At 44.4% G+C, this 115,343-nt stretch carries 98 protein-coding genes and 1 pseudogene (2 of these 99 only partly in view); 49 read left to right on the top strand and 50 right to left on the bottom strand.

Annotated features, from left to right (window positions below; all coding sequences use genetic code 11):
• On the top strand, window positions 1-3,091 hold the final stretch of the coding sequence (locus tag DUL71_RS14065) for an alpha-2-macroglobulin family protein (RefSeq protein WP_154402401.1). The gene continues 3,461 nt to the left of window position 1, outside the view; the window shows 3,091 of its 6,552 coding nt (coding positions 3,462-6,552); its start codon lies off the left edge, out of view; the stop codon is at window positions 3,089-3,091.
• Between the two features lie 266 nt (window positions 3,092-3,357).
• Window positions 3,358-3,834, top strand: coding sequence for an organic hydroperoxide resistance protein (locus DUL71_RS14060; protein WP_114938715.1), 477 nt, complete (start codon window positions 3,358-3,360; stop codon window positions 3,832-3,834).
• Between the two features lie 93 nt (window positions 3,835-3,927).
• On the opposite strand, the gene DUL71_RS14055 is transcribed toward DUL71_RS14060, so the two are convergent.
• The 5 genes from DUL71_RS14055 to DUL71_RS14035 all read right to left on the bottom strand — a co-directional run bounded on the left by DUL71_RS14055 (window position 3,928) and on the right by DUL71_RS14035 (window position 8,257).
• A complete protein-coding gene (locus tag DUL71_RS14055; RefSeq protein WP_114938714.1) occupies window positions 3,928-4,608 on the bottom strand; it encodes a metal-dependent hydrolase in 681 nt (226 codons plus the stop codon).
• 28 nt (window positions 4,609-4,636) lie between these two features.
• Window positions 4,637-5,059: a hypothetical protein gene (locus tag DUL71_RS14050; RefSeq protein WP_114938713.1), complete on the bottom strand. Its 423-nt coding sequence runs from the start codon at window positions 5,057-5,059 to the stop codon at window positions 4,637-4,639.
• A 233-nt stretch (window positions 5,060-5,292) separates the two neighbouring features.
• Window positions 5,293-6,093, bottom strand: coding sequence for a DUF1223 domain-containing protein (locus DUL71_RS14045; protein WP_114938712.1), 801 nt, complete (start codon window positions 6,091-6,093; stop codon window positions 5,293-5,295).
• Window positions 6,094-6,492: 399 nt separating this feature from the next.
• The gene (locus DUL71_RS14040) at window positions 6,493-7,254 is read right to left on the bottom strand and encodes a LytR/AlgR family response regulator transcription factor (protein WP_114938711.1); all 762 of its coding nucleotides are present in this window, start codon (window positions 7,252-7,254) and stop codon (window positions 6,493-6,495) included.
• Window positions 7,235-8,257, bottom strand: coding sequence for a sensor histidine kinase (locus DUL71_RS14035; protein ID WP_114938710.1), 1,023 nt, complete (start codon window positions 8,255-8,257; stop codon window positions 7,235-7,237). The genes DUL71_RS14040 and DUL71_RS14035 overlap by 20 nt, the downstream gene beginning before the upstream one ends.
• 402 nt (window positions 8,258-8,659) lie before the next feature.
• Between DUL71_RS14035 and DUL71_RS14030 the strand changes: the two genes are divergently transcribed.
• The 9 genes from DUL71_RS14030 (at window position 8,660) to DUL71_RS13990 (ending at window position 28,010) form a co-directional block, all read left to right on the top strand.
• Complete coding sequence (locus DUL71_RS14030; RefSeq protein WP_114938709.1) at window positions 8,660-9,199, top strand: RNA polymerase sigma-70 factor; 540 nt, start codon at window positions 8,660-8,662, stop codon at window positions 9,197-9,199.
• A 384-nt stretch (window positions 9,200-9,583) separates the two neighbouring features.
• Complete coding sequence (locus DUL71_RS14025) at window positions 9,584-10,651, top strand: FecR family protein (RefSeq protein ID WP_114938708.1); 1,068 nt, start codon at window positions 9,584-9,586, stop codon at window positions 10,649-10,651.
• A 193-nt stretch (window positions 10,652-10,844) separates the two neighbouring features.
• A complete protein-coding gene (locus DUL71_RS14020) occupies window positions 10,845-14,216 on the top strand; it encodes a SusC/RagA family TonB-linked outer membrane protein (protein WP_114938707.1) in 3,372 nt (1,123 codons plus the stop codon).
• Between the two features lie 4 nt (window positions 14,217-14,220).
• Complete coding sequence (locus DUL71_RS14015) at window positions 14,221-15,708, top strand: RagB/SusD family nutrient uptake outer membrane protein (RefSeq protein WP_114938706.1); 1,488 nt, start codon at window positions 14,221-14,223, stop codon at window positions 15,706-15,708.
• Window positions 15,709-15,794: 86 nt separating this feature from the next.
• Window positions 15,795-17,993, top strand: a complete 2,199-nt coding sequence (locus DUL71_RS14010; RefSeq protein WP_114938705.1) for an alpha-N-acetylglucosaminidase — start codon at window positions 15,795-15,797, stop codon at window positions 17,991-17,993.
• A 161-nt stretch (window positions 17,994-18,154) separates the two neighbouring features.
• On the top strand, window positions 18,155-21,112 hold the full coding sequence (locus DUL71_RS14005) for a beta-galactosidase (RefSeq protein WP_114938704.1): 2,958 nt from the start codon (window positions 18,155-18,157) through the stop codon (window positions 21,110-21,112).
• 9 nt (window positions 21,113-21,121) lie between these two features.
• Window positions 21,122-22,249 (top strand): acyltransferase family protein, encoded by a 1,128-nt coding sequence (locus DUL71_RS14000; protein WP_114938703.1) that lies wholly within the window; start codon window positions 21,122-21,124, stop codon window positions 22,247-22,249.
• A 108-nt stretch (window positions 22,250-22,357) separates the two neighbouring features.
• The gene (locus DUL71_RS13995) at window positions 22,358-25,615 is read left to right on the top strand and encodes a GH92 family glycosyl hydrolase (protein WP_154402400.1); all 3,258 of its coding nucleotides are present in this window, start codon (window positions 22,358-22,360) and stop codon (window positions 25,613-25,615) included.
• 100 nt (window positions 25,616-25,715) lie between these two features.
• Window positions 25,716-28,010 (top strand): GH92 family glycosyl hydrolase, encoded by a 2,295-nt coding sequence (locus DUL71_RS13990; protein WP_279629791.1) that lies wholly within the window; start codon window positions 25,716-25,718, stop codon window positions 28,008-28,010.
• Here the strand turns inward: DUL71_RS13990 and DUL71_RS13985 are convergent.
• The gene (locus DUL71_RS13985; protein WP_244228752.1) at window positions 28,007-29,005 is read right to left on the bottom strand and encodes a LacI family DNA-binding transcriptional regulator; all 999 of its coding nucleotides are present in this window, start codon (window positions 29,003-29,005) and stop codon (window positions 28,007-28,009) included. The genes DUL71_RS13990 and DUL71_RS13985 overlap by 4 nt on opposite strands.
• 238 nt (window positions 29,006-29,243) lie before the next feature.
• On the opposite strand from DUL71_RS13985, the gene DUL71_RS13980 reads away from it, so the two are divergent.
• Complete coding sequence (locus tag DUL71_RS13980) at window positions 29,244-30,125, top strand: inositol oxygenase family protein (protein ID WP_114938699.1); 882 nt, start codon at window positions 29,244-29,246, stop codon at window positions 30,123-30,125.
• 111 nt (window positions 30,126-30,236) lie between these two features.
• Here DUL71_RS13980 and DUL71_RS13975 read toward each other — a convergent pair whose 3' ends face one another.
• The 4 genes from DUL71_RS13975 to DUL71_RS13960 all read right to left on the bottom strand — a co-directional run bounded on the left by DUL71_RS13975 (window position 30,237) and on the right by DUL71_RS13960 (window position 34,568).
• Window positions 30,237-31,133: an alpha/beta hydrolase gene (locus tag DUL71_RS13975; RefSeq protein WP_114938698.1), complete on the bottom strand. Its 897-nt coding sequence runs from the start codon at window positions 31,131-31,133 to the stop codon at window positions 30,237-30,239.
• 139 nt (window positions 31,134-31,272) lie between these two features.
• Complete coding sequence (locus tag DUL71_RS13970; RefSeq protein ID WP_114938697.1) at window positions 31,273-32,346, bottom strand: SDR family oxidoreductase; 1,074 nt, start codon at window positions 32,344-32,346, stop codon at window positions 31,273-31,275.
• 92 nt (window positions 32,347-32,438) lie between these two features.
• Window positions 32,439-33,020, bottom strand: a complete 582-nt coding sequence (locus DUL71_RS13965; RefSeq protein ID WP_114938696.1) for a Crp/Fnr family transcriptional regulator — start codon at window positions 33,018-33,020, stop codon at window positions 32,439-32,441.
• A gap of 432 nt (window positions 33,021-33,452) precedes the next feature.
• A complete protein-coding gene (locus DUL71_RS13960) occupies window positions 33,453-34,568 on the bottom strand; it encodes a WD40/YVTN/BNR-like repeat-containing protein (RefSeq protein WP_114938695.1) in 1,116 nt (371 codons plus the stop codon).
• Window positions 34,569-34,925: 357 nt separating this feature from the next.
• Between DUL71_RS13960 and DUL71_RS13955 the strand changes: the two genes are divergently transcribed.
• Complete coding sequence (locus DUL71_RS13955) at window positions 34,926-35,765, top strand: patatin-like phospholipase family protein (RefSeq protein WP_114938694.1); 840 nt, start codon at window positions 34,926-34,928, stop codon at window positions 35,763-35,765.
• Window positions 35,766-35,876: 111 nt separating this feature from the next.
• On the opposite strand, the gene DUL71_RS13950 is transcribed toward DUL71_RS13955, so the two are convergent.
• Window positions 35,877-37,196 (bottom strand): SGNH/GDSL hydrolase family protein, encoded by a 1,320-nt coding sequence (locus DUL71_RS13950; RefSeq protein WP_114938693.1) that lies wholly within the window; start codon window positions 37,194-37,196, stop codon window positions 35,877-35,879.
• 20 nt (window positions 37,197-37,216) lie between these two features.
• Window positions 37,217-38,440, bottom strand: a complete 1,224-nt coding sequence (locus tag DUL71_RS13945; protein WP_114938692.1) for an OmpP1/FadL family transporter — start codon at window positions 38,438-38,440, stop codon at window positions 37,217-37,219.
• A gap of 219 nt (window positions 38,441-38,659) precedes the next feature.
• On the opposite strand from DUL71_RS13945, the gene DUL71_RS13940 reads away from it, so the two are divergent.
• From DUL71_RS13940 to DUL71_RS13885, 12 genes are all read left to right on the top strand, one after another.
• Entirely contained in the window at window positions 38,660-39,547 is an 888-nt protein-coding gene (locus DUL71_RS13940) for a helix-turn-helix domain-containing protein (RefSeq protein ID WP_114938691.1), read from the top strand.
• Between the two features lie 346 nt (window positions 39,548-39,893).
• Window positions 39,894-41,690 carry an acyl-CoA dehydrogenase family protein gene (locus tag DUL71_RS13935; RefSeq protein WP_114938690.1) on the top strand — a complete coding sequence of 599 codons (1,797 nt, stop codon included), beginning with the start codon at window positions 39,894-39,896 and terminating at the stop codon, window positions 41,688-41,690.
• A gap of 216 nt (window positions 41,691-41,906) precedes the next feature.
• Entirely contained in the window at window positions 41,907-42,650 is a 744-nt protein-coding gene (locus DUL71_RS13930; protein WP_114938689.1) for an electron transfer flavoprotein subunit beta/FixA family protein, read from the top strand.
• Between the two features lie 244 nt (window positions 42,651-42,894).
• Window positions 42,895-43,872 (top strand): electron transfer flavoprotein subunit alpha/FixB family protein, encoded by a 978-nt coding sequence (locus tag DUL71_RS13925; protein WP_114938688.1) that lies wholly within the window; start codon window positions 42,895-42,897, stop codon window positions 43,870-43,872.
• A gap of 13 nt (window positions 43,873-43,885) precedes the next feature.
• A complete protein-coding gene (locus DUL71_RS13920) occupies window positions 43,886-44,329 on the top strand; it encodes an acyl-CoA thioesterase (RefSeq protein ID WP_114938687.1) in 444 nt (147 codons plus the stop codon).
• 94 nt (window positions 44,330-44,423) lie between these two features.
• Window positions 44,424-44,693 carry an acyl-CoA-binding protein gene (locus DUL71_RS13915; RefSeq protein WP_114938686.1) on the top strand — a complete coding sequence of 90 codons (270 nt, stop codon included), beginning with the start codon at window positions 44,424-44,426 and terminating at the stop codon, window positions 44,691-44,693.
• A gap of 250 nt (window positions 44,694-44,943) precedes the next feature.
• Window positions 44,944-45,396: a DUF2147 domain-containing protein gene (locus DUL71_RS13910; RefSeq protein ID WP_114938685.1), complete on the top strand. Its 453-nt coding sequence runs from the start codon at window positions 44,944-44,946 to the stop codon at window positions 45,394-45,396.
• A gap of 31 nt (window positions 45,397-45,427) precedes the next feature.
• Entirely contained in the window at window positions 45,428-47,809 is a 2,382-nt protein-coding gene (locus tag DUL71_RS13905; RefSeq protein ID WP_114938684.1) for a 3-hydroxyacyl-CoA dehydrogenase/enoyl-CoA hydratase family protein, read from the top strand.
• A 28-nt stretch (window positions 47,810-47,837) separates the two neighbouring features.
• A complete protein-coding gene (locus DUL71_RS13900; protein ID WP_114938683.1) occupies window positions 47,838-49,013 on the top strand; it encodes an acetyl-CoA C-acyltransferase in 1,176 nt (391 codons plus the stop codon).
• 33 nt (window positions 49,014-49,046) lie between these two features.
• Entirely contained in the window at window positions 49,047-50,861 is a 1,815-nt protein-coding gene (locus DUL71_RS13895) for an AMP-dependent synthetase/ligase (RefSeq protein WP_114938682.1), read from the top strand.
• 8 nt (window positions 50,862-50,869) lie between these two features.
• Window positions 50,870-51,646: an enoyl-CoA hydratase/isomerase family protein gene (locus tag DUL71_RS13890; protein ID WP_114938681.1), complete on the top strand. Its 777-nt coding sequence runs from the start codon at window positions 50,870-50,872 to the stop codon at window positions 51,644-51,646.
• A 66-nt stretch (window positions 51,647-51,712) separates the two neighbouring features.
• The gene (locus tag DUL71_RS13885; protein WP_114939181.1) at window positions 51,713-52,570 is read left to right on the top strand and encodes an SDR family oxidoreductase; all 858 of its coding nucleotides are present in this window, start codon (window positions 51,713-51,715) and stop codon (window positions 52,568-52,570) included.
• Between the two features lie 397 nt (window positions 52,571-52,967).
• On the opposite strand, the gene DUL71_RS13880 is transcribed toward DUL71_RS13885, so the two are convergent.
• Together DUL71_RS13880 and DUL71_RS13875 are read right to left on the bottom strand one after the other, a co-directional pair.
• Window positions 52,968-53,381 (bottom strand): carboxymuconolactone decarboxylase family protein, encoded by a 414-nt coding sequence (locus DUL71_RS13880; protein WP_114938680.1) that lies wholly within the window; start codon window positions 53,379-53,381, stop codon window positions 52,968-52,970.
• Entirely contained in the window at window positions 53,326-54,630 is a 1,305-nt protein-coding gene (locus DUL71_RS13875; RefSeq protein ID WP_114938679.1) for a spondin domain-containing protein, read from the bottom strand. Before DUL71_RS13875 ends, DUL71_RS13880 begins: the two co-directional genes overlap by 56 nt.
• A 742-nt stretch (window positions 54,631-55,372) precedes the next feature.
• Here DUL71_RS13875 and DUL71_RS13870 point away from each other — a divergent pair.
• On the top strand, window positions 55,373-55,627 hold the full coding sequence (locus tag DUL71_RS13870; RefSeq protein WP_154402399.1) for a hypothetical protein: 255 nt from the start codon (window positions 55,373-55,375) through the stop codon (window positions 55,625-55,627).
• 337 nt (window positions 55,628-55,964) lie between these two features.
• On the opposite strand, the gene DUL71_RS13865 is transcribed toward DUL71_RS13870, so the two are convergent.
• The 3 genes from DUL71_RS13865 to DUL71_RS13855 form a co-directional block, all read right to left on the bottom strand.
• Window positions 55,965-56,555 (bottom strand): Crp/Fnr family transcriptional regulator, encoded by a 591-nt coding sequence (locus DUL71_RS13865; protein WP_114938677.1) that lies wholly within the window; start codon window positions 56,553-56,555, stop codon window positions 55,965-55,967.
• Between the two features lie 119 nt (window positions 56,556-56,674).
• A complete protein-coding gene (locus tag DUL71_RS13860) occupies window positions 56,675-57,208 on the bottom strand; it encodes an FUSC family protein (RefSeq protein ID WP_161964437.1) in 534 nt (177 codons plus the stop codon).
• A 47-nt stretch (window positions 57,209-57,255) separates the two neighbouring features.
• Window positions 57,256-58,005, bottom strand: a complete 750-nt coding sequence (locus DUL71_RS13855; protein ID WP_114938675.1) for an MBL fold metallo-hydrolase — start codon at window positions 58,003-58,005, stop codon at window positions 57,256-57,258.
• A gap of 1,227 nt (window positions 58,006-59,232) precedes the next feature.
• Between DUL71_RS13855 and DUL71_RS13850 the strand changes: the two are divergent.
• A pseudogene (locus tag DUL71_RS13850) lies at window positions 59,233-59,733 on the top strand (SDR family NAD(P)-dependent oxidoreductase).
• A 362-nt stretch (window positions 59,734-60,095) separates the two neighbouring features.
• Here DUL71_RS13850 and DUL71_RS13845 read toward each other — a convergent pair.
• The 5 genes from DUL71_RS13845 to DUL71_RS13825 all read right to left on the bottom strand — a co-directional run bounded on the left by DUL71_RS13845 (window position 60,096) and on the right by DUL71_RS13825 (window position 68,956).
• The gene (locus DUL71_RS13845; protein WP_114938674.1) at window positions 60,096-61,496 is read right to left on the bottom strand and encodes an alpha-L-fucosidase; all 1,401 of its coding nucleotides are present in this window, start codon (window positions 61,494-61,496) and stop codon (window positions 60,096-60,098) included.
• 65 nt (window positions 61,497-61,561) lie between these two features.
• Window positions 61,562-63,178: a RagB/SusD family nutrient uptake outer membrane protein gene (locus DUL71_RS13840; protein WP_114938673.1), complete on the bottom strand. Its 1,617-nt coding sequence runs from the start codon at window positions 63,176-63,178 to the stop codon at window positions 61,562-61,564.
• 30 nt (window positions 63,179-63,208) lie between these two features.
• Window positions 63,209-66,493 (bottom strand): TonB-dependent receptor, encoded by a 3,285-nt coding sequence (locus tag DUL71_RS13835; RefSeq protein ID WP_161964436.1) that lies wholly within the window; start codon window positions 66,491-66,493, stop codon window positions 63,209-63,211.
• 261 nt (window positions 66,494-66,754) lie between these two features.
• The gene (locus DUL71_RS13830) at window positions 66,755-67,921 is read right to left on the bottom strand and encodes a FecR family protein (protein ID WP_114938671.1); all 1,167 of its coding nucleotides are present in this window, start codon (window positions 67,919-67,921) and stop codon (window positions 66,755-66,757) included.
• A 426-nt stretch (window positions 67,922-68,347) separates the two neighbouring features.
• Window positions 68,348-68,956: an RNA polymerase sigma-70 factor gene (locus tag DUL71_RS13825; protein WP_114938670.1), complete on the bottom strand. Its 609-nt coding sequence runs from the start codon at window positions 68,954-68,956 to the stop codon at window positions 68,348-68,350.
• A 1,006-nt stretch (window positions 68,957-69,962) separates the two neighbouring features.
• Here DUL71_RS13825 and DUL71_RS13820 point away from each other — a divergent pair.
• Window positions 69,963-72,320, top strand: coding sequence for a glycoside hydrolase family 127 protein (locus DUL71_RS13820; RefSeq protein WP_114938669.1), 2,358 nt, complete (start codon window positions 69,963-69,965; stop codon window positions 72,318-72,320).
• A gap of 457 nt (window positions 72,321-72,777) precedes the next feature.
• On the opposite strand, the gene DUL71_RS13815 is transcribed toward DUL71_RS13820, so the two are convergent.
• Window positions 72,778-73,539: a helix-turn-helix domain-containing protein gene (locus DUL71_RS13815; RefSeq protein ID WP_114938668.1), complete on the bottom strand. Its 762-nt coding sequence runs from the start codon at window positions 73,537-73,539 to the stop codon at window positions 72,778-72,780.
• 114 nt (window positions 73,540-73,653) lie between these two features.
• Between DUL71_RS13815 and DUL71_RS13810 the strand changes: the two genes are divergently transcribed.
• Complete coding sequence (locus tag DUL71_RS13810) at window positions 73,654-73,959, top strand: single-stranded DNA-binding protein (protein ID WP_114938667.1); 306 nt, start codon at window positions 73,654-73,656, stop codon at window positions 73,957-73,959.
• 456 nt (window positions 73,960-74,415) lie between these two features.
• Here DUL71_RS13810 and DUL71_RS13805 read toward each other — a convergent pair whose 3' ends face one another.
• Entirely contained in the window at window positions 74,416-74,829 is a 414-nt protein-coding gene (locus DUL71_RS13805) for a DUF1810 domain-containing protein (RefSeq protein ID WP_114938666.1), read from the bottom strand.
• A 180-nt stretch (window positions 74,830-75,009) separates the two neighbouring features.
• Window positions 75,010-75,900 carry a MerR family transcriptional regulator gene (locus tag DUL71_RS13800; RefSeq protein WP_161964435.1) on the bottom strand — a complete coding sequence of 297 codons (891 nt, stop codon included), beginning with the start codon at window positions 75,898-75,900 and terminating at the stop codon, window positions 75,010-75,012.
• A 10-nt stretch (window positions 75,901-75,910) separates the two neighbouring features.
• On the opposite strand from DUL71_RS13800, the gene DUL71_RS13795 reads away from it, so the two are divergent.
• Genes DUL71_RS13795 through DUL71_RS13785 form a run of 3 tightly spaced genes read left to right on the top strand, consistent with a single transcriptional unit; the run spans window position 75,911 to window position 76,890 of the window.
• Entirely contained in the window at window positions 75,911-76,102 is a 192-nt protein-coding gene (locus DUL71_RS13795) for a hypothetical protein (protein WP_114938664.1), read from the top strand.
• On the top strand, window positions 76,084-76,443 hold the full coding sequence (locus DUL71_RS13790; protein ID WP_114938663.1) for a response regulator: 360 nt from the start codon (window positions 76,084-76,086) through the stop codon (window positions 76,441-76,443). The genes DUL71_RS13795 and DUL71_RS13790 overlap by 19 nt, the downstream gene beginning before the upstream one ends.
• Before the next feature lie 39 nt (window positions 76,444-76,482).
• The gene (locus DUL71_RS13785; protein ID WP_341867746.1) at window positions 76,483-76,890 is read left to right on the top strand and encodes a DUF892 family protein; all 408 of its coding nucleotides are present in this window, start codon (window positions 76,483-76,485) and stop codon (window positions 76,888-76,890) included.
• A 30-nt stretch (window positions 76,891-76,920) separates the two neighbouring features.
• On the opposite strand, the gene DUL71_RS13780 is transcribed toward DUL71_RS13785, so the two are convergent.
• Together DUL71_RS13780 and DUL71_RS13775 are read right to left on the bottom strand one after the other, a co-directional pair.
• A complete protein-coding gene (locus DUL71_RS13780; RefSeq protein ID WP_161964434.1) occupies window positions 76,921-78,369 on the bottom strand; it encodes a PAS domain S-box protein in 1,449 nt (482 codons plus the stop codon).
• A 976-nt stretch (window positions 78,370-79,345) separates the two neighbouring features.
• The gene (locus tag DUL71_RS13775; protein ID WP_114938661.1) at window positions 79,346-79,639 is read right to left on the bottom strand and encodes a putative quinol monooxygenase; all 294 of its coding nucleotides are present in this window, start codon (window positions 79,637-79,639) and stop codon (window positions 79,346-79,348) included.
• A gap of 233 nt (window positions 79,640-79,872) precedes the next feature.
• On the opposite strand from DUL71_RS13775, the gene DUL71_RS13770 reads away from it, so the two are divergent.
• Window positions 79,873-80,109 carry a cold-shock protein gene (locus DUL71_RS13770; protein ID WP_114938660.1) on the top strand — a complete coding sequence of 79 codons (237 nt, stop codon included), beginning with the start codon at window positions 79,873-79,875 and terminating at the stop codon, window positions 80,107-80,109.
• A 593-nt stretch (window positions 80,110-80,702) separates the two neighbouring features.
• On the opposite strand, the gene DUL71_RS13765 is transcribed toward DUL71_RS13770, so the two are convergent.
• The 5 genes from DUL71_RS13765 to DUL71_RS13745 form a co-directional block, all read right to left on the bottom strand.
• On the bottom strand, window positions 80,703-81,866 hold the full coding sequence (locus DUL71_RS13765) for a chromate transporter (RefSeq protein WP_114938659.1): 1,164 nt from the start codon (window positions 81,864-81,866) through the stop codon (window positions 80,703-80,705).
• A 2-nt stretch (window positions 81,867-81,868) separates the two neighbouring features.
• The gene (locus DUL71_RS13760; protein WP_114938658.1) at window positions 81,869-82,363 is read right to left on the bottom strand and encodes a hypothetical protein; all 495 of its coding nucleotides are present in this window, start codon (window positions 82,361-82,363) and stop codon (window positions 81,869-81,871) included.
• 47 nt (window positions 82,364-82,410) lie between these two features.
• Window positions 82,411-83,265 carry a chromate resistance protein ChrB domain-containing protein gene (locus tag DUL71_RS13755; protein ID WP_114938657.1) on the bottom strand — a complete coding sequence of 285 codons (855 nt, stop codon included), beginning with the start codon at window positions 83,263-83,265 and terminating at the stop codon, window positions 82,411-82,413.
• An 89-nt stretch (window positions 83,266-83,354) separates the two neighbouring features.
• Window positions 83,355-85,811, bottom strand: coding sequence for a TonB-dependent receptor (locus tag DUL71_RS13750; protein ID WP_114938656.1), 2,457 nt, complete (start codon window positions 85,809-85,811; stop codon window positions 83,355-83,357).
• Between the two features lie 222 nt (window positions 85,812-86,033).
• Entirely contained in the window at window positions 86,034-86,831 is a 798-nt protein-coding gene (locus DUL71_RS13745) for an SDR family NAD(P)-dependent oxidoreductase (RefSeq protein ID WP_114938655.1), read from the bottom strand.
• A 137-nt stretch (window positions 86,832-86,968) separates the two neighbouring features.
• On the opposite strand from DUL71_RS13745, the gene DUL71_RS13740 reads away from it, so the two are divergent.
• Window positions 86,969-87,352, top strand: coding sequence for a winged helix-turn-helix transcriptional regulator (locus DUL71_RS13740; RefSeq protein WP_114939180.1), 384 nt, complete (start codon window positions 86,969-86,971; stop codon window positions 87,350-87,352).
• Window positions 87,353-87,415: 63 nt separating this feature from the next.
• Here the strand turns inward: DUL71_RS13740 and DUL71_RS13735 are convergent, their stop codons facing one another.
• Together DUL71_RS13735 and DUL71_RS32390 are read right to left on the bottom strand one after the other, a co-directional pair.
• Window positions 87,416-87,664, bottom strand: coding sequence for a helix-turn-helix domain-containing protein (locus DUL71_RS13735; RefSeq protein WP_114938654.1), 249 nt, complete (start codon window positions 87,662-87,664; stop codon window positions 87,416-87,418).
• Between the two features lie 613 nt (window positions 87,665-88,277).
• Window positions 88,278-88,559 (bottom strand): hypothetical protein, encoded by a 282-nt coding sequence (locus DUL71_RS32390; RefSeq protein ID WP_208645555.1) that lies wholly within the window; start codon window positions 88,557-88,559, stop codon window positions 88,278-88,280.
• A gap of 238 nt (window positions 88,560-88,797) precedes the next feature.
• On the opposite strand from DUL71_RS32390, the gene DUL71_RS13725 reads away from it, so the two are divergent.
• Together DUL71_RS13725 and DUL71_RS13720 are read left to right on the top strand one after the other, a co-directional pair.
• The gene (locus DUL71_RS13725; protein WP_154402396.1) at window positions 88,798-89,097 is read left to right on the top strand and encodes a transcriptional repressor; all 300 of its coding nucleotides are present in this window, start codon (window positions 88,798-88,800) and stop codon (window positions 89,095-89,097) included.
• 312 nt (window positions 89,098-89,409) lie between these two features.
• Window positions 89,410-89,808, top strand: a complete 399-nt coding sequence (locus tag DUL71_RS13720) for a DUF1810 domain-containing protein (RefSeq protein ID WP_341867745.1) — start codon at window positions 89,410-89,412, stop codon at window positions 89,806-89,808.
• A 9-nt stretch (window positions 89,809-89,817) separates the two neighbouring features.
• On the opposite strand, the gene xth is transcribed toward DUL71_RS13720, so the two are convergent.
• The 5 genes from xth to DUL71_RS13695 all read right to left on the bottom strand — a co-directional run bounded on the left by xth (window position 89,818) and on the right by DUL71_RS13695 (window position 92,347).
• Complete coding sequence (gene xth / locus DUL71_RS13715; RefSeq protein ID WP_341867743.1) at window positions 89,818-90,492, bottom strand: exodeoxyribonuclease III; 675 nt, start codon at window positions 90,490-90,492, stop codon at window positions 89,818-89,820.
• Window positions 90,493-90,599: 107 nt separating this feature from the next.
• Window positions 90,600-91,025: a hypothetical protein gene (locus tag DUL71_RS13710; protein ID WP_114938651.1), complete on the bottom strand. Its 426-nt coding sequence runs from the start codon at window positions 91,023-91,025 to the stop codon at window positions 90,600-90,602.
• 1 nt (window position 91,026) lies between these two features.
• Complete coding sequence (gene ku, locus DUL71_RS13705) at window positions 91,027-91,797, bottom strand: non-homologous end joining protein Ku (protein WP_114938650.1); 771 nt, start codon at window positions 91,795-91,797, stop codon at window positions 91,027-91,029.
• Entirely contained in the window at window positions 91,794-92,066 is a 273-nt protein-coding gene (locus DUL71_RS13700) for a hypothetical protein (protein ID WP_114938649.1), read from the bottom strand. Before DUL71_RS13700 ends, ku begins: the two co-directional genes overlap by 4 nt.
• A gap of 14 nt (window positions 92,067-92,080) precedes the next feature.
• Window positions 92,081-92,347: a hypothetical protein gene (locus DUL71_RS13695; protein WP_114938648.1), complete on the bottom strand. Its 267-nt coding sequence runs from the start codon at window positions 92,345-92,347 to the stop codon at window positions 92,081-92,083.
• 409 nt (window positions 92,348-92,756) lie between these two features.
• On the opposite strand from DUL71_RS13695, the gene DUL71_RS13690 reads away from it, so the two are divergent.
• On the top strand, window positions 92,757-92,978 hold the full coding sequence (locus DUL71_RS13690; RefSeq protein WP_114938647.1) for a response regulator: 222 nt from the start codon (window positions 92,757-92,759) through the stop codon (window positions 92,976-92,978).
• Window positions 92,979-93,420: 442 nt separating this feature from the next.
• On the opposite strand, the gene DUL71_RS13680 is transcribed toward DUL71_RS13690, so the two are convergent.
• Both DUL71_RS13680 and DUL71_RS13675 read right to left on the bottom strand, forming a co-directional pair.
• Window positions 93,421-94,029, bottom strand: a complete 609-nt coding sequence (locus DUL71_RS13680; protein ID WP_114938645.1) for an alpha-ketoglutarate-dependent dioxygenase AlkB family protein — start codon at window positions 94,027-94,029, stop codon at window positions 93,421-93,423.
• Entirely contained in the window at window positions 93,989-94,363 is a 375-nt protein-coding gene (locus DUL71_RS13675; RefSeq protein ID WP_114938644.1) for a hypothetical protein, read from the bottom strand. The genes DUL71_RS13680 and DUL71_RS13675 overlap by 41 nt, the downstream gene beginning before the upstream one ends.
• Before the next feature lie 98 nt (window positions 94,364-94,461).
• On the opposite strand from DUL71_RS13675, the gene DUL71_RS13670 reads away from it, so the two are divergent.
• From DUL71_RS13670 to DUL71_RS13655, 4 genes are all read left to right on the top strand, one after another.
• On the top strand, window positions 94,462-94,896 hold the full coding sequence (locus DUL71_RS13670; RefSeq protein WP_154402394.1) for a LexA family protein: 435 nt from the start codon (window positions 94,462-94,464) through the stop codon (window positions 94,894-94,896).
• Window positions 94,874-96,133: a Y-family DNA polymerase gene (locus tag DUL71_RS13665; RefSeq protein WP_114938642.1), complete on the top strand. Its 1,260-nt coding sequence runs from the start codon at window positions 94,874-94,876 to the stop codon at window positions 96,131-96,133. Before DUL71_RS13670 ends, DUL71_RS13665 begins: the two co-directional genes overlap by 23 nt.
• Before the next feature lie 7 nt (window positions 96,134-96,140).
• Window positions 96,141-96,455, top strand: coding sequence for a hypothetical protein (locus DUL71_RS31990; RefSeq protein WP_154402393.1), 315 nt, complete (start codon window positions 96,141-96,143; stop codon window positions 96,453-96,455).
• 154 nt (window positions 96,456-96,609) lie between these two features.
• Entirely contained in the window at window positions 96,610-97,218 is a 609-nt protein-coding gene (locus DUL71_RS13655; RefSeq protein WP_114938640.1) for an SOS response-associated peptidase family protein, read from the top strand.
• A 134-nt stretch (window positions 97,219-97,352) separates the two neighbouring features.
• Here the strand turns inward: DUL71_RS13655 and DUL71_RS13650 are convergent, their stop codons facing one another.
• Window positions 97,353-98,015, bottom strand: coding sequence for a molybdopterin-dependent oxidoreductase (locus tag DUL71_RS13650; RefSeq protein ID WP_244228750.1), 663 nt, complete (start codon window positions 98,013-98,015; stop codon window positions 97,353-97,355).
• Window positions 98,016-98,209: 194 nt separating this feature from the next.
• Between DUL71_RS13650 and DUL71_RS13645 the strand changes: the two genes are divergently transcribed.
• The 5 genes from DUL71_RS13645 (at window position 98,210) to DUL71_RS13630 (ending at window position 105,378) form a co-directional block, all read left to right on the top strand.
• The gene (locus tag DUL71_RS13645) at window positions 98,210-98,845 is read left to right on the top strand and encodes a (2Fe-2S)-binding protein (RefSeq protein WP_114938638.1); all 636 of its coding nucleotides are present in this window, start codon (window positions 98,210-98,212) and stop codon (window positions 98,843-98,845) included.
• A gap of 10 nt (window positions 98,846-98,855) precedes the next feature.
• Window positions 98,856-99,839: an FAD binding domain-containing protein gene (locus DUL71_RS13640; RefSeq protein WP_114938637.1), complete on the top strand. Its 984-nt coding sequence runs from the start codon at window positions 98,856-98,858 to the stop codon at window positions 99,837-99,839.
• A gap of 5 nt (window positions 99,840-99,844) precedes the next feature.
• A complete protein-coding gene (locus tag DUL71_RS32385) occupies window positions 99,845-100,207 on the top strand; it encodes a hypothetical protein (protein WP_208645554.1) in 363 nt (120 codons plus the stop codon).
• Complete coding sequence (locus DUL71_RS13635) at window positions 100,165-102,156, top strand: molybdopterin cofactor-binding domain-containing protein (protein ID WP_208645553.1); 1,992 nt, start codon at window positions 100,165-100,167, stop codon at window positions 102,154-102,156. The genes DUL71_RS32385 and DUL71_RS13635 overlap by 43 nt, the downstream gene beginning before the upstream one ends.
• A gap of 1,020 nt (window positions 102,157-103,176) precedes the next feature.
• Window positions 103,177-105,378: a glycoside hydrolase family protein gene (locus DUL71_RS13630; protein ID WP_114939179.1), complete on the top strand. Its 2,202-nt coding sequence runs from the start codon at window positions 103,177-103,179 to the stop codon at window positions 105,376-105,378.
• Window positions 105,379-105,491: 113 nt separating this feature from the next.
• Here the strand turns inward: DUL71_RS13630 and DUL71_RS13625 are convergent, their stop codons facing one another.
• From DUL71_RS13625 to DUL71_RS13600, 6 genes are all read right to left on the bottom strand, one after another.
• Window positions 105,492-106,502 (bottom strand): glycoside hydrolase family 130 protein, encoded by a 1,011-nt coding sequence (locus DUL71_RS13625; RefSeq protein WP_341867742.1) that lies wholly within the window; start codon window positions 106,500-106,502, stop codon window positions 105,492-105,494.
• A gap of 51 nt (window positions 106,503-106,553) precedes the next feature.
• Window positions 106,554-107,027: a hypothetical protein gene (locus DUL71_RS13620; protein ID WP_154402391.1), complete on the bottom strand. Its 474-nt coding sequence runs from the start codon at window positions 107,025-107,027 to the stop codon at window positions 106,554-106,556.
• Between the two features lie 43 nt (window positions 107,028-107,070).
• Complete coding sequence (locus DUL71_RS13615; protein WP_114938634.1) at window positions 107,071-107,244, bottom strand: DUF4142 domain-containing protein; 174 nt, start codon at window positions 107,242-107,244, stop codon at window positions 107,071-107,073.
• A 78-nt stretch (window positions 107,245-107,322) separates the two neighbouring features.
• Window positions 107,323-109,125, bottom strand: coding sequence for a thiamine pyrophosphate-requiring protein (locus DUL71_RS13610; protein ID WP_114938633.1), 1,803 nt, complete (start codon window positions 109,123-109,125; stop codon window positions 107,323-107,325).
• Between the two features lie 541 nt (window positions 109,126-109,666).
• Complete coding sequence (locus tag DUL71_RS13605; protein ID WP_114938632.1) at window positions 109,667-110,560, bottom strand: alpha/beta fold hydrolase; 894 nt, start codon at window positions 110,558-110,560, stop codon at window positions 109,667-109,669.
• A 125-nt stretch (window positions 110,561-110,685) separates the two neighbouring features.
• Window positions 110,686-111,051, bottom strand: a complete 366-nt coding sequence (locus DUL71_RS13600) for a helix-turn-helix domain-containing protein (protein ID WP_114938631.1) — start codon at window positions 111,049-111,051, stop codon at window positions 110,686-110,688.
• Window positions 111,052-111,170: 119 nt separating this feature from the next.
• Between DUL71_RS13600 and DUL71_RS13595 the strand changes: the two genes are divergently transcribed.
• Window positions 111,171-111,647 (top strand): ankyrin repeat domain-containing protein, encoded by a 477-nt coding sequence (locus DUL71_RS13595; RefSeq protein ID WP_114938630.1) that lies wholly within the window; start codon window positions 111,171-111,173, stop codon window positions 111,645-111,647.
• 54 nt (window positions 111,648-111,701) lie between these two features.
• On the opposite strand, the gene DUL71_RS13590 is transcribed toward DUL71_RS13595, so the two are convergent.
• Complete coding sequence (locus DUL71_RS13590) at window positions 111,702-113,867, bottom strand: catalase (protein ID WP_114938629.1); 2,166 nt, start codon at window positions 113,865-113,867, stop codon at window positions 111,702-111,704.
• Between the two features lie 2 nt (window positions 113,868-113,869).
• Window positions 113,870-114,421, bottom strand: a complete 552-nt coding sequence (locus DUL71_RS13585) for a YciE/YciF ferroxidase family protein (protein WP_114938628.1) — start codon at window positions 114,419-114,421, stop codon at window positions 113,870-113,872.
• Between the two features lie 285 nt (window positions 114,422-114,706).
• On the opposite strand from DUL71_RS13585, the gene DUL71_RS13580 reads away from it, so the two are divergent.
• Complete coding sequence (locus DUL71_RS13580; protein WP_114938627.1) at window positions 114,707-115,087, top strand: TraR/DksA family transcriptional regulator; 381 nt, start codon at window positions 114,707-114,709, stop codon at window positions 115,085-115,087.
• Window positions 115,087-115,343, top strand: the start of a protein-coding gene (locus tag DUL71_RS13575) for an FAD/NAD(P)-binding protein (RefSeq protein ID WP_114938626.1). Its footprint extends 1,444 nt past the window's final position; the window shows 257 of its 1,701 coding nt (coding positions 1-257); it begins with the start codon at window positions 115,087-115,089; its stop codon lies off the right edge, out of view. The genes DUL71_RS13580 and DUL71_RS13575 overlap by 1 nt, the downstream gene beginning before the upstream one ends.

Genomic DNA, 115,343 nt, shown 5'->3' with positions numbered 1-115,343 from the left:
TGTAACGGCTGTTGGTACCTCGGCTATTAATTATTCTCAGTCCTACGGCTTTCCGCTTTTAACAAGCTATGATTATGAAATCCTGAATTGGGGCAATTACAATTATTTTGGAGGGTATAACTATGATTACGATAGTTACATCCAATCGGTACAGAATTACAAAAAAGGGTTGGCTAAAGACAAGCAGATCGAGGCTTTGTATCTCAAAAATGCAGCGCTTATAAAAAGTGGTTTAGTGATAAGCGGGAGGGTTGTAAATGAGAGCAGCTCGCCTTTATCCGGCGTTAAGATCACAATTAAAGGTACCGGTGTTAGTACCCAATCAAACTCATTAGGGTTTTACAAGATCAAAGTACCACGAAACGCTACATTAATATTTAGCAGCAGGTACCTGGTTGATAAGTATATGAACCCGCCCGTAAACGGATATGTACAGATGAGTTCTAACGGCTTGACGCGTATAAGAGTTAACGGAAAAGATTATTTCAGTATTGCCGATCCCGGTGTGAAATCAGAGATGGGTGCGCCAAACGAGGAAATAAGGATAGATGAACCAGTGGGGAATAGTGATGTTAAAGGAGCTGAAGACTATAGCGCTACAGATATGGTGTTACGGAAAGCCCCCGGAGTACAGGTGGTTAATAGATATAGTTCTCAGGGGTATTTTGCCAATGCGCCAATGCGTGAAGTTCAGTATAAATCGGTTCTGAAATATGATAAGGAATTAATATCTGTGGGTTATGGCACCCTAAAACGAGTTACCATCCGCAAAAACTTTAATGAAACCGCTTTCTTTTACCCGCAGCTTCGCACAGATGAAAAAGGGCAGGTATTGATTGAGTTCACTATGCCGGAAGCGCTTACCAAATGGAAGTTCAGGGCTTTTGCACATAATAAACAACTACAGCTTGGTTATACCGAGGCGGAAGTAGTAACGCAAAAACAATTGAGCATAAACGCCAATATGCCTCGCTTTTTACGTGAGGGTGATACCGTAACTGTATCCGCGCGTTTAGCTAATTTAGAAACAGATCCATTGAGGGGAAAGGTGGAACTGAAACTGTTTAATGGTATTAATATGCAGCCCGTATCATTATTTGTTAACAGCGAGGAAGCGCAGCAAAAATTTGAGATCGGTGCTTCGGCAACTAAAGCGGTTTCTTTTAAACTGGTGATCCCGCCGGGGCTTGATGCGCTTAGCTATCGCTTAACCGCTGATGCTGGTAAATACAGCGATGGGGAGGAAAATACCATCCCGGTATTACCAAACCGTATGCTGGTTACCGAAAGTATGCCAATGATGGTTAGGGCTGGTCAAAGCAAAAACTTCAACTTTGATAAACTGATCAATAACAGCAGTACTACCCTGAAAAGTAAAACCCTTACGCTGGAGTACAGTCAAAACCCTGCCTGGTATGCAGTACAGGCCATTCCGTACATGATGGAGTTTCCGTATGAGTGTTCGGAGCAATTGTTTAGCCGTTATTATGCTAATAGTTTATCTACAGATTTGATTGGCAGAATGCCACTCATAAAACAGGTATTTGATCAATGGAAAGGTAGCGATAGTAAAGAACTGCTCTCCAATTTGGAAAAAAACCAGGAATTGAAAACAACGCTGCTTGAAGAAACACCATGGCTGCAGGATGCCCTTACCGAATCTGAACAGAAGAAAAGGATAGCCCAGCTTTTCGACCTGAATAAGATGAGCTACGAAATGAAGGCCAATCTTGATAAGCTGAAACAAAAGCAATTGACAAACGGAGCCTTCCCCTGGTTTGGTGGTACTTATGCTGATGATTTTATCACCAGGCACGTTTTGGAGGGGATAGGACAACTCTACCATCTCAAGGTAGCTACGGCCGATAACCAAACCTTAAAAGAGATTGCTGATAAGGCACTTGCCTATATGGATGCAGAGTTGATAAAGGTGGATAAAGAAGAGAAGAAACAAAAGAATTATCAAACAAGAGGCCTTGGCTATGATGAAGCTCATGCCTGGTATGTGCGGAGTTACTACACTGATAAGCCCATGGAACCGGCATTAAAGTCCATCTTCAATAATTATTTGAAACGCGCCGAAGATCAATGGGTAAGGCGAAGTATTTATGAACAAGGAATGATAGCCCTTACTATGTTGCGCAACGGCAAGCCATTGGTGACAAAGGCTATCATTAAATCGTTGACGGAAACGGCACAAACTTCGGACGAAATGGGCATGTACTGGGGCAAAAACATCCTGGGGTATTACTGGTACCAGTCGCCAATTGAAACGCAGAGTTTAATGATAGAGCTGTTCACAGAGGCTGGCAATAATGCCAAAGCTGTTGAGGAAATGAAGATCTGGCTGATGCGCAATAAACAAACCAATAGCTGGAAAACCACCAAAGCAACAGCTGCCGCTGTATATGCCTTGCTACTAAAACAAGAAGACTGGCTAAAAGATGGTGCTGCATCTGAAATTAAACTGGATAATAAGCCTGTTACCGAACTGAAGCCAGATGCTAAAGCGGATGCAGGCACAGGCTACATTAAAACCAATTGGGTTGACGAACAGGTAAAGCCATCGTTAGGCAAGGTGCAAATCAAAAACAACGGAAAGTCCATCAGCTACGGGGCAATGTACTGGCAGTATTTAGAGCAGATGGATAAGATCACGCCCTCGCAAACAGATATTCATCTTGAACGTAAATACTTTATAAAAAAACAAACAGATTCAGGACCTGTGTTACAGGCTGTCGATGGAACACATCAACCTAAAACCGGCGATCTGCTTAAAGTGGTGGTGTATTTAAAAGCCGGTCGTGATTATGAATATGTGCAATTGAAAGATCTTCGTCCGGCAGGTACTGAGCCCGTATCCGCTTTGTCTGAGTATAAATACCAGGATGGTTTATCATACTACCAGGTGACTAAAGATGTAGAGACCAACTTTTTTATCAGTAATTTAAACAAAGGCAGCTATGTGTTTGAATACGAATTGCGGGTAGCACAACCGGGTAGCTTTTCAACCGGTATCACCAGTATTCAATGTATGTACGCGCCGGAATTTAATGCGCACAGTGAAGGGAGCAGGGTGGTGTTTAAATAAAAGGTTATTTAAAAATGCTGTTTATAAACATAGTATCCAAATTTATTTAGAATAATTATGCGTAAAGCATAGGCCATTTTCTTTATTCGTTATCGATTGTAATTAAAGGTTTCAACAGTGCTTTTTATCGATTTAATTTTCGGCTTAAAGAATGTCCGGTTCGTGATATGGAATGTCCGGCTCGCATAGTTACTGATAGGAGTCGGGCCGATATCAGGGTATCTTTGAGCATACAAAAAACAAAAACTATTTAAATAAATAACACAATGGAAACTATTCAAGAATCAGCTATCAATAAGATCAAGGTTATCGAAGATATCTCAGCTAATAAAATAGATAAAGTATTATATACCGGTAAGGTACACACCGTTGGCGGTCGCGACGGCGGCTCATCTGTTAGTACTGATGGCCAATTGGATATTAAACATTCAACTCCCGGAACTCCAAAACCAGGTACCAACCCAGAACAATTATTCGCGGCCGGCTGGTCAGCATGTTTTGAAGGTGCTATCGGTTTGGCAGCCGCTAAAAAAAGGATCGAACTCCCTGCCGAACTGGCTATTGATGCCGAAGTGGATTTGGGTATTACTACTGGCGCTTACTTTTTACAAGCCCGTTTAAATGTAAGCTTGCCAGGCCTGGATGTGGAAGTAGCCAAAGCATTGGTAGAAGAAGCACACAGGACCTGTCCATATTCTAAATTAACTTACGGTAACATCAACGTTGAAATCAACCTGGTGTAAGCCTCGCCCCCCGGCCCTCTGAAGGGGGAGTTATAAAAAATGCTGGCCTCCATAATCGAGGCCGGCATTTTTTGTATATGGAAAATCGTAGATTTAAATTTCTATGCTTTCACCGATGGCCGGCAAAAAAAGCTTTATGCCTGCTTGCTCAAACTCTTTTACCGCTTCGTCTTTATCTATTTTAATAAAGCCGAAGGTATCGTAATGAACGCCTAAAACCTTATCGGCCTTAACAAGTTTTGCCGCTTCGATGGCATCATCGACACCCATCGTTAGTACATCTCCAATCGGGAAAACCGCGAAATCAAGATCCACCCATTTAGCCACCAATTCCATATCCAGGGTAAGGCCGGTATCGCCGCTGTAATAGAGATTACCGTCATCGGTTTTTAAAGCATAACCACAAGCTACGCCGGCATAAGTGCCATCTGGAAAGCTGGCCGAATGCTGGGCAATGAAGGATTTTGCGGTACCAAAATCAAAGGTCACCTTACCACCTGGGTTTAAAGGATGCACATTTTTAACGCCCTTTTTACTGATATAATCATACACCTCATAAATGCCAACAACCATGGCACCAGTATTATTGGCTATGGTTACTACATCTAAAATATGATCATAATGACCGTGCGATACAAAGATGTAATCGGCTTTAATTTCATCAATGTTGATGTCTTTAGCCAGTTCGTTGCCCGTAATAAAGGGATCAAACAAAATGTGTTTACCCCCGGCAACCACCGAGAAGCATGAGTGACCGTAATAGTTGAGTTTCATTGGTTTGGTTTTTTATCTTATATGATGATTAGTTTAAAAGCGGAGTTAAAGCGTTTAAGACAGGCATTGGTAATAGCTTAAAATGATCGTAGGCTGTGTAGGTAAATTTACCCGTTACATTGTTTATTTTAGGATATAGAAATGTCATCTTTTTAAGCATGATCGTATCTGCCGGAGAATAATCAATGGAAGCACCAGGTTTTTTCGCGAGGCTGAAGGGAAGGGGAGTTTCCGGTTGGTTTGGCTTACTGGTATAAGCACCTGGCATCCTGAAATCAGATGATTGCTGAGCAGGGGCAAAGCGGCCAATTTTAGATGAATAGTTATGCCCGCCGGCCGGCAGGTTTATTTTAAAGGTAAACGCCTGTTCGGTGCAGTTTAATTCATTGGCCTGTGCGTAAGCACCAATACTTAAAAATGTTGTGATGGCAATTAACAGTAATGTTTTCATGATGGTATTTGTTTAAAACAGCACCGGCCCCGTAAAAGGGCCGATGCTGTTGATATTAGATTTAATTATTTTCTGCCGGTTTTTTTCTCTTTTCCGGAACGCAGATCAATTCACAATCCTGAGGGTTGCGCTCGAACGGCGCCCTTGTTAGAAATGATAGTGAGAACAGTGACAGGAAGCCCATTAGTAACCGGCCTTGTTTCAACTTGCTCATGATGTTAAAATTTATGTTATTATATTTTAGCTACAGCGTTGTTTGTCAGGGTTGCTTTAGTGGCGGCTAAAATCTCGCCGTTGGCTTTGTTTTGTATAAAGCCTACCACTTCCCAACCTTGCTGATTAAAATCTTTAGGCAGGCTAATGGTGGTTTCACCTTTTTTTGCCTGGTTTAAGGCAACTGTTTTCAGGTCGCGTACTATTTGGGCGTGCGATAAAGTTCGGCCTTCGTTTTCGCCTTTGGCAACCTTACTAATTGCCGATTTTTGCACGATAGCTATCAGTAACTGTTGGTTATCGGTATTGCCGGAAAGCTCATAATTTACAGCAAGCTTATCGCCGGTTTGTTGCGCTTTTAAAATAATTTGAGCAGTTTGGGCAGTGGTTAACGCGCTGGAAATAGCGGCGCGAAGTACGGGCTCATCTGAACCTACCAATTCGGTTTTACCGTTTACAACAACCTGCGGTGTATAAACCTGCGCGTTTAAATAAGCGCTATATTCCCGCTGACGTTTTGAAAACATGGCATTACTGAATACATCTTTCCAGCCAAGGCTATTCCAGTAGTCAACATGATAGGCCAGTATGTAAACAGGCTTATCCTGAGTTTCTTTTTGGATCCGGGCCAGTAGCTCATCTGCCGGCGGACAGCTTGAACATCCCTCTGAAGTAAACAATTCAACCAAAGCAAAACCTTTACCCGGAGCAGCGGGGCTTACAGTTTTAACAGAATCTATTTTACGGGCGGCATATGCGGCGGTAGCAAGCGCCAGTGCTACAGCACCAACACAAAAGCTTAAAATTTTTAGCGTTTTCATATCTCTCGATTTTTAATTTATATCAAAATTAGCCTCGAAATGACTGGCAAAACAGCATAAAAAAGCCCAACCGGACATATTGCGAGTTCAGTTGGGCATTGTTTGAGTCGAAATTTCTGAGTCGGGAGCTTTAAGTTCTTAGTCCTAAGTCAAATTTTTTTGATACTGAGAAGCTGGTTAAAATCGGTAAACGCTATTCGCTGGCAAATAAAACTTCATTGCCGTTGGTTTTAACCAACGGAGTGATGAGTGGTTATAAGAGGGCTTTAGCCCAAGTCCGCTTGTTTAATTGGGCTAAAGTCAAGATCTTGCAGTTTTGCTTCCGTTGGTTAAAACCAACGGCAATGAATGTCTTGAAGGACTCCTGTGAACTTAAGACTCAAGACTGCCGACTTAGTACTACCTATTCTCAAGCCAGCTTAAAAATACGGGTGCTTTTTCTTTGTTGATAAGTAATTTCTCCGGAGTTGGAATGGTTAGTTTCACAAACAGCTTGCGCATAAAATAATGCTCTACTTCTTTAATCGCACTAAAGTTTACGATGTACTGCCTGTTCAGCCTGAAAAACTGCTCCTGCGACAGTTGTCCGCTGATCTGATCGAGCGATTGGTTAACAACATATTCCTGCTGATCGAAGGTCATGATGGTTGACAGCTCATTGCGGATGTAAAAGAAAGCGATATCATTGGTAGCTATGGTGATGTATTTATTGTTTTTAAATACCAGGAAGCTTTTTTTACCTGCCGGGGGAGTAATCTGCGATAGCAGACTGCTGATATCAGGCGTTGAGCCCTGCTGGAAGAAATTCCGCAGTTCATCTACCTTTTTAAAGGCATCGGCAATATCTGTTTTGGAGAAAGGTTTAAGCACGTAGTCAACACTGTTGGCTTTAAACGCCTCTAACGAATATTCATCAAAAGCGGTGCAGAAAATAATAGGGCATGATACTTTTACCGATTTAAAGATCTCAAAGCACAAACCATCCGAAAGTTGGATATCCATAAAAATAAGATCGGGTTGCCTGTTCTCAGAAAGATAGGCAACCGAACTTTCAACGCTTTGCAGCTTGGTGAGAATTTTTGAGTGCGGCCTTAACTCTAATATGATGTTTTCAAGCGAGCGGGCAGCCTTTAGCTCGTCTTCAATGATGATAATGTTCATGTATAATAGGTAGTTTAACTTTGAATATTCTATCTTCAGCAATGATCTCTATTTGTTTATCAAGCAGGTGATCGTAACGCAGGTTAATATTCTTGAGCCCAACGCCTGTTGATGGTTCTTCAAAGCGTTTGGGTTTAATCTCGTTTTCCATTACAATGGTATCTCCCTCGGTATACAGCTTAATATGCAGGGGATGGTCCAGCGACACCACATTGTGTTTAATACAGTTTTCGATGAGCAATTGCAATGTAAAAGGAGGGATCAGGGTTCCGCGGTATTGATCATCGATCGTGTTGGTAAAGATAAAGCCGTCCTCAAACCGTGCTTTCAGCAAAAAATTGTACGCGTCTACGATATCAAGCTCGTCTGATAAATGAATGAGATCTAACTTACGGCTTTCCAGGGTAAAGCGATAAAAGTTAGAAAGTTTAAGGATGAAATCTACCGAGTGTTGATCGCCGGTTTCAACCATCGCTTTCAGGGTGTTAAGGCTGTTGAACAGGAAATGCGGGTTGATCTGTTGTTTAAGCAATTCGTACTGAGCGCCGAGGTTATCAGCTTTAATACGTTCCAGTTCAACAGTAACCTGCTGATTTTGGTAGTTTTGATATAACAGATTTATCAGCATGTAAAACACAAGGTTAATGAGTATGCCCCTAACCTCAATCATGAGCATTACCGGGCCAAAATTCATGTGCGTTAATATCAGCTGCTGGATATAAGCTAAAGCCAGCATTACACCCATACCTATTACCAATGTGGTAAGCAGCCGGGAGTAGGAGATGCTTTTATTTATTTGTTTATTGCTTGATGGCTTTGGAAGTGTATAGATATTGTAATACCATACAAACAGCGAAAACGCGGCTGTTACCGCCGAATTTACCGCAGCTTCGGCAGGCTTAAAATGGCGTTCGGCTATTTGGGGAACGGAGGCCAGCAGACCAAGAAAAATTGAACTGCTCCATATAATTCCGGGAGAGATTTTAAATGTTGTGTCTTTCATTTATTGCAACGGGTTTGCGGAAATAAAATGGTTGCAGGGCAAATATAAAGTTAATTATGGCCTGTGGGCTAAATCTGCCGTTGTGTTACCAAAGCAGTGTCAAACTTTAATCTGTTTTGACCAAACGCCCCAATTATTTCCGTTTACTGCTAAAATATAACAGGTTTCAAGATTGAAATATGGGTTTATGGTACAAGCGGACATTTTATCGCCTGAAATAGACATATTAAACCGCGAATATTTCTGATGGGTATAGAGCCGGGGAATTGCAAACTACGGTTTGGTCTGATAAACAAATCCGGCTTCTTAAATCAACCTAAAATACTTTTGATGAAGATTTTTTTACTTAAAATTGTACATTATTTCAGTTAACTGTTCTCGTAAAAAGCAAGCCGCTCAACATTGGAGATTAAAGAACTTATAGATTCTATTCATTATAATAATGATGAATCTGCCTTTAATGAACTGTACAAGCTGCTGATCAATAGTCTTAATCAGTTTGCCTGGTCGTTTTTGGGCGATAAAGAAGCTTGCGAGGAAATTATCAACGACCTTTTTGTAAACGTTTGGACTGGACGACACAAGCTCAACAAGATCTCGAATCCGAAAGTTTATTTCTATGTGGCGATAAAAAACGCCTGTCTTAACCATATCCGTAGCAATACCTCGAAAAGAAACCGCGACGCCAAGCTTGCCGAAACCTATTATTTTCATTTGTCGGTAGATCCGTCACAATTGCTCATCAGTAAGGAGCTTGAGGCTGGGGTATTACGAGCAGTAAATAGTTTGCCCCCACGCTGTAAACTCATTTTTAAAATGGTTAAGGAAGATGAGCTTTCCTGTAATGAGGTAGCCGATATTCTGGGCCTCTCTAACAAAACTGTATTTGCGCAACTGGCCATTGCTTTGAAGAAATTAGATGAGGCGCTTGGGAATAAGTAAATCCTTGAATTAAACACAAAGAGCAGAGCGGGAAGAGTACGATTCAATTATCGCTTATGAATGTCTTTATTGTTTTTAATTCCCCGTTAGGGGGTAGCTGTTTGTATCGAAAATCTTTGATTTAAGAATAAAAGAGCAGAGCGGGAAGAGTACGTTTCAATTACCGCTTACGAATGTCTTCATTGTTTTTAATTCGCCGTTAGGGGATACCTGTTTGTAGCAAAAATCAAATTAATAACCTTTTGCCTCTTAGAAGCTACCCTCTCGGCTTGTTAGGAAGCAAATTGAAAAATGTTGGAATTAATTGCCCCTCAAAAAATATTTTAATTTCTTTTAGGAAAAACCTGGGTGAGCTGTGTCCTTAACGCAGAACACCGTATTACTATGAGCAAATCCAGGTTTATTGAGTTAATGGCCAAAAGTATGGGCAAAACTGCCAATGCTGAAGAGTTGGCCGAACTCGACATGTTTCTTGAACAATTTCCCGACTATAAAAAAACATATCAGGTTACCAATGCATTAAAAGGAAATGGTGCCGGGTCGGCAGAAACAAAGCCGGAAGAGGTTAACAGCAACCTGGAGGAGATCTGGAACAGGATCAAAAGCTCAAATGAAAATACAGCGAATGATACTAAAGTAAAACCAATGTTCAGGTGGCAATGGGTTGCTGCAGCTGTATTGGTACTTGTTGCAGCGGGAGCTTTGTTTTACAAGAAAACAGAGCAGCAGGATAGCCTGACCGCCGAAAATATATTACATGAAATTCATGTGCCTTACGGTAAAACTGAGAAGTTGAAACTGCCGGACGGAACACAGGTAACGCTGAACGCCGGGAGCACTTTTTCATATCCCGAGGCTTTTGAAAAAAACAGCAGGGATGTAAGTCTTACCGGCGAAGGCTTTTTTGAAGTAACCAAAAACGCGAAGAAACCATTTCTGGTACATACGGCTAAGCTTGTTGTAAAGGTTTTGGGAACGGTGTTTAATGTTAAGGCCTATAACAACGATAAAACGGTTGAAACTACGCTGTTAAAAGGTAAGGTGCAGGTTGAACTAAAAAACAATCCCGAAAAAAGGATAATCCTGTTGCCTAATGAAAAGCTGATTGTTATTAATAACAGGGAGCCTAAAAGCGCGAAGCCTAAAGAGAGTAAAATTGAATACCAGGTAACCGAGTTACCGGATGTTAAACCCGATGAGGTAAAAGAAACCGCATGGGTTGATAACAGGATCCTGTTCACCAATGAGGCCTTTGAAGATGTGGCTGTACAAATTGAGCGCAAATACAACGTGCAGGTTGTATTTGAAAATCAAAAGCTGCGTACCGAGCAGATAAGCGGTTTGCTTGATAAAGAGTCGTTACAGGAAGCTTTGGGCATTATTGAATTGACAACGCCATTCAAATTCAGGATAGAGGGGCAAACCGTTTACCTGTCAAAAAAAGAGAAATAGAAATCAAATAAACTAACTAACCACTAACCAACAGCTTATGATATTGAAAACTTACTTATCAGATTCCTAAAATATCCTCAAACAAAAAGGGAAGAGCTGCCACTCCTCCCCGCAAACAAATAGGATTTTATTAACGGAGTAAGCTATTGTAATACAGCGCTTACTCCATCCATTTATTTTCAAAACAAATGTAATGAAAAAAACAAGAAGGGTGTTTCCGCTTCGTGGCGCGCCCGTATGTCTCAAAGTTATTTTGCTGATGAAAGCAGTATTTTTATTGGTCCTGGTTACCTGTGTGCAAGTTTCTGCAAAAGTATATTCACAGCAGAAATTTACGCTTAGCCTGAAACAGGCAGAGGTAAGCAGTATCCTTACCAAAATTCAAAAACAAAGCGATTACCGCTTCTTCTACAACTATGCCTCTATCAAAAAGTTGGGTAAGGTTGATCTTGATGTAAAAGACGCTACCATTGATGAACTGCTTGCCGTTATTATTGATGATAAGCTTGCTTACAAGATGAATGAAGATCATGTGGTGATCATTGCTAATCATGAGGAAGCCAAAAGCCTGGCCATTGTAAAAGGAAAAGTTGTTGATGCCAAAGGTGAGCCGCTTATTGGCGTGAACATCCGCTTACAAGGTACTAACCAGGGTACCACCACCGATGTAAATGGTAATTTCAGTATTGATGCACCAGTTAACGGTGTATTGGAAATATCCTATATTGGGTATGAAAAAAAGGTTGTTACTATAACCGGAAGCCAAACTTTAAATATTACCCTGGCTGCATTGCCATCTGCTTTAACCGAGGTTGTTGTTGTTGGTTACGGTACCACTAAAAAAATAGATGTTACCGGCGCTGTAGCCAGCGTAAAAGGCAGTGATATCCAAAACCTTCCGGTAGCTTCGGCGGCCCAGGCATTGGATGGACGTGCAAGCGGTGTAAGCATTGTTCGTAATGATGGCTCACCGGGCGCGGCGCCAAGCATCAGGATCCGTGGTACCGGTACTGTTAACGATGCCAATCCACTGATTGTAATTGATGGTGTACCTACCAGTAACCCTGACGCGTTAAGTGATATTAACCCTAATGATATTGCCAGCGTTGACATTTTGAAAGATGCGTCCTCAAGTGCTATTTACGGTACCCGTGCTGCAAACGGCGTAGTTTTGGTAACCACAAAAAGAGGCACCTATAATCAAAAGCTTGCAACGGCATTTAATTTCTACAGTGGTTTTTCAAACACAACTAAATACCTTAACCTGTTAACTGCGCCGCAGCTTTATCAGCTAAAAAGAGAGCGTTATACCAATGATGGTGTTGCTATTGACGCGCCATGGGATGATAATTATTATGCTACTCAAAGAACAGATTGGCAAAGGGCCATCATGGGTACCGGGCATGTAACCAATGGCGATGTTAGTATCCAGGGTGGTAATGATGCTTCAAACTACTACTTTTCAAGCTCTATTTATAACGAAGATGGTATTATCGATAAAACCAACTTCAAACGATACAGTACACGTATCAACTCTGAGCATAAGATAACCTCATGGCTAAAGCTTGGAGAGAACGTTCAGCTAACCTATGGAAATAATAATGGCTTTGATAACAATAACTCACAAACGGGTTTGATTTTTTCGGCCCTTCGTTTTAATCCGGCTATACCGTTGGTTAACCCTGACGGTACTTATGGTACGTCAAAAGCGTTTGCAAACCAGTTAGGTGATATCAACAGTCCTTACGCCACAATTCAAATGGCCGACAGGTACACGAAAAAATATAGGGCTTTAGCCAACGCTTTTGCTGAAATTACCTTTTTAAAAGAGCTGAAGTTAAGGGTTAACTACGCTTTTGACGGTACGCTTATTCGTAACTACAATTTTAGTATAGCAGATAACAACCAGGCAAGGCCTAATCCTAATTCCACTTTAACTCAATCTGAAGAAGAGGTTTCGTCTCAGTTGCTTGAGTCGTTTCTTACTTACGACAAGGTGTTTGGTAAAAGCCACGTAACCTTTACCGGTGGCTATTCATACCAAAACTTTAAAGATTATGGATTTAACGCGCAAAGGGTAGGTTATGACGATACCGATCCTGATCAGCGTGTTCTGAACCAGGGTAACGGGCAGTTCAATTCAAATATTCTTCCTCAGCCATCTTCATTGCAATCGGGCTTTGCAAGGTTGTTTTATGATTTTGACAGCCGGTACTTGGCAACTGTTACCTTCCGTGCAGACGGTTCATCAAAATTTGCTCCGGGCAAGCAATGGGGATATTTCCCGGCATTCTCTTTAGGCTGGAGAATCACGAGCGAAAAATTCATGAAGAATATCACCTGGATCAACAACTTAAAACTAACCGGCGGTTATGGCGAATTGGGTAACCAAAATGTATTGCCTTTTCAGTATTTGAGTTTGATAAAAATTGGCAGCACATATGAAAACGGCGGTTATGCCTTTGGCGGTACCGGAGTAAGCGGCGCGGCTGTTACCAGTATTGCAAACCCCGATATAACCTGGGAGCGTACTGCTATGACTAACATTACCCTTGATGCAGGTTTCCTGAATAACCAGTTAAACACAACCCTTACCTATTTTAATAAGAATACCAAGGACATGCTGATATCACCTCCGGTGGTAGGTTCGGCCGGTTCGGTAGCTATTCCTAACCAAAATATCGGTACAATGAATAACAAAGGCGTTGAGGTTGAAGTTAATTATCAGGGTGGAAATGATAAATTGAAGTATTCTTTCGGTGCCAACGCGTCTTTCATCAAAAACAAAGTAACCAAGCTTAACGGTGAAGGCACTTTTATAGGCTCAACGGTTTACGGGCGTTCAAGCCAGGAAATTTCAAGAACTTATGAAGGGCAACCGATAGCTTCTTTTTATGGCTGGAAAACAAATGGCCTTTATCAAACCCAGGCCGAAATTGATAACGATCCTGCCTTAAAAAATGACTCAAGAAAAGCCAATATCAAACCTGGTGACGTTCGCTTCCTTGATTTAAACGGCGACGGGCTAATTGATGGTAATGACCGCACAAATCTGGGTAATCCAAACCCTAATGCTACGGTAGGATTACAGGGTAGTGTTTCTTATAAAGGCTTTGATTTTTCGGCAAACTTTACCGGTGTATTTGGCGTGAGCTTGTATAATGCCGACAGGATGCAGGGTATCGACCCAACTTATCCGTTTAACCTTTATGCTGAAGACCTTAACCGCTGGACCGGGCCGGGTACAAGCAACTCTATCCCTCGTATGTCTTTAGACCGTGCTAATGATAATTACCGTACATCAGACTTGTTTGTAGAAAGCGGAAATTATGTGGCACTTAAAAATGCCACTTTGGGTTATACCATACCTGCAAGCTGGGCTAAAAAGGCAACACTAAAAAGCGTAAGATTATATGCATCGGGCCAAAACTTATTTTTTATAACCAACTATAAAGGATATACGCCTGAGCTTGGTTATACTAACGGCAACCTGCAGCGTGGGGTTGACGTGGCCCAATACCCTACGGTACGTGTAATTACATTCGGTATAACTGCTAAACTTTAAAATCATGAAATCGAAAATCACAATATATATGGTTATGGGACTTGCGTTACTTAACAGCGCATGTAAAAAAGCACTTGACCTTAAACAACAAGGGGTTTATACCTCGGCAAATTATTTCAGGAACGAAGTTGATGCCGTAAACGCGGTTTCCGGTATCTATAGTCTTTTAGAAGAAGAGGATTATGTTGGCCACGCGGAAGCGACATTTGATGTCCCATCTGATGACTACTGGCGTTCAGGCGATCATAGCGAGGACGAGGGTATTGAAAATTTAACCTACGATGCTTCAAATGCGGCTATCAGGTATCCATGGAAATGGAGGTATGAAACCATTAACCGTGCAACCAATTGTATCATCAACATCCCGAAGATTACAGCGATATCTGCCGATGTTAAAAACCGAAGCATGGGTGAAGCCTATTTTTTACGCGCGTTTGGTTACTGGCGTTTGATGATCATTCATGGTGATGTACCTATCATTACCGAAGATGATTACTCTAAACAAACCTTTAATGTTCCGAAATCTCCAATTGAAGAAGTGCGCAAGCAAATCGAGTCTGATTTATTGAAAGCAGTGGATCTGCTACCTGAAAGTTATGGTACTGCAGATCGTGGCCGTGTGAGCAAGGGGACCGCGTTAGGTTTGTTAACAAAGCTTTACATGTATTGGGAAAAACTGCCTGAAGCCATTGCAACCGGCCAAAAAGTAGTGTCTAATCCGGCATATGCGCTTGCGGCTAACTATCAGGATAATTTTACCCGCGCAAACGAAAGCAGTAAAGAAATACTGTTTTCTATCCAGGCTGTACAAACCGTGGTGCAAAATGACTTTACAGTTTATTACATTCCAAGACCATGGGGCGGCTACGGATTTAGCCAGCCATTACAAGGGCTTGCCAATGAGTTTGAGGCTAATGACCCTCGTAAACAAGCCACGCTTTTATCCGTTGGTGATGTAATTGATATCGGCTTAGTTAGCACCCGTCAAACAGTATTCACTGCTGATTTGTCGGCAACAGGTTATGCGTTCCGTAAATATGCCGTATTCAACCCGCCAAATGGACAAAACGATGGCGGTGTTGACCACACCTTCGCTGTACCGCTGATGCGTTCTGCTGATATTTATTTGTTAGTTGCCGAAGCTTTGATCCGTACGCAAGGAGCAGGAGCAGGTGACGCTTTGATTAACCAGATCAGGCACAGGGCTTCTCCGTTGTTGAAACCAGTTTCAGGAGCAGGAATGAAGGAATTAATCCACGAGCGCCGTGTTGAGCTTGCTGGTGAAGATCAGCGCCACCAGGATCTGATGCGTTGGGACAAAGCTAAAATTGTGGATATAGCGGCCATTTATAACCTTGCTGTATCTAAAGCTCCGCTTGATCAAAACAAAACGGTAACCTTTGTTCGCCCTAAAAACTATTACTTCCCAATCCCTCAGGTTGAGATTGATAAGAGTAAAGGCGTATTAGTACAGAACCCTAATTTTAACTAATAATATCCTCATACCGGCGACGGGAGACGATCTTCTGTTGCCGGTATTTATTTCGGCAAATCGTCGGCGTTTAATTTATCTATTGAATGAGAAAGTGTTTACTTGTTGTAGCTGCTATTATTGCATTAGGCTTTAAAGCTAATGCCCAGGTTGATCAGAAAGCCTCTTATGATTTTATTGAAAGGGTAATACCCGGCAAGAGTAATTTATTTACTGTTGAGGCTATCCCGCAACAGAACGGTAAAGATGCATTTGAGCTGGAAAGCCGTAATGGTAAAATTGTGCTCAGGGGCAACAATGGCCTGTCAATAGCATCGGCATTAAACTACTATCTTAAAAATTATTGCTTTTGCGATATCGGCTGGAATGGCACTAACCTTAATTTGCCTGCTACCTTACCAGCAGTTAAGGGCCTTATCCATAAAACTACGCCTTATCAATACCGCTACTATTTAAATTATTGTACTTTTAACTATACCATGGCCTGGTGGGACTGGGCCCGCTGGCAAAAAGAAATTGACTGGATGGCTCTTAATGGCATTAATATGCCGCTGGCTATAACCGGCGAAGAAGCCGTTTGGCAAACCGTTTACAAAGACATGGGTTTTACCGATAAACAACTGGATGAGTTTTTTAGCGGCCCTGCTTACTTTTCATGGTTTTGGATGGGAAACATTGACGCCTGGGGTGGCCCGCTGCCGCAACATTGGATGGACTCGCACAAAGCATTACAAAAAAAGATCCTGGAGCGTGAACGCTCTTTTGGGATGACGCCTGTTCTGTCGTCATTTACCGGCCACGTGCCACCATCATTTAAAGATAAATTCCCCGGTGCTAAGGTTAAAAGAACCAACTGGGATGCCGGTTTTCCCGATGTATTTATACTTGACCCCGACGATCCGATGTTTGAAACCATCGGTAAAAAATATATAGAAGCACAAACCAAAGAGTTTGGTACCGATCATCTGTACTCGGCCGATACTTTTAATGAAAACGTGCCACCGACTAATGATTCCACCTATCTGGATGGCATGAGCAAAAAGGTGTTCAACTCCATGGCTGCCGCCGATCCCAAAGCAATATGGGTAATGCAAGGCTGGATGTTCCACTACAACAACAAATTCTGGCAACCGCAACAGATCAAGGCCTTGCTTAACGCGGTGCCAAATGAACAAATGATTGTGCTTGACCTGTACAGCGATGCCCATCCGGTTTGGAACCGTACCGAGGCTTATTATGGTAAGCCATGGATCTGGAGTATGCTGCAAAACTTTGGTGGTAACATCAGCCTGTTTGGCCGTATGCGCCATGTTGCCGCCGATCCGGCTATAGCCCTGCACGATCCCGAATCAAAAAATATGCGCGGTATTGGTGTTACACCCGAGGGCATTGAGCAAAACCCAGCCTTATTTGCCTTGATGCTGGAAAACGTATGGCGGGATACGCCAATTGATGCCGATGCCTGGGTTGCTAACTATGCTCAACGCCGCTACGGGCAGGTTAATACCCAGGCCGGTGAAGCATGGCATATCCTCCTAAATTCGGTGTATTCGGGTGGTTTAACTGAAGGCGGACCAGAATCGATCATCGTAGCAAGGCCGACATTGAAAAAATATATAGACAGGGTACTTACCAAATTGGATTATCACCCGATGCAACTGGTTAAAGCCTGGACATTATTGATTAATGCTGCCGATAGTCTGAAACAAAGCGACGGCTTTCAGTATGATCTGGTTGATGTAACCCGCCAGGTATTAGCCAACTATGCAAGTCCGCTGCAGCAGAAAATGGCACAGGCTTATCAAAATAAAGATCAGCAGCAATTTAAACTATACAGCAGCCAGTTCCTGGAACTGATGGATGACATGGATGCCCTGCTAAGTACCCGTAAAGATTTCCTGTTAGGTAAATGGATTAACGAAGCACGGGCAAATGGTGTAACTGATAAAGAGAAAAATCTGTACGAATTTAACGCCCGCGACCTGGTTACCCTTTGGGGCGATAAGGAAAGCGGCTTAAGAGAGTATTCAAACCGTCAATGGGCAGGTTTAATCAAAGGCTATTACAAGCCACGCTGGGCAATGTATTTCAGTCAGCTTGATAAATCACTATCGGCCAAAACCGACTTTAATGCCGAAGCTTTTGACAAACAGGTAAAAGACTGGGAATGGCAATGGGTAAATAAGCATGACAATGCCTATACTGACGCTGCTAAAGGCGATCCGATTGAAAAAGCGAAACAACTGTTTGCAAAGTATAATGCGGTGATTTTGGGGGCACGCTAAGAAACATGTTAAAAAATCACATAAGAGTATAATAAAAATCGTCATTGCGAGGAACGAAGCAATCGCGAACTGTACAGAACGGCCCGGCTAATCGGGGATTGCTTCGTACCTCGCAATGACGCCTTTTTTAGTTTTACTGAACTACAGGATTGTAAAAAATCATGAGACTACGCTACACTATATTAACATCCATTTTACTAATAACCGGTTTTACTGCAGCGCACAGCCAGGGATCTAACGATCATATTTTCCCGGCTTCTGCAATTGCCAAACCTTTTATTGATTTTGACAGTAAAGGCTTTTTGGTAAACGGTAAACGTACGTTCATAGCGTCGGCCGGGTTGGAGTATGCCCGTATCCCGCACGAACTTTGGTACGATAGATTGCTGAAGATTAAACGGGCAGGTTTTAACTGTATCGAGATCTATACCATATGGAATTTTCATGAAGAGAAGGAAGGCAAATTCAACTTCAGTGGTGACCGTGATTTGGGTAAATTCCTGGATATTGTAAAGCAACTTGGCCTATATGCTATTGTGCGTGTTGGCCCATATTACTGTGCCGAGTGGGATAACGGCGGCTACCCGATATGGCTTAAGTTTAAAAAAGGCCTGAGGGTACGGGAGGACAATAAGCCTTTTGAGCAATATGTAGATCGCTTTTTTGATCATCTTTTGCCGGTAGTATTCCAAAGGCAAATCAATAAAGGCGGCGCTGTGATATTGGTTCAGTTGGAGAACGAGCATCCCAACGGTTGGGGAACTATAATGCCCGATGGTTATTTTAAACATCTGCAGGCAAAAGCTTTGAATATGGGTATGCAGGTGCCATATTTCTTCAGCGGATTACACCATGCCAGCGACCCGGCCGGCGATGGAAAACTCGATGATGATAAACGGCCAAATCCATGGTTCTCTACCGAGTTTTGGGCTGTTTGGTATTCGCAATACGGAGCTAAGCCGGGTGATGCAGAGCTTTATGACAGGCGTACCTGGAAAATTATCGCTCATGGAGGTAACGGTTATAATTACTACATGGCACACGGCGGTTCAAACTTTGGCTATACCAATAATGATGAGGATGCCGCTTCGTACGATTATGGCACAGGTATCGGTCAGGCGGGTGATTTACGGCCTATCTATTATACCTTTAAACGTGCCGCCTGGTTTTCGCGTAGTTTTCAGGATGTATTGGAGAATAGTACCAATGCGTCGGACAATTATAAAGGCATCGCGGCTGATACTGCTATAAAAGTATCCGCCCGCACAAGTCCAGCTGGTGATCTAATATTCCTGGATAATCCGGGGATAGCTAAAGTAAGTACATCATTAAATATCAAAGGCAGCGAAGATCTGTTTGCAGGTAAAAAGATCAGCCTGCAGTCAAAAGAGATCTATCCTTTAGTACATAATTATAAGCTTAATGAAGATATTACTCTTGATTGGGCGCTTACCCGTGTATTTGCTGTTGTTAAACAGGTTAACACTACAACGATTGTTGTTGATGCCGAAGCCGGCGATCCGCTGTTGCTTCGTTTCAATACTAAAGTCAAAGCATCATCTGCATCGGCTTCAGTAAATGTTAACAATAATAGCGTGTTGATTAACGAACAAATGCCGGCTACTCCCGATAAGCCAGTTGAATGTACTTTTAACGCAGGTTCACAAACCATCAGGGTTTTAGCCATGAACCGGGCATTGACCGATAAAACATGGATCACTGAAACGGACGGCAAAAACTACATTATCACGGGGCTGAATTATGTTGGTGATGCATCTATAAAAAATGAGCAGTTTAAATTAACCACGGAGACTCCTTTGGCGCAAAATGCAGTTCAGAAAGCGATACTATATACTGATAGTAAAGGGATTGCTTTCAGCATTGATGGGCAAAAGAGTAACCAACAGCAAACTATCAGCCTATCTAACTGGCAATTTAAAACCGCGGCTATAAACGCTGCAACCAATGTTAATACAAGCGGCTGGCTCAAATCAACCGATCCGCAACCTATGGGTGCGGACGCTGATGTAACCGCTGATGCCTGGTACAGGACTACGCTAAATATCCCATCCAACGGAAAATATACCTTACAAGTAAAAGGCGGTGGCAGGGGACAAGCCTTTATTGATGGTAAACCTGCCGCAAAATGGAAACTGAACGATAATGAGTTAACTCTTAATCTAACAAAAGGAAAGCATACATTAGCTGTTTTCGCGGCACATGACGGGCGCGACAAACTGGCTGCCTACCTTGGTCCGATAGATGAGGTGGATAGCAAAGGCCTTTTTGGCAAAGCGTTTATCAAAAAGGGAGGGCCGTTTATTTCTGAACTTGCCGACTGGTATTTTGCTAAGGCCAGCAAAAAAGACGATGTAAAACAAGGTCCGCCAGCATTTGATACATCGGTATACAAAAAGTATAAAATAGGTAATGACGTTTTTAACCTGAAAGAAGGTTACGCCTGGTTTCATACAGTCATTCCGCAACAACCTGCAGGTACCGCTAAAATACAGGTGCTGTTTAAAAGTGTTGATGAAAACGCTACTGTATTTATCAATGGGAAACAGGTTATACATCACGATGGATGGAACCAGCCTTTTGAAGTTAATATTACCGATGCCGAAATATTAAAACATCCGGTTGATCTTACGGTCTTTATCGAGAATTATTCAAACGAAGGTGGTATCGATCAGCCTGTAAAAATCAACGCTATCGGTGATGCCACAGCGGTAACCAACTGGCAACTGAAGGGTGGCCCCGGCGACGCGCTGGCTGCTCAGGGTTGGACAAAGGCCGATGCTGCTAAACAAATGAAAAACGCGCCGGTCTTTTATCGTACAACATTCAGTTTACCAGCATCAAATGGAAATACCTTCATCTGGCGTTTTGACCCTGAAGGTTTAGGCCATGGCTCTGTTTGGGTTAACGGTCATAACCTGGGCCGGTACCCTGAAAAACTGGATATGAAAAGCCTTTATATCCCCGAATGCTGGCTTAAACCGGGCTTAAACCAGGTTGTGGTTTATGACGAAGATGGTGATAGTATCAATAAAACACGGATCGTGGCCGAAGAAGCCGCGGGCCGGTCAATTAAAGAATATTCAATACCCCTTAATTAATAACAGCACATGGCTACAACAACCGAAAGATTTACCGCACTTGATGTTTTCCGTGGTATGACCATTTGCTTCATGATCATCGTTAATGCCCCCGGTTCGGGGGCAAACGTATGGTCGCCGCTTGATCATGCACCCTGGATTGGTTTTACACCTACCGATCTGGTTTTCCCGTCGTTCCTGTTCGCTGTAGGTAACGCGCTTAGTTTTTCTAAAAAGAAGTTTGAAACTGATGCTGCTTTTATAGGCAAGATATTTAAACGCACAGTCATTATTTTCCTGCTGGGCTACCTGATGTATTGGTTCCCGTTTTTCCATCGTGAGGCAGGTAGCTGGGTGTTTAATCCTTTAAATCATACCCGTATCATGGGGGTGTTACAACGTATAGCGTTGTGTTACTTTTTTGGTGCTTTGATAGTTCATTATTGCTCACAACGAACTGCTATTATTATATCCATTGCGCTTTTATTGGGTTATTGGGCTTTCCTGATATTTTGCGGCGAACCGGGCAAAGAGTATACCATGCTGGGCAACGCCGGCACACGCTTGGATATATCGATTTTAGGTAATGATCATTTGTATCACGACAAGGGCGGCCCGATAGCTTTTGACCCTGAAGGCTTACTCAGCACTATGACAGCCATTGTGAACGTAATAGGCGGCTTCCTGGCCGGAGCGTTCATTCAGCGTAAAGGGAAAAATTACGAGTCAGTAGCACGCTTATTCATGTGCGGAGTTTTGCTGATTGCCGTTTCCTTATTCTGGGCGCAGTTTTTCCCTGTAGCCAAAAAACTATGGACAAGCTCGTTCACGCTGTTGACAATCGGTATCGACCTTTTACTGTTAGGTTTCATGGTATTTGCCATCGAAATAAAAAAGATCAAAAGCAGCACAAACTTCTTCCTGGTTTTTGGACGAAATTCATTAGCCATATACCTGTTATCTGAGTTGTTGCTTACCGTTTTTCAAACCATTTGGGTAAAACCACAGCTAAGCTTTTACGATTGGATAAACCAGGTATTTTATCAAAAGATATTCCCCGGCGCATTTGGTACATTGGTATTTGCACTTTGTTATATGATGCTTTGTTGGCTGGTGGCCTGGGTGCTTGATAAAAAGAAGATTTATATAAAAATATAGTTATGCTCGTAGAGACGCATCACATGCGTCTCCAACCAACCAAGTCAACGTCATATTATCGGATGCAGAAGACGCATGTGATGCGTCTCTACAAAAATCATAATTAAATTGAATAGATCATTCCGTATCATTTTCGTCTTAGTCTCTATACTATTGGGCACCAACCTCCATGCCCAACAAACAAACCATCTGCATTATGTTGATCCCTTTGTTGGTACAACGGTAAGCAATGTGCTTACTAAATGGGGTAACAATGGCGGCTGTTATCCCGGTGCGGTTGCGCCGTCAGGTAGCGTACAACTAAGTCCGGAAACGAGGGTTACAGGAGCAAGGGGATATAATTATACCGACAGTTCAATTTATTATTTCAGTTGCCTTGGGCATATGAGCGGCTTTCCCGAAGGATCATCGGGGCATCTTTTTGTCATGCCATTTAGTGGTAAGGGAAGTCTTGAACCGGGTAAGTCAAGCCTGCGTTTTTCGCACAAGAATGAAACCGCTGCTCCGGGTTATTACAAGGTAAGATTTGATGATCAACTGATCACGGCCGAAGCAACGGCCACTACAAGAACAGGCTTGTTTCGTTTTACCTTCAGCGGGGGTGATAACCCGCAAATTTTTGTTGGAAACGCAGGCGAAATTCAGGCTGTATCAAATAAAGTTGTCCAGGCTTCGGGAGCTAACGTTGTTATAAACTTTAGCGAAGCATACACTTACAAGAAAGAAGTTAAAGACGGCTGGTTATTTGGCTTTCCCAAAACCCAGGGGGGCGCAACAGTGATTACTTTGCAGTTAAGTAAATCAACGGCTGGTTATTCCGGTGCGCAGCACAATATTGATCAGGAAATCGGTGGTCTTAGCTTTGAAGAGGTACGCGCGAAAACCAGCAAGGAGTGGGCTAAGCTATTATCCGTCGTCGATATAACTGACGACAGTAAGCAAAATAAAAAAGTGTTTTACACCGCGCTTTATCATTCGCTTTTGTTGCCATGGGTAATTGATGATGCTGATGGTAATTATCGTGGTAATGATGGTGAGATCCATCAAAAGGCCGGGCAAAACCAATACGGCGGATTTTCTCCCTGGGATACATTCCGGTCGCTGCATCCTTTGCTTACCTTACTTTATCCGCAAAAGCAGCAGGATGTGATCCTGTCTATGCTGGATGTTTACAAACAAAGCAGGCACCTGCCAACCGAAAGTATGACGGGCAATCACGCCACCCCAATTATCGTCGATTCCTATTTAAAAGGTATCACCGGTTTTGATAAGGCACTTGCTTATCAGGCGATGAAGAAAGATTTGGTGGATGGGCCGTTTGTGCAATCGGATATGGAAGTATATCATGAAAAAGGCTATGTTCCCTTTACCCGGCCGGAATCGGTTACCCGTACGGTTGAATATGCTTATGATGATTGGGCCTTGTCGCAATTTGCTAATCAAGTGATGGGGGATAAACGAACTTTTGAATTATCGTCCGGCAGAGGTTTTAATTATCGCAATCTCTTGAATAAAGATGAATTGTTTATGCTTCCGCGAAACGGCGGCGAGTTTAAACTGCAGCCGGGTACATCGGGGTATAAAGAGGGCGATAAATGGGTGTATTCATACTTTGTTCCGCAAAACGGAAAAGATCTCATCAATATGATGGGCGGTAATGTACAGTTTGTTTCCCGACTGGATTCGGCCCTGAGCAATAATGTTATCCTATTTGATAACGAAACGGTGTTTCATCTGCCTTACCTGTTTAACCAGGCCGGTAAACCACGGCTAACACAAAAATGGGTAAGGGATATCATGCTAAACAGGTTCAGTGCTACACCCGGCGGGTTACCTGGCAATGACGACCTTGGTTCAACATCCAGCTGGTATGTTTTTAGCGCAATGGGTATTTATCCTGTATGCCCGGGCAGGCCGCTTTATGCTATCGGCACTCCATTGTTCAAATCTGTAGCGCTTCATTTACCAAACGGTAAACAATTTGTCATTAGTAGTAATAATTCATCAGCTAAAAACAACTATGTGCAATCGTTGCAGGTGAATGGTAAAGCATGGCAGCAATTAATCCTGCCACATTCGGTACTGGCCAATGGGGGATCAATGAATTTTGATATGGGTAGGGAGCCCGCGAACTGGCCTGCAAGTAAAGATCCTATTGAGCTATCGGCCACGCAAAAAAATACGGCTTTCAGCATCGTTAGCTATTCGGTGTATAAAAACAGTGTAACTCCGGATGAGCCACTTGTTGTGAGTTTTAAGCTGAAGAATACAGGCAGCAGCGGAATCAAGACTGTAAAGTTATTGGTTAACGGAGTACCTTATGGCTACAAAGATTGCCTGGTTGAAACGGGGCAGACTGTTCAGGATTCTATCAATTTCAGGCTTTATCCCGTTGGAAAAACAATGTTGAAACTGGATAACGTGGCTCCGTTTACGGTTAATGTAAATCTGCCCGAAAAACCGCAGAAAGCTGTGTGCAGAATACTTGCACTGGAAGTAAAACCGATGATCAAACTAAATGACACCCAGGAAATAAAATATACCATAAAAAATATCGGTGGGCTTGAACGCGGTTTCAAAATCCCGGTCAAATTGAATGACCTTATCGTTTTTACCGATAGCATTAAACTTAAAGCAGGCGAAGTCAAAACTATCGCTCATAATATCAAGGCATTGACAAAAGGCTTTAATCGCCTGGTAGTTTATGATCATCCACAGGTAAGGTATAAGGTTTATGAAAACGCTATGGAATCGCTGTTGCTTGATTTTGCATCGATATCCTTCAGGAAAATGGTAACCGATAGCTCAGGTTTTCGTAATGATGGGTACATTATTTCAGCTTTGCTAGATAGTAAAGACAAATTACTTTTTGGCGATAGCACTTATGTAGAGGTTCCGAACGCTCCTGTTTTAGACAGGATGGGCGAAACTATTAGTATGATGGGCTGGGTATACCCAATGGAAAAAGAGAAAGGTTTGACAGATATTATCACCAAGGGCGATAACCACGTTTTGCAGATGACCGATAGTAAAACGCTTACTTTTTTTGCAGGCGGATGGGGCCGAGGCGACTGCACGGTAAACCTGCCTGCCGACTGGCAGCAGCACTGGCATCATATAGCCGGTGTATGTACCGGCAAAAAGCTTTATGTTTATATTGATGGTGTATTAGTCGGCACTTCTGAATTAGATGTAACCGCAGATCTTTCTGTAAATAATAAATGGACACTGGGCCGAAATGAGGAGTTTCCGTCTGAGCGGGTGTTTCATGGTTATATCAACAAGGTGAAGGTTTTCAGGGATGCTTTATCAGCAGATGATATCAGCAGCATTGTATCTTCAGAAAATGCATCGATTATGCAATAGCGAAATATTGCTGAAAAAAATATCGGGCATATTCCAAATATGATCTGAAAAATTAGAGATTTGCCAAGCCTGTTTAAACAAGCCTAAAAATCTATCTGAAATGATCTTAAACATTTGTCCGAAATTAAAACGGAAGGTATACCCCTTGATGCTGCTTTCGTTAGTGGCTGTTACTGCAAACGCTCAACAAAAAGCTACTAAAGTAAAAAAGGACGAGGTTGACTATGTTAACCCGCTCATCGGTACTGCTTCAACCGGTTTTGCTAAAGGGCTTGACGGCGGTGGTACCATGCCCTGCGTTAACGTGCCGTTTGCCATGACTAATTTTGTTGCCCAAACCGGCGAGAATAAAATGAGCAAAATGAGTTATACCTATGAGGATAACTCGGTAATAGGCCTGATGGCCTCGCACCAGCCAACCGTTTGGATGGGCGATTATGGTTATGTATCTGTAATGCCCCAGATTGGCAACCTGCGCGTGCTGCCCGAAGAACGCAAGCTGATGTTTGACCATAAGGATGAAGTGGCAAAACCTTATTATTATTCTGTAAAGCTAAAAGCGGCTGCCAACACAAATATCAAGGCTGAAATAGCTGGGTCCAATACCTGCGGTATGTTTCGTTTTACCTTCCCAAAGGCAGATCAGGCACATTTGATCATTCAGGGTATTAACCTAAACCCTGCACTTACCGATTGGGCCAATGACTTTAAAGTAAGGATGAAGGAGCTGCGTGGGTATGTGCATATCGATACTGTGAATAATGAGATAACCGGTTACAACCCCGACAGGCAATCGGCGCAGCTTGGTCCGCCATTGAAAAACTTTAAAGGTTATTTTATTATCAAATTTGATAAGCCTATTCGTAGCTATGGCACCTGGGATAACCAAACCATCAAAAAAAGAAGCAAAGAACAATTTGGTACCCGTATGGGCGCTTACGTTTCGTTCAAAACAACGGGTAGTACTGTTGTGAAAGTTACCGTAGCTACATCATTTATCAGCATCGACCAGGCACGCCACAATCTTAAACGCGAAATCCCTGACTGGGACTTTGAGAAAGTGGTGAAAAGCACCCGCGATAACTGGCAGCAACAACTGAAGAAAGTGCAGGTAGCTGATATTACCGACGGGCAGAAAACAATTTTTTATACGGCATTATTCCACACGCTGCTTTTCCCAAGGGAGTTTTCGGAATACGGCAGATATTACAGCGCTTTTGACGATAAAGTACACAATGGCGTTTCTTACAATGATTATTCATTGTGGGATACCTTCAGGGCCTTGCATCCATTATTAACCCTCACTCAGCCCGAGCGTGTAAATGATATGGTGAAATCACTGCTGCAAATGTACCAGGAGGGCGGATGGATGCCAATGTGGCCTAATCCAACCTATACCAATATCATGATAGGCACCCACGCCGATGCTGTAATTGCTGATGCTTATGTTAAAGGTTTTAGGGGTTACAGCGCAGCTTTAGCTTACGAAGCATTACACAAAGACGCTTTTACAGCACCTGATGGCGATGTTCAAAAGAAATGGGGCGACCGTGACTTGTGGACAAGCTTTGAAGCAAGGGGAGGACTGACTAATTATCATAAATTAGGCTACATCCCTGTAGATAAAACTAAAGAGTCGGTATCCCGTACCATTGAGTATGGTATTGATGATTACTGCGTTGCCCAGCTTGCGAAAGCCTTAGGTAAAACCGGCGATTATAACCAGTTGATGGGCTGGAGCAAGAACTATAAAAATGTATACAATAGTTCAACCGGCTTTATGGCCCCACGAAATGCGGATGGAAGCTGGTCGGCCCAACCTGATAGTGGCTTTACCGAGGGCACAAAATGGACATATACTTTTGGCGCTATGCAGGATGTACCCGGGATGATCGCTCTTATGGGTGGCGAAAAAGCTTTTGCCGATAAGCTAACTCACAATTTTAATGACGGACATTACAGGGCTGATAACGAGCCGGGCCATCATTACATTTACCTGTTTAACTATTGTGGCATGCCATGGAAAGCGCAGGAACTGGTAAGGCAGCATACTTCGTGGCAAAATTTCAGGAATGCGCCTATCGGTATAAACGGTAACGATGATTGCGGGCAAACATCTGCCTGGTATATTTTCAGTACTATGGGTTTCTACCCGGTAACGCCGGCTTCAGGCTTGTACAGTATTGGCGCCCCTCAGTTTCCGTACATAGCTATGAACCTGCAAAACGGCAATAAGCTGGTGATTAAAGCTACCGGCCTTTCAGCCCAAAACAAATATGTAAAATCGGTTACTTTTAATGGAGTAGCTATAAAGGATCATACGATATCACATGAGCAGATAAGCCATGGAGGTACTTTAGCGTTCACTATGACCAATATCCCTCAAAAAGATTAATTGGAGGCTGTAGATGCCCTTGCAATCAGTTGTGAAGGCATCACCAGCTCTTGTTCTGCTGTAATAATCCTTCCCGACAAGCGGCCGAAAAGTATTTCGGCCGCTTGTTTTCCCATATCATAGGCCGGTTGCAAAATGGTGGTTAGCGGCGGATTAAGTATAGCTGCTGTAATCTGGTTGGTGAAACAGATCACTTTAACATCATCCGGGATATGCAGCTTGAGCTCGTCGCAGGCCAGGTAGGTTGAGGTGGCTAAATGCTCAACCGTTGCTACTATGCCATCGGGCATTGCGGTGCTCAGATGTTCTTTAATGATCCCAACATTTTCAGTATTATATTTATTTGAGCAGGTTACAATCCCTGTTTCTTCAATCGTGATTCCATTATCGGCCAAGGCTTTCCGGTAACCCTGCTCACGGGCTGATAAAATGCTTGGAAAGCCGCTGATAGTAATTAATGAGATGTTTTTACATCCTGACTGTAACAGGTGGCAGGTAGCTGTATAAGCGCTATTAAAATCGTCGGTTATAACTTTATCCGCGTTTACGTCCTCACATACCCTGTCAAAAAAAACGATTGGGATACCCGTCTCTTGTAAGGTTTTTATGTGAGAGGTATCTTCCGTGTTACTGGCAACAGACATGATCACGCCATCTACACGACCGCTGGCCAGGTCACTAAGCATAGATGCTTCGCGTTGGAAATCGTCGTGTGTAAGGTAGATCAGGGAATGATATTTTTCGGGAGCAATGATACTTTCAATACCATTAATAGCCTGGCTAAAAAAACTATCGGCAATTTCGGGAATAATGATAGCTATAGTATTGCTGCTCTGCCTGCGGAGACTGCTCGCGTAAACGTTAGGTACATAATTTAAACGGCGCGCCGCCTCCATAACTCTTTGTTTGGTTTCCTGGCCAATGTCATAACTATCGCGCAGGGCTTTTGAAATAGTAGCGGTGGAGAGCTTAAGCTCTGCCGCCAGTGTTTTCATATTCACCTTATCGCTTTTATTACCGGAGACCATTGTAATGAGATGTTTAATTGAGCCCGGCAATATAACGAAAAAAGGCCTTTGGCTATTATTTTAGGTCTTGTTTTAACACGCAGAGACTTAAACGATTAAGCAAATAAATATCCCAAATTTGGTAAAATTGATGTTTGGAATCAGGAAATTTGAGAGAAGACATAAGCAGAATTGTCCAACAATGCTGCTTTAAACCAACCAAATTATGAGCCAGATTAGCAACACACAAAATCAAGGTCCGTTAAATTCAATAGATGAATGGGAAGACGATCTGTTAGTCCGTTATCCTGATGCCGATACCATTGCCGCAGGCAGGGATACCGAAGCTTACCGCGATTATGAAAATAATTTAAAAGATAGTGTGCGGGAGTTTTACCGCTTACAGCATATTAACCAAACTTATGATTTTGTTCTGCAGAAAAAAGAGGAATATCTGAAGTTTGATAAAAAAGAAATGTCTGTTTGGGATGCGTTTGATTTCCTGAACCAACTGGTTGATGACTCAGATCCGGATACCGATCTTGACCAGCTACAACACCTGTTGCAAACTTCAGAAGCTATCCGTGCCGATGGTCGCCCGGACTGGATGGTGTTAACTGGTTTGTTTCATGACATGGGCAAAGTATTATGCCTTTTCGGCGAACCTCAGTGGGCTGTGGTAGGGGATAGCTATCCGGTAGGCTGCGCGTTTTCTGATAAGATCATTTTCTCCGAATACTTTGATCTTAATAAAGACCACCATGATCCGCGCTATAACACCAAATACGGTATTTATGAACCCAATTGCGGTTTAGATAACGTACACATGACCTGGGGCCACGACGAATATGTTTATCACATGCTGAAGCCATATTTGCCAGAGCCGGCTTTGTACATGCTTCGCTACCATTCGTTTTATCCACAACACAGAGAAAACGCTTATAGTCACCTCATGACGGCTCATGATCACCAATTGTTTAAAGCGGTTAACCAGTTTAACCCTTACGATCTTTATTCTAAAAGCCCGGTACCTCCAAACTGGACAGAATTAAGGCCATATTATGAGGACCTTGTGGCTAAGTATTTGCCATCGACATTGAAGTTTTAAAACAAAGCAAAATATACAAAAACAACCGCTGCAGATCAATAATTTGCAGTGGTTGTTTTGTTTTAAGTGGAAGTTGCCTGTTTCTCTGATAGTGCAATAGCAGTCCCTGTTCTATTTAACTGCAATTGGGTTAGGTTTTAAGAAACCTTCAAGGCCCATCCATTCGCCAAAGCGTTCAATCCATTTATCAGTAGGTAAATTTTGTTTGCGCATGCCAAAACCATGCCCTCCTTTGGTATACATATGCAGCTCGGCAATGTGTTTTGAGGCTACCCATTTTTGATAGATATCAACGCTGTGCGGGGCGAGGCCCAGTTCGTCATCGGCGGCGGCGGTTACAAATATCGGTGGGGCATCGGGTAATATTTCTGATTGTAACTCCGCAGGGAAGAAGGGGTACAGAAGCGCGACAAAATCAGGTTTGTTTGCCGGGGTATATTTATAAGCAGATGCCGCTGCAAGGGTGCCGCCCGCCGAAAAGCCCATAATGCCTATTTTTGAAGGTGACAAATTATATTCCGCTGCATGCTCACGCACATAACTTATGGCCAACCGGGCATCCGCAAGCGCCAGCGGGAATAGCTGTACCACATTATCGTGGTAACTTTGGGTTTTATAGTTAGCGGTTACCTCATTCACCGGGTCGTTTGTGAGACTATGGATTACACGATACTTAAGCACAAAGGCAGCCACGCCATGTTCATTTAGCCATTTAGCTTCTTCGTTTCCCTCATTATCGATGGATAGCGTCTGAAAGCTTCCCCCGGGACAGATAACAACCGCCGTACCTGTAGCTATCGCCGGATCAGGTAAGAAAACGCCAAGTGATGGATGAACTACATTATATACCTTACGGGTATTAGCAGCATTATGTTCGCTCACCGCTTCCTGCCATGTCCAGTTTTCTGATCCGGGCGCATTGCCTTTATAAAGCTGAATAACTTTTTGTTGTGCATTTGCGAAGTATGCGGTAAAAAGTAAGAGATAAGCGAGTAATTTAAATTTCATAGCGGGGACATTTTTGAAAACCAATGTACCTGCTATGAAATTACGCCTGAAATAACATTTTGTTAATAAATTGACCACCTTAGTTACCCGCCATATGCCGCCGAAAACGAAAATATGTTTTCTATCGGATATACTTGTGTTAAGGTATAAGCCTTTCTGCTTTCAAACGCTCAAACAGATCGAAGAAGGAATCACGGGTATCCTGGTATTTTGTAAAGCCTAATTTGCGGCTTTTAGACATATCTGTCATTACTTCAATAGGACGGCCAAGATCCAGGTCGGTATGCCATGCAGATGATAAGCGGGCCAGTTGGGGTTCTTTTAACGAATGTTTTTTTGAGATCTGCTCCCATAATTGGGCATCATTGGCCATTTCGTTTTCAAGTAGATGCACGGTTCCGTCAAAGCCGTGAGCCTCAACGCCGAACCATGCTGCGATCTGTTCCCACAGCCAATTCCAGCGGAATATATCTCCATTGGCTACGTTGAATGCTTGGTTGGCTGCTGCATCAGTTGTTGAAGCCCAGATCATATGATCCGCGAGTAAACGGGCGTCAGTTACGTCAGAGAGCCCTTGCCATTGCGCGGCCGAGCCAGGAAACCGGAATGCTCTCCCTGTTTCCTTGCAAATACTGGCATAAACTGCCAGGGTAGTACCCATATTCATCAGGTTGCCTACTGCGTAGCCAATAACGGTATGGGGCCGGTGGATACTCCATGTAAAACCATCCCGTTCCGCCGCCGCGTATACAGTGTCCTCCTGTGCATAATAAAAGTTCTCAATAGCCAACCTCGGATGCTCTTCGCGTACGGGTGTAAGCGGTAAGGCGCCTTCTTTAGCATAAGCCTCAAAGGGGCCGAGGTAATGTTTTAAGCCGGTCACCAAAGCAACATGCTGAACACTTTTTTTGGGAGACAGCACTTCTAAGATATTATTGATCATAAGACTGTTTACCCGGATATTTTCCGCTTCGGTGTCATTCCGCATCCAGGTGGTTAAATAAACGTGAGTTGGATTTATTCCGGCTAATGCCGACTCCAGGTTGTTTTTATCAAGAAGGTTCGCAGCAACCGGATTAAGTCCTTTAAGTCCAATTTCCGGCCTTCTTGCTAGTCCATAGGTATCTATACCTTGTTTAATCAGTTTTTCTGCAAGATTGCTTCCGGTTATCCCACTTGCGCCGACAACCAATGCTTGTTTTATAGTTGACATCTTTTCAAATTTTAAGATGCCAAATTAGATTCATTAAATTTGATGCCCAATGATCCTGCTCAAGAAATACGCTTGATCTGGATCAAGCCAGGTTATTTTCTTGATGCGATATTTTTCTTGATTCGGCTTAATGTTTCCGGTGCGATCCCGAGGTATGACGCGACCAGATTTTGCGGCAGGCGTTCAATGATCTGGGGGGAAGATTCGCTCAACCGCAGGTATTTTTCCTCGGCGGTATCCGTGATAGAACTCATTAAGCGGCGTTCTTTCGTCACTATGCTGTTTTGATAAAGTATCCTGAAGTACCGGTCCATCACAGGAATGGCTACTGTAATAGCTTCATAATTAGCTTTTGAAATTAAGAGCGCCTCAGTATCTTCAATGGCATCAATATTAAAAACGGCCGGTTCACCGGAAAGAAAGCTATTGAAGTCAGAAAGCCACCAGCCTTCCCAACCAAATACACTCATGTGTTCGTTTCCCTGTTCATCTACATTATAGGTTCGCAGCAAGCCTTTGGAAATAAAGGCCAGGTTTTTACAAATGTCACCTTCCTGAAGCAGATACTGTTTTTTTCTTAGCTTTTTAGGAACAAAAAACTCTTGCAGACGAATCTTATCGGTGTCGCTAAGTGAAACTTTTTGTTGGATATGGGAAATCAATACTTCAAACATGCGAGTTGTAAATTCTCACCAGCAAAGATAGTTTATTGTCTATCTCAAAATACATTGGCGGTGCGAAACATATTCTGCCGGAATGGCAATCTTGCCCGGCAGTTTTATGCTATTGAATATCAGTTTATTTACAATAACAACCTGGGAGAGGCGCTAATCTTTCAATATTGGATTTAAATAGTTTAGGCAGAAAATTTCGACAACAAAAAAGCGATTAGTGTTTTTTTACTAATCGCTTCATTTTTAAGTATCCATGACGATACGGGTTTTCAAATATTTTATTGAGAATTTGAAAGTTTTAACGCATTTAATGGTTCAAAACTATAATTTTTGAATAAGGCTGCGGGAAAAATATCCAACATTTATTGAATATAAAACTGATACCGCTGATGGTCCTTTTTTATGAGTAGTATTATAGGGCTTTGGGATTTTTCAACATCCTTTATTTGGCATGACATAAATTACGTTGCCTGAAACAGATAAATTGAAGCCCCTGTTTTCTACGGAAGGAAGTACCAGCGGTTTCCATGTTTTGCCCATGTCTGATGACCGGAATATACCATCTGAACGACCGCATATTAAATATTTGCCCATTTGTTTAATAGACAAAATATTCGACGAAGATTGAAGTAAGCCTATTTTTTTCATTAATAAGCTATTCCAGGAAGGCTGAAGTTCTTCGCCTATAGCATTCCAGGTTTTTCCGCTATCCAGTGAAATGTGTAAACTGTTTGTATTGGTTATTGTGTTGTTTATTATAGCAGCAAATCCACCATCAATACGTTCCACAGTTATACCAGCGCCCCCTTCACTAAGCACCTGATACCAGTTTTGACCATTATCTGTCGATCTTAATATTCCATCCTTATTGGTGGCCAGGATTACACCGTTTGACTCAGCCAATTTCATTGAGCCGTCTCCAACATGCACTTGTTCCCAGGTTTTTCCACTGTTAGTTGATCTGAAAAGCATGTTGTTGGAGCTAATGAAAACCGTGCCCCCGGCGGTTTCAAAAACGCTGCGTACTTCCCGCTCTTTATAATTATTGTACATCCAATCTATCGTTTTGTCTATGCGTACAGCTTGCTCCTGAAAATTCGTGTACATGGGCTTCCAATCACTCGTGCCATTTATTTTTTGTAAAAATTGCCCCCTGAAATTATATGCAAGTATCCCGTTCTTGCCAGGGGCAATATTGCGTTGTTCACCACGGAGAATATCTTTTGTCCAAAAAGGAATTGTGGAATTTGGTTCACTGTGATAAACTCCGTTACCCGCACGTAAATAGAGCCCACGGTCATTTGCAAATAAACCATTAATCCACACACCCTCTCTCTGCAAATTTTCAGGCAGTCCGTCGCTAATGTTCTGCCATGTTTCTCCGCCATCAGTAGATCTGAAAACGATGTTCAAAAGCCCTGATTTTGTCCCTTCTGTCTTTTTTTTCCCAGCTTCCTTTTCTTTTAGTACAAAAGAATTTAGTAGAAATAATACCAGGAGGATAGCCGGAACAAACACAAATAATTTTTTCACTTTTTGATTTTTCATAACCTGTTAATTTGATGAAACAAATCTACTTTGGTGTTTTGGGGCTTAAGTAATCAGGATTGTAAATTAAAATGTAAACTTTGTAAATAAATAGTAAATAGAATGTATTATGGTCGAAACCTCCTCTGCTGTAAAGAAATTTTCGATTTTAGAGAGCCTGTAGGAAGATGGGGGCGTATTGACTCAAAGAGCTCTGTGGCAGAGCCGCGACTATGTTGTTTTGACGAAGCAGGGGCATTGTTTAAGCATAGAAGTATGATTTGAACGAAAAATTTATCTTATTTAAATAAAGTGATATATTGACCTCAACACTCCGGTAGCTTGTCATAGTTAGCGGCTAATGATAACCTATACACAATGAATACAAACATCGATCAAAATGGCTCTAAAAAAATAGGATTAGTGTTGTCCGGAGGCGGAGTCAGAGGCGTATCGCACCTGGGGGTTATGCAGGCCCTTACCGATTATGGTATCAAGTTTTCGCATATATCGGGTACGAGCGCGGGTGCAATAGCCGCGGCTTTTTTTGCAGAGGGGTATGCACCAAAAGAAATTTTAAGGCTCATCAAGGAAAACAGCCTGCTTAAGTTGTTACGCCCGGCATTTGGCAGCAACGGATTGATCTCTATATTACATACCAGGGTATTGATCAATAAATACATTTCGCATAACTCCTTTCAAAACCTCAAAACACGTGTTACCATTCCGGCGGTCGACATTGGAGAGGCAAAACTGGTTTACTTTACCGAGGGAGAGCTGGATATAGCCATCTTAGCCTCCTGTTGTTTGCCCGGTATTTTCAGGCCCATTAACATTAACGATCATATGTTTGTTGATGGGGGCATACTCAATAATTTCCCGGTTGAGCCATTGGTAGGCAATTGCGACCTGATCATAGGTTCATGCTGTAATCATTTGCCTGTTGTTTCAACAATTAAATCCTTCGGCAACCTGGTTGACAGGGCTGCCATGATAACGATTAATTCGAGTCTTAATGCGCATAAAATGTTGTGCGATATAGTTATTGAACCGCATGGTTTAGGCGGCTATGGTATTTTTGACATGGACGCCGCTGAGGAAATTTATATGATAGGTTATGAAGAGGGGTTAAAAACAATCAACGGTAACGAAAAATTAAGAGAGGTTATCAAGGGAGAAAAGGGTAAAAGCCCATCTGCAGACAATACAAATGTGTAGCTTGGGTAATTTTAGTCATAATTCGAAAGTCTTAAGTTCTAAGTTAATGAGGGATAATAAAACCTTCTTATGACTTAGAACTTAAGACTTTCAACTTTTCATTAAAGACTATCAGGGAAACTTAACCCCATTATAATCTGATATGTTTACCTGCGGTATTGATGAGCTGTATTTGTCATTAATAGCCTTAATAAATTCATTGGCCACAATAGCATATCCACGCGGCGTAAGATGTACGCCATCCAATGAAAACAGGCCGCCGCTGATGTAATTAGAATTAACGCTTACACCGTTTACCACAAGACCGTTCTGTTTTATATTTTGTAAAAAGGTATAGGCATCAAATACTGCCAGCCCTTTTGATGCTGCTACTGATTTTATGGTGGTATTATAAAAAGTAACATAATCCTCGGTAAGGGCAACCTCTTTTTCGTCAAGCACATACTGGTTGTCGATAGGTGTATATGGCGTTAAACCATAAGGAAGGTTACCAACAGGTGTTGCAACAGGCTGCCCTATTTTGCTTGTAGGGAAGGTAAGTATGACAAGATCATTAGTTGTTGCCGCACGTGGTGCATAAGTACTGCCCGAAACCAGCGCATTAATATACAAGGCCTTTACACTTGGGTTCGCTTTCTGTACCCCGGCGAGTATAGCAGCAACGGTAACAGTATTGAAGTATGGTATCGAAGTTACATCAGGTACGGTTGCAACCACGCCTTTTTGCCCTTTGGCAGTAAGGGTGTTTATCAATACATTATATAAAGCAGCAAAAGTACTTTTATCGGTCAGTACGTCGCCTGCACCGCCTGATGTGGCATATCCCAAAGCATCGTTATTCCCTAACCAGTTAGAGAAGAAAGTGAATGGTTTAGACATAACAAAATCAAGATAGGTGGTAGAGTTTGTTGGCGCGTTACCGGGTAACAGGCGTTCAAAATAGCCGTTAAGGTTACCGTATGGCGCGTAAGTAATATGCATAAGTTTAATGCCTGGCACGCCATAATTGTTGATATCGCCGGTGTATTTGGTATATAAAGTAACGTTTCCAAAGCCGGGGACAGGCAATACCCCGCGTATTGCCAGGTTGGTAGTTACCGGAGTAGTAATAGGAGTACCGTCGGCATTAAACCCGGTGAGCGATAAATAGCCCGATCCGTTTGCCTGGGCGGTATTGAATAATGGCTGCGAAAATGTACCGCCACCCACCGACTGCATTTGTTTACCTATAATGCTGGGATAAGATACCTGCTGGCCTGCAAGATACAAGCCTCCGTCGGCATACCCGGCTGTGAGTGAATTGCCCAACGCGATGTATCTTGAAAAATTAACAGAACCTGCAGATGGTTTTGGGGTATGTATCTCGGGTTTGCAGGCACCTAATAAAAATAAACCTGCAATAATATAAATATGTAGTTTCAACGTTTTCATGAATTGATTTCTTTAAAAGATTACCAATGATAAGCCAATGAGATACCTGGTATATATACATCGGTTTTAAATGTTCCGGATAACCGCGATTCGAAATTGGTTTGGGTGCGCTGCATCAGGTGCTCATACTCAAAGGAAATATCTATATCGAGGTGTTTGGCAACAGTATAACCTAAACCAAGTGTACCGTAAACCCGGTTGGCATCTGGAGCTTCGGGAGTTACATAGCCATCCAAAACGGCGGTGCTGGCATAGCCGCCGCCAAAACGCAGGGCAAGTTTATCATTTGCCTTGTACTGAGCGCCTCCGCGTAAACTATACGCCTGCTGGTAATTTCGGGCAGACTTAGTATCCTGTAATACTGCTGTGTTGGTTTTATAATCAAATGATAATGTTTTATAGCTATCCCAGTTTACGAGGTTAACATCCAGCGCCAAAATCCATTTACTGCCCGGATAAAATCCGAAGCCGATAGAATTAGTAGCAGGCAATGGTATGGTTGATCTAAAAGTATTGGGCTGCGGAAAACTGCTCTGTAATGATGCAGGTACAGTAAAAATGGCATCGCCGGCCGGAATCGTAGTATTCACCTGCGAGCGGTGCGTGATTCCAATGGTGATACCCGCTTCCGTTTTAAAGTAAACGCCCGCATTCCATCCGTAACCTTTGCCGCTACCCTTTAACCGGGCCTGGCCAACATCGCCATTGCTGTTTGCCAGCGGGATGGCCCGTGTCAGGTCAACACTGCCGCGGTTGTAAACAAATCCTCCGCCAATACTCATCCAATCGGCCAGTTTTACGCTCAGCGTAGGTTGAATATAAATGGCTTTCAGATTAAGGCTTTCCAGCACGTATTTACCCTGCCAGGTGTTTCCCCAGTCGGTTAAACCGCCAAAGGGAGTATAAACACCAACGCCCAGTTTCCAGAATGAAGATTTTGGTCCCCATACTGCATAAGCATGAAATGGGGTTGCCACTTTATTTGAAGTGTGGTTTTGGATTGATGTTCCAGCCGGGTTGAAAACAGATTTGAACAATAGGGGGCTTATTCCTCCCTGTATGTAATTTTCGGAGAGCATGGCCACCGCACCCGGGTTAAAAAATACGGAAGCGCCATCCTGTACAATGCCTGTACCGGTATGGCCCATACCTATTTGCTTTTGCCCTTCCAAATTAACCTGGAAACCCTGGGAATAAGCTAATAGCGGTGCTATGGTAAGCACCAGGAGTAGAATTTTTCTCATAAGATTATAATTGGTTGGCGACAGGAAATTGCTTTTAGGTTACAATTTGAAACTATCAGGGATAAAATTAGTTTGGATTGAAAAGAAAAAAAGGGCTATAATGCGGAGATATTAGTCAAAAAGTCGGATAAAACTTATTTTTAATATCAGATAAGAAAAATTGCCTTATAACCGTCTTTTTTAATAAATGCAGTAACTGAATTATAATATCTACACTATATGAATAATAAGGTTGGACAGTTAAGCCTGTCGAAATTTGCAGATCTATATGCAGACAAGCTGGCCGGTGCCGATTTTTTTGTTGTTGATGAAAAGCAACTATTAAGCCTGAGCGAATATCCCTATCGTTCGGATGGTTATATCATCGGCATTTGTACACGGGGAACTGCCAAGGTTGAAGTAAACCTGCAAATTTACGATGCTCACCCGGATGCCATGCTGCTGGCAACCCCTTTTCATGTTTTAAGAATATACAATAGCAGCCCCGATTTTTTATGCCGGTTTGTTGTATTCAGTAAAGCTTTTTTGATCGAAAACAGCGTTAATAGTCATTTTCTTGAATCGTTCAGTTATTTTAACAGTGCATCTATCCCGGTGATCTATCCGGATAATGCCGATGCCAAAATGATACTGGAGATTTATTTATTGATCAGGCAAAAACTGACACGTGAAGGACATCCATATCATGTTGAAATATCAAGGAGTATTTTAGTGACATTGCTTTATGAGATCCAGGCTATTTACGAAAAGCAGCATACCATAATAAAAGGTAAGCAAACCAGGAAACAGGAGCTGAATGTACTTTTCCAGGCCCTGGTTTTTCATCATTATAAAGAACACCGCAACGTACAGTATTATGCCGATGCACTTTATGTTTCCTCAAAGCATTTAACAGAAACCATTAAGGAAGTAACCGGAAGAACTGCCGGCGAATGGATAGATGATGCCGTGATTCTGGAAGCCAAGGTATTGCTGAGAAATCATGAAATAAGTATTGCACGGGCGGCCGAGAGTATCCATTTCCCCGATCAATCTTCGTTTGGCAAATATTTCAAGAAGCATACCGGCATGTCGCCCTCTGATTACAGGGCGATATCTGCGCATTGATCTGGTAGTTACGAGGTTCATCCTGTGGTCTGTTTAATCACCATAGGCGTACGAAGGAGTTTTTAATTCCCTCCTTGGGGAGGGGCGCGTTGGGATTGTGTAGTTGCAGGGAGGGGTTTATGCAGCATTTCAAACGAACAAACCCCTCCCTACACCCTCCCAAGGGAGGGAATCGCACATTTCCCCCGCTCTTTTTGTTTTCCCAAACACTTCTACCAATATCTCCAAACCCCATCCTTCCCCTCAATCGTTTCCGACTTTTTGACTAATATCTCCGCATTGCTGCCCTTTCTTTGGTTTAATAATGCCTCTAATTTTACTCCTGATTATAAACCAATAAAACTTTATGAATGCCACAGAACCGATGAAAGCCATAAAAGGAGGCGAGTTTTTGATCAGGGAAACTTCCGCGGATAGCATTTTTATTCCCGAAGAATGGAATGAAGAACAGTTGATGATCGCCGAAACATGTACCAATTTTCTTGCACAGCAGGTAACACCAAATTTGCAGCGTATTGATGAGCAGGAGGAAGGATTAATGCGTCACTTAATGGATGAGGCCGGCGCATTGGGATTGTTAGGCATATCCGTACCTGAAGAATATGGTGGTTTCGGTAAGGATTTTAAAACCGCCATGTTGGTTACCGAAAAGTTAGGCGCGGGGCATTCGTTTTCCGTTGCTTTTTCGGCGCATACGGGTATAGGCACTATGCCAATATTATACTATGGTAACGATGCTCAAAAACAAAAATATATCCCCAAACTGGCAAGTGGCGAGTGGAAGGGGGCATATTGCCTTACAGAACCAGCCGCCGGCTCGGATGCCAATTCGGGTAAAACCAGGGCAAAGCTTTCTGCCGATGGTAAGCATTATCTTATTACAGGTCAAAAAATGTGGATCACCAATGCGGGTTTTGCTGATGTGTTTACCGTTTTTGCCAAAATTGATGATGATGAAAACCTGAGCGCTTTTATTGTCGAAAAAGATTTCGAGGGACTTTCGTTAAATACGGAAGAACATAAAATGGGTATTAAGGGAAGCTCAACCCGACAGGTGTTTTTTAATGATTGCAAGGTGCCGGTCGAAAACCTGCTTTCCGAGCGCCAGAACGGATTTAAGATTGCCGTTAATATCCTAAACCTCGGTCGTATCAAATTAGGCGGCGGAACCGTTGGCGCAAGTAAGGATGTGATCACGTCATCGGTACGCTATGCCAACGAACGGGAACAGTTCGGGCGGGCTATTTCCAAATACGGGGCTATAAAATATAAACTGGCCGAACAGGCCATCCGTACTTACGCTGCCGAATCGGCGGTGTACAGGGCCAGCCAAAATATGGAAGAGGCTACAGAAATGTTAATCGCATCGGGCCTTGACGAAAACAAAGCAAAGTTGAAGGGTACTGAGCAATTTGCCATTGAAGCCGCAATACTTAAAGTACATGCTTCAGAGGTTTTGGATTATGTAACTGATGAAGGTGTACAGATTTACGGTGGTATGGGCTACAGCGCAGAGGCTCCAATGGATAGGTCATACCGCGACTCAAGGATCAATCGCATCTTTGAAGGTACCAATGAAATCAACCGGTTGTTAACCGTAGATATGATGCTGAAACGTGCCATGAAAGGTGAGCTTGACCTTATGGGGCCGGCCCAGAAGGTAGCCGGCGAACTGGTAAGCATTCCCGATTTTGGCGCAGCTGAAGAAGATGGCTTGTTTACTAAAGAAAAGAAATATATAGCCAATTTTAAAAAGGCCATATTGCTGGTTGCGGGCGCCGCTGTTCAAAAATTGATGACGCAATTGGGTAAAGAGCAGGAAGTATTGATGAACCTGGCCGATATGCTGATAGAGCTTTATGTAAGCGAATCGCTTCAATTGCGGGTGGAAAAATTGGTTGGTTTAAGGGGCGAAGATGCCTGCAAAGAGCAACTGGATATGATGCACGTATATATCAATGATGCCGCAGAACGCATTGCAAAAATGGGCAGGGAAGCGCTAAACTCATTTGCCGAGGGCGATGAAAGAAGGATGATGCTGATGGGCCTTAAGCGCTTCACCAAAACTGAGGATATTAATACCACCCAGGCACGCAGAAATATTGCAGCAAAACTGATTGCTGAAAATAAATATTGCTTTTAGTTTTTAAAATCCCCTCTTGAGAGGGGGCGCGAAGGAATGGGCGGTAGCAGGGGTGTGTTTCTCCAACAAGTTTATCAAAGCAGAAACACACCCCTCCACCCCTCTCAAGAGTGGAGTCGCACAAGCCCGCGCTTTTACTCCTCATGTTAACGGTAATGGGCATGGGACTTTCATTTCCCTTAAATAATATCAACCTAAAAAAACGAAAAGCTGATAATGAGAATATTAGTATGCATAAGCCAGGTGCCCGACACGAGCACTAAAATTGTATTGAAAAATAATAATACCTCGGTTAGTAGTGATGGCGTTACCTGGGTAATCAACCCGTACGATGAATGGTATGCATTGATCGGGGCTATCGAATTAAAAGAAAGCGGCATAGCCACCGATGTTCACCTCGTAACCGTGGGTAAAGCCGATGTTGAGCCCGTGATCAGAAAAGCATTGGCGTTGGGTGGTGATGAGGCCATCCGCATTGATGCAGATAGTAACGACCCTTACGAAATAGCGCATTATGTAGCGGAGTATGCAGCCGGAGCGGGTTATGACCTTGTCTTATGCGGCAAAGAATCTATCGATTATAATAACGGTACTACAGGTGCTATGCTGGCCGAATTGCTGGACATTGATTACATTGGTTTTGCAAGCGGTATCCAGGTAGAGGCTGGTACCGCTTTGGTAACGCGTGAAATAGAAGGCGGTGAAGAAACAGATGCCTGTAATTTGCCCCTGGTTATTTCCTGCCAAAAAGGTGTTGCCGAAGCCCGGATCCCCAATATGCGCGGTATAATGGCTGCTCGTACCCGTCCGTTAAAAGTTATCACGCCTTCAAAAATAACAGCAGTAACAGAAATACTTTCTTATGAATTGCCGCCGGCCAAGACAGGTATCAAACTGGTAAGCCCCGACAATCTGGATGAATTGGTAGAACTGTTGCATACGGAGGCCAAAGTTATTTAATGATCATATTTATTCCGGCCACTGGTGCCAGGAAGATTTAAAAAACATGGGGATTGTGCGATTCCCTCCCTTGGGAGGGTGTAGGGAGGGGTTCATCAATACATATGTTCGCCTGAAATAGCGAACAAACCCCTCCCTGCCGACGCACATTTCGGCCGCAACCCTCCCGAGGGAAGGAATTAAAAAATCTTCCAAACGCCCATAGTGAACTACATCGGAGCATCTCAACTAAAAAAAATAAAAAATGTCTGTAATAGTATTAATAGAACATACCGGCGGAATTATAAAAAAACAAAGTTTTGAAGCAGTGCAATATGCCGCGCAGATAGCCCGAAAAATAGGTACTACAGCAACTGCCCTTGCTTTAGGCAGCGTGGCCACTACAGAAATGGAAGGCCTTGGCCAATACGGGGCTCAAAAGGTGCTACACGTTGCCGATGGCCGTTTGAACGAGCTGCATTCCAGTGCGTATGCCGGTGCATTGATAGCCGCAGCACAAAAGGAGGATAGCAAAGTGATTGTGACTCTTCATGACATTAAGGGTAGGGCAGTGGCACCTCGGGTAGCTGTAAAACTAAAAGCAGGCCTTGTGGCCGGCGCGCTCTCGTACCCTGATACAGAAAAAGGATTTGTGATTAAAAAAGCCGTGTTTTCGGGTAAAGCATTTGCGTATGTTAATATTTTAAGTGAGGTAAAGATAATTATGCTGATGCCTAATACCTTCCCGGTGAAAAAGCTGGAGGGTAAGGCAGTTGTAGAGCAACTGGATGTAAGCTTTAGCGATAAAGATTTCGGCGTAAAAGTTAAATCGGTAAACAAAGTAACCGGCGAGGTTCCGCTCGCTGATGCCGAACTGGTTGTTTCGGGTGGTCGTGGATTAAAAGGGCCTGAAAATTGGGGTATCCTGGAGGACCTGGCAAAAGAACTGGGTGCTGCCACTGCATGTTCGCGCCCGGTGGCCGATTTGCATTGGCGACCGCATCACGAACATGTGGGCCAAACAGGCGGCACTATTCGTCCTAATTTGTATATCGCTGTTGGGATCTCGGGAGCTATACAGCATCTGGCAGGAGTGAATGGTTCAAAAACTATTATAGTGATCAACAAAGACCCGGAGGCCCCATTTTTTAAAGCTGCCAATTATGGTGTAGTTGGTGACGCATTGGAGATTTTGCCACGACTAACAGCTGCTGTTAAAAAGTTTAAGGAACATCATCAATAAAATAATCACGGCTATGGATTTTTTTTATGAAGGACAGGTGCTATGGTCGCAGATAGATTCGAACCAGCACATGAGGCATTCTGCTTACGCAGATTTCGCAGCGCAGGCCCGTATAATTATGCTGGAAAGCCTGGGTTTAAAATTGCCCACACTTTATGAATACAAAATAGGACCGGTATTATTTAGGGAAGAGATGATTTACCTGCGAGAAATAGGGATCAACGAGCAGATCAGGGTAACCTGCGAACTCATCAGGTCCCGGCCTGATGGTTCGCGCTGGGCAATCAGGCATGAACTATACCGGAGTGATGGTGTTAAAGCTGCTATCGTAAATGCCGAGGGCTCATGGATAGATATGGAAAAGCGTAAACTCGCCATATTACCTTCGGAGCTAAGCCAAATGTTTATGAAAGCACCCCGCAGCAGCGATTATGTTGAGGAGGGCAATACAGTCTGAAGAGATTTACCTGTCAATAATCAACTGAAACGATTAGTAGTTCAGCAGCTTTAAGCTTTATGCCTTCCGCTTTTAGCTTTTAAATAATTTAACTATGACCAACCTGAAAGACACCTTTGAAAGTGCTGTTAAAGAGAGTAAAGAATTGCCTTCAAAGCCAGATAATGAAACATTATTACGCCTGTACAGTTTATATAAACAAGCAACGGAAGGTGATATAAATACAGAAAACCCTCCTGGTATGTTTGATTTTGTGGCTAAAGCAAAGTATGATGCATGGTTAAAATTGCAAGGTACTTCTGCAGATGATGCCATGCAGCAATATATCAATTTGGTAGCGCAGTTATCAAATAAAACCAATTAGCTTTAATCCGAAATATTGACAAATGTTTCCGCCGTTTAGACCTTTATAAAGCGCCGCAGAAATAGATATTTGTTATTATAAACCAGCCGGTATTTACCGGGACTAAAATTATTTAACCATTTTATAATTCTATTCTGTCTCTTTTTTAGATGGGTTTTAATTGATGCCGGGTATCACTACCTGGTAAAACCTAAAACGCATTTATACACCCGTAAAAGAGCTATTTTAATTATAAAAAACACCTAATACAATGCCAGTATCAAAAAAACACTTCGTCCGTTTTGCATTAATCCTGCTAACTATTGTAGCTGTAAGTATCAACGCAAAAGCGCAAACCGATAAAATTGAAGGTTTATGGTACAATGATGTAAAAAGTGCCAAAATCCAGATCACTAAAGAAGGCAACGGCAAGTTTTACGGCAAGGTGGTATGGCTTAAGGAGCCCTTAAAAAACGGGAAGCCAAAGGTTGATGAAATGAATACCGATGAAAAGCTGCGCTCAAGACCGAGGTTAGGCTTGCCTGTATTAGCCGATTTTGTGAAAGATGGTGATAACAAATATTCGGGCGGAACAATCTACGATCCCAATAACGGTAAAACATATTCCTGCAAAATGACCTACAAAGGCGAAACGCTTGATATCCGCGGATACATCGGCATTTCACTTTTCGGGCGTACAACTACCTGGTCGCGGGCAGAATAAATTAAAGAATTAATAAAACAAGCAGATACTAATGGATGCTAAACGAATTATAAAAAAGGTTGCAGTATTAGGGTCGGGAGTAATGGGCAGTCGCATAGCCTGCCATTTTGCAAATATCGGCGTACAAGTACTGTTGCTTGATATTGTACCTAAGGATGCCCCACCGGCAGATAAGAAAGCGCGGAATAAAATTGTGAACGATGCGCTTGACTTTGCTTTAAAATCAAACCCTTCGCCCATCTACCTTAAATCATTCGCAAAGCGTATCACAACCGGGAATTTTGAAGATGATATGCCCAAAATTGCTGATTGCGATTGGGTGATAGAAGTGGTGGTTGAGCGGTTGGATATAAAACAGCAGGTGTTTGAAACGGTAGAAAAATACCGCAAGCCCGGAACGCTGATCACTTCAAATACATCCGGCATCCCGATACATTTAATGGCCGAAGGCAGGAGCGATGATTTTAAAAAACATTTTTGCGGCAGCCATTTCTTTAACCCGCCGCGGTATTTAAAACTACTGGAGATCATTCCTACAAAAGGCACCCTGGCAAGTGTTGTTGACTTTTTGATGGAGTATGGCTCAAAATACCTTGGAAAAACCACGGTGTTGGCCAAAGATACGCCGGCGTTTATCGGCAACCGCATCGGGGTTTTCAGCATCATGAGTGTTTTGCATTATGTGGAGCAAACCGGTATGACCGTTGAAGAGGTTGATAAGCTCACAGGGCCGGTGATAGGCCACCCTAAATCGGCCACATTTCGTACCAATGATGTGGTAGGCTTGGATACCATGGTGCACGTTGCCAATGGCCTTTACCAAAACGCGCCCGGCGATGAGGCCAGGGAGTTATTCAAGGTTCCTGAATTTGTAGATGGAATGGTGAAAAATAACTGGCTGGGCAGTAAAACAGGTCAGGGGTTCTACAAAAAGGAAAAAGGTGAAGGAGGAAACCAGTTTTACGCGCTTGATCTGAAAACGCTTGAGTACAAGCCTTCCCAAAAAGTAAAATTTGCTTCGCTTGAAACTACAAAAGCGGTTGATAATCTTCGGGATAGACTTAAAATCCTGGTTGCAGCAAAAGACAAAGCCGGCGACTTTTACCGGGCCACCTTTTACCAGTTATTTGCTTATGCCAGTAACCGCATCCCCGAAATAGCCGACGAACTTTATAAAATAGATGCTGCTACCAATGCAGGCTTTGGCTGGGAACTGGGCCCTTTTGAAAAATGGGATGCGCTTGGCCTTGAGGATACAGTAAAAGCTATGGAAGCTGCAGGGCATAAACCTGCTCAATGGGTATATGATATGCTTACGGCCGGTGCAAAAAGCTTCTATAAGGTGGAGGATGGTAAACGCCTGTACTATGATATCCCATCAAAAAGCTACAAAATAATTCCGGGTACGGAGGGTCTTATCTTACTCAATAATATCCGCGAAACCAATACAGTTTGGAAAAACAGCGGTACTACCATTACCGATATCGGCGATGGCATCCTGAACCTTGAATTTCATACCAAAATGAACACGATAGGCGGCGAGGTGATTGAAGGTATAAATAAAGCAATTACCCTTGCCGAAACGAGCTACCGGGGACTGGTTATATCAAACGAGGGGGCAAATTTCAGCGCGGGGGCTAATGTCGGGATGATATTCATGATGGCTGTTGAGCAGGAGTTTGACGAGTTGAATATGGTGATCAAGGCTTTCCAGAATACCATGATGCGGATCCGTTATTCATCCGTACCTGTCGTAATAGCGCCCCATCAAATGGCCCTGGGTGGTGGCTGCGAAATGTGCCTGCATGCTGATAAGGTGGTAGCACATGCCGAACTGTATATGGGCCTTGTTGAGTTTGGTGTTGGCTTGATACCGGGCGGCGGAGGGACAAAGGAATTTGCCCTGCGTCTGTCAGACGAACTCCAGGAAGGCGATGTAGAACTCAATAATTTCCGTGATCGTTTTTTAACCATCGGACAGGCTAAAGTATCCACTTCGGCTTATGAAGCTTTTGAATTTGGCTACCTCAAAAAGGGTAGGGACGTAGTCGTGGTATCGCGTGACAGGTTACTTGCCGAAGCAAAACAACAATGCCTGCAGATGGCAAACGAAGGGTATGTACAACCTATCCCGCGCGGTGATATCAGGGTGTTGGGCAAACAGGCTCTGGGTTTGGGTTATGTAGGGGCCAATACCATGTACAGCGGCAATTACATCAGCGAGCATGATGTGAAGATCTCGCAGAAACTGGCCTATGTACTTTCCGGGGGGGATCTGTCCCAACCTTCAATGGTGAGCGAAGAATATTTGCTCGGATTGGAGCGTGAAGCATTTGTTTCGCTTTGCACCGAAAAGAAAACGCTCGAGCGGATCCAATCCATTTTAACCGGCGGAAAAGTGTTAAGGAACTAAATTTTAATAAGTATAAAATCTCAATAAAATGAACGCATATATAGTGGCAGCCAGCCGCAGCGCTGTTGGAAAAGCTACCCGGGGCGGGTTCAGGTTTACCCGTCCGGATACGCTTGCAGCGGATGTTATCCGGCATCTGCTGATATCAGTGCCCAACGTGGATAAAGAGCAGATAGACGATGTGATAGTAGGCAACGCGACCCCCGAAGCCGAACAGGGGTTGAATGTAGCAAGGTTGATTTCATTAATGGCACTTGATACCGATAAGGTACCTGGCATGACAGTAAACCGCTATTGTTCGTCAGGTTTGGAAACAATTGCCATCGCATCAGCAAAAATACACAGCGGCATTGCCGATTGCATTATTGCCGGCGGTGTGGAAAGCATGAGCCTGATCCCGATGGGGGGGTGGCGCATTGTTCCGAACGCCGATATTGCCCTTGCCCACCCTGATTATTACTGGGGCATGGGCCTCACTGCCGAAGCTGTTGCCCGGGAATATCTCATCAGCCGCGAAGAGCAGGACCAGTTCGCTTATAATTCCCACCAAAAAGCCATCAGTGCCATTAAGGAAGGCAAATTTAAAGATGAAATAGCACCGGTAAACATTGTGGAAACCTATGTAGATGAGAGCGGCAAAAAAAAGAAACGAGAATTTAAGGTAGATACAGATGAAGGTCCGCGCAGCGATACCTCAATTGACGCATTGGCTAAGCTTAAACCTGTGTTTGATGCAAAAGGCGTGGTAACTGCAGGCAACTCGTCGCAAACCAGTGATGGGGCTGCTTTTGTGATGGTGGTTAGCGAACGCTTTCTGAAACAGAATAACCTTAAACCCATTGCCCGGCTAATTAATTATGCCGTTGCGGGTGTGCCGCCCCGGATCATGGGGATTGGTCCGCTGGTAGCAATCCCCAAAGTGTTAAAAATGGCCGGGATGAAGCAGCAGGATATCGAGCTGATAGAACTGAATGAAGCCTTTGCTTCACAATCGTTGGCAATAATAAAGGGATTGGAACTCAACCCCGACATTGTAAATGTAAACGGCGGTGCGATATCTCTTGGTCACCCGCTTGGCTGTACGGGGGCCAAACTTTCTGTTCAGCTTTTTAATGAATTGAAAAGGCGGGAAAAAAAGTATGGTATGGTTACCATGTGCGTGGGCACCGGGCAGGGTGCTGCAGGTGTATTTGAACTGTTATAGGAAATTACCATTATCTAAATAATTGCTGCAAACATGGAAAAGGCGACAAGATTGTTTGATTGCATGATTACCCAGGCTAAAGAGCCCAGGGCAGACTTTTTGAATGCAAAGGAGAATGGTTCGTGGAGATCTTACAGCACCGAAGAAGTGCATATGATGATCAACCAGCTATCCGCGGCTTTGCTGGATCTGGGAGTTTCAGGTGGTGATGGTACTACCGAAGGTCGCGATAAAATAGGACTGATAAGCAATGGTCGGCCCGAATGGATAGTAACCGACCTGGCAGTGCAGCAAACGGGTGCCATATTAGTGCCGCTTTACCCTAATACCGGTACTAAAGAAATTGAGCAGATCCTGAACGAAGCTGAGGTTAAATATGTGTTTGTAAGCAGTAAAGATTTATGCGATAAGGTTAAAGAGGTACATTTAAATATCCCCTCACTAAAAGCCATTTTTACTTTTGATAGCATTGAGGGCTGTAATCATTGGGTAACATTGCTTAAGCCATTAAAAGAGGGCGCTCTGCAAAAAATACAGCAAATAACCGATCAGATCATCGAGGATGATGTGGCAACTATCATTTATACATCGGGTACCACCGGCCGGCCTAAAGGGGTAATGCTTACGCATAAAAATATCATGACCAATGCAATGGCATCCGGCGATATCCTTACCCGCATTCCGCTGAAAGAAAAACGTGTTTTGAGTTTTTTACCGCTAAACCACATTTTTGAAAAGATGTGTACATACGTTTATCTCTACTACGGTTTTTCTATTTACTATGCCGAAAGCATGGATACCATAGGCGCAAATATGAAAGAGGTAAAACCTTCCCTTTTTACCGCTGTGCCCCGCTTGCTCGAAAAGGTGTTTGAGAAAATTATGGTGCAGGGCCAGAAGCTGACCGGTATTAAAAGGAAGATCTTTTTCTGGTCGGTAAGAGTGGCCGAAGCGTATGAAATTCATAATGCCAGCCTGTGGTATAAGATCAAACTGGCCATAGCCGATAAATTGGTTTACAGTAAATGGCGCGATGCTATTGGCGGAAATATAAATGCCATTGTGGTTGGCAGCTCTGCTTGCCCCATTAAGCTGGAGAGAATTTTTACTGCAGCCAATATTGTTATCATGGAAGGTTACGGGCTTACCGAAACGTCGCCGGTAATTGCTGTTAACTGCTATCAGAAAAGTGACAGAAAATTTGGCACCGTAGGTCGGTTGCTGAGTGGTGTGCAGGTGAAGATTGCGCCTGATGGCGAGATCCTTTGTAAAGGCCCCAATGTTATGCTGGGGTATTATAAAAATCCTGAACTTACTGCAGAGGTATTGGAAGACGGATGGTTCCACACCGGCGATATAGGTGAGCTGGATAAAGATTCATTCCTGAAAATAACCGACCGTAAAAAAGAGATCTTTAAAACCTCGGGCGGTAAATATGTAGCCCCGCTACCCATCGAAAATAAAATGAAGGAGAACTATTTTATTGAGCAGATGATGGTTGTTGGATCAGAAAGGAAATTTGTTGCAGCACTGATAGTACCATCTTATACACACTTAAACCCCTGGTGTAAGGAAAATGGCATCACTTTTTCATCCAAAAATGAATTGGTTAAAGATGCAAGGGTTATCAAACTGTATCAATCAATTATCGATAACTATAATCCCGAATTTAACCACGTAGAACAGGTGAAGAAGATATCCTTGCTTCCCAACGAATGGTCGATAGATAGCGGCGAACTTACACCAACCGGGAAAATGAAACGGAAGGTGATCACCGAAAAATACAAAGCCGAAATAGATAAAATGTATCCCTGCGAGGTGAGCGAGGATCCCACTCTTGTAAACTGATTAACCGGATGAATACATTTCAAACAACAATACAGGGCAGGTTGGTTACAATTTCGCTAAACCGGGGCCGGTCAAATGCCATCAATCATGAAATGGTTAAAGAGCTTGATGCCTGTATAAAAACACTGGAAAGTGATGACAACGTAGGCGGTGTTATTTTAACCGGGAAGGAAGGCTTTTTCTCATCAGGGATCGACCTGATTGAGGCTTATGATTACAACGAAGAGCAAAGCCGTCAATTCTGGATAGACTTTTTAGCCCTGCAAAATACGTTAGCAGCTTTCAGGAAGCCAATAGTGGCCGCCATAAGCGGGCACAGTCCTGCCGGGGGCTGTGTATTAACTATTTGCTGTGATTACCGGATAATGGCAGAGGGTGCATTTATCATAGGGTTAAATGAGGTACCGGTTGGTATTATCGTTCCTGATAGTGTTTTTAATTTATATGCCTTTTGGCTTGGTCAGCGTAAGGCTTATCAATATTTGATGGAGGGTAAGCTGCTCCAGGTAAATGAAGCTTTGGAAGCCGGGCTTATCGACGCAGTTGTTTCACCGGATAAGTTAATGAACGCGGCAACAGAAAAGGTAACGGCTTATATGAAACTGAACGCCATTACCTGGACTGAAACCAAATTGAATTTACGAAAGGAGTTGACAGGTAAATTAAGGGCCGACCAAACCGAGACACTGAATAAAATGCTGGAGCAATGGTGGGCGCCTGAAACCCGGCAAGGCCTGCAGATGATGATCCAGAATTTAAAATCAAAAAATACAGCTGTTAAATAATTGACGATGACCGATCCGACAACTTTAAATGATTCAGCAAACCATAATCCTGCAAAAAACGGCGGAATGTTAAGGGATGGCGCCCTGAAAGGTAAAACCATTATTGTAACCGGCGGAGGAACAGGTTTGGGCAAGGCAATGGGGACTTACTTTTTGCATTTAGGCGCTAACCTGGTAATCACAAGCCGTAAGTTAGAAGTACTGCAGCAAACAGCTTCTGAAATGAAAGCAGAAACCGGTGGTAAGGTACTGCCAATAGCTTGCGATGTACGGAAATATGATGAAGTTGAAAAGATGCTGCAACAAGCCGTTGAAGAGTTTGGACAGGTTGACGTACTGTTGAATAATGCAGCAGGGAACTTCATTTCGCCTACCGAGCGTTTATCAGCAAATGCATTTTCAGCCATCATTGATATCGTTTTAAAAGGTTCGGCCAATTGTTCGCTGGCCTTGGGTAAATATTGGATCAGGGAGAAAATGCCCGGTACTATATTGAATATTATTACCACTTATGCCTTTACAGGTTCGGCTTATGTTGTGCCATCGGCTTGTGCTAAGGGCGGTGTACTGGCCATGACAAGGTCTTTAGCAGTTGAATGGGGCAGGCATGGTATCCGTGCCAATGCCATTGCTCCGGGGCCGTTTCCTACCAAAGGGGCCTGGGAAAGGCTGTTGCCTGGAGATATGGCCCAGAAATTCGATTTTAAAAACAGGGTGCCGCTTAAACGGGTAGGGGAACACCAGGAGCTGGCAAACCTGGCCGCCTTTTTAGTATCTGATTTTTCAGGATATATTAATGGTGAGGTAATTACAATTGATGGTGGAGAATGGCTACAAGGGGCCGGTCAGTTCAGCGGGTTTGAAGCTATACCGGACGAAATGTGGGATAACATTGAGAAAGCTACGCGGTCGGCGCAGGGGTAAATTTAATGTTCGTCTTAATTATCGTGACGGAGTTTACTCCACAATTATCGCAGAAGTATTAAAAATAAAAAGCCCCGATACAGGCATGTATCAGGGCTTTTGTACTCAGAGCGGGAATCGAACTCTTACTATAATGGCCTTATTATCAAAGTTTTGTGGAGCCATGTTTAAACAACTCAATAAATCGTTCACTAAACATATCTCGACGTCCGACGACATTATAAAGATAAATATAAAATTTGAATAACCTATATAAGCAAGAAAGTCGATTAAAAAAATTGTTAGGTTGAGTAGGAGGGAGGGTTCAGATATTCCTTTTCTCGCATCTGATTATCAGTATTTATACTAACATCGTGTCTGCCTAGGTATCCAGATTAGCGTCAAATGGAATTTCGGCCTACATTATCGCCAGAATCTCTTCTGGTTTAAAGCCGTTAAATCTGGCAACTACGGTATGGGCCGCTAAGCAGTACTCACATTCATTTACCTGGCTTACTACCAGGTTGATCACTTCACCTTCTTTACCGATCAACATATTTTTGCGGTTTTGAAGGGCGAGGTAGTCTGATAATGCGGTGTCATTTTTAGCAAAGTAAGCATACAAATTGGAAACTATGCCCAACGCTTTTTCGAGATGGTCAAAAGTTTGTAGATCTGCCGGCGATACTTCTGCTTTTGTCGAAATATTAAAATTTGTCGTGTCAGATGTATAAAGCCGGTCCGCTGTAAGGCAAACCGGCCGATTAATGTTTTGATTATTTAAGGGTGATTTTAATAATGCCGGTGATGGCTGGCAAAGTGGTAAAAGCATTCGGATTTGGCACTGCTGTAATCGGAACGCTCTCCTTTAAAGGTGTACCTGCGAGGTTAAACTGTGTCAGGCCAGCGCCTGGGAATTGATTAATCGCCGTGCCGTCATCAAACAATTTAATGCTGCCCGATATGTCTCCTTTTTGGGTAGCGTCTACGCCATTGTCTGCTGATGCAAAGAACCAGTCGTTGGAGAAGCCATACATGGTTGCAATAGCAAGGCGGTCACCTGTGCTTACATTGAGTTGCTGCGAAACTACGCCACCTTGCTTGCCGCCAATTTGCGGTAGAAGTACATTTGTTGTTGGTGCCGGTAATACATAGACTGCTTTTACGCCTTTAACCGTTTTTAAGTAAGTAGCAAGCGTATCCGCGTTACCTTTTTGCGCCAGTGGTGTGAGGCCCTTGCCAGCGTCTAAAGCTCCTGATTTGTAAATCGGGTTGTCGATTCCATTGTAAACCACAACGAGGATTGGCGATAGCGGGGTAAAGATTCCGGTTATAGATTTTACATACGTACTTAAGGCGCTGTTATCACCTGCCTCAGCAATATTGGTCAAGCCGTTGGCGGTTGGTTGACCTGATGTGTAAAGCGGATTTGGCGCAAGCAGATTGCCACCAACGATATAAGAAACACTCCACACTCCTGGACTTAGCGGCGTTTCATTCGCGGTTCCACCTGATGTATTTTGTAAGGTTAAAGTGAAGGTAGAATTACCGTTATATTTTAACATAGCCTTTACCAGCTTGGATGCGGCAAGGTATGTATTACCCTGGGCATCGGTTCCGGCGACCTCACTTATATTTTTCGTTTCGGCAACGCCGGGATGATTTACGGTAGTTCCAGGTTTTTGGTTAACGCGCGTACCATTGTCCCATAATTTGATTTGTGACGAGACGTCTCCTTCAATTGGGGTCCCATTATTGTCATAAACTAATATGCCTGGATTAGACGGTGCAAAAAAAAGATCATTGGACGCACCATACATGGTAGCGAATGAAAGTGCTTCACCTTTAGCGGCAGAGAAGGTGATAGTTGTTGACTGTCCCGGCAGGATCAGTGCTGGCGAACCCGTGCCCTGGAATGTGCCAGATTCCACCAAAGGTTGTGATTGCAACACATTCTCTACCGTAATCGTGTTGGCTTGCACAGGCGCCACATTGTTGTTGTTATCCTTTTTACATGCTGTCAAAGCGAAAGCCAGCAATGCCACCAATGAAATAGATTTGATTTTCCTAAGTTGATCCATATTGTTAGAAGTTTCCTATTTGGTCGGGAACGGGTGGTTTTTCTTACAATAAAAACTGTTGTATTTCAAACGGTGACAAAAGTATGACGATTCACTTGACGAATGAAAATTTCAAATTCATCGAATCACAGGTATTCGCTGAATTTAACTAATGAATCTGAACGGCAGAGATATCTTTCAATGTTATTTGTTGATTTAGTAGTCCTGTAATTTATTATGTACTTATAAATCACTTCAGGTATGAGCTTGTGTTGTAATTAAAAGATACTTAAACAGACACCCATTTTAATGCATCCGGCTTTGGTGTTTACCCTCTTGATTTATGCCAATCGTTTTTAATGAGCTTTATCATTCGCCACCCCTAAAGTCTGCTGCAATTTTGTTTTGTTTCCCAAGGGAAAAAAATTAACAGAAATAAAATCAAAACATTTAAAAATTAAAACTTTAATCAAATTCAGCACAATTACTTTAATGATTTTAGGTGCAGCCATTTTAACTGCAAAAGCACAATCAAACACCCGTGGCTCCGACCTTAATTAAGTTTAGGTCCCGAATTCGGCGTGCAGGTTGCAAAGGCACATGACGTTTACAGCTACATTCTTGGCGGTTCGGTTCAGGCAGAATACCCTATACTGATAACCGCCTTTATGCGATCGCAACTGCAGGTTACGACAACTACCACTTGAAAAGCCAGTATCAAAACAATTATTCAAACCTGTAACTTTTACCTGTAAAGGGTGGTTTGAAGTATTTCGTGATTGGTAACCTTTATGCACAGGGTGAAGCCGGTGCAAGCTTTGTCTTAAATAAAGATAACGCCGGTTACACTAGATCAAGCTCATTCGTTTATGCGCCACAGGTTGGTTATGAATTCAAATTTGCAAAAGGTAACTATCTGCATACAGGTGTACGGTTCGAAAGCAATACCGGCCTTTCAAACTTCGGCAATGTCACAAATTTCATTGGCCCGCGCGCAGCATATGGCTTTGTTCTGTAAATAAAAATAAAGAAGTTTTCCTCAAATAATGCAGGCAGCTCCAAGAAGGCCGCCTTTTTTTATCTTAGGTATGGCGATTTTCCACTTTGAACAGCTCGGATAACAATTATTTAGCAAATAACCTTGCCACGCATAGAAAATCATCCTGATTAACGCGTAACTTATCTGACACCAACAACGAGCGCGATCTTGACAAATCGCAGTTCAAATACAATTAACCGTATCTAAGCATGCTTGATATTTCATATTATTTAAGAAAGATGCGGTCGCTGTGAGCCCGGTGTAATTGAAGAAAGTCACCTGATTTAATCGGTGATACGATGGTCCGCAAAAAAAATTAAAATCCTTTTTGTTTAAGCCGCTTTTTTATCCTGCTCAGCGATACCGGCGTAATCCCCAGCATGGTCGAAAGAAATTTATCCGGAACTCGGTTGGCAATATATGGCCGCTGAGCAATTAACCGGGTATACCTCTCCTCAGGATTTAGCAGCATGAAATCTTCCAGCCTGTCTACCGTTTGCAATAGTAAGCCCAGCAGTACGTCGTGCCGCAAGGCCGCAAGGCGGTTGTCGGCATCAATGTAAGCTTTAGCGCGGTGATAATCCAGTTCGATCAAGACGGCGTGTTCAATCGCCTCATAATAAAAGCGGGAAGGTTGACGGAGTAAAATAGAATCAATAGAAGCGATGATCTGGTTTTCGCATCGGAGCATAATGGTGATTTCATCACCACTTGGCTCTAAAAAATAAGTGCGTAAAATTCCTTGTGTAATAAACCCTATCTTTTGCTGGGATGATCCGGCAGAAATATAAATGTCGCCCGGCCTTAACCTCTTTACTTTCGTAAACCTCTTAATCATCAAATAATCGACCGGTGTAAGTTTATTTGAAAGGTCTAAATATGGGCTGATCTCACTGACATCTATCATTGTTTGAGTTCTTAAATTGGACTGACTTTGTCCACTTATTTTTCAATAATTGTGGACCAAAAATATCCATTCAAAATTAGGAAATTGTATGTTACCTTACGGACCTCAACCCTTAGCGTTCAATGATCTTCGGCAATACGGGAACTTTGAAGATGAGGTATTTCACCGGAGACAGCAACGTCCGCAGGCTTGTAAAATACACTGATGATGGCATGGCTCCCTATGGTAAGCAATAAAGCAATGGTGCAACCGGAAGCCACGCCAATGGCTCGTGCTGCTGCGACTTCATAAAAGGTCTTCCCAGCGGGAGCCAGTGAGATCAGAATGACACCCACGGTAGCGGACCGCATGGCCGATTTAAGGTTGAGCAACTTGCATATGGTTGCGGCCAGTACCACGCCGAATGCAATGGTATAAATATTTGCTGGATGGATCAGGGCGAGTACTAATCCTACTAATGCGCCGATCAGATTTGCCTTGATCCGGTTAACGGCAAACTTAATTGCTTCATCCCTGTCAGGAGCGAGCACCATCACAATAGAAACTAGGATCCAGGCACCCGCCTCGGCATTTTTTTGAAAGCAATAAAATCCTATTCCTGCTCCAGCTATGCACTCCAGCAGGTAAATCAGAAATAATTTTCGTTTGTTCATATTCATATTTAAGATTCGCAGTATTCAAGTGCGTCGTAACCGAAGGCTTATAGAGAAAAGGCTACGCCTGGTTTCAGCACTAGTAGTTTTTCGGATATTCCGACAGCTTCAAACGCTTTTCGTAACTCCAGATCGGACTCGGTGTAATGGGACCAGCCTTCATAATGTAAAGGGATAATCGTCGCGTCCGGAAAAGCGCCAGCCGTATCCAAGACATCATTCGCGCCCATAGTGAGATTAAACGGGCCCCTGGGTTTTGCGGCGCCTGCAAAAACGAAGACATATTTTGGATAGAATTTTTCAGCAACCTGTTCTATACCCTCGTAATAGACTGTATCTCCAGTGAGGTAAAGCTGAATATCCCGGGTCTCGACAATAAAGCCTATTACTTCCCCTGTAATATGTAAGGTGCCAGCCGGTCCGTGACGTGCCGGGGTCGCTGTGATGCTTACATTTTCATTGATTACCACCTGTTCAAAAGGTTTAAGGCCTATCGAGTTTCCTCCAAGCCGTTTTGCGCCATCTATGGTTGTGAAAGTTCGTTGAACTGTTTCTAGTAATTTTCTTCCCTGGTTATCCAGATTGTCTTTATGCTGGTCATGGCTCAATAGAACTACGTCGATGTGCCCGATTGATGTAGTGGCTGGACCCGACGTCTTCCAGTAACCCGGTCGGTCACCAATCATAAAAGTCTCTCCAGCAGGATCCAAGGTTGGATCGGTCATCATACGCAGGCCGCCGATTTCAAGAACCACGGTAGGGCCGCCTAAATAAATTAAATTAAAAGTGCTTTTCATCGCTCGTTGAATTTGTCTGAATCATCAATAATTTCGCCCGGAAGGCGTAATCATTTCGTCGACAATGTTACAATAGCGGGAGCTTTTAAAAATTAACAAAAGATAAGTTAGAACTTGAAGTGCGGCAGGACGGTCTTAAATGTGAGAGAAGGGCGATGTTTTGGCTGAACTGGAATCATCCAACTCGTCCTTCAACTCAAATGGATGCTTAACTATTTGTGAAATCCATGAATAATCACTAGTCAATGTTGATTGACAGAAAAAATATTTTTAATGTGCATCCATTTATCTGCGCAAATTCATCATAAAGGGGACTTCATTACCGATAAGCCTGAATTGGATAAATAGAATCAGCGGTTCCTGTTAAAATAGGATCCTACGGAGTGCATAACAGAAGAAGAGATTGAGTTTAATTGGTATGTTTCGTGTTTTTATCTGTAGCATAAACATAATAATTCCTACGATTTAACAAATGGAAGTCTTTGAAAATATCGTATTCGTCATTACTCACGCTATAATGTTCATCTGTATCAGCGTTGTTATATGGATAACATTCTTAGGGCGTCGCTAAAATACAGAAAAACAGGCATTATTACAAAATAAAGTTAATTTCAGGTTTCAGCATGCTAAACTGCTAAAATTGAATATTGGAAGATTTTACCGAACTGCGGTTTCGTTGATAGCAGCAATTATTAGGGTTTACCTTACGCGCGAATAACTGGCCTTGGTCGGGCAAAGGGATAAAGTAATCACGATGCATTTAATAGATTCTGATTAAGGTGAGCCATCGCTGGAATCTTTAATTATCATAGTCGGATTCATTGCGCGTTATACAAATGAAATCACCGGGCCCAGCCTAAAGGCGGTGTTTCCACGGAATTTAGCGTCCTTTTGCTTGCTATCGTTAACCAAAATACAGCAATGCGATAAGCAGAAACTATATTGTTCCAAAACACCTTGGCCGCCAGCACAAGAACCAGCAAATAAGCAAACGCTTCCGCTTCTTTAAAATCCGGCAATTGTAAAGAAAGCAAGATGCAGGTGTTTTCATGATTTTTTTATAAGATACTATAAGCTTTACACCTTGCATATCTAGTTACCAATTTCCGTCGCCATTTAAAGTAAGTGTTTCCCATTATGCGTAAGTTGGACTGCCCGCCTTTTCGCTCGTCATTATGAACACATCAAAACTCATTTTGATTACTTTCTTACAGCAAAACATGATCAATTTCGGTTATCAATCAAATTGATCTTTTATGCAAAAAAACTATTTTTATAACAGGGGCTTCTACCGGGTTGGGTGAGGCTACTGCACAACTTTTTCACGTGAAGGGCTGGAAGGTAATTGCTACAATGCGTCATCTGGAAAAGGATACCAGGTGAAGCTCATTACATAACGTCAAGCTATTGCCTTTGGATGTAACCAATCAGGGCCAAATTGATCATGCCGTTCAAGCCGCTATCTCAGAGGGAGTGGATGTAGTTTTCAATAATGCAGGATATGATTTGATGGGGCCGCTGGAGTCCATTTCCAATGAACAAACGTTGCGGCAGGTCGACACCAATCTGCTGGATGTCATCTGCGTTACCATGGCTTTTATCCCGTATTTCAGAGAGAAGCAAAGCGGCTTGTTCGTAGCCACAACCTCCATTGGCGGGCTGGTAGACTTTCCAATGGCTTCAGCTTATCATGCTACCAAGTGGGCAATAGAAGGCCGGGCCGAATAAAAGAAAAAAGCGTTGAAATGTTTCAACGCTTTTTAGAAAACCTATCGTATTAATTAAAGAATGAATTAAAAATTAGCTTTGGCGTTTGCCCTGCTTACTGCCGGTAGACCAACCCTGAACTGTACAGGTTTATCATTCCGCGTATCAAAATCAAAGGCTGCTTTCAGGTTGTCGTCGTTAATGATGGATACTCCTGTCTTGCGATGCTCCCGGAAAGGCTATTTTGATCGACGGCGCCCATACCTATAAACGGATCAACATATTTAAAAAGCTTGTCTGTTCCTTGCTGGGCTGTAGCCTGTAATGTAAAAAGGCAAAGCGGTAATAATTTCAGATGTTTTTTTATTTGTTGGCCAAAGCAGTTACTGAGGTTCGTTGTACACACCAAATTCTGCTATTGATGGTGGTGTATCGTATGATTCGATCTGCATTCTTACTTTTTCGCCCTTAACAGCAATAAAGCGGTGCAGCTTTACCCTTTCCTGTTTTTCACCATCAAAAAGCGGGCTCCATTTATTGTTGGCGAAATATTCCAATTTATATTTCTTGATGTTGGCCTTATGCTCAAAGATGGCGATCTCGTTGAAAGTTTGCGGCGTTCTGAAATCAATTTCATACCATGGTTTTTTTACTTCCGGGTTTGATTGCCATGATGATCCGAAATCATCGTCATTTGCAAAATCCATGATGTTCATATCGTCGCTCCAGCTGGAATTCGCGGGTTGATGCTTGGCCAGGTTAGTGGCCATGATCGGTTCGCCTGTCGGCTTAAAGTCTGCTTTTGAGCCATTATTATGCCATAGCTGTCCGATCAGCTTTAATGCTGCAACGGCATTGTCATCGAACTGACCATCGCGGTTTGGCGCAACGTTGAGAATAAAGTTACAATTAGCTTTGTTCAAAGGCACCAGCGTTTCATTGACCAGTTTAGCCGGATCTTTCACGGCTGTTTCCGGGAAATTAGTTTTCCAAAACCATGACGATTGCAGTGGCAGGCAAGCCAGTGAAGGCATTTGGTTGATGTCTTTGGACATGCGCTGGCCCGCACCCATTTCGTAGGTTTTGATGTCCGTATAATACAGGCCATCTTTCGGATATTTGGCGCCGTTTAAATCCATCAGTATACAGTTAGGCTGGAGCGTTTTTACCAGTTTATAGATCTGCTCGAATGGAACCTCGTCATAAGAAATCCTTGACCAGGGAGCATCCCAACCGTCAATGATCAGTGCTTCAATTGGTCCATAATTGGTCAATAATTCGGTTAATTGTTTTTTTACCATTTCGATATGCCTTGGCTGGATTTCACTAGGGCGCAGCTTGTGATGCGTATCCAAGATCGAATAGTAAAGCATTACCTTTAAACCGTTTGCTCTGAAAGCGTTGACGAATTGACGAACCACATCTTTTTTGTAAGGGCTGTGCATTACATTATAGTCGGTTGTCTTGGTATCCCAGATGCAAAAGCCGCTATGATGTTTGGTGGTTAAACAGCCATAGGTCATGTTAGCAGATTTCGCTGCTTTGGCCCATTGATCCGCATTTAGTTTTGTCGGATTAAAAGCAGATGGAGATGCTTCGGGATCAGGCCAGTCCTGGTTAAAGTAGGTTGGTATGTTAAAGTGAATGAACATGCCAAATTTAAGGTCGACAAACTTTTGCTGGAGTTCGTTCAGTTTTTGCGGACTTACCTGGGCAGTTGAAACAGTAGCCGTTGCCACCATGGCCAGTAATAACAGTGGTTTAATTAAGAACCTGATTTTCATTGATAAATTGAATTGAATTTTTAAAAAATGGGCAGCGGAACTCGCCGCTGCCCGGTAAAGGAAATTTACTTCCAAAGAGGGTTTTGTGTAAGTATGCCTTTTGAAGCGTCGATGGCGCTTTGAGGAATCGGCCATACGTAAAATTTCGCATTGTTAAAGAAACGTTGTTCAATAACCGTTTTTGGATATTTATTGATGTGCCCGTTTGCCGTGCTGATATTAGAAATGCCGGCTGAGGCATCAACGGTATAAATGGGGCCCTGCATAACCTGTTCACCGATTTTGTAGCGTAATACATCGAAGTATCTCAAACCTTCTCCGGCCAACTCTATCCTACGTTCATGCCTGATGAAGGCGCGCATATTGATTTGGTTTACTGCTAAAGCATTGATGGCGAATGTTTTCGCAATCGTTGGCATGCCTGCCCTGGAACGAATTTGATCTAGGGCGGAAATCACATCAGCGGTTGGGCCGCCGACCTCATTTTGCGCTTCCGCATAATTCAATAATATTTCTGCGTAATGAAAAGCTTTCCAGTTATTAACACCGGAGCGAACATAATCATAGCGGTCAACATTCTTACACCAGGAATAGCCTGAGCGTGTCCCAAGGTCGCCGCCAATACGGTCACCCTGGTTGTTAAAAGGGTCATACTGATTGATATTGGGGAAGTAGGGATATTTGTAAATATCGCCTGGGCAAAGTATGGTCTGTCTTAGGCGCGGGTCACGGTTATTGTACGGGTCAGTAGCCACATAGCCGGGGTCTTTGGTATAAGGATAGTAACCATTTTTACTTTCATAGTCATTAACAAGCTCAGATGTAGGGTCTAAAATATTCCTGCCGTTCATCAAAGCCTGGGAACCTAAAATGTCGCGCAAGCTGTTTTGGTGCACGGAAAGCGTATAACCAAATGACCAAATGTCTTCAGATGAATAATCGCCATCCTTTTGGAAAAAATCAAAATAGCTGGGGTAAAGTTTATAAATGGCTAAATCCATGACTGATTTTGCGGCTGCGGCAGCATTAGGGTAGTCCCCGGCATACAGATAGATACGCGATTTTAAGGCAAGCGCTGCACCCTTCGTTGCCCGTCCCTGATCTGCTCCCGAATAACTCAACGGTAGATCAGCCGCAGCTTCATCCAGCCATTGCAGCTCAGCTTTCATAATGTCGGCTTTAGGGCTTTTGGGAATATCTGCCTTGGTGGGGTCTGTTATCAGACTGGTAACCAGAGGAACATCACCATATAGGGTAGTCATGATGAAGTATCGGTAAGCCAATACAAATTTGACTTCAGCGATCAGGCGTTTTTTCAATGCCGGGTCGATATCGGGCACCTTATCAACGTTGGCGAAAAAGCTGTAAGCCTGTCGCATGGGCTCATAGCTCCACTCTTTACTGCTGATGGTTGGATCTTGTGTACTGTTCCCAAAACGACGCGTGGTTGGATCATTGCTGATGCCATTGTCACTCATGCCTTCGTAATACACAAAATAGTCCTGCGGCATGTAGGTGTACATCCGTGTTGCAAACATTGTAGCATCGCTAGCGGACTGCCAATAGGTTTCGTCGGTGATCTGGTTAAGCGGATGCTGATCAAGCAGATCTTTTTTACATCCTGCTAAAGCAGCAGCGATGAATAGCAAAGTTGTTAATACCTTATATTTTTTATTTTTCATGATCTTTATCTTCAAAAGTTAAACCGGTGATCAGAAAGTTACATTCAGACCTAAACTGATATTGCGCACCTGCGGATAGTTTGAGCCGTCTCCATAATTCGCGATTTCAGGATCAAGACTTTTCGGGAAGTTTTTGCTGGTGATGAGGAACAGATTGTCACCTGTCACAAAGAATCTTGCCGAACTTATCCCGAGGCGCTTGGTCAGGTGATCCGAAAACGTATAGCCAATCTGCGCATTCTTGAAGCGCATGTAGGCAGCCTTAAATAGCCACCAGCTGTTGAATTGTGCGTTATTAATAGATTGATCGGTTCGCAATATCGGATAACGTGCATTAGGATTAGATGGTGACCAGTAATCCAGTTGCGACTGCAGTATATTACCGTCGCCGTTGAAGTAAAACGGCACCTGTGCACCACCTTGAACCCGAAGTAAATTACTCATGACACCCTGAAGCAAAATCGAAGCATCAAAACCACCGTAACTTGCTGCTAGGCTGATACCGTAGCGATAGTGAGGCGTAGCCTGTCCTAGTACCACCCGATCATCAGGGGTGATCTTTCCATCACCGTTAACATCTTTGATTTTGATGTCGCCCGGAATATCGCGCGGATCTTGGGTGGCGTGATTAGATATATCTTCTTTTGACTGGAACAAACCTTCCGCTTGCAGTCCGTACCATACCCAGCGCGATTGACCCACCAATAAAGGGTTGTCGCCCAATTGTTCAGGAGCACCGCCGAGACTTAAGATTTTATTTTTGGCATCGGAAAAATTTACTGCAGCACGGTAGTTCAGCTTGCCGATATTATTCTTATAAGCCAGGTTAATCTCGAAACCCTGGTTTCTCAAAATACCAACGTTTTGTTGCGGACCAGAAATACCGTAAGTAGTTGGAACGGTCAGGTATTGCAATATACCAGTGGTTCTATCGCGGAACACATCTATATTTACGTCCAGGTGCTTAAGCAAAGTCAAATCCAATCCAAGGTTGATCGTTGTTTTTACTTCCCATGTTAAATTAGGATTAGGTGAATTATTATAGTAGGTTGTAGTCGAGGCTGCCTTGTTCAACACATATTTGTCCTGGCCTATGGTGTTAGCCCATGGGTACAGGCCGCTGGCGTTTTGATTACCCACCTGGCCTAATGAAGCGCGAAGCTTTAAAAAATTAACTGTGTTTTCGAGCGGTTTGAAGAATTCTTCCTCCGAAGCCACCCAGCCGGCTGACACAGACGGAAAGAAGCCATATTTTTTATTTTCGAATACGGAAGTTCCGTCGTAACGCGCATTTGCCTCTAAAAGATATTTACCGTCATAGTTGTAGTTTACACGGCCGAACCACGACCTGATTGCATACTCGGTAGCATTTCCCGAGACGTTGGTCAGTGTTGGGTCTGATGAGCCCGCGTCGATCTGATCGAGTGAGTTGTTCAGGAATCCGTAACGGGTAATGCTGTTGTAATCATAACGATCCTGTTCCTGCGAGTAACCAGCAAGCGCTTTGATGCTATGCTTACCTAATGACTTATTGTAATTTAATGTGATCAGCGTCGTGGGGTGAACCCTTGAGTAGTTAGCCTTGTATGCGCTGTTCGGATCATTGTTGTACACTACGATCTGCTCATCATCATTGTAGAGCGGATATTTATTATTGAAGCCTGATAAAAAGCTGTTGGTGTAATTATACCCGTAGGTCGCGTTCAGTAACAAATTATCCAATATCTTAAATTCGGCCAGAAAATTCGTATTGATCGTATTAAGCGTTTCATTTTGAACGCCTGCTTTGGTCATGATATCGTTTGGTTGAGCGCCACCCCGATAGCTGCGGTCATGGCCCTCCTTTGTATATGGATATTCAGTTACGGGTACGATGTAAGACCACTGCAGCGCATTGCCTAACCCGTATGATGGCTGTTCCTTATCTTCTTTGGTTAGTACGGTATTGATACCGAGTTTCAATCGTTTTGATACCTGAACGTTTACGTTAGCCCTGGTGCTGTAGCGTTTATAATCAACGTTTTTGATCAAGCCTCCCTGGTTGAGATAACCGCCTGAAACGTAATAGTCAGCCGTACCGGACCCTCCTGCAACGCTTAAGTTTTGCTGGTTTTGCAAAGCTTGGTTGTGTAAAATATAAGGCAGCCAGTTGGTACTTGGCAACTCACCTGATTTATACTTCTGTACAAGGTCCGGCGTAAATTTTACTTGTGCATTGGGATTATCGTTAAGTTGCGCCTGGTTATACAAATCCACAAATTGGGGGGCATCTACAAACTTCGGAAGTCTGGCCGGACGCTGATAGCCGAAAATGGAACTGTATTGAACAACAGGTTTAGAATTTAGCTTTCCCTTTTTGGTGGTTAACAATAAAACGCCGCCTGATGCCCTTGCGCCGTAAATTGCGGTAGCGGAAGCGTCTTTCAAAATACTTACCGATTCAATATCGTTTGGATTAAGATAATCAATGCCATTGACTGCCATACCGTCAACAATGAACAGAACAGGGTTATTTGAAATGGTGCTGTTACCTCGTATATCAACCTGGGTAGATCCGTAACCAGGATTGCCATCTGTTTGCTGGATATTAAGTCCCGCTGCTTCTCCCTGCAAAATGTTCAATACAGAGGGGACAGGTCTGTTGACAATTTCCTTACTCGATACCGTTTCAACAGAGCTGGTCAATGTCGCCTTCTGCTGTGTGCCGTAGCCTACAACCACAACTTCATTAAGACTTGCTGATAATGTCGAGAGAGTTACAGCAAGATCTTTGTTGTTGTCATTGACCGTGAAGTTTTTCTCATATCTCGCAAAGCCCACACTGGTAATCACGATATGGTAATCTCCGGGAGGAATTTTGTCGATTTTTGATTCGCCGTTTTGATCGGTTATCGCGCCTTTTTCGTAGTTATTACTCTTGATGCTGATTGTTGCACCTGGTAAAGCCTGGCCTTTATCATCTTTAACGATAATATGCAGATCTACAGCCTGCAATATCGCTTTGATCCGGTCTATGAAGGAAGACGCTTTCTTTTGTACAACTATCGTTTTTTTAGAAATGCTATAGGTAAGGGGAAGCCCATTGAAAATTTGATCCAACGCATTCTCGAGTGTCGCATTTTTAATATCTACAGATAGCCTTATGCCTGAAATGTCGTCGCCTTCCCAAAAGAAACGATATCCCGTTTCCTTTTGAATTTGTTTAAACATGTCTTTTAAAGGCTTGTTGGTCGCATTTACGTTTACAAACTGTCCGTATGTTTTTGCAGATACCTGTAAACACGCAACAGTGACCATGATGAAAATCAGTTTCATTATCATCAGAAATTTTAGCACAGTGCGCCGTTGCCCATGGGGGCGCACCATACACCAGTTTAAATTCATACTTTTGTACGTTTGGGTTAGTGTAGTTAATTCATTTACTCGTTTGTTGACTGGCTATCCAGCCGATGAAAGGACTGCCCGGACATCGCCGGGGATGGGTTCGAAGCACTCCCCGGCGTTCCTTTATCCTTTTGAAGATTTGTCTTTTATTTTATCATAGGCTTTTTCCTGCTTGTTTGTCAAATTGATTGGTTAATTAATTATCAATCTTTTTTGGCCGCCCTTGATCTTCGGCTCTTCTATTTTGAAATGCACATTTCCCAGTTCTAATATTCTCAAAACCTCTTTTAACGTATAATCTCTCTCAATCTCTCCCGAAAAGTTCCGGGGTTTTATTGGCCCCTGGTAGATGACTTCTACATCGTACCATCTGGCCAACTGACGCATGAGTTCCTGTATATCCGTATGGTCGAATACAAAAACTCCGTTTGTCCATCCAACTGCAGCCTCGCTATTCGCGGTGCGAACTTGAATCATCTGGTCATCTTGCTGAGCTTGCTGTCCGGGTTGAATGATAACCGTTTTAGCAATTTTATCGGTGGTCTTGATTTGAACCAGTCCTTCCAGTAATGTGGTTTTTTGGATTTTCTCGTCAGCATAGGCATTCACATTAAAATGCGTTCCCAGTACTTTAATTTCCTGTTGTGGGGTGTGCACAAAAAATGGTTTAACTTTATTTTTTGCTACCTCAAAGTATGCTTCTCCGGAAAGTTTGACGTTGCGGCTGTTCCCTACGAATTCCGCCGGAAAAGTAATTTCAGATTTAGCATTTAACCATACTTTGGTACCGTCAGAAAGAATCACGCGGTATTGTCCGCCGGACGGAATGATGAGGCTATTATCTCCCTGAATTTGCTTATTTGTTATTAATTTATTGAAGTGATATGAAATCTGACCAATTGAGTCTTTCGTTATAACGAGGTCAGGCTGTTTGTATATTGGTCCCCTTTTGGCTTTTTCGAGGTCGATTATTGAACCGGTCGGTAAAATTAAGCGAGCGGTGTTTTTGCCCGGCGCAGCGTCAACTCTTGTCGTGTGCGCATCTTCGATGCTCGAATGCTCACGTAAGAAAAATAAAATTAACGGTACTAGGGCCAGGCCAACAGTTATGAATTTAAAAATGGGACGTCTCCTGACAGGTTTACGTTTTGTTGGGCTTTTAGGTATCTCACTGTTGATCGTGGCGAGCATTCTGTCATGAACCAGATTCAATTCGGTGCTACTGAGTTCATCACTTAATTTACGCTCCAGATCAAAAGAGTCATACCAGCTATCCAGCTCCTCTAATTCCTCAGCTGTCGCAATCCCATTTTTAAATTTTTCGAGAAGTAGAAGTAATCTGCTTTCGCTGTTGTTCATATAGCCCCTTTTTATGAAGTCACTTCAGAAAGGGAAAGGTGCTAATCGAAATGAAAAATTATTTTAGAAAAATGTTAATCTCGAAAGAGGATGCAACAATTTTGCCGTTTTTTAATCGGCGTAATATGCCCTTTAAAGAGGCATTTTAAAATTTCACAATCAACGCGCATTCCCCAATTTTAAATCTAGGTGCACGGACTTCTAACGCAATCAGGATACTTTCACCTAAAGTCGCTAGACGATGTGACGTATTTCGATTGGTTGGGTTTTTAAAAACAATAAAAGCCGTATTCGATTCCGGAAAAAGGAGACACCACCTGCAGGCTCCGGAGACTTTGCTGTAAGGAATTTAATTGTCGGCAATTTCTTCATAAGGTTTTGAGCATGTAAACTTCTGTTCAAGAATTGTAAATCCTCTTAAGATATTTACTGTACGGAGATGATGATCAATATGATGAGGGAGAATAGATTAAAGTGATCCTCACGGAGTTCTTCGCGGATTGCGGCCAAAGCGCGGGTGAGATGCTTTTTTACGGTACTTACAGAAATTTTCAGCCTTTCAGCGATCTCTTGCTGCGAAAGGTGTTCAAACCTGCTTAGCATAAAAACCTGCCGGCATTTTTCAGGCAGTTTTGACGCAGCTTCATTTATACGTTTCCTGATCTCTTTCAGCGTCATGGCTTCATCGGGAGTAAGCGGCGATATAGAACTTTGCCTGATGATTTCGTCCAGGTGAGTAAGATGTATTTGCTGCGAACGGTAAATATTGAAAACTTTATACTTTAAGGCAGTTTTGAGCCAAGCTTCAAGGCTTGTATTAATATTGATTTCCTTGCGCTTAATAAACAGGTTGATCATCACTTCCTGCACTATTTCCTGCGCTGCTTCTTTAGACTTGAGACGCTGGAATGCTGTATCAAGCAAAACACGCCAATAGCGATGATAAATTTCCTCGAAGGCATCGACATCATCCCCTTCGGTCAGAAGGGAAAGCAACTTTAGATCGGAATAAAATGGTAGCCTGTATCTGCGCATTGATAATGTCGAATAACAAATCTAAACCATAATATCAATTTCTGAAACAATTGTTAACTAAATATTAAGCTTAAAGGAATTTTACCCTTCCAGAATCCATTACTTTCCCAAAGCGATCATTTTATATAAGCCACAATTTATCACACAAAGGATACTTAATTATTTCGATATATGTCTACATCTACTGAAGCAAATGGAGCTACCGGTTTACCACTAAATCCCTGATGACCTATTGAGTGCATTAAACCAATAAGAGGAAATTTGTAATTAAAATGCCGTTTCTCTTAGTGGGATTGACTTATCAATAACACCTAAACATTTTTAATTACTTGCAATGTTTGAAATCATGCTACAATTAATAATTAAGATTTAACGTGGCTTTCAGTGAATTTACCGGGTAAGTCGAATTGGCATACTTGAGTTTGTATTTAAATGTAATAAGGTCTAATTAAGGTGAAAATTTCAATGTATTAAATCTATAGCCTATGAAATATTTATTATTAACACCAAAAGGAACACCAAGAGAATAGTGGTCCTTTAATTAATTGTGTTGTGCGTAAATACTACGCAATTCACTGGCTATCGAAACCAATTTATCCGTTAGGATGTAAGCGTTAAAAATGAAGTTCTTTCACGACGGACGAGTCAAAGTAAGATTTCATCAGTTGTCGTAGCTGCTCATTGTTTACAATCCTGTTCGCGGGGTTATCCATTACAAAGCTGGGCGACTATAGCTTTTTCGGGTGATGGTATCGCTATTAATGGTAGCTTTTGCTTAACAGAAAAGCTTGAATGAACATAATTGTATCATCTGGACAAAAATTGTAAGATTGACGGATTATGTTGTATTTGCCGCATGATTTGCGGAGTAATTTTGCGACTGCAAAAAAACATAGGATTGCCAGTATTATGATTTGCCGCTCAATGAATAGGAATTATTTGGGTATCCTACAGGGTAATGATAAGAAATACGAGTCAATTAAACTTTAATTATATAAACTTATAAATGCAGAAACCATTATTATGCAGTTTGGCATACGCATTAATCTGCCTTGGTAGTACCGGAAGCGTTTTTGGCCAAAAGGCGGGGCCTTCAGTTTTCCCCCTGAACGAAGTCCGCTTATTGAACAGCCCTTTTCTCCTGGCACAGCAGACCGATCTTAAATATATACTCGCCCTTGACCAGGACAGGTTGCTTGCGCCTTACCTTCGCGAGGCAGGTCTGAAGCCTAAGGCCCAAAGTTATGGGAACTGGGAAAACAGCGGACTGGACGGCCATACAGCAGGTCACTACCTTACCGCGCTTGCGCAGATGTATGCCTCGGCGGGTTCGGCTGAATGTAAAAGGCGGCTCGACTATATGGTCGGCGAACTGGCGCGCTGCCAGCAGGCGAATGGGAATGGTTACGTCGGCGGTGTCCCTAACAGTAAGGCGATGTGGGCTCTATTCAAAAATGGCGACTTTTCGGAGTTCAATAAAGAATGGGTGCCCTGGTACAACCTGCATAAACTGTTTGCCGGTTTGCGGGACGCCTACCTGCTGGCAGGTAATCAGCAGGCAAAATCCGTGTTTATCCGGCTGACAGATTGGGCCGCAGACGAAACCGCCGGCTTAAGTGATACCCAGATGCAAACTATGCTCAACATGGAACATGGCGGAATGAACGAGGTAATTGCTGATGCCTACGCTATCACCGGCGACAAAAAATACCTCAGGCTTGCCAGACGGTTTTCCCATAACCGTATCTTGTTGCCCCTTGAACAACGCGAGGACCGCCTAACCGGCTTGCACGCCAACACCCAGATCCCAAAAGTGATCGGTTTTGAACGGATCGCGGAATTATCGAATGATACGGCCATGGGAAACGCCGCCCGCTTTTTCTGGCAGACAGTAGTCAAAAACCGGAGTATATCCATCGGCGGCAATAGTGTCGCGGAACACTTCAATCCGGCTGATAATTTTGAATCGATGCTCGAATCAGAGCAGGGGCCGGAGACATGTAATAGCAACAATATGCTGAAGCTGAGTAAAATGGTGTTTTTGCAGGACCAGCGACCGGAACAGATCGCCTTTTATGAGCGCCTGCTCTACAACCATATTTTATCTTCCCAGCACCCGACTAAAGGCGGGTTTGTCTACTTTACGCCCATCCACCCACAGCATTACCGGGTTTACTCCACACCACAGGAGAGCTTCTGGTGTTGTGTCGGTACTGGCATGGAGAATCATGGCAAATACGGCGAACTGATCTATACCCATCAGGCGAATGATGTCTACATTAACTTATTTATCCCTTCGGTATTGACCTGGAAGGAAAAGGGTTTTGCGATGATTCAGGATAATCAATTCACCCAAAAGGAAGAAAGCCATTTCAGGATCACGAAAACGCCGGGCAGTGAATTTGCGCTTAATATCCGTAAACCGGATTGGGTAAAGCCCGAAGGGTACGTGATCAAGGTAAACGGGAAAATAATTCCGGCGGTGTTATCGGCAAACGGCTACGCCCGAGTTCGGCGTAACTGGAAGGCTGGTGATCAAATACAGGTTTCGCTTCCTATGAAGGATTATGCCGAACGCCTACCGGACCAGTCTCAATGGGTGTCCTTCATTCACGGTCCGATCGTATTGGCTGCACCGACAGACAGCGGCAGCACTCCGGGTTTATTCGCTGATGGCAGCCGCTGGGCACATATCGCAGGGGGGCCGATGTATCCGCTTGTGAAGTCACCAGTATGGATAAGCAGCGACGGCAACCCGGCGAATGCCTTGCGTCGCATCAAAGGGGATAGCCTCGGTTATGCGTTGAATGCAGAGATCAACGGTCAGGTCAGGCAACAGAAACTGATTCCATTTTATGCGGTACATGATACCCGATATATGTTATACTGGCCGGTAACCTCCAGGGCCAACCTGGCAAAATTAGAGTCTTCCTTTGCCGCGCTCGATGAAAACTATATCAAACTTGCACCCAGGACCATCGACCGGGTATCACCCGGAGAACAGCAGCCCGAAAATGACCATAAAATTGAATCCAAAGATTCGCAGACAGGGAGCCTGAATAATGTCCACTTCAGATCTGCAACGGGCTATTTCAGTTATCGCCTTCGCCATACCGCCGAAGCAAAATATCTCAGGATCGCCTATTTTACAACAGCGGAAACACGTTCATTCGATATTCTGGTCAATAAGAACAAAGTAGGGCAGGTTAAAACCGAAGGTACAGCAGCCGGCATTGCCAGGAGTATAGAATATCCGCTCCCCGCTGCTTTGGCAGGTAACGATGAACATTATCTGGTGGAATTCGTAGCCGCTGATGGCTTTGCAACCGCCCCGATCTCCGATGTAAGGATCCTTAAACGATAAACCTGCGATGTCAACAAAGCTCTTTATCGCAGTTATTTTATAAGCTGCATTTAATTTTGTTCTCGCGCAGATCTCGCTGATCAGGGCGCAATTTATTGTAAATCCGATCATTGTTCGATGCGGAATATGCTGACTTAAATTGTGGCATAAGTTTGTTATTTGTTTGCTAGAGACCTGTTTTTTTTGATGCTACATTTTATAAATTATAATAGAAATATCTTTGTCCATTTTGCCGAAGTTGACGCTTCAAAATGCAAGAAACGTTGCTTGTCATCAGTTTGTTAATGTACAAAGATCGCTATCGGATAAGTGTGAAATAGTTATGCCCGCCGAAGAAATCATTAGGACGCTTAAAAGTATTGCTGATCGAATGTTCATACATTGCGGCTACCAGGTCCGGGGCTATTTCTGCGCCATTTCGTTTCGCTAAGGTGGTGAAAATATAGGTTTTCGGGACTTACTCAGCTTTCAGCTGCGCTAATAAGACCTTTATTTCGGCGACCAGTGTTTCCTGAACCGCTGCGGGCAGACTGCCGTCCAGTTGCCCCGTAAGAAATCGGAGCTCGGCGAATTGCGAACGGCTACGGCCGTTCCCTGCATTACGCAGTTTATCCTGCTCAAAAATCCCCTGTTGTAAGCGGCTGGCTTCTCCCCGTACTTGCGGGGCAGGCCCGGGCAGAACCAGATAAGCAGGTCCGTGCTCATGGCTGACAGGATAACAATTGATCAAAACCTCGCGAATGGTGCCGTCCCGGTGCTGGTGCAAGCTCGTGTTATAATAGGGCCGTTGCAGGTCAAGCCGGCCAGCCTCGGCGCGCAACCAGTTACGCTTCTCCTTCGGACGGATATCTAATAGTGTCATCTTTTTAAAATCCTCATAGCTGTAGCCATAGTTTTGAACGGCTGCTTGATTCACCTCCAGGAAGGCTAAACTCAGTGGATCGAACAGCCACATGGGTTGCGAGTTAAGGTAGAAGAACTTGCTGAAGTCCGAACCCTTATCTTTCCGTTCTCCCAGCAAATCTTCAGCGGCCAGGCCCAGCAGATTGCAGATCGAAAATAAACGGTCGATGGAGAGCTGATTCAAACCCAGTTCCGTCTTGCTATAGGTATTTTGCTTCATGCCCAGTTTGGCGGCCATATATTCCTGCGAAAAGCCGAGCGCAAGGCGGCGCTCGCGAACGACGGACAGCATACGGGCGGAATGGGTATTTTTCATGACACAGAATATTTAAAATGACGGAACAACCGAGCCCCGCCTGATAGTTACTACAAAATATAGTAATTGTACGATTTTTCCCGGCAGTTCCAAAAACACATTTATTTTTAAGGCATGGATAGCAGTTGCGTCAACCGGGTATTATTAGTGGGAAAGATCGAAAGCGAAACGGTCACCGGTGGCTTTCGTATTTTTACTATTATCACACCGGAACGTATACGAAAGAGAGAGCAGGTCACTTTCCATGACGAATACCACCGGGTAAAGGTACCGATGCAGGTGTGCGATGAACAGTTTCAGCCTGGCGAACGTGTACATGTGAAAGGCTCGATCCGTACCCAAGTATCCTTGGATCGCGAAGGTATTCGTCGCTATGAAACCAGTGTGGTTGCTGCAGAATTTTGGCCGATGGACCGCTAATTGTTTTTTTGCTCAGCCGAAACACGGGCACCTTTCCGGCCGGCAACGAATTAACTCCGACTTCTCGGCTCCTCTCCGCTTTAGCAAGGATGACATGTAAAGAATTTTTGAAAAAAAAGTTTATGTCTCGTCCTGGTTTTATTTGTCGTTTTTGAATTGTAATACTGAAATCAGTTTACACCGACATTCCAGCAACTGTGATCACTACTGGTACCCGAGACCTGCTGAAAGTAACGGCCCGTTTCTTTTGGAAGTTATAGGACGCAGAAGTTACAAGCGAACTCCTTGTGCAGGAAGGCATGTGGCACGGCTTTCAGTGGGCACGGAACATGCCGAAGTCAGTGATGACCATGAAGGCGGTAAGCCGCTTTGTAGCTGGCCAGACGGGCGAAAAGATCTTATTGGGACGTCTGATCTGAATACCGATCGTATTGGTCGTAGAGCCAATAAGCAAATTCAGCGGACCAGTTGCAGGGTCGCCGGATCTTTGTTGCCATCAAAGAATTTTTTCAGGACTTGGTCAAATACAGAACCATTGCCTCCGGCCAACGCGAAAAGGGTCATGGATGAGCGCAGTTTGAGATCATCAGGTCTGCCCATAACCAGCGAAGCATTATTATGCTGTATTTGCAAAAGCGCTGCGGAAATCTCTTTTAAGCGTTGACCAAGGACCGGGTGCGACAGGTATTCTCTTGCTTCCGCCAGGTCTTTGATCGCGTAGCGTTTGGCCATATCGCTGAATCCCAGACCTTCGATCTGCGGAAAAATGTACCACATCCAGTGGCTGCGCTTATGACCCATTTTTATCTCGTTCAGGGCGGTCGCGTAATCGCGCTGCTGCGCATCTAAAAATCGTTTCAGGTCGTTCATGTTTGTTCAAAGAAAACGAAAACAAACCGGCTTTTGTGTAAAAAAGGATCTTTAATTACAAGCGCGGCCGGCCGCTGGCAGAAAGGTTCCCGGCCCATACCCATGATGGTCATCTGAAAAAAATCCTGCGCTGGTAAGGCTCGGCCCGTGAATATGTATTTTGCTCGGTTAAAGTGTAATTTACGTCAGACACAGCAAGGCGCGAAGTTCATGGACACTATACATATGTTCGCCACTATGTAAGCCTGCGGCATAAAAGATCGCTTCAGGAAGCCATGACCTCAATTGCTGAACAAAGGCATTCAGAGCCTCATTTTTACCCGACAGGATCGAACCGGTAACTACGATATTCGGCCGGTACCGGCATATTACCGCCTCTGTTCCGCTTAAAGGTACGCCTTGTCCCAGGTATAAGGTATGATAACCCCTGTCCCTGAAAACATAATTATAAAAAAGAAGCCCCAGTTCATGAAGTTCGAATTCAGGAAGCAGCAGCAGCACTTTTTTTGCGTCCGGGTTTTTGATCAGGGTTACTTGGTTTGTTGCTGCGACAAGCTTTTGCCGGACAAGGCTTGAAAAGAAATGCTCCTGCGCCGTACATATTGCCCCCGTCTGCCAGGCTAGTCCGACCTGTTCAAAAAATGGAAAGATGATGCAGGTAAAGGCATATTCAAACCCTTTCTTTAAAGCCCGGCCATACGCTTTTTCGAAGGCCTGTTCGTCCGTAGCGGTAAGACTTTGCATGAATTGTTCATATAAGCCTTCGTCCTGCTTAAGGTTCAACCGGTTCATCAATAGGGCAGACCGGTCCGCGGCGGTCATCTCCGCCAGTTTGGAGATCTTCCAGCCATTACGGATCAGCAAACTAATATTTAAAAGATCTTTTAACTGGTTGGCAGAATAGTAACGAATATTGGTAGCGCTACGCGCCGGCTCGAGAATCTGGTAACGTTTCTCCCACACTCTCAGCGTGTGCGCTTTAATGCCTGATAGGGTGGCTAAATCCCTGATCAAATATCTTTCCCCGGCGATCATTTTGTCGTGTTCTAATTTTTCGTTGTAATTAAGCAATTGGCATTTGGTGAAAAAAAGCAATTTTGATTTATTTTTGTTTGATTTATTTAAAGAAAAGTTAAACAAATTTGTTGTTGATTGCTTTATATTTAGCGCAGAAGAGGAACTTCTTATTGGTTTCTTAATTATAGGATTTTTCGCTGATTTTGGCGAAGTATCGCAAAAACAACAGCGGACGAAATGGGGAAACGAATATTAGTGATCGATGATGATGAGGATATCCTGGAGATCCTGAATATTCTCTTTCAGGAGGAGGGGTTCGATGTAATCCTTTCCAATACCGGTGAATCCGCGCAACACATTCATACCATAAAACCCGATATAGTTCTGCTCGACATTCGCATCCTGGGATCACCCAAGCGGGGCGATGAGATCTGCGCGGAGATAAAAGCGATTTATCCGCATAACCCGCCCGTAATATTGATATCGGCCGAACTTGACACAGACCTGTTGGCGGCTAACTGCGGCGCCGACGGGTGGATCTCCAAACCTTTTGATTTATCCCATATGATCGGAAAGGTGAAGGAATGCCTATCTTAGCTCAAACATGCAGCTATGGAAAACCGCGATTAACGCCCAATATCTATAAAATTAGGTCCAGCAAGACTCAAAGAATTCTTTGTTCATCACCTGGACTGGATCTATGCTGCTAAAGCCCACCTGGTCTCTAAGCTGCCGCTGATACTTAACGAAGTTCATTTTCATGATCTGCATGCGGCTATAGCTGAAACTATCGCTGATGCCGAGAAGCAAATATCACGCATGGAGATCATCTATGCGCTTCTTGACGTCACGATTTCTAAGGAAAGCTGTCACGGCCTTGTCGGTTTAGTGGAAGATGCCTTTGACGCGATCATTTGTCAAAAAAGCGAACCCGCGCTCCGGGACCTCGCTATTATATTTTATATGCCGAATATTGAAAGCGTGGAAATGGCATCCTTTCAAATACTGCAAATGGCCGCTGTAAAGATCAAAACCAACAGGTAAATTACAATGAGGCCAGGGCCTGACCGTACTTTATTGTTGTTGATTTTCGCGAATTATCTGACCAGGTAGAGCGGCCCTGGCGTTTTCACCGTGATCCATAAAGGCAGATGTTAACATGGTGATTTCCATGATCATCTGATCCAGTTCGTCCGCCGATTGCTTCAGCATAGGGATGATTTGGGCATTCGGTGAATCTTCCAGTTCACAAAGCTGGGCCAGGCCAAGGATGCGGGCCAGCGGAGCACGCACGTGATGAGATTGGATCCAGGCGATCTCGCGAAGGCGCTTGTTCTGGTCTTCAGTTTTATGCAGGTATTCCTGCGATTCGGTGATGTCACGCAGGAAGCAATTTACGCCGATAACCTCGTTATGCAGGTCGCGGATCGGATTAAAATTCAACTGTTCATAAATCTGTCTGCCGTTGAACTCTCGCTGTCTGACGATACTGAAGGCATCACCTTTGAATGAACGCTCAAAGCTTTCAAAAAAGAAATTCACCTTTTCCTGCTTAAAATCGGCATTGGTGACCTCATCCTCGTTTTTACCGGTCAATTTTTTTACCCGCTCCCAAAAAGCCTGATTACCGGTGATGATTTTGAACTCCCGGTCTACTGACCAGATCAGATCACGGGTGTTGTTGATGATTGCGCGAAGATTCTGCCCGTCGTTATATATCTTTTCCTGAATCTTCTTTTGTTTTGTTATATCCACGAAATAAACCGCTATGCCATCATTTGTCGGATAAACGTTCATCGAGCCCCAGACACCAAGCGGGGCATAAATTTCCTCGAAATGAACGCTGACCCTTTCAAGCATGGCCCGCTGATATTCCTCGTAAAAACGTCCTTCGCGGGAGCGGGGAAAAAAATCCCACAGGTTTTTGCCGATAACCTTTTCCCTGGTACAGGACAAAGCCTGTTCTGCTGCTTTATTAATGAAAGTGACCTCCCAGCGGCTGTTCAGCGCATAGAAGCCATCCGTGATGCTATCGAGCATATGTTCCAGTTCAGCGGATTTTTCACTAACGATCTGCTCTGCGCGCATTTTTTCATCAATATTGACAATAAGTGCCTGTCGGGCACCCTTACCCTCAAATAGTGTAAAATGTGTATAAACGCTAACGAAAAACCGTTGTCCTGACTTGTTCATATGCAGCCAGCGGCCCGCATTGACATGGCCTTCCGGTGGGTCTTCATGAAATTTGAGCAGTGCAGGGATCTCCTCCTTAGGGCGGATATCGGTGATTTTCAGCTGCAAAAACTCTTCCCTGGTATAGCCATACTGCTCGACAGCCGCATCATTGACCGCCAGGAAGCCAAAAGTCTGATCGTCGTAGATATACATCGGCGTCGGGATGCCATCGAAGAGCCATTTATAATCGGCCGAACTGTCTTCCCGCCGTTTCTTCAGCTGGAAATACATCAGCCAGCCGTTCAGTAGCAGCACAGCCAGTAAGGCACAAGCGATCGTTGTATACACGGCTTCGAATTTAAGCAGGAATATGCCGCAAGTTAGACAATTTAGGCGGCATTCCTTAAAGTTGTTTTGGGGCATTGGAAATGAGATTGGTGATCCTAATTAATCTGTCCCGCTCTTGTTTATCCTTTATTGGACTTTTTGCAGTCAAAGCGTCGTTATCGCAGCTTTCATCATATAAGCGCTGCCAGGCGCATGAGTAGAAAAACGCTAAGTCACCTATTATCCTAGCTATGTGATGACTGTTATAATGGTCGCTTTGCCCGCGCTTGTCTTCAGATCAAATTCGTCAACAAGATTTTTCGCCCCCGGTAGACCCGTCCCCAAAGGTTTACTGGTGGGATAACCGGCTGGCAAGGCTAGGTTCACATCCGGGATACCTGGCCCGTTGTCAATTACGGTCACCTTTACTCCTTTTTTGTATACGCGGCTAACCAGAGAGATATCGACGGTCCTCCATCGGCCATGCTCCTGATTCTGGTCACAATTTCCTTGGAATTGTGTTTTTCTCTGAAGGTATAGGTTTCCACGTTACCTGCATGCAATTAAAAATTTTCTCTAAAACCTGAGCCTGGTTCCTGTTGCATTGAGTTGGCGAGGTACGATTATAATAGTTTGATGGGCTATTAAAGATCCGCCAGAGTCTTTTAAGTTAGGAATTACTGTGCTGGTGCTATCTGTGGGTCAGCAGCTATTTGAATTTAGGGAATCAAAGAGGGAACAGTACGTGCCAGAATATTGGCAGAGGTCGTTATTCCCGGAACATTCCTGTAGCAGGAAAAGGTCTTAAGTAGAACTAAAGATAGTCAATCTCCCACATAATTGCAAGGCTGGGGGGTACGAAGTACTAACTTCCGCAGATTATGAATTTTAAGTCAATTCATTTACAAACGAGGAACCCTCGACCAGGTACGGCTTACAAGGTGGCGAATAGAAAAAATTCCCCGGCGATCATCACCGGGGAATTTAATTGGGGCTTTCACTTAACCGCCAGCAGGGCTACCTTTTCGATCACGGGTGGTGCGGATAGTAACTCGTCCGCGTGAGCCATTAAGGCCTTAGCGATCTCTCCGTTTAAGTGGGCATCCCGTCCGGCTTCATCGGCAAATGTATCGAATATGCCAAAGGTGGATGGACCGATTTGCAGCGCGTACCAACGAAATGTTCCGGGTTCAGCTTCGGCCAAAGGTAAAGCACTTTTCAAAAAGTCGGCAACTTGCTGTTCTTTACCGGGTTTGGCTTCCAGTCGGGCCAGTAAGGCTAATTTTTCCATTTGATTATTTTTTAGTAGAAAGTGGCTGACGGCAATTTACCGCCACAATTATCGCCGCACGAATAGTGCCACGATAGCCTTAAATTGTATCCTAAATATGCGGCGCAAATTTTTCAATAAGTTTGAAGTGAAGACAACCTCACCTCAATAATCGAGTCCTAAGCAGTATAATGGAAATATTATCTGGTTCTTTAATTAAATAAATGTTAATATTTCTACCAAAATGAAAATACATGATTATTTATGCCTATCTTCTAGACTTGTTAATAATCAATATAACGCAACAAGGAACAGTGAAATTTTTTAATGAAACAAAAGGTTTCGGATTTATCACACCAAACAGTGGTGGCAACGAGATCTTCGTTCATTCAACAGGTCTGATTGACAACATTCGCGAGAATAGTGTTGTCAGTTACGATGTAGAAGAAGGACGTAAAGGCCCAAACGCAGTAAATGTTAAAATAGCTTAATATACTATAACATCATTGTGAAAGCATTCTCCAATCTGGAGGATGCTTATGTGTTAAGACCGTCCAAAGTTCGTGCCTTGCTCAAACTTTAATAAAAGAATCTGCGTCTTATTGCTTTAAAATCGATTTGACCGTATTTCATTGCAACGCTGTAATTGCGGATACCGCATTTCTTCTGCAAGCCAGTCCGGAATTTAATTTCCGAACGGACAAAATGGGAAAAAACAATCATCTTGCCATTTATCATACCTTTAAGTAAGTACCGAACGGAAAGGCATGATCCCGCAGGTGAACATCCGGAGATTGTTAGTGCTCTGAGCCGGAAATTGCAGGCATGAGCTGATAGCCATCAGGTCTTTCCGAAAGGGTCAACTTTCAAAGATAATGTTGCCAATCATTTGAATAAATACGCAGAATAACAATTAGATTGGAATTCTTAAATGTGCCAGGGATTCGATTAATTTCCCGGAAGCTGAAGAAAGGAAATTAAATGGAGAAGATACAAGTTTTCTCCATTCAATTTAAAAACAAAGCAGGGATTGTAAACAGAACAGGAAGTGTAGCGAAAAGTCCGAAGCCTAAAATACATGTTTTTACAGGCTTTTGATGAGCATGCCCAATAAGGCTGCGATAGCGATGATATACGGTTCCTGGATTTTCTTTACGTAGATCAAAGCCATCACGGTTGCCAGCGCGATTATTGCTGTTGGTATGTCGATAATGGAGCGGGTTGCGATGATGAATACCGAGCCGACCAATGCACCGATAACAGCAGCGGTAATGCCGTCCACAAAAGCTTTAATACTGAGATTTTTAGCGATCTTTTTAAAGTAGGGCGCTGAGATCACGGTAAACAGGAAACAAGGCAGAAAGGTTGCCAATGCTGCCACAGCTGCACCGGGAAAGCCGCTTACCAGGTAGCCGATAAAGCCCACGGTAATGACAACCGGCCCCGGCGTGATCATAGCCACAGCGACGGCATCCAAGAACTGGTTCTCGGTCAGCCAATGGTAATCATTGACTATTCCTGCATGGAGAAAAGGGACGATGGCGAGGCCGCTGCCGAACACAAAAGTACCGGCCTTCAAGAAGAAAAGTCCGATCTCGATTAAGGTATCTTTCGAATAATACCAGAATCCCATGCCGGTCAGCAGGATTACCGGCGAGGCGGTGGGTTTCTTCAACCATAAAGGCGGCGCCTTAATCACCATATAGATTAGCCCGCAGCCGACAAACAAGAGGACTTGTTCCTGTTGGGTAATAACCGTTATCACAATGGCCAAGATGTAAAACAGCCATAACGGCCAGTTGGCCTTTATGGCGTTCGTATTTAGCTTCCCTACCGACTTAAGCGTGAGTTTGTAAGCGCTGATGGCTATGATCCCGATCACTGCCGCGCCAACCCCATAGAACACGTCGCGCATCCAGGTCAGACCGCTATATAGTTGATAAACCATGCCAAGTATTACCACCATGACAAACGATGGAATTACAAAGGCGAGGCCTGTCAGGGTCGCCCCGAGCAAACCATAGTGAACAAAACCGATATAAATACCCAGTTGAGCGGCTAAGGGACCGGGTGCCAGCTGCGCAAGCGCCAGTCCCTCTTTGTATTCTTCTTCCGTTAGCCACTGTTTTTGTTCTACCAAGTCACGGTGCATATACCCGACGAGAGCCACCGGGCCGCCAAAGCCCCAGGTGCCCAGCCTTAAAAAGTAGAGGGTTAATTGCCCAAGCGAATATTTTTGGTTTTCCATAATCAGAATGCTATACCAAATTGAAAGCCGGCGCCGAATGAGGTGGGTTTATTATTGCCAAAGCGAAGCGGCAGCGGTACCGCTGCAAAGAGGCTGCTGTTCTTTCCTTTGCTGACCGTTTTATTGAGAACCGGTGTCAAGCCGTAACGTCCCGAGGTTTCAAATGCAGCACGCCCGGCAAAGGTCCAGCCTTTACCGAGGGCGACGAGAACGCCCGGATGAAAATTAAAATTGGCCATTTTACTGGTTCCATTCTCCGCACGGATCGTCGGCACGAATTCAGCAGAAAAGCCGATCGTTTGACTTTTCCAGATGTTGATACCTACCGGGATCCCTACTACGTAATTGTTTTTGAAATTGGTTTCCGTACCTGTGTTGCTGAAAGTTACAATAGGATGCAGGATACCAACGTAACCTGCAATTTTCTGGTAGGTTTGCGTTTGGGCTACCGCCCAGCCGGGCAACAGCAACAATAGAAAGAGAAACTGGCGAAACATAAAGCAATAATAGCCAGGCCCGCCATGGGGAAATAGAACGGATTTAACTAATTTGTACCCTTTTTACCCAACCGCAGACTTTTTTTGTAATCCAGCGGGTTTTGACCGGTATGTTTTTTAAAGATGCGGTTAAAATGGCTTTGGTCAGAAAAGCCGGTGAGGTAAGCGATCTCGGTCATGGAATAATCCGCCTCCATCAGTTGGATCGCTTTCTCTACCCGTAACTTGCGCATGTAATCGCCGAAGCTCAGGTTGTCAAAATACTTCGAGAACTCGCGGGACAGGTAGGCGGGGTTGATCTCCAGTTCCTGTGAAGCCTGCTGCAAATTAAGCGACATATTGGTATCCAGCTGATCCTGCATCATCTCCCGCAAGGCTTCGGCCCAGGCCGGTGCTTTCTTTGTTTTTTCCTGTTTTAGGTATTGGTGGTAAATCTGTAGTAATAGCTGCTCGACCGGGCCGCCCTGCGTGTGTTTAAGTTGATACAAATGCTTAGCCCAACTATACAAACCGTCATAGATCGTCATACCCAAAGCCAGCAATTCCTGATCGTCCTGGCTATTATAGGACAAGCCCGAAAAGATCGCTTCCAACCCTGCCGCCTGCGGTGCGAAATCGTGGCGGTCGGTATCGGCCCCGCGTACGATCGCTGCGATGCGATCCAGTGCCGGGTCTTTCAACTGGTGCTTTTTGAGGATATAGTCAAAAGTACACTGATCATCATAATGTGTATATTCCACACCCGGCAGGTCGTAGGGAATCGCCTTCAAAATGTTTGCTTGCTCCAATACGTCGGCATACGGCACATAAATAAATTCCGCTTTCGGGTCAACAAAGCGCCGGATCAGCCAGGGACAGGCGATGCGGTCAATCTTGGGGCGTTCACGGGTGATCCATTTCATAGATCAAAGCTAAAAAAAACACGCATTTTTCTATGGCACCGAGCGAGCTGTCTTATACCGATAGATCAATATTTTTGAAGCGATGATCATCAAAACTCCCTTTCATTTAATTCGCTGGTTGGCAATTTCAGCTTGCTGGTAAAGCGGTTAAGGTTAAAACTCAGGTTGACCAAGACCATGTTCTGTTCATAAATATAATTGGTCGTGGTATAAAAACTAGTACCCGATGTCGTGATCCGCTGTTTGGCGGCGTTGAAAATGCCTATATTCTGCCATAGCAGCGATGCTGCAAAACGGCCGTTGGCAAAGGTTTTCTTAACTGAAGCATTAGGAATAAAATATTGCGAATCTTCGCCCATGGCGGTGGGACGTTTAGACTGGTAATTGACATTAGCCTGCGCGCTCCAGGTTTTGGCCATTTGGAAAGTACTGTTGATATTAAAAGTATAAGCCCAGCGCTGGTTATTGACCGCGACGGGCTTGTCCAGGATATGAATATCCCCGCTGATATGATAATTATAGGCATTTGCCCCCGCATAGAATGACCACCAGTTTGTGAACTGCAAACCGGTACCGGCTTCTACACCGACCTGCTTCGCTGCACCCGCATTGGTATACACCCGGTACAGGATGGTATCTGCATAGACGCTGTTCAGACGCTGGATGGGGTTTTTGATATGCTGGTAATAAGCGGTCGCAAAAAAGTTACCCATGTTAAACGAGTGGCTAATGCCCAGTTCGAGCTGATCGATGAATTCCGGCAACAGGTCAGGGTCACCTACTTCGAGCGTTTCCGAGTGTTCCCGCTCGGGGATCGGGTTCAGTTCCAGGTTAGAGGTACGGTTGATGCGACGGCTATAATCAGCTTTTAGTTTCCAGTTATTGTTAAAGCTGTATTGTACCAAAGCCGAGGGGAACAAATTAGACAGATCTAACTGATGCAGTTCCGGATCATAGGAGATCGCTACCGAGCGGGTTGCGTATTCATAGCGGAGGCCGCAGTTATACTCCCAGGGACCACTTTTGCCCGTATACTGGCTATAAAGCGAGTTGATCACATTTTTGGCGTGGAGGCTTCCCTGGAACTTGTTTGCATCCGGTTGGGAAGTAGGCGGAGTGACCAGATAATTAAACTGACCGTCCTGGGTATCATAACGTAACTGGTAGCCAGTTTCCAGTTTTCCTTTCCCCAGCGGCAGGCTATAGTCCAATTTGACGCGGTAGCCGCTGATCGGGCGTTTATAGGGGTTGTAGACATACTGTATTGTATCGGCGGTATCGGGATAATACAGATTGCGGTTCTTCGTATTACCATGCAGATCAGCATGCTCATAAACCAAACCGGCTGCCAGGCTGGATTTATCTTTAAAAGTGTGGATATAATCCAGGTTAGCCAGTGCAAAGCTACCTTCCTTGGTTTGCGTATTGGCATTATAATAGGTCGTACTTTTAAGCAGCGCGTTATCGCTCAGGCTGGAAGTGGTGTTGTGATAGATAAGATCTGCAACCCGGTCCTGGTAACGCTGTCCGATGAACAAGCCGGCAGAAAAGTTGTTGGCCGCATCAGGCGTAAAGTTGATCGTGGTGCGGGCGGCATAATTGTACTTTTTAAAGCTGCGCTCACCGGTGGATGGAAAACGGGTTATGGTACCGGCAGCGTAATTCTTGGTATAAACATCGCCCTCACGTATCCCCGAATTGTCATTCCGGTTGTAGTTGCCACCTACGGAAATGTCCCATTTGCCTTTGCGGTAATTTAGTGTCGCATCACCGCTATAGCGCTCGGGTCGACGGGAATTGCCATGATCGTCCAGGCTGGGAAGGCCACCCTGCCCGTTCATTGCGAGTGTCAGTCCGTCGGCCGCCCCTTTCTTGGTAATGATATTCAGGATACCGCCGCGACCGTCTGGATCGTACTTGGCGGAAGGTGAGGTTACCACTTCTACATTATCGACGGCATTGGCAGGCAATTGTGATAGAACTGTTTGCACGTCGGTGACCACCGGTTTGCCGTTAACCAGTACCATAAAGCTTTGGGAGCCGCGCATGCTGATGTTACCCTCACCATTGACCGAAACAGCGGGCAGGTTTTTAATGATATCGATGGCTGAGCCGCCTTTGGCTGTTTCAAACTGTCCGGCTTTATAAATTTGCTTGTCGATCTTATTGATCGCAGCGGCCTGCTGTCCCTTTATGCTAACTTCGCTCAATGTTTTTGCGGCGGGTTCCAAGACCAGGTTGCCCAGGTCCAACTGCTGCCTATCGTTCAGCACGACATTATTTTTCAAATAGTTGCGGTAACCGATGAAGGCGATTTTCAGTCGGTAACGGCCGGCGGCGATCTTTGTGAATTCAAAGCTGCCGTTATTTTTGCTTATGGTACCTGTAACGATGCTGGAATCACTGGCTTTGAATAGCGCGACACTGGCATATTCGACCGGTTGTTTGGTTTGGCCGTCGGTGACCCGGCCTTTAATAATTGCAGTTTGCGCCATGGCGTACAAACTATTAATAATTGAGAATGCAAGTGTAAGGCTCTTTTTCATTTTTCCAAGGCGAAGCTATTATTTCAAGTTTAAGTCAGCGTTAACACTTGCTTCGCTTATTAAATTGGTCAAATATAGGTTTTTGTCTACTAACTTAGTAGACAAAAACCTTGCAAATAGATCGCTCCCGACTGCACCCGGCGCGTATCGCTCAGGTTCTCGGCATCGCCAACATAACGCTGCTCAATGCCCAGTCAATGATTTTTGGATTTACTGTTTTCATTAAACGGATCTGGTATGTCCTCCGTCAACACGCAGGAGCGCACCAGTAATATAATCAGCCGAGGGACTGGTCAGAAAGGCGACCACGGCAGCTACTTCTTCCGGTTTACCAAAACGTCCTACGTCATTATGCACGAATTGCTCCACCGCGTTGCGTTCGATGTCGGCCCAGTCATTACCCCAGCCGAATTGCCCGGCCATACCCAGTAGCATGTTACGTGTATTTTCCACAAGCATGGGGCCTGGCGCTACGGTATTGGAAGTGATCCCGGTACCCTTCAGTTCCCTGGCCAGCGAAACCGTCAGGTTATGGCGTGCAGCGGTAGCCGCGAGATAATCCGGTTGTAAAGCGAACGGTTCGATCCCTCCAGATGAGCCGATCTGGATCATCCGGCCCCAGCCCAGCTTTTTCATACCCGGAAGCAAGCGGTGGATCATCCGTACGTAAGCCAGCACATTGACGTTATAGCTGTTCTGCCAGTCAGCCACGCTCACCTGGAGCCAGGGTTTTGGCTGGTAAGCGCCGGCATTATTCACCAATATCGCAACCGGACCGCCAGCCAGGGCCGCGGCGGCTACCTCATCCGCGCCTGCATCGAACGACAGGTCGCCCAACACGTAGCTGGCCTTTCCGCCACCTTTGTTGATGCTATCCCTGACTGTAGCAGCACGCTGCTCATGACGACCATGAACGATCACTTCAGCGCCTTCAGCAGCCAATAAGCGCGCAATGGCTTCTCCCAGCCCGGCGCTGGACCCGGTCACCAATACCCTTTTTCCTTTCAGTTGTAAATCCATAATTTTCTTTTAGTTACTTTTGTATTTTAAGTTACTTTTAGTAAGTCAAAAATAACGGCAGGTAAGTAACAAAACAAGAAGGTAATTGTCCGTCAGTTACTTACATTGGAGTAACTATGGCTGGATATCAAAAGATTATGAAAAAGGAAATTTCGAAAAAATGCGAAAATGACCGCGACGACTGCCCGGTAAAAGATGTTTTGAACCGGGTGGGGGATAAATGGTCGATGTTAACGGTCATTATGCTCTCCGACCACGGCACCCTTCGTTTTAATGAATTGCACCGGCTGATCGATGGCATTTCCCAAAGAATGCTGACGGTAACGTTGAAAACACTGGAAGCTGACGGGTTACTGAAGCGAAAAATGTACCAGCAGATCCCGCCAAAAGTAGAGTATACCCTGACCTCGCTCGGTGAAAGCCTCGTTGTTCCGCTCATGACCTTGTACGATTGGGCGAACGCACATATGCCGGCAATCAAGGCCGCTCGGGCAAAGTTCGGAAAGGCGGCGGCTACATAATTGCCTTTCGATCACATAATCGCGTTCGTACATTTTTCATGATTAGCGGGACGCGCTGTTTATTTAACAGTAAGACTCCTGCAGTTTAGCTGATTGAACTTCGTCTTCACATTTCACCAAATCAGATGCAGGAACTTCTAATACCTTTGCAATTTCTATAAGTCTTTTAAGCGTTAATTTAACATTTCCCAACTCAATTTTGCTGAATGTATTTTGCGAAATGTTCAGCTTGTAAGCTATATAAAATTGGCTGTAGTCTTTTTCTAATCTTATATTTCTGATACGGGCAGCAACAACTTGTTCGGTGAGCATATCGTTTTTCGAATGTTTAATCTAACTAACGAGAGATTTTATTTGCCGGATTTCGGTTGTAATACAATAATTTTTTTTCTCAGGAAGTTTGGGTGGTAAGAGAACCCTTGGGATACTACTCAAAACTTTCTGCCCACTATGATCTTGAATGTTTCTTTATCCGAACGTTGCGGAAAGCCATACCCTAATCCGGCATTGAATTCCAACGCAGGATTAAAGTTAAGGTCCGTTGCTAAAATTAATTGGTGGTCCTGTAGCCGGTAAGGGTCGTAGTGAAAAAAAGGTCCGGTGCTTCCGTAATATTCCAGGCCAAGGGCTACAACTTTTGTTACATCATAACTGCCTTTTACATTTGGTGAAAACGTGAATCCCCTGTTCTGATCGGGACCTTTAAAGCTTTTTTCTAAGGTAGGATTTACGGACAGATATAATTCCTGCCATTTCTTATCAATAATGGGCCGGATTTCCAGCGAACTTGTATTTGCGGCAAAGACACTTTTCTGGAAGCCGAATTTAATTGAGATGCTGACCCCTACAGGCCAACCCCAACTTTCAGGTGCAGCAACTCTTGGGCGGATATGCGAGCCAACGTATGCCGTGCGGTTATCATTGCCTATTGAGTTAAAGAAGTAGAATCCGGTTTCAAACCAGGTGTCCAGCCATGAGTTATTTCAATGGTTTCATGCTCCACGTGGTTGGTAGGGAATTCCCCGTTAGATACGGATTGACTCCCTTTTAAGGTAAAATTGCTATGGATCTCCAGCATCGTTTTCCCTTTTTCAATTGTTTCCGAGCCATACACCTGTATTTCATAATTATCCTGTGCTTTTAATTGTTTGATGGATAAAAACAAGCAAAAAATCAGTGTTAGTTTAGTTAGAAGTATCCGGCGCATAGTTTTTTATTATCAGTATTGAATGTTGACCTAAAACTATAGCTGCTTTTTGTGGCAATTCTGAATTTGAGACTTTAAAGGCAAATAAATACAGATTGTGAGGATAATTTTACGCTTAGAATAGCAATGGCGGAATTTGACGTGAAAATATGCTTACCAGTCTACTTATTTGCTTCTTGTAAAGACGCTCTGCTTCAAAATTGCTTCGAATTTCAAATTTAATTTAGTAGGTTAAGCTTTGGGTCCAATAACACAGAAACATCAAAGACGTAATGAAATGCAATACAGGTCATCTAAATCTCGTATTACCAAACAGCAGGAAGAATATAATTTGCTCACCAACCAAATTCTTGAATACATAAATAGCCTGGGTGAAGAAAAGGATGCAGAAACGCTTTGGTTGGGCTTGAGGGAAAAAGGTTATGTGATGAGCAACACGACATTTTACAATAGGCTTAAAAAGCTTGTGGATAACGGATTAATCAAAAAAATTACGGTAGGTTATAATAAAAATTTTTATTGCGCTTTAAAAGGATAATAATTGGAGGCCTTGGTTATTATTTAGGTAGGGACTTCAATGCTACGGGAATACCCGATCGGGAAGTACTCAAAAGCAAACTGGTTTCCCTTTCTGAAACAGCATTACCCGAGCTAGTCGCTCAAAACGCTGCTAAGCTATATCACGAAGGGGGAACACGAAGGATTGGTCGCTAAAGCCGCTGGCTCGAAAGTTATTGCAGGATCTCACGGATTGTTAACAGACAGTAATTCAGAATTATTTATGAAACAGAATAAGTAACAAACATCGTACTTCATTGTAATAACGGAAAAGGAATAATCATGCCATGAAATAAAGGAGATTATCCACCATCTTACAAGAACCAGCCTGAAAATTGAAACCGGCGGTAAACGCGGTCATTGGATGTGGTATATATTTCCACAGATCGATGGCCTGGGCTTTAGCAGTATGTCAAAGCGTTATGCGATCAGGGATTTGAAAGAGGCGGCGGCATACCTGGCACATCCTGTACTCGGGCGAAGGCTGATCGACATCAGCAACGCATTACTGGATATACCTGGCTACGACGCAACAGCCGTCATGGGAAGCCCGGACGATTTAAAACTAAGATCGAGTATGACCTTATTTGCGCTGGTACCAGGTGCTAACCAGGTTTTTGAAGCCGTCCTCCACAAATATTTTCATGGACAAAAAGTAAGGCGACCCTGGAACTTGTCACTTAGAAAATGATCAGGCTAATTAATCGGACGCTATCTCTATCCATACAGGAGCGTGGTCGCTGCTATGCTCCAGGCTCCGGATGTGACGATCAACCCCTCCGCCTGAAACCTTGCCGAGCAAAAGGTCATTCAGCAGGAAATGATCCAGCCGAAGCCCGGCGTCCCGCTCGTAAGCATGGCGGAGATAATCCCAGAAGGTATAAATCCGTTCTTCGGGGTAAAACTTACGGATCACATCCGTCCAGCCCTGTCTCAAAAGGGCCCGGAAGAGTTTGCGCGCTTCCGGCCGGAACAGGGCATTGTTCCTGTATTTTTCCGGTTTATAGGTGTCCAGATCTGTCGGTATAATATTGAAATCCCCGATCAATGCCACCGGGAGGCCGAAGCCCAGCAGCCGTTTGGCATGTATGGTGAGCCGTTTGATCCATTGCAGCTTATAGTCAAATTTGGGTCCCGGATAGGGGTTGCCGTTCGGAAGGTACAGGCAGGCAATGACAACGCCGTTTATAAAAGACTCGATATACCTGCTATGCGTATCATCCGGGTCATCGTCCAACCTGCGCCTCGTTTCCTTGATTTCACCATACCTCGAAAGGATCGCGACGCCGTTCCAGCTTTGCTGCCCTTGCCAGATCGAATAGTAACCGGCATCCAGTAAGGTTTGCTCCGGGAAACGGTCGTCCGGAGCCTTCAACTCCTACAGGCAGACCACGTCGGGCTTCGCCTCCGAAAGCCAGTGGAGCAGGTTCGGTAAACGTCCGTTGATGCCGTTGATATTATACGTCGCGATCTTCAAATGGCTTAACTTAGGCTTCCGGGGTTTAAGGGCAGGTCTTCCGGTGGATTGGCGCTTTCAGCGAACTCATCCTGTAAAGCCTGCTGCTTTTGTTGTTCTTCTGGCGACTGGTAATTCGATATAAATTCTACTAATGCTACCTGTTCGTGATAGGACATGAGACTGCCTTCGTATTTCCACTCGCTCGCCGAAAGATTTATCTTCCCGAGATAATCCGGGTTCCGGTCATCCGGAAGGTCGTCGGCCTGCCCTTCGCTTTCCGCAGGCTCGGTGAATAGATGTGTTTCGTCCGCGAAAGCATCTTTGTAAATTTTAAAAAGGCCGGTAGGGTGGAGCTTTCCCTGGGCATCCTTATGCAGCGCGGGTTCTATGATCACATAGCGGTCAGTCCCGTCTGCGAGGGGAATATGGGTTTGTACTGGGTTAATCATGTTAAGCTTGTTTTTTACTTTGCAGACTGTTCATCAGTTGTTCGTAAAGGTCGTCATTCTTAGAAGCTTTCGGTTTCAGTTTCTTGATCGTAGGACGCTTACCTTTCGCCTTGGCTTCGATGATTTTCAATAACTCGGTATGGTACTCATCTTTATATTTGGAAAGGTCCAGCTTTTCAGCATATTGGTTGATCAGCGCAAGCCCCATGTCCAGTTCTTTCTTCGTTACTTCGATCTTATCGTCCAGGTTTAATTCGCTCTGGTCGCGGATCTGCTGCTGGAAGCGGATACGTGTGACCACGATATTTTTTTCTACCGGGTGGACGATGCACAGACTTTCAGTGCTCCGCAGTACAAAACGGGCCAGTCCCGCCTTCTTGGATTTTTTCAGTGCCTCCAGTAACAGTGCATACGCTTTGTTATTTTTAGTTGCAGGTTCAGTGTAATAGGACGATTCATAATACATCGGGTTTACCGAATCAATATCGACAAAACTTTCGATCTCGATCACCTTACTTTTTTCGGGCGCGGCTGCCTGGAAGTCGGCATCTTCAACGATCACATAATCGTCGTCATATTTATAACCTTTTACGATCTTATCATATGGGACTTCCTTTTTGGTATGCTCGTTCACCCGCATGAACTTGATGTTGGCATGATCGCGGCTGTCCAGCATGTCCAGGTCAAGTGAAGAGGTTTGTACCGCTGAAAACAATTTAATAGGAATGCTTACCAGCCCGAAACCTATCGAACCTGTCCAGATTGATCTCATGACTTTAGTTTTTTAATGTTATCATTAATGCTGTAAGAGTGGTGCGACTCGATCTCTTCTGCCAGCAGGTGAAGCATCGCTTCGTCCAGACCGTTTGGGTTCTGACAAATATGAAGGAACTGGTGCGCATCCGGCTCGAAACTGGCCACAAATTTGCCATCCTCAAAAATTTTGAATTTGCAGTTCTCCCCGTCATGGTGCAGGTATTCGCCGACTACGAAATGCCGCACCTCCTTATTCTTACGGATGGTGATCTGATAGTTTTCCATAAAGAATAATCTTCTTAAGCGGCTGTTTTCAGCTGTTCAATATCGGTTACCTGGTCTAAAAGCATATAGGCACTGGTATGTTCGATCTTCTCTAAAACAGCCCGGACAATAGGGTCGGTGATATTCGAGGATCCCGTGTAAGACCAGGTATGGCTGTTCTCCCGCCGGGCAAGAATAATTTCGGAGCCTTCCCGGATCAGAAAATATAATTCATTACGATCGACAAGCGTGGTTACCTCGAACTCATGCTTGTGGTGCTGGAATATGGCTTGTAACAACATATTGATGATGATTGGTGGAAAAAAAATATACCAATAATGTGCCAGGATTTTCAGCTTCGGGTTTGGCTTTCATATTGGAATTTAATGACATCATAATTGGTCAGGCCGCCCACATTTGCCTACATGTGTAAAATTTATCAGATTTTTCTCATGCAGGCATTCATCATGGAACCTGCGAGTCTGAAAAGTGGTGCGGGTTAGTGCCATTAAGCGGGTTGCTGAAATTGTCTTTATCCATCGGGACACGGATTCGATTTGAAAAGCGAGGCGAATTAGAAGCAGCCAAACGATACTGGACTTTGTATGGTTTGTTTATTTTACGAATTGAAAATAAATATACTGCTTTCATATTCCCTTGTTGTGGTTACGAGAACATAATCCCTCCACCCCGAAATCTAAATAAAACCATATGCCAAAAAGAGTGGTCGTCGTTGATGATGACAATGATATCCTTCAAATCATCAAATATGTGCTGGAAGAACAAAAGATCAGCGTAAAGGCAGTGAATGACGTTGTTTCTTTTCAAGGCATTATTAACGGGCAGCCGGAACTCATACTTTTGGATGACTGGCTTAGTGACGGACGAAGCGGCGAACTATGTAAAAAATCAAGGCCGGTCAGAGTTCCATAAACTCACCTGTAATATTGGTATCTGCGGTAAATAATTTGGCTGAGATCGCCCAAATAAATGGGGCAGATGATTTCATTTCAAAACCGTTTGACATCAATATATTATTCGAGAGGGGAATTTTTGGCTGCGTAATAAGCGGGAAAGCACACCTGAAATGACGGCGAAAGCTGTTCCCGGTTCAGACAGGTACCGTATGATGATGAATAAATTAGATCATGAACATTTGGTATATCAGCACACTTGATCAGATTTTGGTCGTTCAACATTTAGAAGCGGTTAATGACCACGGTATTGAAATCTTTCATTATTCAGCTCCCGCACCTTTACTTCTTTTTCATCTCTGGGTCCGCCTTATCGTCTCTGAGGACGATGAGTTCGCCGGTACCCGGCATCTCCCGCTTTAAAAAAGTATTATCCTGTTTAATTATTGCTTACCCATCAATTAAATTACTACCCGGAAAGTTAAATTGATCCGTGCTTTCATCGGCTGAACAGACTTGGCAATCCGGTGTTCCCAATGTTCCTGTAAGCCGGATTTCATTAACAAAAAAGAGCCATGTTCCAAACGGACGGAATATTTCTCGAGATGGTCCGCTTTATTCCGGATATCAAAACTGCGTACCTCGCCAAAGCTGACAGAGGCTATAACGGGATGTTTGCCTAAAATACTTTCCTTATCGCTATGCCAGGCTACGGAATCATTTCCGTCCCGGTAATAGTTCAGCAGCACGCTGTTGAACTTTACACCCGACAAAGGTTCGACTATAGCTTTGATCTTTAACAATTCCGGCGTCCAGGGGGCCGGGTTGGAAATCCTGCCGGGATGTGAATAATCAGTTCCCAGATCTCCATACCAGGCTGTCAGCCGCGGCGTAGCGATCTCTTTGTCTTTTATCTTCAGCGCTGTTTGTTTCCACGGCGCTTCTGCGATGAATTTTCTTAAATATTCATCGCTTTCCGCCGCGCCGAACAGGCCTGGCCTATAATCCAACAAATAAACAGGCAGGCCTTTACTTTGACCAGCCGCTGCGAATAATGTCAATTGCTCCATATTGCTCCTCCATAATTCCTTCGCCGTATAAACGCTTTGCTTCCTGCGGAAACAACCGCGAACCGGGCGGAATTTCCTTAACGTACCATTCCGTATCCAATAAAACCGAAAAAAAGAAATCAATCGTTTTTTTGACAGCCTCCACGGCTGTCTCCGCCTGACCTATTACTTCGAATACATATGTCCTGACCGGGACGAAACCTCCTTTTACCTGATAAAGATGACCCAAGCCGTAGGCTAAGCCATCATTTGCAGGGCCCGTATGTACACGCACTACCAGTTCCGTTCCCTTAATCAGGGTTTCAGTTCCCTCGTTAATTACCTCGTATCCCATAGCTATCCTTTTTTCGCTTACAAATTTATGCTAAAAATATTAGCAAATGTAAAAACTAGATGATAATTTTGATGTCTCAAAAAAAGGGAGGAGCGCAAATGCTGAGACTGAAGCAACATCGGGAGAAAAGAGATGTGCTGGGGTTCCGCCTGCCGATGCTGACGCATGAGGAACCGGAACTGGATATATCGGAGATCATTGTCATGGATCCCGACAATACTTTTTTTATGCGCATGGGCAGCGACGCAATGCGCGGCCACTGTATTCTCAAAGACCATGTGCTGGTCATTGACCGTACGCTGCAACCAGTACCCGGCAGCGTCGTGGTTTTCTTCCATGAGGGCGGCTTTTATACCCGTGAGTATCAGCCCCGGGAAAAAAAGGTGATCCTGAAAGCTGACGAACCCCAAGACTCGATCACTATTGAAAATAGTGAAACCTGGGTGTGCTGGGGAGTCGTGACGCTAACGCTGAACCCGGTCTTACAGCCACAACACAGAACAGGGAGGTATGCACGTGTTTGCGCATGTTGATATCAATAACTGCTATGTCAGCTGTGAGCGCTTGTTTGATCCTTCGCTGGAAGGCCGCGTCGTCGTGGTACTTTCCAATAATGATGGCTGCGTGATCGCCCGCAGTAACGAAGCGAAGGCCATCGGTATTAAAATGGCCGATGCGGAATTCATGGTCAGGCAAAACCTGAAGGAAAACAATGCCGCTGTTTTCAGCAGCAATTACGCGCTGTATGCCGATATGAGCGCCCGGCTGATGAACAATCTCGCACGTTATACCTATACCTTGATGGTGTACAGCATCGATGAAGCTTTTATGGCCTTAGGCAATATCCGCGACATCGATCTTGAAAAGCACACGGCGAAAATCAGTGAAAACGTCATGCGGCATACCGGTTTGCCGATCACGGTGGGTGTTGGGTCTACCATGGCGCTGGCCAAACTGGCCAATAAAGCCGCTAAAAAGCAAAAGCGAAACTTCCTGGTGCTGGATACCGATGAAAAGATCGGGGCTGCTGTTAAAGATTTTCCGATTGAAGATGTCTGGGGCATCGGTCATCAATATTATCATAAACTCACAGAATTCGGCGTAAAGACTGCCCATGATTTCCGTGAATTGAAAGCCGATTTTGTGCGTCAGCATATGACCGTACAGGGCTGGCGACTGCATCAGGAATTGTGGGGCAAGCCCTGTAATATCATCAAAGATGTCGCGGAACGCTCCAAAGGCATCGAAAGCAGCCAGAGTTTTAACACTTACCAAACCGAACTGGAGCCTATTGAAGAGGCTGTGGCCATGCACGCGGCCACGGTCGCCCTAAAACTGCGCCAGCAACAGAGCATGGCACTCACCCTAACTATTTATCTACGTACCAACAAGCATAATATCAAGCATGACCAGCACTATCCCAGCATTACGGTCAAAGTACCGTTTGCAGCAAATACTACCCACCAGCTCACGCGGGTAGCGGTACAGGCCATTCGCGCCATCTACCAGCCTGGCTATAATTACCTCAAAACGGGGGTGAGGGCCACAGGCATTATTCCCGCGGGAGAGGTACAGTATCATATGTTTTCCGACTATGAACACGGTAAAGAACAAAAACTGTCCGATTTGATGGATGGCCTGAATAGCCGCTATGGCCGCGGAACCGTTCGCCTGGCCGCAGACAGCTTCGAACGCAGGTGGATCATGAAACAGGAGTTTTTGAGCCATCAGTATACCACGGACTGGAAGGATATTATCATTACCCGATAAACGCGCAATGAATCCTTATTCAAATAGCAGGTTGTACGAACTGTTGAAGAAACAACTCATGGCATCGGTATGGAATAATCCCCGGCTGCTTCATAAGATCACTCGCTTTAACCTGGAATATCTTTTTGAACTCGATCCCCAACGCGGCCTTTCCATCGATTTGCAGCGCTTCGAAATGGAATATTATAGATCTGTTTTTTATCCGCCTGAAGAAAAGAAACAGCATACCGATGAGTTTGTGCGAAAATGCTGTATCGTGATCAGTCAGCCACTGAGATACTTTCTTTATCGAGGAGCGCTGCAATATGAAGAAAGCTGCTGAACTGAAAAGAAAAGAAACAGACTGGCATTATCGCTTCAATAATGACCATTAGCCTGGCCAGGGTCAGCAAGCAAACATTTCATTTAATTTCTAAAATAATCTTTTTCTTTATTTGCTAATTTTATTAGCTTTGTATTCTAATATTTTTAGTAATATGTGCGGGCACGTAGAGATTGGAGAACAAAAAGATATTAAAATCACCACACGGGATGGCGGATCCTATACCGCTAAAAACAACGCTGCCGGTAATCCTGGGTCCATGCTACCGGTCGTTACCGATGCCATGCCAGGCAAAGTTCAGCAATTTCGCTGGGGACTGCTATCGCTGGACGATAATCGCATTCATAGCAAAAATAAACATGCGCGTGTTGAGTCGCTTTTCCTGGTACCGCTCTGGAGCGAACTTGTAGGAAAGAAACATTGCGTTGTCCGTGTACAGGCTTATTTCGAATACAATCCTGCGCAGCAGGTTACCTATAAGGTGGAAAGGGCAGACGGGCAGCCATTTTATATTGCCGGGCTCTGGGATATCTGGATCGATATTAAAACGAATATCCTCATCCCCACATTTGCGATGATCACCGTTCCTCCGAATCCGGCTATCGCCGCCATCCACGACCGGATGCCCGCGATCATGGAACGAGCGGATGTCAAAGATTGGATCAACGGCAGTCTAAGCGGTCTGGAGCGGGTGAAGGAACTGCGCCTGAAACCCTGCCCGCCGCAAAACATGCTCATTACTGTTCATAAAGATCATAAATAGCCAAAGCTCGATAAAGTTAAACGGACCGGCGTGAAATCAGCAAATCCAAGCCGCAGGTTTCATTTGGCCGGCTATACCCGGGGTATTAAGGGTAGGCTCATTAGTTCAGATTGGCGGTAAATTTAAAGTGATCCTTAGGAATAGCGGTCATTACGCCAGGGATAAGCCGTATTGGAATAGCCGCGATCTTCCCAGAAACCAGGTTTATCGGTGCTCAAAAACTGGATCCTTTTGATCCATTTAGAGCCTTTCCAGGCGTAGAGTTGCGGCGTGATCATCCTGCAGGGCCCGCCATGCTCTTTTTCCAGCGGCTGGCCGTCAAACGTATGTACCAGCATGACATCCGGTTTTAGGGCTTCCTCTAGGGAGAGGTTTGTAGAATAAGTATCATACCCATAACACATAATATGGCTTGCCGTTTCTTTGGGATGTACCAGTGCCGCCAGGTCAAGTAAACTCACCCCCTTCCAGCGCATATTCAGCTTTGACCAGGTAGTTACGCAATGAAAATCGGAAGTGTCTTTGGTCTGGGGCAGGTCCATGAACGTTTTCCATGTCAGTTTAACCGGGTTTTCGACTTCGCCGTCAATGGTCAGCCGCCAGCGGTCCAACGGAACATTGGGGTGATAACCGAGATCAAGCACCGGCCATTTAAAAGTCACGGTCTGGCCAATCGGAAGTTCGGGCATGCCATGCCTGTTCAGCTTTCCGCTACCTTTTGGAATATTGTCGGCTAATGAAGGCGTTAGTTTCATTTTTTCCTCGAAGCGGGCCTTTAGCTTTATTCGTGATTCCACGATTTTCTGGAGTTTATCGGGTTGATCCATATCCAAATATAAAGTTTTATTGTTGTTTCAGCGAGAGTATTTCCCTGATCAATGCGCCTGTAAAGCATTGGTAGTCATTGTTTAGAAGGATTCTGAATTGATGTGATGTGCTTTTTCGTTTAAACATTATACTTGTAGTTAATGTTCTTCTTTAAAATCCGATCATGGCAGATAATCCAAATCACCCAGAAGAGAACGACGAGCCTAAAGCCGGTACGACCCGGCGCGGCTTTTTGTCACAGTTAACCTTTGCCGGCGCAGGCCTGACGCTCGCCCCGTTACTGGGGGCCGCATCCACAAAAGGAAGCGAACCGGTTTTGGCCGCAGCCGCAGCTGCGGAAATTACGACCGTTAGCCTGACCATCAATGGGAAAAAGCACCTACTCAGCCTGGATTCCAGGATGACCCTGCTGGATGTGCTGCGTGAAAAGCTTTCACTACCGGGGACAAAAAAGGGCTGTGACCACGGTCAATGCGGTGCTTGTACGGTCCTGGTAGACGGACGCAGGATCAATTCCTGCCTGATGCTTGCAGGCATGTGTGCGGGTTTGGAGGTTACGAGCATTGAAGGACTGGCCAATAGAGATCAGTTGCACCCCATGCAGCATGCCTTCCTGAAACACGACGGTTTCCAATGTGGCTATTGCACGCCCGGGCAGATCTGTTCAGCAATCGGGTTGGTTAAAGAAGGGCATGCGCATACGGACGCCGAGATCAAAGAGCTGATGAGCGGCAACATCTGCCGTTGCGGCGCATACCAGAATATCGTGGCTGCTATTAAAGAAGTTCAGAACGCGTAAATTACCCAATATGGAACCTTTCAAACTTATCCGTGTACATGACAACCAGGCTGCGATCCGTACAGCGCTGATGGCCGGTTCCAGATTTATCGCCGGAGGCACGAATTTGATCGATCTGATGAAGCTGCATATCGAGACGCCCAAACAAGTTGTGGATATCAACAAACTGCCCTTTTCCGGGATCGAAGAATTACCGGACGGCGGGCTGCGTATCGGGGCGCTGGTAAAGAACAGCGACCTGGCTTATCATCCGGTGGTAATTAAAAAATATCCGGTGCTCTCGGAAGCATTACTTTCAGGGGCGTCTCCGCAATTGAGAAATATGGCTTCCGTTGGCGGAAATCTGATGCAGCGGACCCGCTGCCCTTATTTTTATAACACGGACTTCGCCTGCAACAAGCGTAATCCCGGTTCCGGCTGTGCGGCGCTTACAGGGTATAACCGGATGAATGCCGTCTTAGGTACCAGCGACCATTGCATCGCTACCCATCCTTCAGATATGTGCGTGGCGCTTGCTGCTTTGGACGCTACGATTCATGTTCAAGGGACGAAAGGAAGCAGGTTAATCCCATTTGGCGAATTCCATCGATTACCGGGACAAACCCCTCATGTGGAACATAGCCTGCTCCCCGGGGAACTGATCACACATGTCGACATTCCGGGAATGTCTTACAGTTACCGGTCACATTATTTAAAGGTCCGGGACCGGGCATCGTACGAGTTCGCACTGACATCTGCGGCGGTGCTACTGGACATCCGCGGCGGCCGTATCCAAAAGGCGGATATCGCGCTCGGTGGGGTAGGAACGAAACCGTGGAGGGCAGTACCTGCAGAGAAAGTGCTGAATGGCGCGTCAGCTGATCTGCAAACCTACCGTGCGGCGGCAGAAGCGGCATTAAGCCAGGCTAAAAGCTATAAAGACAACGCTTATAAAATTGAACTGGCCAAACGTACCCTCGTTCGTGCCTTAACCACAGCAGCAGCAATATCATGAAGCCATTGATAGGACAACCCATAGACCGCGTTGACGGCAGGCTAAAAGTGACCGGGGCAGCAACTTATGCTGCCGAGTTCCCCATCAAAAACCTGGCTTACGGCGTGACTGTCAACAGCACGATTACCAAAGGCCGTATCAGGGACATCGATACCAGGCAGGCGATGAAAATGCCAGGGGTGATCGGAGTGATGACCAGCGAGAACGCTATGCAGCTGCATTTTCCCGCGGGTTCAGATCCCGGAAACGGCAAATTTGCAGAGAAGGATCTGTTGCCTCTGCAGAATAACCGCGTATTTTACGGGGACAGCATATCGCCGTCGTTGTGGCAGAAACTTTTGAGCAGGCCGAACAGGCTGCTGCGCTGATTAAGGTGACCTATGAGGAACAGCCTGCGATAGTCGGCCTGGAGGAAAATCTGACATCCGCGTATAAGCCCGCAGCAGGTTTGGGTGGCGCGGCGACCCAGGTGACTCGAGGTGAGGCGGAAGCGGCCTTTCAGTCGGCCGCTGTCAGATCCGAGCAGACTTATACTACGCCGGTGTATCATCATAACGCTATGGAACCCCATGCTACGATCGCACAATGGGAGGGAGATAAATTAACCGTTTATGATGCCACCCAGTCTGTCATGGGTGTGAAAGGCTTATTATCTGTAACCCTGGGTATACCTGCTGAAAATGTCCAGGTTTATGCATTATATATCGGTGGTGGTTTTGGTTCAAAGGGTTTTACCTGGGCTAATACCTTGCTTGCCCCTATGGCCGCCAAACAATTTGACCGGCCGGTCAAACTCGTGTTGAGCAGGCAGCAGGTATTTTCAACCGCAGGACGAAGAACACAAACCGTTCAGAAAGTATCATTAGGCGCTGATTCAACCGGTAAACTGGCAGCGGTCAAACACGCGACAATTTCTGAAACATCGTTTGTCGATGAGTTCGTTGAAACGGCTGGTGTAGCGACAACCATGCTTTACAGTACCCCCAACCTGGATGTCAGCCATGAGCTGGTCCGGTTGAACAGGGGAACGCCTTGTCCTACCCGCGCCCCGGGTGAGGCCCCGGGTACTTTTGCCCTCGAGGTCGCGATGGATGAACTGGCGGAGCAATTGAAAATCGACCCTGCACAGCTCCGGCTGATCAATCACGCCGATATGGAGGAACAAAAGAAGAAACAATTCTCGGAAAAAAGCCTGAAGGAATGTTACCAGAAAGGTGCCGAAGTTATTGGCTGGAAGAACCGTAAGGCTGAGCCCGGAACATTGAGAGAAGGTAATTACCTGGTGGGTTACGGCATGGCTACGGCGACTTATCCGGCTAACCGCAGCGCCTCCACTGCGAAGGCAACCTTATTCGCTGACGGGCATGCGGAGATTTTGTGCGGTACACAGGATATAGGGACCGGAACTTACACCGTGATGACCCAGGTCGCCGCTGACGCATTTGCTTTACCGCCCGAAAAAGTGAAGGTTAAACTGGGCGACAGTTCATATCCTAAAGGGGCACAATCTGGCGGCTCGCAGGTTTCCGCCAGTGTAGGCCCACCGATCCGTGCGGCTGCATTGGGAGCGATCAGCAAATTGATCAGGCTGGCCATCGCAGATCCGTCATCTCCGTTGCATGGTTATAAAGAAGAAGAGATCATGGCCGATAACGGAAAGATCCACCTGATCAAAGAACCCGGCAGAGTCGAAACCTACGTCCAGATCATGAACCGTAAAGGGCTGGATAAGCTGGAAGCCCAGGCAAAAACGAATGTTTCAACCAGGCCTTCAACGCCGGCACCCGCTCCTGCAGGCAGCCCGGAAGCGAAAGCGGAAGAAGAAAGTAAGGCCAATAAGGCTGTGCAGGAAGATGAAAAAATGGACCGTAAAGATTATGCGTTTCATTCCTTCGGCGCGCATTTTGTCAAAGTGCTGGTTGACCCGGACCTGGGCATGATCAAAATTGACAGGATTGTCGGTGTAATGGATATCGGGACAGTAATGAACCTCAAAACAGCGACTAACCAGATCATGGGTGGGATGATCTTTGGTATCGGTATGGCATTGATGGAAAATACCCAGTATGACCCCAACAATGGCCGGGTGGTGACTCGTGACCTGGCGCAGTACCTTGTGCCGGTGCATGCCGATATTCCGGAGATCGAAGTGCACTTCATTAATAAACCAGATACGTTTATTTCGCCGATAGGGGCAAGGGGCATTGGGGAGATCGGCATAACTGGTATAACTGCGGCTATCGCGAATGCGGTTTATAACGCGACAGGTAAACGTGTGCGGGATCTGCCGATAACACCTGATAAGCTAATCTCATAACTTATATTTTAACAACTGTTTGTTTCTGCAGGCAAAGGCAATTTCCGGATCGCTCATAAACAAATAATGTCTTATGTTATCAATTTGCAGAACCGGCGTTTATAGCTTCGATTAGTTGCTGATTTTGACCTGGCGTAATTCCTCATATAATTCGATTACTTTTTTCTGAAGGTGCGCCAACCCGAGTTCAAGGTCCCTAAGTTTGGCGTTTATTTTTCCGAGTGTTTATAATTTTAAATCAATACAGCAATTTTACAGATTTTAAATCGATTAACAGCTTCATAGCATATGGCAATCACCGGTAATTAAGATAATTGGATTTTTGAGGGTGACAACCCTCGTCGACAAAACATAATTTTCGGGATGCATAAATTTGTTTACTTCGCTTGAGTCGATATACTGAAGCCATTGGTCAAGGTGTTCCAGATAAGAATTTTGTTATAAATTGACCGGGTAATTTACCCGAACCTGAAATCTAAATTTGATATAATAAATACACTCGTTGTTCAAACTGGTACGGAAGAGTGTAGTCAGCCATGATGGAACATCCCCTGATGTCATTGAATCAGGAGAAATAATGTGGGACAATAAAATCTGCCTATGTAGAAATATTGAGTATGATGTTTTAGACGCTATCATATCATTCTACCATGCGGCCAACGTGAAATTTGTACCTTGTTTTAATATCAAAAGATAGTTGAAATTGCCTGTTAGCCCTGCCAGGTCATCAAGTAGTGGCAGTAGTACGGTTTCCATGTCATTTTTGTTTACTTCGCCAAGGGCGTAGATTCCCAATACATAGGATAGGAGGCCTGTTACTGTGTAAGTCAACCTGCAGTTGTGATTTTTGTTCTTATCATGATTTTTTTCAAATTAATGGCCTTTCGTATACCCTTGCTGTTCAGTTACTATCTATCTCTTTTTTAAAACTTAATACGAAATTTGGGGTTTAAATTATACTACCTGCCGAAACCGCACCCTGAAGTTGTAAACAACATAGCCAATTTTAACTTATACAGAATGAACGCTATCTCTCCTTGGCTTTTAAACAGTAATGCTTATTTGAATGATCCCTCGCTTCAGCTAGTGTTGAATTATGAGTGGCAGGGCTATAATTTTGGTATCGCTTCGATACCTGATAGTTGTTGGCTCATCATGACCTGGCCGGCTGGGCAACGCATAGCGTTTCGCCTAATTTATTCGCCGGCGGATGATTTGGATGTTGATGCGCAAAAGGATCAGGAACGCATTTTATTAACATGTGATAGCAGAATTGGCCTATTCCGGGTTGAACTCCGCCTATCTTCAGATGATGAACCATTGATACGGTTAACTACCTCATTAAAGCCCCATGTTCCCCTGCTTTTCCCTTATTGGCCGCGAGATATCGTACCGCTTGGTGCGGCTGGCAGTGATTCGATGGCACTTGGCAAAGTACATATTAAGCAAGTGGGTTCACGTTCGGGGCAGCTTTATTTTAGTTTGACACGCCCTGAGGCAGGTTCAATACTATACATCCAAAACTTGAGCGCGCTTGCGGATTATAACCAGGCCACCGAAACGCCTGCTGCAGAAACGGTTGGCGGCGAATGGCCCGAGATAGGTTTCGCACTACCGCCTACCCTAAAGAATAAGCCGTTAGAAGCGGGCAAAACCTACGTTTTAAGTGACGCGTTCGTGGCGTTTTCGGATGAGGTACCTGCAGATGAGCCTTCAATGACCCGGCAATATCTCGATATGCTCGCGGCAGTTTACCTGGCGATGCCCAAACCGGAAACCACTTATCAAAACTGGCCGGATATTTTACAAAAAGGCCTGAGCGACCTGATCGGTAGTCCCGGTTGCTGGTCGCAACTGGATGGTAACCATTATTTTAACGCTTATGTGAGTGATTACGCTACCCCGCCCGAAATTATGGTACAACTGGCTGTGCTGCTGCCACTGTTGGATTACGTAGAGTGGAGCGACTCGGAACTGGAGGTAATGCGCCGCATTAAACAGGGGTTACCCGCATTTTTTGACGATAAGCTTGGCACAATCGTTCGCTGGCATCCCAAAGCAGCCGATAAGCTGAAAGGAGAGGAGGAGCAAAAAGAACCTATGACCATGGATTCGTGGTACCTGCATCATCCCCTGCTTAATCTTTCGCGACTTGCTTTAAAGGGAGATGAGGTAGCCGAAAAGTTGTTTTTAGGTTCACTGGAATTTGCAATTAAAGTGGCCCATCATTTTAACTATCAGTGGCCGGTATTTTACAAGTTGGACACTTTAGAGGTAATTAAAGAAGAAACGCAGCCGGGTATGGGAGGCGAAAAAGATGTACCGGGACTTTTCGCCCACGTAATGCTGCAGGCCTGGGAACTCACCGGCGACAAACGCTACCTTGCCGAAGCTGAAAAAGCCGCTCAAAAATTACGCGGCCTTGGGTTCAGCCTCATGTATCAGGCAAATAATACTGCTTTTTCGGCCGGTGCGCTATTGCGTTTATACAAAATCACCAAAAAAGATTTTTATCTCGATCTAAGCTATCTGTGCCTCGCCGTATTATTTAAAAATGTACGCCTCTGGGATTGCAATTATGGTTATGGCCGCAACTTTCCATCGTTTTTTACCCTTTTTCCGCTAAACGACGCCCCCTACTCGGCGGTGTATGAGGAACAGGAAGTATTTTGCGCTTTTCACGATTACCTGCGGCATGCCGAGGATGTTGACCTGCTACCCTCAGCAAGGTTGCTGGTAGCCGAATACATCCGCTTTTTGGTAGACAGGGCTTGTTATTATTATCCGCCAATGTTGGCGAAAGAAATGCTACATGATAAACCTAAGATAGGCGAAGTTGACCCGAACCTTTGGATAGCATTGGAAGACATGCACGACGGCTGGGAACAAAGCGGTCAGGTCGGGCAGGAAGTTTACGGCGCGGGCAATGCTTTTGGTATTATGCCGAGGCATTACATACGGGTGGCAGAGGCCGAAATAATGATCTATACCGATTATCCTACCTATGGTTTTACAGCAAGGGGGAAAGCCCCGGTAAAGTTTAGGTTGGCGGGTGATGGCCGTTTAATGTGCCGGCTGATGATTATTAAAACCGGCTACCGCAAACTACCTCACCTTAACGTGGTAATTAACGGTGTAGAAGTAAAAGGTAAAAGCGCTGCTGGAGGAAACCTGGAATACGCAGTGCCAGGTGACGGGCTTGTATTCATTGATTGGCAATAAGCATAGCATTTGCTTATTTGATTGCTGTTTTTCTCATTCACAGCAACCCGCCTGATCACGATTTAAGATCTTCATAAAGAAATCGTAGGCATTATGAATTTTTGTTCCGGTAATCAATCATAAACAAGCATGCCTAATATTTCGTTGATAGAAAAATGCGCGCCGCAAACATATTCGTCGGCTGCGCCATAATAAATAGTGAGCCGGTCGCCGCTTATTATATGCCCGTTGGTAAATACCACATAACCAAAAAAACCGCTCAGCTCATAGGTTTCTGTTGGCACCATGATTGGCTCCGTTGTACGCGCCAGTACTTTCGACGGATCATCAGCATCCATTAAAAACGCGCCCAGGCAATAGCGGTGCGTGGCATCGGCACCGTGGTAAATTTCCAGCCAGCCCTTTTCGGTGCGGATAGGCGCGGCCCCTGCACCTACGCGGGCACTATCCCATAAACCCGGCCGTGTTTTGATGAGGCATTGGTGGTTGCCCCAATGCCGGGCATCCGGCGATTCTGCAAGCCAGATGTAGTTGCCGCCGATTTCCTTACTGCTGGGCCGGTGCAGGCAATAGAATTTTCCGGCTATCTTTTTTTCAAAAATGGCGCAATCCTTATTATGGGGCGGCAGGATCATTTCTGCTTTTTCAAATTGCTGCCAGTTTGTTGTGGTACGCAGGCCTACGCCAACACCGCTGTCGGATACAGCCGTATAAGTAAGATAATAAGTATCATTGATCTGGCTTACCCGGCAGTCTTCAATGCCGAACCGTTCCAGCCGGCCTTCGCCAAACAACGATGGAATTGCCGTGTATTCGGCAAAGTGAACGCCGTCCTCACTGTTAAGCAGGCGTAAATGGGATACGGTGGTGAGATAATCCAAACCTTTATAACTGATAACGCGCGCATCGGTAGCGATCAGGTCGGGATCGTTAAGCGGGACTTCAATAATTTCGGTGTTTCCAGTAGCATTCAGGGCAGGGAAAAAGATTACGCCCTCCTTTTGTGCGACGCCTTCGGCAACTCGTACAATAAGCCACACTTTTCCGCCGAAACGGAAAGCGCCGGGGTTAAGCAGGCTGATCACCTGCAAACCCTCGTGGCTCGGGGGTAAATCCTTTGGCATCAAAAGTGGGTTTTGCGGAAACCGTTGGGCGATGTCTTTCATAAGGATTCATTAAGAAATGTCGGGAATTGTATAGGTGAACTCTTGATGCGCCTGCTGAATATTCATGCTTTTTAATGCAATGTAACCTACCGCGGCAAATACAGCAAATACTATATGAGCGGGCACAAGCTGCAGGTAGTATTTGCTAAAATTTAGGGCGGGCGGCAGCGGATGCAATTTAAAAGTTGTTTTCCAAACTGCTACAGCCAATATGCCGCTAAGGCCGCCAAGCCAAAGGCTGGTTCTAATATCCGGTTTCAGCACGTTACGACGCCAAAGCTCAACGTATACAATGGCAAACAGCAACCCCACACCATAATGGCCCAGCCAGCCCAGTGCCTGTTGTTGCTGCCTGTCAAGTTTTGGTATCAGCCGGCCTGCCAACTGGCCGAGTCTTTCCGGCTCGCTGAAATTCTCTTTCTCTGCGAGGGAAATGAGATAACTGAACAAGGTCATGAACGTTGTACCGCTGATGCCTGCCATGACTGTGGCGGTTGTTTTTGTTGTGTTAGCGCCCACGAATTTATTATTTAATTTGCGCTTTAATTTTTTCAATTGCCGAGAGGTGCATTTTAAGCATAGGCAGCGCCTTTTCAATTAATGCTTTTATCTCAGGGTATTTAACCTTGCCTTTGTACTCCTCAAATTCGGCAATATCTTTTTTGTGATCTTCTACCATGGCATCAACATAAGGCTCCACATCAATGCCGAACTAGTGATAATAGAATAATAAATGATTTTTTTCATGGTGCCTTATTGATAGATGTTGATGTTAAGTTTATGATCTTTTGGTTTGACTGCCGGGCAGCAATTCAGCTACCAGGTCCTTAAACGTTTGTGAAATAACAGCCAGTTCTTTGGCGTCGCCCTTAACCATCGCTTTGGTAAATTTTACCATCTGTTCAAAGCTGATATGAGGCGGGATATTGGGTACATTAGGGTCAACTTTTACTTCCAGTAAAGCCGGTCTGTCGGCATTGAGTACCATATCCCAGGCGTCGGCAAGTTTTTCGGGGTCATCAACCATAATGCCCTTTAAGCCCAGCATTTCGGCATATTGAGCATAAGGAAAAACCGGCAACTCCTGCGACCCGGTAAATTCCGGGTTACCCGAAGTGATGCGTTGCTCCCAGGTCACCATGTTCAGGTCACCGTTATTCAACACCAGTATAACCAGCCTCGGATCGCTCCAGCTTTGCCAGTGTTTGGCGATGGTGATCATGCCGTTGATGCCAAGCATCTGCATAGCGCCGTCACCTATCAATGCTATTGGTACCCGATTGGGATAAGCCATTTTTGCTGCAACGCTGTAAGGCACGGCAGGGCACATGGTTGCAAGCGTACCCGAAAGGCTGGCTTTCATGCCCTTGCGTATTTTAATATTGCGTGCGAACCAGCTGGCCGAAGATCCCGAATCGGCGGTGATGATACAATTATCCGGCAGTTTTGGCGAAAGTTCCCAAAATACCCGCTGAGGATTTACAGGATTAGCCGATTTGAAAGCTTTAGCTTCTACAATATGCCACCAATCGGTTATACTTTGTTCCAGTTTTTGCTGCCAGTCCCGGTCTGTCTTTCTTTTTATTAGCGGAATCAAGGCTTTTAATGTTTCCCGGCTGTCACCCACAAGATTAACATCCATCGGGTAGCGAAGGCTAAGCATTCGGTTATCAATGTCTATCTGAATACCCTTCGCCTGTCCTTCTGCCGGCAGGAACTCGGAATAGGGGAAGCCGCTGCCAATCATCAGTAGTGTGTCGCATTCCTTCATCAGTTCCCAGCTTGGCTTGGTTCCCAAAAGCCCAATGGAGCCTGTAACATATGGCAGGTCATCGGGCAAGACCGCCCTTCCTAATAAGGCTTTCGCTACCCCTGCGCCTAATAGTTCCGCAATTTCCTGCACTTCGTCTGCCGCGCCCATGGCACCTGCTCCAATCAATATCGCTACTTTTTTTCCTGCATTAAGCAAATCTGCGGCTTTTTGCAGTTCAGTTAACGGCGGCACGGGTTTTTCAATGGCATGGCCAACGCCTGTAAAAATGCTGCCATGTTTTTTAGGCGGGGCTTCCACTGCATCCATTTCCTGGATGTTGTTAGGGATAATGATACATGTCACGGTTCTTTGCGCTTTCGAGATGCGTATAGCACGGTCAATAAGTTGGCGCGCCTGAGCCGGATCGGTCATCATATGTACATACTCACCGGCTACATCCTTGAAAAGGCTTAACAGGTCAACCTCCTGCTGGTAATTCCCGCCAAGAGACAAGGTGGATTGTTGACCTACAATGGCTACCACCGGTTGATGATCCAGTTTAGCATCATACAAGCCGTTTAACAGGTGTATAGCGCCAGGACCCGAAGTGGCGATGCAAACACCTACCTCTCCGGTAAATTTAGCATGACCGCAAGCCATAAAGGCCGCAAGTTCTTCGTGGGGGACCTGTATAAATTCCAAATCTTTACCTGCACGATCAAGCGCGCCCATCACGCCGTTGATTCCGTCCCCGGGATATCCAAAAACACGTTTAATACCCCATTCTGTTAACCGCTGGACTAACAGGTCGCTAACTTGCTTGCTCATATTTGGAATGTTATTGGTTAATAAGTGTTATCAAATGGATACTCCTTTTCTTCTCAACATTAAATCAAAACGCTTGTTTATTTTTATTTAAAATATCTAATTTTTAATAAAATCCATATAGGTGGCTGGCGGTTATTGCGAGCTAAATTGAAACAACTGTTTTAAGGCTGGCGGTTGTTGATCATTTCAACGATAAGCTTTTCCGCATCTCGCACCGTTAGCCGAAAATTAAAATGATAGGCCTATTGTACAGCTTGATTTCACTGCCAATACAATTTAAGCCGGTTTGTTGCTGAAATGGAGTCCGATTGAGCTAAAGTGTTTTGAAAGCGACCTTAAGAGACTGATAGCCCTTACTGGGTGGAAAGAGCAAAACTGAGAATTGAGGGAAGAAAATGTTGCTGCATTGGGAATAAGTGCATATTTACACTCGCCATTATATTTCAGCAACCTTCGAAACCTTGAGAGCAAATTTTTACAAATGACTTTGTATGCAGCACTAACTTTAGATCAGCGTTCATATTCCTGGCATTCCAGCAAATTATGAACTGTATATACTAAAATAATCCGAAAGTTTTTCTCCAACGATATCAGGCGCTTCGCGCATTGGGAAGTGCCCGGAAGTAGGGATCACAAATCTTTCATATCCCCTGATAAAATAGCCGTGCAAATCTTCTGAACCTTCTGGCGGATCGCAAGTATCTGAGCCGCCCTGGATCATTAACGTAGGGGTAGCAATTTCTTCTGCCATACTTAGCCGCGCGCGCAACTCATCATACCTTTCGTCGGACGGTTCCCATTTGAATCGCCTCCTATAACCGTTAAGGGTTATGGCTACCCAATCGGGATTCTCAAAACTTTTTGCCGTTTCGTCAAACTCGGAGTGTTGAAACCAACCTGCAGGACTCCAGGTTTTCCATTGAATATAAGCAAAGCCTATCGGGTCAGACTTCACTGCATCAGCGCCGGCGTCAGAAAGCATAAACCATTGATACCAAAACAATCTGGATTGCGAAAAAGATGGAACTTTAAAAACGCCCCGTGGCTGGTAGGGCAGGGAGAGGGCCGCGATAGCATAAAGACGTTCAGGGAACAAGGCGGCAAGCGTATAGGCTGCACGCGCCCCCCAGTCATGTCCGCCAACCGAGAATTTTTTTATTTGCAAATGATTTGCGAGATCAATAACGTCCTGTGCAATTGCGACTGCACTTGCATCACGAACTGTTTTTGCAAAACGGAAAGTGGTATCGCCGAAGCCTCGTAAAAATGGTACGATCAACCTGAAACCCTTGCTTTCTAAAAATGCAGCAACCGCGTCCCAGGCTCTTACATCGTCAGGCCACCCATGTAGCAAAAAAATAACGCGGCCATCTTTTGGGCCTTGATCTATGTAAGCTATGTTTAAGGTATCTGTAGTAATTCTATGTCTCTCCACGTAGTTTGGAACAACAAAAATATAACGATGTTTTGATCAATAAAAAGCGAATGCAGTTCAGAGTGCAGCAATGGTGGATTGAATTGAAATGTTTTATTCCCTAAGCGATGTTTAATCGGTTGGTCTTAGACAATTCGTTGTGAGCGCGGGCGATTATGATTGTCATTTCTTTTTCTCAATTCCTCATAGAGTTCGATCACTTTCTTCTGAAGGTCCGCCAATTCTAATTCACGTTGCCTGATTTGCTCAAATATTCTGACGATAATTTCATCATTTGAATCAGGTTGTGCTATTCCATAACTGAGTAACGAAGTCGTTGACAATTCGAACAGGCGTGCGATCTGCTCCAGTCTTGATAAATTAATATCGGTTACCCCTGTTTCAATCTTGGAAAAAGCAGGAACCGAAATATCTAATTGTCTTGCAGTGTCTTCCTGACTCCAGCCTTTTTGACGTCTAAGTAGCCTGATATTTTTTCCGAGATCGTTCATTAATCAAGTTTAAATTCCCCAAACATAACAATTAGTTGATTGATCTATATCTTAGTGTCAATTAAATGCTTTTTATAAAACAAAATCATTGTAAGCTGTTAATAAAGCAAATCTAGATTATGACAAATACTGAATTAAATATGGTTCTGATCCATGCAGCGCGTAAAGGCGAAATCGAAGTAATGCAGGAAGCGATTAGTAAGGGGGCCGACGTAAATTGTAAGGACGAAAAAGGTTATTCTCCACTTATCATTGCATGTTATAATCATCAGCCGGAAGCAGCGAAATTATTGCTTGATATGGGAGCAAATGTAAATGGTGCCGACTTTGGTGGCAACACAGCACTAATGGGCGCTTGCTTTAAAGGCTTTCCGGACATCATTAAAATCCTTGTTTCCCAAGGTGCCGACCTTGACCAGATGCATGGTAACGGGGGAACAGCATTAATGTTTGCCGCCATGTTCGGCCGTAATGAAATAGCACAATTGTTGGTAGAAGCAGGCGCAAACAAAACATTGCGGGATTCAAGGGGACTTACAGCAGCAGACATCGCTGCCCAACAGGGAAACGAGGAAGGTGCGAATTTGCTGCGATAGCATGAAGAGTCGATTATAAAATAAAAGCCCCGTATGGTTACGGAGCTTTTATTTTTAGGCCGGAATCTTCCTCGATCTTTCACGTTCCCAAAAACGGTGAAGCTTGATCGCCGCTATAAATCTCTCGGCCAGTTTGCTTAAGTTTTCATCTATGATTACGCCCTCGTCTAACGTAGCTTTTTTGCTAAAGTAGGTCGCTTCCAATACCTGTACCGCACGCAGGTCAAACGCGATAGGTTTGCAATGCTTAAAAGCCTCGTTTAAAAAATGGATAGCGTTGGCATCAGCCTCAACATCAGCAATACTGTTGCTTCCTCCCGGCACGTAAACGGCATCGAAAAGTACAGAAGCGGTGGTAAGCGTGGTATCATCAACCTGTATTTTTTGATCATTAATGCCGGTAATAAATCCTAAACGCGAAGAAACGATCTCTACTACGCCCCCCTCAGCTTCTATTGCATTTTTAACTGCAGCAACAGCTTTTTCATCAACGCCATCGGCAGCCAGTATGGCTATTTTACGGGTTTGGATGGAATCTTTTATCGTTCCGGCCATGCTGAGCGCGGCAGATTTTTTAATACTGCTATCAACCTGAACAGGTTGCACAGCTGCAGGATCGGTATCGGCACCAAAAATATGGTTAACCGGTTGTTCAGGCGGTCGCGGTACGTTGAGCCCAAGCGCTACAGCTACCTGTGCAGCGAGGCCTTTATCTACTAACGAAAGGATACCCAGCATTCGCTCCCGCACGGCAATGGTTTTCACTTTACCCAATTCAAATGAAAAAGCTTGAACAATATGGTCCTTTTCCGGATCGGACTGGCTGTTAAAGAACAATCTTGCCTGGCTAAAATGGTCGCGGAAACTATCACTTCGCGCACGCACTTTACGTGCATCAATTCGTTCCGGATAGCTGGTGTAACCTCCGTCGGCCTTCTTCACCTGGGAGGGATAATTATTACCTAACGAGTTGGGACTGTAACTCGTTTTACCACTGTCGATATTCTGGCGTGAAAAACCATCCCTTTGGTTGTTATACACCGGCACTATTGGCTTATTGATCGGAAGCTGATGAAAGTTAGGACCGCCAAGGCGCAGTAGTTGGGTGTCGGTATAAGAAAACAAACGACCTTGCAGAAGCGGATCGTTGGTGAAGTCGATACCAGGAACAATATGGCCGAGATGAAAGGCAATTTGTTCTGTTTCCGCAAAGAAATTGTCCGGGTTGCGGTTAAGGGTCAGTTTACCGATCCGTTGAACAGGCACTAACTCTTCAGGTATGATCTTGGTAGAATCCAGCAGGTCGAAATCATATTTAAATTCGTCTTCTTCCGGCACGATCTGCACACCGAGTTCCCATTCGGGAAAGGCCCCGCTTTCGATGCAGTCCCACAGATCGCGGCGGTGAAAATCGGGATCTTTCCCCGAAATATTCTGCGCTTCGTCCCAGGCCACAGCATGTACGCCCAATAAAGGTTTCCAATGAAATTTAACAAAACTCGCAACTCCCTGAGCGTTAACTAAACGGAAAGTATGCACGCCAAACCCTTCCATCATACGTAAAGAACGTGGAATGGCACGGTCACTCATCAACCACATAATCATATGGGCAGACTCTGGTGTAAGCGATATAAAATCCCAGAAAGTATCATGTGCAGAGGCTGCCTGCGGGATTTCATTATCAGGTTCTGGTTTCACAGCGTGTATCAAATCCGGGAATTTGATTGCGTCCTGGATGAAAAATACCGGCATGTTGTTACCAACCAGATCAAAATTTCCCTCCTGTGTATAGAACCGAACGGCAAAACCACGTACGTCCCTCGCAAGATCAGTGGATCCCCTTGAGCCGGCAACCGTCGAGAAACGGACGAACACAGGCGTTTCGATCTCCGTATCGTTCAGAAACCCTGCCTTGGTAAATTCGCTTAAAGACTCATAAAGCTTAAAAACTCCATGAGCCCCTGAACCACGCGCATGCACAACACGTTCCGGAATCCGCTCATGATCAAAATGCATGATCTTCTCCCGGAAGATAAAATCTTCTAGCAGCGATGGCCCCCTTTCACCTGCTTTCAGCGTATTCTGATCATCGTTGATAGCCGCACCGGTATTGGTTCGCAGGGGCTGACCCTGCGCATCATCGGTATATGCTTCCAACTTAGCACGTTTTTCGTTAGTTGGCTCTACACTTTCTTTTTCTGATTTCTTTTTAACGGCCATAATTATACCTCCTCTGTTGCCTGGTAATTAATATCTTTCTCAGCTATGCCGGTCAGTAACTGGTCGGCGTTTTTTTCTTCTTCCAGCGTTTGCGCCAGTATCCCGGCAATGTCATCCCGGCCGATGGTTTTGGCCAGCTGGCAAAGTCCGCCATAGGTAGCGATCTCATAGTGCTCCACCTTTTGTGATGCGAGGATTATACCGACGTCGCGGGTCGCAGTCCCAGGTTCGGTCGATTCGATAATCTCGGCACCTTCCAGTGTCAGTCCTTCCATGGCATCGCATTTCTTAGCCATTGGCTCCTCTCCAAGCAGGCTGAAAATTTCTTCGAGGCGCTGTACGTGGCCTTTGGTTTCTTCGAGATGGGTTGTGATTGTTTGTTGAAGTTCTTTTGAACCTGCTGCGGCGATCATGTCCGGCAATTTTTTTACCAGGTGGTTTTCTGCCCAATAAATGTCCATAATTCCGTCTTTAAAAAGCTCCGTTAAAGCCGGGTCTGCATTAGTCACAGCATGAGTACTGAACTTAGGATCTGTGTTTGTTTCCTTTTTCATAGTGTTAAATGATTTAAATAATTGTTAAGAGGCGCTGATGAGAAAGTTGGAGCGGCTAATAGAAGTTGCTTATACAACCATATTGTTTGCCGATTGTTTAGATTATTTGCACATCTTTTCAATGGGCGAACAGGTGTTGGAATTATTATAGAGGTGCCGCTGCGGTTTCCTAAATAGACTTAGTTAATGATCAGGTTATCCAATGTGGAGTGAATTGTAAATGTTTACAAAGCAATAAACGTTAAGTCAAAACCAAACCTGCTATAATGTTGTTGGCTAAAAACTATGGAAAATAACACCTTACGCTATTCGGATCAGGATCTTGCAGAATTTAAGTCGTTGATCCTCGGCAAAAAGCAAATTGCGAATGAAGAACTTCAATCTTTGATGGGCTCACTGGCGCTTAACAATCCCAACGGTACTGATGATACCAGTGGCGGCTACCAGACCCTGGAAGACGGTTCTGCTACATTGGAAAAGGAACAATTGCACCAACTGGCGTCCCGCCAGCGGAAATTTATCGATCAGCTCGACGCAGCCTTGTTCAGGATTGAAAATAAAACCTATGGCATTTGCCGGAGTACCGGGAAACTGATCGCGAAGGAACGTCTGAAAGCGGTACCTCATACCACTCTAAGTATGGAAGCTAAATTGAAGGCTGCCTGATGCTGAAAATTGGAATTATCGGCGGAGGCCCGAGCGCTTTGTTCATCTACAAACGCATTGTCGAAAACGCTAAACCGGGTCTGGAAGTGGTCATTTTTGAGAAAGGCGACCGCCCTGGTGCAGGCATGCCATACAGCAAAGAAGGCGCAAATGATGAACATATCACCAATGTGTCCGGCAATGAAATACCGGATTTGGTAATACCGGTCGCAGATTGGGTCAGGAGTGTTCCTAAAGATACCCTGGACAAGTTCAA

Source organism: Mucilaginibacter endophyticus (assembly GCF_003351025.1).
GTDB lineage: Bacteria > Bacteroidota > Bacteroidia > Sphingobacteriales > Sphingobacteriaceae > Mucilaginibacter > Mucilaginibacter endophyticus.
This window is presented reverse-complemented; position numbering and strand designations above follow the sequence as displayed.

Excerpts from the sequence above, each read along its gene's own strand:
- DUL71_RS13760 (WP_114938658.1), bottom strand. The coding sequence starts at position 82,363 with ATGTTTCGCCAGTTTCTCTTTCTATTGTTGCTGTTGCCCGGCTGGGCG.
- DUL71_RS13880 (WP_114938680.1), bottom strand. The coding sequence starts at position 53,381 with ATGCTTTTACCACTTTGCCAGCCATCACCGGCATTATTAAAATCACCC.
- DUL71_RS13910 (WP_114938685.1), top strand. The coding sequence starts at position 44,944 with ATGCCAGTATCAAAAAAACACTTCGTCCGTTTTGCATTAATCCTGCTA.
- DUL71_RS13620 (WP_154402391.1), bottom strand. The coding sequence starts at position 107,027 with ATGGCAGGCATCAGCGGTACAACGTTCATGACCTTGTTCAGTTATCTC.
- DUL71_RS13805 (WP_114938666.1), bottom strand. The coding sequence starts at position 74,829 with ATGAACGACCTGAAACGATTTTTAGATGCGCAGCAGCGCGATTACGCG.
- DUL71_RS14025 (WP_114938708.1), top strand. The coding sequence starts at position 9,584 with ATGAGCAAATCCAGGTTTATTGAGTTAATGGCCAAAAGTATGGGCAAA.
- DUL71_RS13860 (WP_161964437.1), bottom strand. The coding sequence starts at position 57,208 with ATGAACAAACGAAAATTATTTCTGATTTACCTGCTGGAGTGCATAGCT.
- DUL71_RS32390 (WP_208645555.1), bottom strand. The coding sequence starts at position 88,559 with ATGCGCCGGATACTTCTAACTAAACTAACACTGATTTTTTGCTTGTTT.
- DUL71_RS13970 (WP_114938697.1), bottom strand. The coding sequence starts at position 32,346 with ATGTCAACTATAAAACAAGCATTGGTTGTCGGCGCAAGTGGGATAACC.
- DUL71_RS13965 (WP_114938696.1), bottom strand. The coding sequence starts at position 33,020 with ATGTTTGAAGTATTGATTTCCCATATCCAACAAAAAGTTTCACTTAGC.
- DUL71_RS13985 (WP_244228752.1), bottom strand. The coding sequence starts at position 29,005 with ATGAAAACACTGGCGGCAGAGCTTAAGCTCTCCACCGCTACTATTTCA.
- DUL71_RS13945 (WP_114938692.1), bottom strand. The coding sequence starts at position 38,440 with ATGAGAAAAATTCTACTCCTGGTGCTTACCATAGCACCGCTATTAGCT.
- DUL71_RS13905 (WP_114938684.1), top strand. The coding sequence starts at position 45,428 with ATGGATGCTAAACGAATTATAAAAAAGGTTGCAGTATTAGGGTCGGGA.
- DUL71_RS13690 (WP_114938647.1), top strand. The coding sequence starts at position 92,757 with ATGCCAAAAAGAGTGGTCGTCGTTGATGATGACAATGATATCCTTCAA.
- DUL71_RS13610 (WP_114938633.1), bottom strand. The coding sequence starts at position 109,125 with ATGAGCAAGCAAGTTAGCGACCTGTTAGTCCAGCGGTTAACAGAATGG.
- DUL71_RS13885 (WP_114939181.1), top strand. The coding sequence starts at position 51,713 with ATGTTAAGGGATGGCGCCCTGAAAGGTAAAACCATTATTGTAACCGGC.
- DUL71_RS13875 (WP_114938679.1), bottom strand. The coding sequence starts at position 54,630 with ATGGATCAACTTAGGAAAATCAAATCTATTTCATTGGTGGCATTGCTG.
- DUL71_RS13920 (WP_114938687.1), top strand. The coding sequence starts at position 43,886 with ATGGATTTTTTTTATGAAGGACAGGTGCTATGGTCGCAGATAGATTCG.
- DUL71_RS13655 (WP_114938640.1), top strand. The coding sequence starts at position 96,610 with ATGTGCGGGCACGTAGAGATTGGAGAACAAAAAGATATTAAAATCACC.
- DUL71_RS13600 (WP_114938631.1), bottom strand. The coding sequence starts at position 111,051 with ATGAACGATCTCGGAAAAAATATCAGGCTACTTAGACGTCAAAAAGGC.
- DUL71_RS13580 (WP_114938627.1), top strand. The coding sequence starts at position 114,707 with ATGGAAAATAACACCTTACGCTATTCGGATCAGGATCTTGCAGAATTT.
- DUL71_RS14015 (WP_114938706.1), top strand. The coding sequence starts at position 14,221 with ATGAAATCGAAAATCACAATATATATGGTTATGGGACTTGCGTTACTT.
- DUL71_RS14005 (WP_114938704.1), top strand. The coding sequence starts at position 18,155 with ATGAGACTACGCTACACTATATTAACATCCATTTTACTAATAACCGGT.
- DUL71_RS13755 (WP_114938657.1), bottom strand. The coding sequence starts at position 83,265 with ATGAAATGGATCACCCGTGAACGCCCCAAGATTGACCGCATCGCCTGT.
- DUL71_RS13675 (WP_114938644.1), bottom strand. The coding sequence starts at position 94,363 with ATGGGATACGAGGTAATTAACGAGGGAACTGAAACCCTGATTAAGGGA.
- DUL71_RS13895 (WP_114938682.1), top strand. The coding sequence starts at position 49,047 with ATGGAAAAGGCGACAAGATTGTTTGATTGCATGATTACCCAGGCTAAA.
- DUL71_RS13790 (WP_114938663.1), top strand. The coding sequence starts at position 76,084 with ATGGGGAAACGAATATTAGTGATCGATGATGATGAGGATATCCTGGAG.
- DUL71_RS13980 (WP_114938699.1), top strand. The coding sequence starts at position 29,244 with ATGAGCCAGATTAGCAACACACAAAATCAAGGTCCGTTAAATTCAATA.
- DUL71_RS14045 (WP_114938712.1), bottom strand. The coding sequence starts at position 6,093 with ATGAAAACGCTAAAAATTTTAAGCTTTTGTGTTGGTGCTGTAGCACTG.
- DUL71_RS14000 (WP_114938703.1), top strand. The coding sequence starts at position 21,122 with ATGGCTACAACAACCGAAAGATTTACCGCACTTGATGTTTTCCGTGGT.
- DUL71_RS14055 (WP_114938714.1), bottom strand. The coding sequence starts at position 4,608 with ATGAAACTCAACTATTACGGTCACTCATGCTTCTCGGTGGTTGCCGGG.
- DUL71_RS14040 (WP_114938711.1), bottom strand. The coding sequence starts at position 7,254 with ATGAACATTATCATCATTGAAGACGAGCTAAAGGCTGCCCGCTCGCTT.
- DUL71_RS13775 (WP_114938661.1), bottom strand. The coding sequence starts at position 79,639 with ATGGAAAAATTAGCCTTACTGGCCCGACTGGAAGCCAAACCCGGTAAA.
- DUL71_RS13930 (WP_114938689.1), top strand. The coding sequence starts at position 41,907 with ATGAGAATATTAGTATGCATAAGCCAGGTGCCCGACACGAGCACTAAA.
- DUL71_RS13840 (WP_114938673.1), bottom strand. The coding sequence starts at position 63,178 with ATGAAAAATAAAAAATATAAGGTATTAACAACTTTGCTATTCATCGCT.
- DUL71_RS13710 (WP_114938651.1), bottom strand. The coding sequence starts at position 91,025 with ATGATTAACCCAGTACAAACCCATATTCCCCTCGCAGACGGGACTGAC.
- DUL71_RS13975 (WP_114938698.1), bottom strand. The coding sequence starts at position 31,133 with ATGAAATTTAAATTACTCGCTTATCTCTTACTTTTTACCGCATACTTC.
- DUL71_RS14050 (WP_114938713.1), bottom strand. The coding sequence starts at position 5,059 with ATGAAAACATTACTGTTAATTGCCATCACAACATTTTTAAGTATTGGT.
- DUL71_RS13925 (WP_114938688.1), top strand. The coding sequence starts at position 42,895 with ATGTCTGTAATAGTATTAATAGAACATACCGGCGGAATTATAAAAAAA.
- DUL71_RS13835 (WP_161964436.1), bottom strand. The coding sequence starts at position 66,493 with ATGAAACTGATTTTCATCATGGTCACTGTTGCGTGTTTACAGGTATCT.
- DUL71_RS13915 (WP_114938686.1), top strand. The coding sequence starts at position 44,424 with ATGACCAACCTGAAAGACACCTTTGAAAGTGCTGTTAAAGAGAGTAAA.
- DUL71_RS13815 (WP_114938668.1), bottom strand. The coding sequence starts at position 73,539 with ATGAAAAATACCCATTCCGCCCGTATGCTGTCCGTCGTTCGCGAGCGC.
- DUL71_RS13645 (WP_114938638.1), top strand. The coding sequence starts at position 98,210 with ATGGCAGATAATCCAAATCACCCAGAAGAGAACGACGAGCCTAAAGCC.
- DUL71_RS13750 (WP_114938656.1), bottom strand. The coding sequence starts at position 85,811 with ATGAAAAAGAGCCTTACACTTGCATTCTCAATTATTAATAGTTTGTAC.
- DUL71_RS13890 (WP_114938681.1), top strand. The coding sequence starts at position 50,870 with ATGAATACATTTCAAACAACAATACAGGGCAGGTTGGTTACAATTTCG.
- DUL71_RS13845 (WP_114938674.1), bottom strand. The coding sequence starts at position 61,496 with ATGAAAATCAGGTTCTTAATTAAACCACTGTTATTACTGGCCATGGTG.
- DUL71_RS13855 (WP_114938675.1), bottom strand. The coding sequence starts at position 58,005 with ATGAAAAGCACTTTTAATTTAATTTATTTAGGCGGCCCTACCGTGGTT.
- DUL71_RS13820 (WP_114938669.1), top strand. The coding sequence starts at position 69,963 with ATGCAGAAACCATTATTATGCAGTTTGGCATACGCATTAATCTGCCTT.
- DUL71_RS13700 (WP_114938649.1), bottom strand. The coding sequence starts at position 92,066 with ATGGAAAACTATCAGATCACCATCCGTAAGAATAAGGAGGTGCGGCAT.
- DUL71_RS13745 (WP_114938655.1), bottom strand. The coding sequence starts at position 86,831 with ATGGATTTACAACTGAAAGGAAAAAGGGTATTGGTGACCGGGTCCAGC.
- DUL71_RS13595 (WP_114938630.1), top strand. The coding sequence starts at position 111,171 with ATGACAAATACTGAATTAAATATGGTTCTGATCCATGCAGCGCGTAAA.
- DUL71_RS13640 (WP_114938637.1), top strand. The coding sequence starts at position 98,856 with ATGGAACCTTTCAAACTTATCCGTGTACATGACAACCAGGCTGCGATC.
- DUL71_RS13765 (WP_114938659.1), bottom strand. The coding sequence starts at position 81,866 with ATGGAAAACCAAAAATATTCGCTTGGGCAATTAACCCTCTACTTTTTA.
- DUL71_RS13865 (WP_114938677.1), bottom strand. The coding sequence starts at position 56,555 with ATGATAGATGTCAGTGAGATCAGCCCATATTTAGACCTTTCAAATAAA.
- DUL71_RS13670 (WP_154402394.1), top strand. The coding sequence starts at position 94,462 with ATGCTGAGACTGAAGCAACATCGGGAGAAAAGAGATGTGCTGGGGTTC.
- DUL71_RS13735 (WP_114938654.1), bottom strand. The coding sequence starts at position 87,664 with ATGCTCACCGAACAAGTTGTTGCTGCCCGTATCAGAAATATAAGATTA.
- DUL71_RS14010 (WP_114938705.1), top strand. The coding sequence starts at position 15,795 with ATGAGAAAGTGTTTACTTGTTGTAGCTGCTATTATTGCATTAGGCTTT.
- DUL71_RS13770 (WP_114938660.1), top strand. The coding sequence starts at position 79,873 with ATGATTATTTATGCCTATCTTCTAGACTTGTTAATAATCAATATAACG.
- DUL71_RS13900 (WP_114938683.1), top strand. The coding sequence starts at position 47,838 with ATGAACGCATATATAGTGGCAGCCAGCCGCAGCGCTGTTGGAAAAGCT.
- DUL71_RS13695 (WP_114938648.1), bottom strand. The coding sequence starts at position 92,347 with ATGTTGTTACAAGCCATATTCCAGCACCACAAGCATGAGTTCGAGGTA.
- DUL71_RS13960 (WP_114938695.1), bottom strand. The coding sequence starts at position 34,568 with ATGAAAAATCAAAAAGTGAAAAAATTATTTGTGTTTGTTCCGGCTATC.
- DUL71_RS13590 (WP_114938629.1), bottom strand. The coding sequence starts at position 113,867 with ATGGCCGTTAAAAAGAAATCAGAAAAAGAAAGTGTAGAGCCAACTAAC.
- DUL71_RS13625 (WP_341867742.1), bottom strand. The coding sequence starts at position 106,502 with ATGCCAAAGGATTTACCCCCGAGCCACGAGGGTTTGCAGGTGATCAGC.
- DUL71_RS13585 (WP_114938628.1), bottom strand. The coding sequence starts at position 114,421 with ATGAAAAAGGAAACAAACACAGATCCTAAGTTCAGTACTCATGCTGTG.
- DUL71_RS13740 (WP_114939180.1), top strand. The coding sequence starts at position 86,969 with ATGAAAAAGGAAATTTCGAAAAAATGCGAAAATGACCGCGACGACTGC.
- DUL71_RS13955 (WP_114938694.1), top strand. The coding sequence starts at position 34,926 with ATGAATACAAACATCGATCAAAATGGCTCTAAAAAAATAGGATTAGTG.
- DUL71_RS14020 (WP_114938707.1), top strand. The coding sequence starts at position 10,845 with ATGAAAAAAACAAGAAGGGTGTTTCCGCTTCGTGGCGCGCCCGTATGT.
- DUL71_RS13830 (WP_114938671.1), bottom strand. The coding sequence starts at position 67,921 with ATGAACAACAGCGAAAGCAGATTACTTCTACTTCTCGAAAAATTTAAA.
- DUL71_RS13630 (WP_114939179.1), top strand. The coding sequence starts at position 103,177 with ATGAACGCTATCTCTCCTTGGCTTTTAAACAGTAATGCTTATTTGAAT.
- DUL71_RS13940 (WP_114938691.1), top strand. The coding sequence starts at position 38,660 with ATGAATAATAAGGTTGGACAGTTAAGCCTGTCGAAATTTGCAGATCTA.
- DUL71_RS13810 (WP_114938667.1), top strand. The coding sequence starts at position 73,654 with ATGGATAGCAGTTGCGTCAACCGGGTATTATTAGTGGGAAAGATCGAA.
- DUL71_RS31990 (WP_154402393.1), top strand. The coding sequence starts at position 96,141 with ATGAATCCTTATTCAAATAGCAGGTTGTACGAACTGTTGAAGAAACAA.
- ku (WP_114938650.1), bottom strand. The coding sequence starts at position 91,797 with ATGAGATCAATCTGGACAGGTTCGATAGGTTTCGGGCTGGTAAGCATT.
- DUL71_RS14035 (WP_114938710.1), bottom strand. The coding sequence starts at position 8,257 with ATGAAAGACACAACATTTAAAATCTCTCCCGGAATTATATGGAGCAGT.
- DUL71_RS13665 (WP_114938642.1), top strand. The coding sequence starts at position 94,874 with ATGCACGTGTTTGCGCATGTTGATATCAATAACTGCTATGTCAGCTGT.
- DUL71_RS14060 (WP_114938715.1), top strand. The coding sequence starts at position 3,358 with ATGGAAACTATTCAAGAATCAGCTATCAATAAGATCAAGGTTATCGAA.
- DUL71_RS13935 (WP_114938690.1), top strand. The coding sequence starts at position 39,894 with ATGAATGCCACAGAACCGATGAAAGCCATAAAAGGAGGCGAGTTTTTG.
- DUL71_RS13950 (WP_114938693.1), bottom strand. The coding sequence starts at position 37,196 with ATGAAAACGTTGAAACTACATATTTATATTATTGCAGGTTTATTTTTA.
- DUL71_RS13825 (WP_114938670.1), bottom strand. The coding sequence starts at position 68,956 with ATGCGCAGATACAGGCTACCATTTTATTCCGATCTAAAGTTGCTTTCC.
- DUL71_RS13990 (WP_279629791.1), top strand. The coding sequence starts at position 25,716 with ATGATCTTAAACATTTGTCCGAAATTAAAACGGAAGGTATACCCCTTG.
- DUL71_RS13680 (WP_114938645.1), bottom strand. The coding sequence starts at position 94,029 with ATGGAGCAATTGACATTATTCGCAGCGGCTGGTCAAAGTAAAGGCCTG.